Source organism: Shouchella oshimensis (assembly GCF_004375095.1).
GTDB lineage: Bacteria > Bacillota > Bacilli > Bacillales > Bacillaceae_D > Shouchella > Shouchella oshimensis.
The window spans coordinates 744,862-860,204 of the sequence record NZ_SNUX01000003.1 but is presented as its reverse complement, the minus strand read 5'-3'; the positions used below and the strand labels follow the sequence as shown (position 1 = coordinate 860,204).

Annotated in this window: 106 protein-coding genes and 1 riboswitch (2 of these 107 only partly in view); of the genes, 31 read left to right on the top strand and 75 right to left on the bottom strand. The window is 39.8% G+C overall.

What is annotated here, in order from left to right; all coding sequences use genetic code 11:
- The 5 genes from E2L03_RS15235 to E2L03_RS15215 all read right to left on the bottom strand — a co-directional run.
- Positions 1-404: the 5' portion of an ABC transporter ATP-binding protein gene (locus E2L03_RS15235; RefSeq protein ID WP_038479731.1), read on the bottom strand. 400 nt of this gene lie to the left of the window's left edge; 404 of the gene's 804 nt are visible here — the first part of the coding sequence; the start codon lies at positions 402-404; its stop codon lies beyond the left edge, outside the window.
- Complete coding sequence (locus tag E2L03_RS15230; protein WP_243839535.1) at positions 404-1,420, bottom strand: FecCD family ABC transporter permease; 1,017 nt, start codon at positions 1,418-1,420, stop codon at positions 404-406. The genes E2L03_RS15235 and E2L03_RS15230 overlap by 1 nt, the downstream gene beginning before the upstream one ends.
- Before the next feature lie 26 nt (positions 1,421-1,446).
- Positions 1,447-2,424 (bottom strand): FecCD family ABC transporter permease, encoded by a 978-nt coding sequence (locus E2L03_RS15225; RefSeq protein WP_134259601.1) that lies wholly within the window; start codon positions 2,422-2,424, stop codon positions 1,447-1,449.
- A 53-nt stretch (positions 2,425-2,477) separates the two neighbouring features.
- Complete coding sequence (locus E2L03_RS15220) at positions 2,478-3,527, bottom strand: iron-siderophore ABC transporter substrate-binding protein (protein ID WP_134259553.1); 1,050 nt, start codon at positions 3,525-3,527, stop codon at positions 2,478-2,480.
- Positions 3,528-3,622: 95 nt separating this feature from the next.
- Complete coding sequence (locus E2L03_RS15215; protein ID WP_134259552.1) at positions 3,623-4,672, bottom strand: NAD(P)/FAD-dependent oxidoreductase; 1,050 nt, start codon at positions 4,670-4,672, stop codon at positions 3,623-3,625.
- 143 nt (positions 4,673-4,815) lie between these two features.
- On the opposite strand from E2L03_RS15215, the gene E2L03_RS15210 reads away from it, so the two are divergent.
- Positions 4,816-5,121, top strand: coding sequence for a PIN domain-containing protein (locus E2L03_RS15210; protein WP_134259551.1), 306 nt, complete (start codon positions 4,816-4,818; stop codon positions 5,119-5,121).
- Here E2L03_RS15210 and E2L03_RS15205 read toward each other — a convergent pair.
- Positions 5,116-5,925, bottom strand: a complete 810-nt coding sequence (locus E2L03_RS15205) for an ABC transporter ATP-binding protein (RefSeq protein WP_095150229.1) — start codon at positions 5,923-5,925, stop codon at positions 5,116-5,118. The two genes, E2L03_RS15210 and E2L03_RS15205, sit on opposite strands and share 6 nt — an antisense overlap.
- Positions 5,926-6,019: 94 nt before the next feature.
- Positions 6,020-6,346 carry a hypothetical protein gene (locus E2L03_RS15200; protein ID WP_134259550.1) on the bottom strand — a complete coding sequence of 109 codons (327 nt, stop codon included), beginning with the start codon at positions 6,344-6,346 and terminating at the stop codon, positions 6,020-6,022.
- A 328-nt stretch (positions 6,347-6,674) separates the two neighbouring features.
- On the opposite strand from E2L03_RS15200, the gene E2L03_RS15195 reads away from it, so the two are divergent.
- Positions 6,675-7,415 (top strand): carbonic anhydrase, encoded by a 741-nt coding sequence (locus E2L03_RS15195; protein ID WP_055735245.1) that lies wholly within the window; start codon positions 6,675-6,677, stop codon positions 7,413-7,415.
- Positions 7,416-7,501: 86 nt separating this feature from the next.
- Here the strand turns inward: E2L03_RS15195 and E2L03_RS15190 are convergent, their stop codons facing one another.
- The 3 genes from E2L03_RS15190 to E2L03_RS15180 form a co-directional block, all read right to left on the bottom strand.
- Positions 7,502-8,344: an MBL fold metallo-hydrolase gene (locus E2L03_RS15190; protein ID WP_134259549.1), complete on the bottom strand. Its 843-nt coding sequence runs from the start codon at positions 8,342-8,344 to the stop codon at positions 7,502-7,504.
- A 28-nt stretch (positions 8,345-8,372) separates the two neighbouring features.
- Positions 8,373-8,948: a D-glycero-alpha-D-manno-heptose-1,7-bisphosphate 7-phosphatase gene (locus E2L03_RS15185; RefSeq protein WP_367613693.1), complete on the bottom strand. Its 576-nt coding sequence runs from the start codon at positions 8,946-8,948 to the stop codon at positions 8,373-8,375.
- A 355-nt stretch (positions 8,949-9,303) separates the two neighbouring features.
- On the bottom strand, positions 9,304-10,857 hold the full coding sequence (locus E2L03_RS15180) for an ABC-F family ATP-binding cassette domain-containing protein (protein ID WP_038479695.1): 1,554 nt from the start codon (positions 10,855-10,857) through the stop codon (positions 9,304-9,306).
- Positions 10,858-11,006: 149 nt separating this feature from the next.
- On the opposite strand from E2L03_RS15180, the gene E2L03_RS15175 reads away from it, so the two are divergent.
- Positions 11,007-11,576, top strand: coding sequence for an RDD family protein (locus tag E2L03_RS15175; protein ID WP_051667509.1), 570 nt, complete (start codon positions 11,007-11,009; stop codon positions 11,574-11,576).
- 165 nt (positions 11,577-11,741) lie between these two features.
- Positions 11,742-12,878 carry an MFS transporter gene (locus E2L03_RS15170; protein ID WP_134259548.1) on the top strand — a complete coding sequence of 379 codons (1,137 nt, stop codon included), beginning with the start codon at positions 11,742-11,744 and terminating at the stop codon, positions 12,876-12,878.
- A 41-nt stretch (positions 12,879-12,919) separates the two neighbouring features.
- Here the strand turns inward: E2L03_RS15170 and E2L03_RS15165 are convergent, their stop codons facing one another.
- The 8 genes from E2L03_RS15165 to E2L03_RS15130 all read right to left on the bottom strand — a co-directional run bounded on the left by E2L03_RS15165 (position 12,920) and on the right by E2L03_RS15130 (position 23,298).
- On the bottom strand, positions 12,920-13,924 hold the full coding sequence (locus E2L03_RS15165) for an NADP-dependent oxidoreductase (RefSeq protein ID WP_134259547.1): 1,005 nt from the start codon (positions 13,922-13,924) through the stop codon (positions 12,920-12,922).
- Between the two features lie 83 nt (positions 13,925-14,007).
- Positions 14,008-14,766 carry a response regulator transcription factor gene (locus E2L03_RS15160; RefSeq protein WP_038479686.1) on the bottom strand — a complete coding sequence of 253 codons (759 nt, stop codon included), beginning with the start codon at positions 14,764-14,766 and terminating at the stop codon, positions 14,008-14,010.
- A gap of 4 nt (positions 14,767-14,770) precedes the next feature.
- Positions 14,771-16,438 carry a sensor histidine kinase gene (locus E2L03_RS15155; protein WP_134259546.1) on the bottom strand — a complete coding sequence of 556 codons (1,668 nt, stop codon included), beginning with the start codon at positions 16,436-16,438 and terminating at the stop codon, positions 14,771-14,773.
- A gap of 210 nt (positions 16,439-16,648) precedes the next feature.
- Positions 16,649-18,040: a glucuronate isomerase gene (uxaC, locus tag E2L03_RS15150; RefSeq protein ID WP_134259545.1), complete on the bottom strand. Its 1,392-nt coding sequence runs from the start codon at positions 18,038-18,040 to the stop codon at positions 16,649-16,651.
- The gene (locus E2L03_RS15145; RefSeq protein WP_134259544.1) at positions 18,040-20,436 is read right to left on the bottom strand and encodes a glycoside hydrolase family 31 protein; all 2,397 of its coding nucleotides are present in this window, start codon (positions 20,434-20,436) and stop codon (positions 18,040-18,042) included. The genes uxaC and E2L03_RS15145 overlap by 1 nt, the downstream gene beginning before the upstream one ends.
- 25 nt (positions 20,437-20,461) lie before the next feature.
- A complete protein-coding gene (locus E2L03_RS15140) occupies positions 20,462-21,760 on the bottom strand; it encodes a TRAP transporter large permease (RefSeq protein WP_124742035.1) in 1,299 nt (432 codons plus the stop codon).
- Between the two features lie 18 nt (positions 21,761-21,778).
- Positions 21,779-22,288, bottom strand: coding sequence for a TRAP transporter small permease (locus E2L03_RS15135; protein ID WP_095150219.1), 510 nt, complete (start codon positions 22,286-22,288; stop codon positions 21,779-21,781).
- A gap of 5 nt (positions 22,289-22,293) precedes the next feature.
- A complete protein-coding gene (locus tag E2L03_RS15130) occupies positions 22,294-23,298 on the bottom strand; it encodes a TRAP transporter substrate-binding protein (protein WP_124742034.1) in 1,005 nt (334 codons plus the stop codon).
- 142 nt (positions 23,299-23,440) lie between these two features.
- Between E2L03_RS15130 and E2L03_RS15125 the strand changes: the two genes are divergently transcribed.
- Positions 23,441-24,412 (top strand): LacI family DNA-binding transcriptional regulator, encoded by a 972-nt coding sequence (locus E2L03_RS15125; RefSeq protein WP_134259543.1) that lies wholly within the window; start codon positions 23,441-23,443, stop codon positions 24,410-24,412.
- Positions 24,413-24,701: 289 nt separating this feature from the next.
- On the opposite strand, the gene E2L03_RS15120 is transcribed toward E2L03_RS15125, so the two are convergent.
- The 6 genes from E2L03_RS15120 to E2L03_RS15095 form a co-directional block, all read right to left on the bottom strand.
- On the bottom strand, positions 24,702-26,354 hold the full coding sequence (locus tag E2L03_RS15120) for an ABC transporter permease (protein WP_197196523.1): 1,653 nt from the start codon (positions 26,352-26,354) through the stop codon (positions 24,702-24,704).
- A gap of 1 nt (position 26,355) precedes the next feature.
- On the bottom strand, positions 26,356-27,450 hold the full coding sequence (locus tag E2L03_RS15115; protein ID WP_124742031.1) for an ABC transporter ATP-binding protein: 1,095 nt from the start codon (positions 27,448-27,450) through the stop codon (positions 26,356-26,358).
- 76 nt (positions 27,451-27,526) lie between these two features.
- Positions 27,527-28,552 (bottom strand): extracellular solute-binding protein, encoded by a 1,026-nt coding sequence (locus tag E2L03_RS15110; protein ID WP_124742030.1) that lies wholly within the window; start codon positions 28,550-28,552, stop codon positions 27,527-27,529.
- A gap of 205 nt (positions 28,553-28,757) precedes the next feature.
- The gene (locus E2L03_RS15105) at positions 28,758-30,005 is read right to left on the bottom strand and encodes a Zn-dependent hydrolase (RefSeq protein ID WP_134259542.1); all 1,248 of its coding nucleotides are present in this window, start codon (positions 30,003-30,005) and stop codon (positions 28,758-28,760) included.
- Positions 30,006-30,254: 249 nt separating this feature from the next.
- On the bottom strand, positions 30,255-32,309 hold the full coding sequence (locus E2L03_RS15100) for a CocE/NonD family hydrolase (protein WP_134259541.1): 2,055 nt from the start codon (positions 32,307-32,309) through the stop codon (positions 30,255-30,257).
- A 2-nt stretch (positions 32,310-32,311) separates the two neighbouring features.
- Positions 32,312-33,817 carry a BCCT family transporter gene (locus E2L03_RS15095; RefSeq protein ID WP_038479654.1) on the bottom strand — a complete coding sequence of 502 codons (1,506 nt, stop codon included), beginning with the start codon at positions 33,815-33,817 and terminating at the stop codon, positions 32,312-32,314.
- 189 nt (positions 33,818-34,006) lie between these two features.
- On the opposite strand from E2L03_RS15095, the gene E2L03_RS15090 reads away from it, so the two are divergent.
- A complete protein-coding gene (locus tag E2L03_RS15090; protein WP_134259540.1) occupies positions 34,007-34,675 on the top strand; it encodes a TetR/AcrR family transcriptional regulator in 669 nt (222 codons plus the stop codon).
- Between the two features lie 340 nt (positions 34,676-35,015).
- Here E2L03_RS15090 and E2L03_RS15085 read toward each other — a convergent pair whose 3' ends face one another.
- The 3 genes from E2L03_RS15085 to E2L03_RS15075 form a co-directional block, all read right to left on the bottom strand.
- Complete coding sequence (locus E2L03_RS15085) at positions 35,016-36,365, bottom strand: hypothetical protein (protein ID WP_134259539.1); 1,350 nt, start codon at positions 36,363-36,365, stop codon at positions 35,016-35,018.
- 66 nt (positions 36,366-36,431) lie between these two features.
- A complete protein-coding gene (locus E2L03_RS15080; RefSeq protein ID WP_134259538.1) occupies positions 36,432-36,842 on the bottom strand; it encodes a DUF4181 domain-containing protein in 411 nt (136 codons plus the stop codon).
- A gap of 32 nt (positions 36,843-36,874) precedes the next feature.
- A complete protein-coding gene (locus E2L03_RS15075) occupies positions 36,875-37,090 on the bottom strand; it encodes a hypothetical protein (RefSeq protein ID WP_243839534.1) in 216 nt (71 codons plus the stop codon).
- A gap of 295 nt (positions 37,091-37,385) precedes the next feature.
- Here E2L03_RS15075 and E2L03_RS15070 point away from each other — a divergent pair, with 295 nt between their 5' ends.
- Positions 37,386-38,522, top strand: a complete 1,137-nt coding sequence (locus E2L03_RS15070) for an exosporium glycoprotein BclB-related protein (protein WP_367613692.1) — start codon at positions 37,386-37,388, stop codon at positions 38,520-38,522.
- A 48-nt stretch (positions 38,523-38,570) separates the two neighbouring features.
- Here E2L03_RS15070 and E2L03_RS20535 read toward each other — a convergent pair whose 3' ends face one another.
- The 6 genes from E2L03_RS20535 to gccF all read right to left on the bottom strand — a co-directional run bounded on the left by E2L03_RS20535 (position 38,571) and on the right by gccF (position 45,136).
- The gene (locus E2L03_RS20535) at positions 38,571-38,711 is read right to left on the bottom strand and encodes a hypothetical protein (RefSeq protein ID WP_158318523.1); all 141 of its coding nucleotides are present in this window, start codon (positions 38,709-38,711) and stop codon (positions 38,571-38,573) included.
- Between the two features lie 52 nt (positions 38,712-38,763).
- Positions 38,764-40,500, bottom strand: a complete 1,737-nt coding sequence (thiC, locus tag E2L03_RS15065) for a phosphomethylpyrimidine synthase ThiC (protein ID WP_134259600.1) — start codon at positions 40,498-40,500, stop codon at positions 38,764-38,766.
- A 156-nt stretch (positions 40,501-40,656) separates the two neighbouring features.
- A riboswitch (TPP riboswitch) is annotated at positions 40,657-40,771 on the bottom strand.
- Positions 40,772-40,950: 179 nt separating this feature from the next.
- Positions 40,951-41,358 (bottom strand): thioredoxin family protein, encoded by a 408-nt coding sequence (locus E2L03_RS15060; RefSeq protein ID WP_148305169.1) that lies wholly within the window; start codon positions 41,356-41,358, stop codon positions 40,951-40,953.
- A 26-nt stretch (positions 41,359-41,384) separates the two neighbouring features.
- Positions 41,385-43,535, bottom strand: coding sequence for a peptidase domain-containing ABC transporter (locus E2L03_RS15055; RefSeq protein ID WP_134259536.1), 2,151 nt, complete (start codon positions 43,533-43,535; stop codon positions 41,385-41,387).
- Positions 43,525-44,793: a glycosyltransferase gene (locus tag E2L03_RS15050; protein ID WP_166740326.1), complete on the bottom strand. Its 1,269-nt coding sequence runs from the start codon at positions 44,791-44,793 to the stop codon at positions 43,525-43,527. Before E2L03_RS15050 ends, E2L03_RS15055 begins: the two co-directional genes overlap by 11 nt.
- 124 nt (positions 44,794-44,917) lie before the next feature.
- Positions 44,918-45,136, bottom strand: coding sequence for a glycocin F family RiPP peptide (gccF, locus tag E2L03_RS15045; protein WP_038479632.1), 219 nt, complete (start codon positions 45,134-45,136; stop codon positions 44,918-44,920).
- A gap of 411 nt (positions 45,137-45,547) precedes the next feature.
- Between gccF and E2L03_RS15040 the strand changes: the two genes are divergently transcribed.
- Positions 45,548-46,012 (top strand): sensor histidine kinase, encoded by a 465-nt coding sequence (locus E2L03_RS15040; RefSeq protein ID WP_241742220.1) that lies wholly within the window; start codon positions 45,548-45,550, stop codon positions 46,010-46,012.
- A gap of 263 nt (positions 46,013-46,275) precedes the next feature.
- On the opposite strand, the gene E2L03_RS20865 is transcribed toward E2L03_RS15040, so the two are convergent.
- Positions 46,276-46,407 (bottom strand): hypothetical protein, encoded by a 132-nt coding sequence (locus tag E2L03_RS20865; protein ID WP_269083155.1) that lies wholly within the window; start codon positions 46,405-46,407, stop codon positions 46,276-46,278.
- Positions 46,408-46,444: 37 nt separating this feature from the next.
- Between E2L03_RS20865 and E2L03_RS15035 the strand changes: the two genes are divergently transcribed.
- A complete protein-coding gene (locus tag E2L03_RS15035; RefSeq protein ID WP_055735216.1) occupies positions 46,445-46,714 on the top strand; it encodes a hypothetical protein in 270 nt (89 codons plus the stop codon).
- A 320-nt stretch (positions 46,715-47,034) separates the two neighbouring features.
- On the opposite strand, the gene E2L03_RS15030 is transcribed toward E2L03_RS15035, so the two are convergent.
- Positions 47,035-48,360, bottom strand: coding sequence for a right-handed parallel beta-helix repeat-containing protein (locus E2L03_RS15030; RefSeq protein WP_134259530.1), 1,326 nt, complete (start codon positions 48,358-48,360; stop codon positions 47,035-47,037).
- Positions 48,361-48,561: 201 nt separating this feature from the next.
- Here E2L03_RS15030 and E2L03_RS15025 point away from each other — a divergent pair, with 201 nt between their 5' ends.
- The 4 genes from E2L03_RS15025 (at position 48,562) to E2L03_RS15010 (ending at position 51,932) form a co-directional block, all read left to right on the top strand.
- A complete protein-coding gene (locus E2L03_RS15025) occupies positions 48,562-49,260 on the top strand; it encodes a response regulator transcription factor (RefSeq protein WP_134259599.1) in 699 nt (232 codons plus the stop codon).
- Complete coding sequence (locus tag E2L03_RS15020; protein ID WP_134259528.1) at positions 49,257-50,192, top strand: sensor histidine kinase; 936 nt, start codon at positions 49,257-49,259, stop codon at positions 50,190-50,192. Before E2L03_RS15025 ends, E2L03_RS15020 begins: the two co-directional genes overlap by 4 nt.
- 94 nt (positions 50,193-50,286) lie before the next feature.
- Complete coding sequence (locus E2L03_RS15015) at positions 50,287-51,210, top strand: ABC transporter ATP-binding protein (RefSeq protein ID WP_134259526.1); 924 nt, start codon at positions 50,287-50,289, stop codon at positions 51,208-51,210.
- 14 nt (positions 51,211-51,224) lie between these two features.
- The gene (locus tag E2L03_RS15010) at positions 51,225-51,932 is read left to right on the top strand and encodes an ABC transporter permease (protein ID WP_038479601.1); all 708 of its coding nucleotides are present in this window, start codon (positions 51,225-51,227) and stop codon (positions 51,930-51,932) included.
- A 204-nt stretch (positions 51,933-52,136) separates the two neighbouring features.
- Here E2L03_RS15010 and E2L03_RS15000 read toward each other — a convergent pair whose 3' ends face one another.
- On the bottom strand, positions 52,137-53,051 hold the full coding sequence (locus E2L03_RS15000) for a helix-turn-helix transcriptional regulator (RefSeq protein WP_134259524.1): 915 nt from the start codon (positions 53,049-53,051) through the stop codon (positions 52,137-52,139).
- Between the two features lie 80 nt (positions 53,052-53,131).
- On the opposite strand from E2L03_RS15000, the gene E2L03_RS14995 reads away from it, so the two are divergent.
- On the top strand, positions 53,132-53,581 hold the full coding sequence (locus E2L03_RS14995) for a VOC family protein (RefSeq protein ID WP_134259522.1): 450 nt from the start codon (positions 53,132-53,134) through the stop codon (positions 53,579-53,581).
- A gap of 195 nt (positions 53,582-53,776) precedes the next feature.
- Here E2L03_RS14995 and E2L03_RS14990 read toward each other — a convergent pair whose 3' ends face one another.
- The 8 genes from E2L03_RS14990 to E2L03_RS14955 form a co-directional block, all read right to left on the bottom strand.
- The gene (locus E2L03_RS14990) at positions 53,777-55,690 is read right to left on the bottom strand and encodes a serine hydrolase domain-containing protein (RefSeq protein WP_134259521.1); all 1,914 of its coding nucleotides are present in this window, start codon (positions 55,688-55,690) and stop codon (positions 53,777-53,779) included.
- 184 nt (positions 55,691-55,874) lie between these two features.
- On the bottom strand, positions 55,875-56,258 hold the full coding sequence (locus E2L03_RS14985) for a YwqH-like family protein (protein ID WP_038479592.1): 384 nt from the start codon (positions 56,256-56,258) through the stop codon (positions 55,875-55,877).
- A gap of 11 nt (positions 56,259-56,269) precedes the next feature.
- Positions 56,270-56,722, bottom strand: coding sequence for a PH domain-containing protein (locus E2L03_RS14980; protein ID WP_124742012.1), 453 nt, complete (start codon positions 56,720-56,722; stop codon positions 56,270-56,272).
- A gap of 249 nt (positions 56,723-56,971) precedes the next feature.
- Positions 56,972-57,286 (bottom strand): hypothetical protein, encoded by a 315-nt coding sequence (locus tag E2L03_RS14975; protein WP_124742011.1) that lies wholly within the window; start codon positions 57,284-57,286, stop codon positions 56,972-56,974.
- A gap of 168 nt (positions 57,287-57,454) precedes the next feature.
- Complete coding sequence (locus E2L03_RS14970) at positions 57,455-57,793, bottom strand: hypothetical protein (RefSeq protein WP_124742010.1); 339 nt, start codon at positions 57,791-57,793, stop codon at positions 57,455-57,457.
- 158 nt (positions 57,794-57,951) lie between these two features.
- Positions 57,952-58,275, bottom strand: a complete 324-nt coding sequence (locus E2L03_RS14965) for a hypothetical protein (RefSeq protein ID WP_134259520.1) — start codon at positions 58,273-58,275, stop codon at positions 57,952-57,954.
- Between the two features lie 230 nt (positions 58,276-58,505).
- Positions 58,506-58,844 (bottom strand): hypothetical protein, encoded by a 339-nt coding sequence (locus E2L03_RS14960; protein WP_134259518.1) that lies wholly within the window; start codon positions 58,842-58,844, stop codon positions 58,506-58,508.
- Positions 58,845-59,320: 476 nt separating this feature from the next.
- Positions 59,321-60,184: an AraC family transcriptional regulator gene (locus E2L03_RS14955; protein ID WP_134259516.1), complete on the bottom strand. Its 864-nt coding sequence runs from the start codon at positions 60,182-60,184 to the stop codon at positions 59,321-59,323.
- 238 nt (positions 60,185-60,422) lie between these two features.
- On the opposite strand from E2L03_RS14955, the gene E2L03_RS14950 reads away from it, so the two are divergent.
- The 7 genes from E2L03_RS14950 (at position 60,423) to E2L03_RS14920 (ending at position 67,307) form a co-directional block, all read left to right on the top strand.
- Positions 60,423-61,043: a DUF4352 domain-containing protein gene (locus E2L03_RS14950; RefSeq protein ID WP_124742008.1), complete on the top strand. Its 621-nt coding sequence runs from the start codon at positions 60,423-60,425 to the stop codon at positions 61,041-61,043.
- A 176-nt stretch (positions 61,044-61,219) separates the two neighbouring features.
- Positions 61,220-63,067 carry a serine hydrolase domain-containing protein gene (locus tag E2L03_RS14945; protein ID WP_134259514.1) on the top strand — a complete coding sequence of 616 codons (1,848 nt, stop codon included), beginning with the start codon at positions 61,220-61,222 and terminating at the stop codon, positions 63,065-63,067.
- 116 nt (positions 63,068-63,183) lie between these two features.
- A complete protein-coding gene (locus E2L03_RS14940) occupies positions 63,184-63,885 on the top strand; it encodes a response regulator transcription factor (protein ID WP_134259512.1) in 702 nt (233 codons plus the stop codon).
- Entirely contained in the window at positions 63,882-65,258 is a 1,377-nt protein-coding gene (locus tag E2L03_RS14935; RefSeq protein ID WP_134259510.1) for a sensor histidine kinase, read from the top strand. Before E2L03_RS14940 ends, E2L03_RS14935 begins: the two co-directional genes overlap by 4 nt.
- Positions 65,245-65,913 carry a PepSY domain-containing protein gene (locus E2L03_RS14930; protein WP_134259508.1) on the top strand — a complete coding sequence of 223 codons (669 nt, stop codon included), beginning with the start codon at positions 65,245-65,247 and terminating at the stop codon, positions 65,911-65,913. The genes E2L03_RS14935 and E2L03_RS14930 overlap by 14 nt, the downstream gene beginning before the upstream one ends.
- A gap of 92 nt (positions 65,914-66,005) precedes the next feature.
- On the top strand, positions 66,006-66,782 hold the full coding sequence (locus E2L03_RS14925) for a PepSY domain-containing protein (RefSeq protein ID WP_134259506.1): 777 nt from the start codon (positions 66,006-66,008) through the stop codon (positions 66,780-66,782).
- Positions 66,783-66,896: 114 nt separating this feature from the next.
- A complete protein-coding gene (locus E2L03_RS14920) occupies positions 66,897-67,307 on the top strand; it encodes a VOC family protein (protein ID WP_134259505.1) in 411 nt (136 codons plus the stop codon).
- A gap of 135 nt (positions 67,308-67,442) precedes the next feature.
- Here the strand turns inward: E2L03_RS14920 and E2L03_RS14915 are convergent, their stop codons facing one another.
- From E2L03_RS14915 to E2L03_RS14895, 5 genes are all read right to left on the bottom strand, one after another.
- Entirely contained in the window at positions 67,443-68,411 is a 969-nt protein-coding gene (locus E2L03_RS14915; protein ID WP_038479557.1) for an ABC transporter ATP-binding protein, read from the bottom strand.
- The gene (locus tag E2L03_RS14910; protein ID WP_095151147.1) at positions 68,408-69,388 is read right to left on the bottom strand and encodes an ABC transporter ATP-binding protein; all 981 of its coding nucleotides are present in this window, start codon (positions 69,386-69,388) and stop codon (positions 68,408-68,410) included. Before E2L03_RS14910 ends, E2L03_RS14915 begins: the two co-directional genes overlap by 4 nt.
- A 14-nt stretch (positions 69,389-69,402) precedes the next feature.
- Entirely contained in the window at positions 69,403-70,332 is a 930-nt protein-coding gene (gene opp4C, locus E2L03_RS14905) for an oligopeptide ABC transporter permease (protein WP_051667503.1), read from the bottom strand.
- A gap of 13 nt (positions 70,333-70,345) precedes the next feature.
- Positions 70,346-71,302: an ABC transporter permease gene (locus E2L03_RS14900; RefSeq protein ID WP_038479554.1), complete on the bottom strand. Its 957-nt coding sequence runs from the start codon at positions 71,300-71,302 to the stop codon at positions 70,346-70,348.
- Between the two features lie 63 nt (positions 71,303-71,365).
- The gene (locus E2L03_RS14895; protein ID WP_166740325.1) at positions 71,366-73,096 is read right to left on the bottom strand and encodes an ABC transporter substrate-binding protein; all 1,731 of its coding nucleotides are present in this window, start codon (positions 73,094-73,096) and stop codon (positions 71,366-71,368) included.
- 229 nt (positions 73,097-73,325) lie between these two features.
- Between E2L03_RS14895 and E2L03_RS20530 the strand changes: the two genes are divergently transcribed.
- From E2L03_RS20530 to E2L03_RS14890, 3 genes are read left to right on the top strand one after another with little or no spacing between them, the layout of a single operon-like run.
- Positions 73,326-73,490: a hypothetical protein gene (locus E2L03_RS20530; RefSeq protein WP_166740324.1), complete on the top strand. Its 165-nt coding sequence runs from the start codon at positions 73,326-73,328 to the stop codon at positions 73,488-73,490.
- Positions 73,491-73,643, top strand: a complete 153-nt coding sequence (locus tag E2L03_RS20525; RefSeq protein WP_166740323.1) for a hypothetical protein — start codon at positions 73,491-73,493, stop codon at positions 73,641-73,643.
- Entirely contained in the window at positions 73,640-73,855 is a 216-nt protein-coding gene (locus tag E2L03_RS14890; protein ID WP_134259503.1) for a hypothetical protein, read from the top strand. The genes E2L03_RS20525 and E2L03_RS14890 overlap by 4 nt, the downstream gene beginning before the upstream one ends.
- A gap of 269 nt (positions 73,856-74,124) precedes the next feature.
- Here E2L03_RS14890 and E2L03_RS14885 read toward each other — a convergent pair whose 3' ends face one another.
- Positions 74,125-74,460 carry a winged helix-turn-helix transcriptional regulator gene (locus E2L03_RS14885; RefSeq protein WP_038479545.1) on the bottom strand — a complete coding sequence of 112 codons (336 nt, stop codon included), beginning with the start codon at positions 74,458-74,460 and terminating at the stop codon, positions 74,125-74,127.
- Between the two features lie 109 nt (positions 74,461-74,569).
- Between E2L03_RS14885 and E2L03_RS14880 the strand changes: the two genes are divergently transcribed.
- On the top strand, positions 74,570-74,956 hold the full coding sequence (locus E2L03_RS14880; RefSeq protein WP_038479542.1) for a RidA family protein: 387 nt from the start codon (positions 74,570-74,572) through the stop codon (positions 74,954-74,956).
- 67 nt (positions 74,957-75,023) lie between these two features.
- Here E2L03_RS14880 and E2L03_RS14875 read toward each other — a convergent pair whose 3' ends face one another.
- From E2L03_RS14875 to E2L03_RS14860, 4 genes are all read right to left on the bottom strand, one after another.
- Positions 75,024-78,140 (bottom strand): MMPL family transporter, encoded by a 3,117-nt coding sequence (locus E2L03_RS14875; protein WP_134259502.1) that lies wholly within the window; start codon positions 78,138-78,140, stop codon positions 75,024-75,026.
- A gap of 84 nt (positions 78,141-78,224) precedes the next feature.
- A complete protein-coding gene (locus E2L03_RS14870) occupies positions 78,225-78,788 on the bottom strand; it encodes a TetR/AcrR family transcriptional regulator (protein WP_124741999.1) in 564 nt (187 codons plus the stop codon).
- A gap of 179 nt (positions 78,789-78,967) precedes the next feature.
- Positions 78,968-79,210, bottom strand: a complete 243-nt coding sequence (locus tag E2L03_RS14865; RefSeq protein ID WP_124741998.1) for a hypothetical protein — start codon at positions 79,208-79,210, stop codon at positions 78,968-78,970.
- Complete coding sequence (locus E2L03_RS14860; protein WP_124741997.1) at positions 79,207-80,289, bottom strand: response regulator aspartate phosphatase; 1,083 nt, start codon at positions 80,287-80,289, stop codon at positions 79,207-79,209. The genes E2L03_RS14865 and E2L03_RS14860 overlap by 4 nt, the downstream gene beginning before the upstream one ends.
- A 461-nt stretch (positions 80,290-80,750) precedes the next feature.
- On the opposite strand from E2L03_RS14860, the gene E2L03_RS14855 reads away from it, so the two are divergent.
- Positions 80,751-81,989 carry an MFS transporter gene (locus E2L03_RS14855; protein WP_038479527.1) on the top strand — a complete coding sequence of 413 codons (1,239 nt, stop codon included), beginning with the start codon at positions 80,751-80,753 and terminating at the stop codon, positions 81,987-81,989.
- An 81-nt stretch (positions 81,990-82,070) separates the two neighbouring features.
- Here the strand turns inward: E2L03_RS14855 and E2L03_RS14850 are convergent, their stop codons facing one another.
- From E2L03_RS14850 to E2L03_RS14825, 6 genes are all read right to left on the bottom strand, one after another.
- Complete coding sequence (locus E2L03_RS14850) at positions 82,071-83,420, bottom strand: GntT/GntP/DsdX family permease (RefSeq protein WP_038479524.1); 1,350 nt, start codon at positions 83,418-83,420, stop codon at positions 82,071-82,073.
- A gap of 26 nt (positions 83,421-83,446) precedes the next feature.
- A complete protein-coding gene (dgoD, locus tag E2L03_RS14845) occupies positions 83,447-84,595 on the bottom strand; it encodes a galactonate dehydratase (RefSeq protein WP_038479521.1) in 1,149 nt (382 codons plus the stop codon).
- Positions 84,596-84,608: 13 nt separating this feature from the next.
- The gene (locus E2L03_RS14840; protein ID WP_038479518.1) at positions 84,609-85,238 is read right to left on the bottom strand and encodes a bifunctional 4-hydroxy-2-oxoglutarate aldolase/2-dehydro-3-deoxy-phosphogluconate aldolase; all 630 of its coding nucleotides are present in this window, start codon (positions 85,236-85,238) and stop codon (positions 84,609-84,611) included.
- Between the two features lie 40 nt (positions 85,239-85,278).
- Positions 85,279-86,025 carry an IclR family transcriptional regulator gene (locus tag E2L03_RS14835; RefSeq protein ID WP_134259500.1) on the bottom strand — a complete coding sequence of 249 codons (747 nt, stop codon included), beginning with the start codon at positions 86,023-86,025 and terminating at the stop codon, positions 85,279-85,281.
- A 147-nt stretch (positions 86,026-86,172) separates the two neighbouring features.
- Positions 86,173-87,312: an MFS transporter gene (locus tag E2L03_RS14830; protein WP_038479515.1), complete on the bottom strand. Its 1,140-nt coding sequence runs from the start codon at positions 87,310-87,312 to the stop codon at positions 86,173-86,175.
- Between the two features lie 64 nt (positions 87,313-87,376).
- Complete coding sequence (locus tag E2L03_RS14825; RefSeq protein ID WP_124741993.1) at positions 87,377-87,913, bottom strand: TetR/AcrR family transcriptional regulator; 537 nt, start codon at positions 87,911-87,913, stop codon at positions 87,377-87,379.
- Positions 87,914-88,187: 274 nt separating this feature from the next.
- On the opposite strand from E2L03_RS14825, the gene ytvA reads away from it, so the two are divergent.
- Positions 88,188-89,048 carry a YtvA family blue-light photoreceptor gene (ytvA, locus tag E2L03_RS14820; protein WP_124741992.1) on the top strand — a complete coding sequence of 287 codons (861 nt, stop codon included), beginning with the start codon at positions 88,188-88,190 and terminating at the stop codon, positions 89,046-89,048.
- A 302-nt stretch (positions 89,049-89,350) separates the two neighbouring features.
- Here ytvA and allB read toward each other — a convergent pair whose 3' ends face one another.
- From allB to E2L03_RS14805, 3 genes are all read right to left on the bottom strand, one after another.
- Positions 89,351-90,700 (bottom strand): allantoinase AllB, encoded by a 1,350-nt coding sequence (gene allB, locus E2L03_RS14815; RefSeq protein WP_124741991.1) that lies wholly within the window; start codon positions 90,698-90,700, stop codon positions 89,351-89,353.
- A gap of 22 nt (positions 90,701-90,722) precedes the next feature.
- Positions 90,723-92,162, bottom strand: a complete 1,440-nt coding sequence (locus tag E2L03_RS14810; protein WP_038479507.1) for a YfcC family protein — start codon at positions 92,160-92,162, stop codon at positions 90,723-90,725.
- Between the two features lie 263 nt (positions 92,163-92,425).
- Entirely contained in the window at positions 92,426-94,051 is a 1,626-nt protein-coding gene (locus tag E2L03_RS14805) for a PucR family transcriptional regulator (RefSeq protein WP_095150167.1), read from the bottom strand.
- Positions 94,052-94,197: 146 nt separating this feature from the next.
- Between E2L03_RS14805 and allC the strand changes: the two genes are divergently transcribed.
- A complete protein-coding gene (gene allC, locus E2L03_RS14800) occupies positions 94,198-95,430 on the top strand; it encodes an allantoate deiminase (protein ID WP_134259498.1) in 1,233 nt (410 codons plus the stop codon).
- Positions 95,431-95,442: 12 nt separating this feature from the next.
- Entirely contained in the window at positions 95,443-96,678 is a 1,236-nt protein-coding gene (locus E2L03_RS14795; protein ID WP_095150165.1) for a (S)-ureidoglycine--glyoxylate transaminase, read from the top strand.
- A 290-nt stretch (positions 96,679-96,968) separates the two neighbouring features.
- On the opposite strand, the gene E2L03_RS14790 is transcribed toward E2L03_RS14795, so the two are convergent.
- Both E2L03_RS14790 and putP read right to left on the bottom strand, forming a co-directional pair.
- Positions 96,969-97,367 (bottom strand): hypothetical protein, encoded by a 399-nt coding sequence (locus E2L03_RS14790; RefSeq protein ID WP_124741988.1) that lies wholly within the window; start codon positions 97,365-97,367, stop codon positions 96,969-96,971.
- 122 nt (positions 97,368-97,489) lie between these two features.
- Positions 97,490-98,986, bottom strand: a complete 1,497-nt coding sequence (putP, locus tag E2L03_RS14785) for a sodium/proline symporter PutP (RefSeq protein WP_241742216.1) — start codon at positions 98,984-98,986, stop codon at positions 97,490-97,492.
- Positions 98,987-99,376: 390 nt separating this feature from the next.
- On the opposite strand from putP, the gene E2L03_RS14780 reads away from it, so the two are divergent.
- Positions 99,377-100,303, top strand: a complete 927-nt coding sequence (locus E2L03_RS14780; protein WP_038479492.1) for an RNPP family C-terminal domain-containing protein — start codon at positions 99,377-99,379, stop codon at positions 100,301-100,303.
- A gap of 27 nt (positions 100,304-100,330) precedes the next feature.
- On the opposite strand, the gene E2L03_RS14775 is transcribed toward E2L03_RS14780, so the two are convergent.
- The 9 genes from E2L03_RS14775 to E2L03_RS14735 all read right to left on the bottom strand — a co-directional run bounded on the left by E2L03_RS14775 (position 100,331) and on the right by E2L03_RS14735 (position 111,817).
- Complete coding sequence (locus E2L03_RS14775) at positions 100,331-101,653, bottom strand: hypothetical protein (protein ID WP_038479489.1); 1,323 nt, start codon at positions 101,651-101,653, stop codon at positions 100,331-100,333.
- A 34-nt stretch (positions 101,654-101,687) separates the two neighbouring features.
- Positions 101,688-102,980 carry an amidohydrolase gene (locus tag E2L03_RS14770; protein WP_124741987.1) on the bottom strand — a complete coding sequence of 431 codons (1,293 nt, stop codon included), beginning with the start codon at positions 102,978-102,980 and terminating at the stop codon, positions 101,688-101,690.
- 3 nt (positions 102,981-102,983) lie between these two features.
- Positions 102,984-104,177: a M20 metallopeptidase family protein gene (locus tag E2L03_RS14765; RefSeq protein WP_134259496.1), complete on the bottom strand. Its 1,194-nt coding sequence runs from the start codon at positions 104,175-104,177 to the stop codon at positions 102,984-102,986.
- A gap of 23 nt (positions 104,178-104,200) precedes the next feature.
- Entirely contained in the window at positions 104,201-105,739 is a 1,539-nt protein-coding gene (locus E2L03_RS14760; protein ID WP_051667500.1) for an AbgT family transporter, read from the bottom strand.
- A gap of 233 nt (positions 105,740-105,972) precedes the next feature.
- The gene (locus E2L03_RS14755; protein WP_124741985.1) at positions 105,973-107,130 is read right to left on the bottom strand and encodes an ROK family protein; all 1,158 of its coding nucleotides are present in this window, start codon (positions 107,128-107,130) and stop codon (positions 105,973-105,975) included.
- A gap of 26 nt (positions 107,131-107,156) precedes the next feature.
- Positions 107,157-108,683: a beta-N-acetylhexosaminidase gene (gene nagZ, locus E2L03_RS14750; protein ID WP_134259494.1), complete on the bottom strand. Its 1,527-nt coding sequence runs from the start codon at positions 108,681-108,683 to the stop codon at positions 107,157-107,159.
- 24 nt (positions 108,684-108,707) lie between these two features.
- Positions 108,708-109,622, bottom strand: a complete 915-nt coding sequence (locus E2L03_RS14745; RefSeq protein WP_241742176.1) for a carbohydrate ABC transporter permease — start codon at positions 109,620-109,622, stop codon at positions 108,708-108,710.
- Entirely contained in the window at positions 109,622-110,506 is an 885-nt protein-coding gene (locus tag E2L03_RS14740) for a carbohydrate ABC transporter permease (RefSeq protein WP_038479479.1), read from the bottom strand. The genes E2L03_RS14745 and E2L03_RS14740 overlap by 1 nt, the downstream gene beginning before the upstream one ends.
- 57 nt (positions 110,507-110,563) lie before the next feature.
- Complete coding sequence (locus E2L03_RS14735; RefSeq protein ID WP_038479476.1) at positions 110,564-111,817, bottom strand: extracellular solute-binding protein; 1,254 nt, start codon at positions 111,815-111,817, stop codon at positions 110,564-110,566.
- A 606-nt stretch (positions 111,818-112,423) separates the two neighbouring features.
- Here E2L03_RS14735 and katG point away from each other — a divergent pair.
- Positions 112,424-114,649, top strand: coding sequence for a catalase/peroxidase HPI (gene katG, locus E2L03_RS14730; RefSeq protein ID WP_134259493.1), 2,226 nt, complete (start codon positions 112,424-112,426; stop codon positions 114,647-114,649).
- A 438-nt stretch (positions 114,650-115,087) separates the two neighbouring features.
- Here katG and nhaC read toward each other — a convergent pair whose 3' ends face one another.
- Positions 115,088-115,343, bottom strand: the end of a protein-coding gene (gene nhaC / locus E2L03_RS14725; protein ID WP_038479473.1) for a Na+/H+ antiporter NhaC. It continues 1,118 nt past the right edge of the window; 256 of the gene's 1,374 nt are visible here — the last part of the coding sequence; its start codon lies off the right edge, out of view — the gene reads right to left on this strand; it ends in the stop codon at positions 115,088-115,090.

Genomic DNA, 115,343 nt, shown 5'->3' with positions numbered 1-115,343 from the left:
AGCTCTGTAATCTTCATCATATCCATTGCTTCAGTGACCGCTTCATAGTCTTTTTTTGACCAGCCTTTAAAAATAGATTGATGAGGGAATCTTCCTCGACCAACAAGATCGGCTACTGTAATTCCCTCTGGAACAATAGGTGATTGTGGTAAAAGACCGAGTACTTTTGCCAACTTTTTAGGGGGAATGTCATGAATTTTTTTGCCATCAAGGGTAATGGAACCTTTATCCGGCTTTAATAAACGTGCCATCGTTTTTAATAAAGTCGATTTGCCGCAAGCGTTCGCTCCAATAATAACGTTTATTTTGTTGTTTGGTACCACTAAACTGACATCGTTTAAAATGGTTGTCCCATCATAGCCTGCTACAATGTCTTTTGTTTCAAACTGGTGAGTTCCTTTCATTATAAACTTCCCTTCCGGTTCATACGTATAAGTAAATAAAGCAGGAATGGCGCTCCCAGCATACCCGTAATAACTCCAACGGGAAAGCGAATTTCAAACGCAAATTGGCCAACTAAGTCAGCAGCTAAAACTAAGTTTACCCCTACAAGCCCTGCAGGTAGAACGGTTGAAAGACCCGAACCGACTAAGCGTTTCGCAATTGGACCAGCCAAAAATGCTACAAATGCTATCGGTCCTGTCGTTGCTGTAGCGAGCGCAATCATGCATACGGATGCAAAAATAAGCAGCATACGGGTACGATCAGTATTTAGTCCGAGGGATGTGGCAGACTGCTCTCCTAATTCCAAAATGCTCAAGTGCTTACTTAAGAACATAACAATGGGTGAACAGATGATAACAGTTAACATGAGTGGATAGACAGCGTCTAATTGTGCACCATTTAAACTCCCACTTAACCAACGCATTGCGGAAGGCAGATCTTCTTGCGCCCCTCTCATTAATAAATAGGAAATGACCGCACTTAGCATTGCTTGTACGCCAATTCCAACAAGAATAAGGCGTCCGACTGAAAACGTTCTTCCTTTTGATAAACCATAAATTAACACAACGGTTGCGAGACCAGCAAGAATCGCTACAATCGAAACGATGCTGTTATTGGTTTGTAGTACTAGAATACAAAATAATGCAGCGGCACTAGAACCTGCGGTAATCCCAAGTACATCTGGATTGGCTAAAGGATTCCGTAACATCGTTTGAAAAGTGTTTCCGGCAATACCGAAAGCAAAACCAGCAAATAAACCAGCAAGCATTCGAGGAAATCGAATTGTATTAACGGCAAAGTTTATACTTCCGAGTTGTTCTCCTAACAAAGCGCGAAATACTTCATTTGCAGGGTAGATCGTATTTCCTAGCATTAGCATAGCACCGCAAAGTAGAATACTAGAAATAAATAAAGTGATAGTAACCGACCACCAGCGCCATTGTCTCTTCTTACGACCTAATTGTATGTTTTTCATTGATTGGTTGTTTTGTGTATAGTTCATCATAATGAACGTACTTTCATGCGCATCGCAAATAGAATTAAAATAGGTGCACCTATAAAAGCAGTAATGACACCGGCTTCAAGCTCACCAGGGCTACCAATTAAACGTCCTGCTACGTCGGAAATGGTTAGAATAACCGCGCCTGCAATGGCAGATAACGGAATAATATAGCGTAAATCAGCGCCAAGTAATAGACGAATAAGATGTGCAGACAACAACCCAATGAACCCAATTGGGCCAGCTAAAGCTGTAGTAGCTCCACATAAAATAACACCAGCAAATGCAGCCGTTATACGCAGTAATCCTGTACGAACGCCTTGACCGGTTGCAACTTCATCACCTAGCGCTAGTGCATTTAATGCAGACGCGGAGAAGATTCCTATGAGAAGTCCGACAACAAGAAAAGGTAAGAATGTAGAAATCGATTCCCAACTTCCCGATCCGACACTCCCCACTTGCCAAAAACGAAATTGATCCATCACATAAGTGCGATTCAGCATAATGGCACTTACGATAGACGAAAGTGCGGCACTTGTAGCCACTCCTGCCAATACAAGTTTTAGAGGCGTGGCGCCTGCCCGTCCCATGGAACCAATTCCATAAACAAATACGGCTGTGAGCATTGCTCCTACAATGGCAAACAATATATATTGATTCGTTGTACTGATATTAAAAAAGGCTAACCCTGCTACAACAAATAGGGCTGCCCCCGTATTCACACCTAAAATGCTAGGGTCAGCAATTGGATTTCGTGTCACAGCCTGCATAAGTGCACCTGATACGCCGAGAGCGGCTCCACAAAGTAAACTAAAAATTGTCCGCGGAATTCGTTCTCGTACGACACTTGCGCTATAAGAGTCGTATTCAGAGTCAAATAAGCCAGAAAGTAATTCATTCCATGTAATGACACGGGAGCCAAAAGCAACAGAGGAAAGCACGCTAACAAGTAGCATCGCTAATAAAAAGCCGATAACCATTGTTGCGTGCTTAGGTGAATAGCGATGGCGTTTCACATCGACCTTCACCAGATTTACTCCTCTGCCTGATTCAGCGCATCTCCAATTAACTCTAAATACTCATCAATAGTATAAGCAATCGACAGTGGATTCGGTGTACCAGCTGCTCCTAATTCAGAGCCACCATTAATAAATGCCACTGATCCTCTTTCAATAGCAGGAATTTGACCAAGACGAGCATCCTTTTGTAACGCTTCAAATAATTCATCGTCTCCATAACCAAGAATAACATCAACATTATTAAGGATATCTGCATTCTCAGCACTTAAACTTAATGAAAAGTCTTCTTCGTTCGGTAGCTCATCTTTAATTTCTTGAGGAAATTCCATATTTAATTCTTCTGTTAAGAATGCAACCCGTGTATCTGCAGGTGTATATAAATGTAAATTAGACGTATCTGTTGCAGAGAAGTTTACCCAAGCGACGGTCTTCCCTTCAATTTCTGGGTATTCAGCTAATTTTTCATCAATGAGCTGTTCTGTATCTTCAATCAGTTGCTCGCCTTGTTCTTTCAAACCCATGCCTTCTGCATTCATCAACACATGATCGCGCCAAGACGTTGTCCAAGGAGAAGTTGGATACGCAACAACTGGTGCGATCTCACTTAAAAGATTGTAATCTTCCTCTGTGATACCTGAGTAAGCTGCGAGTATCACATCTGGTTGTGAATCAGCAATAGCCTCAAAGTCTAGCCCATCTGTGTCTTGATAAACATTTGGGTCTTCTTCACCAAGTTCTTCAAGCTTTTCTGCTGTCCATGGTAGTAAACCGCTATCATCTTGTACACCGAAATTGGCAGCAGAGAATCCAACGGGCACAACACCTAATGCTAAAGCTACATCTTGGTTACCCCATTGCACGGTGGCAATACGTTCAGGTACTGAGTCGAGAGTCGTCTCTCCAAATGCATGTTCAATGACAATTTGTTCTTCCGTACTGCTATCAACAGTAGCATCTGTATCTTCTGAAGACGTGTCATTAGAGCTATCTGAACAACCTGCTAGTGCAGCAATCATTGCTGTAGAAAATAAAAATAGTTTAGATGAATGGTTAAGCTTAATCATATAATTCGTTCTCCTCTTCCTATGTACATCTCTTTATAATTGAAAATGATAATCGATATCAATTATATTAGTGTACCTTCTTGCGAAAGTCAATTTTATTTTGCAGCCTGTTCGATTAATTCATTTTTTTCATCAAAAACAGGATTATGAGAAGAAATGAAAATGTCCATGGCTGACTCTGGTTTTATATAAGACTTTGCATGATTTACTGCTGTAGCGGCATCGGTAAATGCACCTGCCAAAAGATGAATTTTGTTGCCAAACATTGCGCTATCACCAGCAGCATAGATTCCCTCTTTTCCAGTTTCGAGTTTATCGTTGACGAGAATATGTCTGTCATCTGTTTTTAGACCCCAGTTTCGAATTCCTCCAATATCTGCTTTCATTCCATGATTGACAATGACTGCATCCACTTTCACATGCTCACATCTATTCAAAAAGACACCTTTTTCATCTACTTGATCAATCTCTACAGCATTAATCCTCGCTTGATCACCTTCAAGTCTTTTAACAGCAAACGGCATTTTAACCCGAATACGATTCGTCAATAACGTTTCTACACTCCGCTCATGCCCTTTAAATTCATTTCGACGATGAACAACCATTACATCATGGGCGATACCGTATAAAGCGTTCGCAAAATCAACAGCAGAGTCTCCACCACCAGAAATTAATACACGCTTCCCTTTATATTGTTTTAAGTCTGTAACAGTATAATGAAGGTTTGAATTCTCATATTTATCTGCATCTTTAACCGATAATTTTATTGCACTTTTTGCACCATATCCGATCGAAAGAACGATGGTACGTGTAAGGTGACACTCACCTGTTTTGGACTGGATGATATAGTATCCTTCTCTTGTACGTTTAATATCTTGAATCTGTTGATTTAAGACAATAGTTGGATCAAACGTCATTGCTTGCTCTATAAGCTGCCTAGCGAGTTGCTTTGCTTTAATTGGCGGTTGTCCTCCAACATCCCATATCATCTTATCTGGATAGCTATTTAATTTCCCTCCTAAATAAGGGCTTGCTTCGATTAATTTTGTTTTCATTGAGCGCATACCGCTATAAAAAGCAGCAAAAAGGCCTGCAGGTCCTCCACCAACAATGGTGATATCATAAAGATCTAATTCATTTTGCATGGAATCACTCCTCTCTTCTCATAATACTGATAAAGATTCTCATTATCAATACATTTAATCATCTTTCCCCATTTTCTTTTTTACTTTCCTCCGTTGACGTGATACCCTTTTGATAAACGGTAAAAATTGTAAGGAGTATAGACATGATTGTACTAATAGGAACACTCCTTCTGCTTCCATTTTTTTATTATGGATACAAGGAGCATCAATTCTCTCAATCAAATAAAGCAAAGAAAGAAACCGAAACTGGCTACTACCGAAAAGCAAGTTTCTATGCATTTCCTTTATTGCCAATAGGATGGCTTCTCCTTGAAATGAGCCATCGTTTTTTTAGTCTGTCTTTTGATACTTATCGTGACCTTATTTGGATCCTTATTCTCGTGTCTTGTATTGTTTACGGTTGCACTCTCCAGCATCATCGTCGAAAAACAACGAAAAACCTCTCATAGATTTGAGAGGTTTTCATTCGTTTGCGTAGAAATGTTGAGCCATGGGCGACCGTGAATCCACCTTACACTTACTGGTAATTTAAAGGTAGTAGACAATGATTCATTCGTGAGTACGTCGTCTTTCCGACCAGATTCAACAACTTCTCCATCACGAATCATTAATACATTGGTAATGACGTCCGATATTTCTTCAATATGGTGCGTAACGTAAATGATGTGACTACCTCTGGCGCTAATTTCATTCATTACGCTAATGAGTTCTTCGCGAGTCAATACATCTAAGCCTGTACAGGGTTCATCTAATATAAGAATGTCAGGGTTATTCATTAATGCTCGTCCAATTAAGACCCGCCTTTTTTCGCCTTGGGATAAAACAGAAAAAAATTTACCTTTCAGATGTTGCAATCGGAGTGTTTCAAGAATATCATCAACACGTTCCCATTCAAGGTCAGATAAGTGTTCATATAAGCCAAATGAGGCGTACTTGCCACTTGCTACTATTTCTTCTGTTGTTTCATTTTGCATTATATGTAAGAAACGGTCTAGCGAACTACTGACATAACCAATCCTTTTTCGTAGATTAGGTAAGTTCGTCTTGCCAAATTCATTTCCTAAGACAGCGATCGTTCCTGTTGTCGGAAAAGCATAGCCGTTGATTAAATTCAATAGAGATGTTTTGCCAGATCCATTTAACCCAAGAATACACCAATGCTCTCCTTGGTTAATGGTCCAATTGATATCGTTTAGTACCTGCTGTCCATCTCTTTTAAATGTGACATTTCGGCACGTAACAATGTGAGTCATTTCGCACGCTCCATTCGCTTCAAAAGGATCCTCTTATCGTACCACTTCCACGAAATTTTTGCACGATTCAATCTAATTATGTTCTGATGTTTGTTTAACGGTAATAGTCATTCATCTTTTGCTTCATTTCGTTTATCTCTCTTTCAACATGATGTAAATCTTTTTGTAATGAAACGAGTAGATCTTCTATATCCTGATATTGACGAAGCCCCCCTACTGTTGATGATGCGCCGGAAAAAATAATCAGTTCTTCCATATCTTCCTCGGACAATGGCGCTGTTGATTGATTGATCCTTGAAATGTCTCTTCCTAATTTTACACCTAAAAAAAACAATGTCGACGAAATGACGCCAAGAAGCGTTTCCAAGTAAAAACAATCCTCTGATAGTCTAAGTTTCTCTTGTTCCTCTTGATTGTCCATTCGGATCACCCTTTTCAGTATCAACTTTAGTATATGAAGGTAGAATCCCAGGAAGCACTCAAAAAAGACTGAAACGAAAAATTAGAGGATTCTCTATATCCTTATGCATTTAAAAAAGAACCTAAGTATTCTAGAGAAGCCTTAAAACTCGATAAAGCTTCTATTTTTTTGACAAAAAACACGATTTTCATGTTGGGAAAATGGAAAACTATGTAGATTAATTTGTTTTTATAAGGGATAATTTTAGCGTAAGTCAAAAAAGGAGGCGTTTCCAATTAAAAATCTATTAATCTCTTTATCTCTTTCTAGTATTGCTGCTACAACGCTTTTGCCCTCATCTGTTCAAGCCAGCACGCTAACGTATCAAGGTCCCGTTCAAGCCTTACAAGCTTCTTGGTCTTATGAAGGGGAGACAGGACCAGAACATTGGGGAGAGCTCGATGAATCTTATGCGATGTGTTCAATTGGTGAGCAACAATCACCCATTGCATTATCGTATAGCAACCTGTCCTCTGCAAAATGGCCACTTATCAATACATATCAACCAACCACATTTTCTGTTCAAAACAATGGCCACACTATTCAAGCAGACGTAAACGGATCGACGGCAAGCACCCTTCGCCTAGCTGGTGTTCCGTATACACTTGCTCAATTTCATTTTCACACACCGAGTGAGCATACACTCGAAGATGAGCATTACGAAATGGAATTACATCTCGTTCATGTAGACAAACATGATAATTTAGCGGTTTTAGGTGTGCTAATGGAAGAAGGAGACCATCATGAAGCATTGGATCAAGTGTGGGACTTAATGCCGACTGAGGAAGGTACAGCTACGGAAACCGTTGTGCTCGATCCTAACGATTTCATCCCTGGCGAATTAGATTCCTTTCAATACGAAGGTTCTTTAACAACGCCTCCATGTGATGAAGGGGTAAAATGGACAGTATTGGATGAACCGATACAAGTCTCAAGAGAGCAACTTGATCGCTTTCAATCGATCTATCCATCTAACTACCGCCCTGTTCAAGACTTAGGTAACCGAGATGTTGGATACCACTATCATTGATAAAAAAGCTGGCTACTATGCCAGCTTTTTTATTTATAATGGTGGTTTATAAGGAAAGTAAAAATGCCATGAGACCTGATTGTTACTTATTCAACATATCTTCCGTAATCTGGTTTATATACTTCATTAAAATTTGCTCGTAATGCAGTCAGCCCTGACGTTAGCTCTTCACCAGAAACAGGCACTCCATGACCAGTAACAGCTACTAGCGGTTCAAGCTTCTGTAAACTTATAATCGATTGTTCTGCTTCATTCCAATCAGTTGTAAAATAGCGAGGCGGTCCATTAACTTCTTGTTTTTGAACAATCGTTTCATATAATTGATCTTGTCGAACTGTAGTAAACGCATCCCCTACAACTAAACAGCCATCGTCATGACGAAAAAAGGAAACGTGCCCTGGTGTATGACCTGGCGTATGAATCCACTGAAACGATTTTAAAAAAGGAACGTCTCCATTCTCTGGTAAGGGGAAGACGTGTTCATTTATTTGAATAGGGTCATTAGGGAATAAAGCAGAAATCTTTGCTAAAAGACCACCTTCAACGCTTGGATCTGGTTCTGGATAACGTTCTTCTCCAGTCAGGTATGGCAATTCTAAAGGATGCGCATACACATCTACTTTCCAATGGTCAATTAGTTCAATAATGGAACCAACATGATCAAAATGCCCATGGGTTAATAGAATGGCTTTTGGTTTTTTTGACCCATATAATGAGTTAGCCGCTTCTATAATCTCGTTCGCACCACCTGGAACACCTGCATCAATGACTACGTAATCAGCTGTGTTTGGATGACCAACAAAGATAATATTCACAAATTGATTCGTGTATTGATAAACATCTTCACATACTTGGATCGTCACACCATTTCCAATTGTTGTTAACGGGAGTGATTTGTAGTCATCACCATAGGACATCTTATTATTCATGTTCATCCTCCTTAAGAATACATGTGTTTTAAAGGCTTTTCTTCTTTAAGATCCAGGGGACGGCATCAGCCAGACTCTGAAAAACAGCATCTGCACCGTAGTTCTCATTCTTCGTTCGATTCCCTACTAAAACCGTTTTACAGCCTGCTTTTTTACCTGCTTTAATGTCAGGTTCTCGATCGCCTACCATAATACTTGCTGTTGGATCTACTCCGTACCTATCACTTAATTGCTTTATCATAAGCGATCCAGGCTTTCGGCAATGACACCCTTCATTTGGTCGATGAATACAATACGCAATTTCGTTGACGGTTGCACCATGTTGAGCTAAAAGATTAACCATTTTTTCATGAATCGTTCGCAGTGTCTTTTCTGTCATATAGCCAAGACCCACACCACCTTGATTTGTCACGACGAACACAACGAAACCTGATTGATTAAAAGATCGAATGGCTTCTCCAACACCATCAAGTAAGTAAAAGTCAGTTGGTTTATTGACAAACGTTACTCTGTTCGTTTTAACTTCATTAATGACACCATCCCGGTCTAAGAACACAGCTTGCTCCATGTCATCCTCCGCTTTGTACTTTTCTTGTCCTAGCATTTGTTTTTGAGTCTAAATTATGTATTTTTTATTTATATATACACTCTTTTCCTCTAACAAGTAGAAAAAGAGGCTGGGACAAAAGTAGGTAGACAGACCAAAATGACGAACATTCCTGAAAATAGGAACGTTCGTCGTTTGTTTTATATGAAAATGAACGGAAGGAGAATTTGAAGACTCCTGGGGGATCAGCACGTGTCTGAAGACTCTGGAGTGGCGGTTTTCCAAGGAGGAGGCTGAGGCCGTGTCCCCGAAAAGCGAAGGATTCTCCTGTAGCGATGCTACTCAGCATCTTTTAGACTATTCGTCTTTTCAAATACTACTTTTCGTTAGGTCCCAGCCTCTTTCATGCCTATTAAACAACTTTTGTCGTCCAGCTCTCACAATTCCATGTTTCTGTAACAATATCTTGATAAAATTCTGGTTCGTGGGAAATCAATATAATGCTACCTTTATATGCTTTTAATGCGCGTTTTAGTTCTTCTTTTGCATCTACATCTAAATGATTCGTTGGCTCATCCAGGACTAAAATATTCGACTCTCGGTTGATCAGTTTACATAAGCGTACTTTTGCTTTTTCTCCTCCACTTAAGACGATCATTTTACTCTCAATGTGTTTAGTAGTAAGACCACATTTTGCAAGAGCGGAACGAACTTCTCCTTGTCCGAGAGAAGGGAACTCTTGCCAAATTTCTTCAATGCATGTATTATTCGTTGCTTTCGCTTCTTGTTCAAAATAACCAACCTCTTGATAATCGCCCCGTTCGACTGTACCAGAAATAGGCTTTTGAATGCCAAGTAAACTTTTTAAAAGGGTCGTTTTGCCGATGCCGTTCGCTCCAACTAAAGCAATTTTTTGCCCACGTTCCATCCGTAAATCAAGGGGTCTAGATAGTGGCTCATCATATCCAATGACAAGCTCTTTTGTCTCAAAAATAAGCTTACTTGTTGAACGGGCTTCTTTGAAATGAAATTCTGGCTTTGGTTTTTCTTTTGCAAGTTCAATAACGTCCATTTTATCCAATTTCTTCTGCCTAGACATAGCCATGTTTCGTGTGGAAACGCGGGCTTTATTCCGGGCTACAAAATCTTTCAACTGAGACATTTCTTGTTGCTGGCGTTTATAAGCTGCTTCAAGCTGTTGCTTTTTCATTTCATGCACTTCTAAAAAGTGATCATAATCACCAACATAACGATTCAGCTCTTGATTTTCCATGTGATAAATTAAATTAATAACACTGTTCAAGAATGGAATATCATGAGAAATGAGAATAAACGCATTCTCATATTCTTGTAGGTATCGTCTTAGCCATTCAATATGTTGCTCGTCTAAATAGTTCGTCGGCTCATCAAGTAAAAGAATGTCTGGTTTTTCAAGTAAAAGTTTTGCTAGTAATACTTTCGTTCGCTGTCCACCACTTAAATCTTCTACATCTTTTTCTAAACCGACATCATCTAGCCCTAAACCACGAGCAACCTCTTCTACTTTCGCGTCAATGGTATAGAAATCATTGTTTGTTAACGTGTCTTGAATGACACCAACCTCGTCTAATAGCTTTTCCAACTCTTCTGGTGTAACGTCTCCCATTTTCTCATACATTTGATTCATTTCAGTTTCCATGTCATACAAGTACTGAAACGCACCTTTTAACACATCCCGCATCGTCATGCCACGTTCAAGAACAGTATGCTGATCTAAATAGCCAACTCGTACTTTCTTTGACCATTCTACTTTTCCTTCATCCGGCATAAGCTTGCCGGTAATAATATTCATAAACGTAGATTTTCCCTCACCGTTTGCACCGATTAATCCAATGTGTTCGCCTTTTAATAACCGAAACGAAACATCTTGAAAAATGGCACGATCACCGAAACCGTGGCTTAAATTCTTCACTGTTAAAACACTCATCTATTATCAATCCTTTATGCGTAAGCGTTATCTACTTTTCCAATAAACAATTGTACCACAACTATCTCTACAGTGTAAGCTTACACTCATGTACGCTATCTCCTAATAGTGAATATATGATATATTCTAAAAGGAAAAGGAGGAATCTTATGGAAACAAAACCCGCAGGATTTTGGATACGATTTGGGGCCATTTTACTTGATGGTCTTTTATTTAATGGATTGGCATTTTTTCTAGGATTATTCTTACTAGCAGCTTGGCAAGATGGTATTACAGAATTAGCACAGTTTTTGTACGCACTACTACTGCCAGTTTTTTGGTATGGTTATACAGTCGGTAAACGGGTGTTCAAGATTCGCATCATTCACATGGACGGTACAGACGTAGGCATATGGACAATGATTAAACGTACTATTATCGGTGGCCTTATCTATGTGTTACCTACACTTATTACCGTTACCATCCTTTCTTTTACTGTTGATACACGAATCTGGCTAACATTCTTACAAGACATTGATTTGAATGAGGAATTCATTTTAACTGGATTCGATTTCACCATCCTAACCCTTGGCCTTTTTTCATCTGTCATTTTATTAATTGTTAGTGCATTTATGGTTGGCTTATCGAAGTCACGACGCTCCATACATGATCTTATTGCGGGCACCTATGTTACAAAGCAGTCTCCAGCAGAAACAGAAAAGATAGACAAAGAAGAATAAACATTGATTTATTGACACTTCCTTAAAGCCATGCTAACTTATGAGTACTTACGTATTCAGGCGACATAACTATGGGCGTTATGTTAGCGAATTAGCACATGTATGCTTTAATGCAGGGCCTCCCGTTTCACAGGAGGTCCTGTTTTTATTTGGGGAGGAACCGTTTTGGACAAAAGAATTTACCTATTAACCACGCTTACCTTTATTGTAGGCCTAGTTGAATTAATTATTGGGGGTATCTTACCTTTCATTGCAGCTGATTTAGATATTTCACTAGGTCAAGCCGGCTTATTGATTTCTGCTTTTTCTCTTAGCTTTGCAATTGCTGGTCCGGTTTTGCTATCCCTTACAGCAAAAATGGAACGAAAAAAATTAATAATGATTGTTCTCGTGTTATTTTTGTTTTCAAATGGTATTGCAGTCGTAAGCAATAGTTTACTCGTACTTCTTATATCACGTATTTTATCGGCGTCAGGCGCGGCTCTCCTTGTTTCATTATGTTTAACCATTGCATCGCAAATTAGTTTAGAAGCTTATCGCTCTAGAGCTATTGGCACGGTATTAATGGGTGTGAGTGCCTCATTAGTTTTAGGTGTACCATTAGGCCTATTTCTTGGAAACGAATGGGGTTGGCGTGCTCCGTTTGTCTTTATTGTAGCTGTAACCTTCATCTTAATGGTATTGATCCAGTTCACATTAAATTCTATTAAACCAAAACCGTATGTACCTCTCTCAACACAATTACGCGCCCTACGGAAACCGACTATTTTATTGGTACATTCTGTTTCCATTCTGTTTTTTATTGGCCATTTAACACTTTATGCGTTTTTAACGCCATTCTTACAATCAACGTTACATGTATCAGGAAATGCCCTAAGCTTTCTTTATTTGTTATTTGGTATAGCGGCTATTTGTGGAAGTTGGTTTGGGGGCTATGCATCGGACCGATTTGGCAATCGGCAAACGATGGTTGTCGCGTTAGCCTTTTTTGCCTTTGTCCTCTTTATCGTACCCCTTGTTTCAACCAACGGGCTACTACTCATTCCGCTTTTAATGCTGTGGAACTTTTTAAGCTGGACAATTACACCAGCTATACAAGGACATCTCGTGGCCTCTGCACCAAAAACGTCTGACATCCAACAAAGTATTAACAACTCTGCTACCCATGTAGGTATGGCGATTGGCTCCGTTGTAGGTGGATTGACAATTGATGTATACACAGTCGATTTTAATGCCCCTGTAGGCGGTTTTTTTGCTGTAATTGGTTTGATTGTTGCGATTATCGCTGTAAAAATAAAATAACAGGTAAGAGCGTTCACACCCTTTGGTATGAACGCTCCTTTTTATTCGCCTACTTTTACAAGCTGCTTGCCTATATTCTTCCCTTTAAATAAACCTAGAAAAGCTTCTGGTACTTTATCGAGCCCTTCATGAATTGTTTCTTCAAATTGTATTTCTTCGTTTTGTAAAAAACGTGCTAAATCGGCGTACGCTTCCTTGTAATGAGTTTGAAAATCTCCAACGAGAAAGCCTTGCATTTTCACACGAGCTTTTACAAGGTATCCTTGAACACGCCTGCCTATATCTTCTTCTCCTTGTTCTAGATTATACGAGGAAATGGCACCACAAACAGGAACTCTAGCAAACGGGTTCAGAAGAGGCCAAACTTGATCCGAAATATCGCCACCAACATTTTCAAAATAAATATCAATGCCATTCGGACATGCACGTTCTAATGCTTCCGCCACATGCTTCTCTTTGTAATTAATTGCCTCATCGAAACCGATCGAACGAATGTAGTCTGCTTTTTCCTTTGAACCGACAATGCCAACAACGTATGCGCCTTTTCGTTTAGCTAATTGGCCTGCAACCGAACCAACGGCTCCAGCCGCGCCTGATACAACAACAGTTTCACCTTCTTTTGGTTCCCCAATATGATACATACCAAAGTACGCTGTGAGTCCCGGCATCCCTAACACCCCAAGTGCTGTTGACATCGGTGCTCCATGTAAATCAAGTTTACGAACAGTCTCTGCAGAAACCGTATTATACTCCTGCCAATTTAGTGCTCCAGATACAATGTCGCCAACTTTCAACTTTTCTGATTTGGTTTTCGTAACTTCAGCCACAATCCCACCGTTCAAAGGTTTTCCTATTTGAAACGGTTCTACGTACGATTTTGTATCGTTCATTCTTCCTCGCATATATGGATCCACCGAAAGATAGCGGGTTTTCAACGTCACTTCATCAGTTGAAGGCTCTTGAACGTCAACCTCTTCATAAGAAAAGGTATCTTCACTTGGCCATCCGTCAGGGCGTTTACGCAGTTGAATCTGTCGTTGCTTCATCTTGTTTTTTTCCTCCTTTTTATCCATCTACTGGTTTATTCCACGTAGGTCTCTCATTTAAACAGATTGAGCATAATCGTTTATCACATACCCTTTTGGAGGAATTGCTTTGGTGAGGTGCCAATATATTTTTTAAAGACAGAACTGAAATACTTGTAATCACTAAATCCCGTTTGTTCAGCTACTTCATAGACAAGACTGTTTTCGTGCTGTAGTTTTTGGATGGCTTTTGTTAACCGATAACGAGTTAACAATTCATTAAAACTATAGCCTGTTCGCTCTTTTAACTTTGTGTTTACGCTTACAGTTGAAAGACCAATTGCTTTACTAGCCATCGCTAAGCTTATTTTTTGATCATAGTGCTTTTCAATGTATCGAATAGCATCTGCAGCATAGCTAGAACCTTCTGTCCATTCTACTTTTAAATCAAGAACATGACGATAACTATTCGATTGACTTGTCGATCTTTTTTCTTGCACACTTATTGCTAACTCTTGAAGTGTTGCTTCAAAATCTTTTAAATCAACTGGTTTTAATAAGTAATTATGCACACCTAGCCGAATAGCTTGTTGTGCGTATTGAAATTCTCCATAACCTGAAAGGATGATGGCTTCATATTGACAGGTATCTTTTGTTTCTTGCAACATTTCCAAACCATCTTTAAAGGGCATTCGAATATCTGTAATCACAATATCTGGCTTTTTATCGAGAATAAGCTGACAACCCTCAATACCGCTTTCTGCCGTTCCAATAACAATACAGTTCGTTTTAAGCCAATCAATTCGGTAAAGTAGTCCTTTTAAAATAATTGGTTCATCCTCTACAATAATGACTTTCAACATGGTTTCACCCCTTTTGTAGTGGCAATGTAAGTGTCATAATCGTTCCATCTTCAACATGTGAACGCATCATTAAACCATAATCCTCGCCATATAAAAGCTGAATGAGCTGATGTACAGTATGAAGACCAGTTTGTTCTGAAGCTTCTTTTTCCCCAAGATAAATGGCTTTAATTTCCGCCACTTTTTTTTCATCAAGACCCTTTCCGTTATCACGAATCTCAATCGTTAGCTCGTTTCCGTCTGTTTTAATCACTACTTGAATAAATAAAGAATGGGTTTTATGAATATTATGTTTGATTGCGTTTTCAATTAATGGTTGAATGAGTAATTTTGGAATAAACGCTTCTTCTAGTATAGATAGTGGATTTACAGTGATTTCATAGTGAAGTCTTTTTCCGTATCTCATTTTCTGTAATGAAAAATAATCATTTAGATAGCGTATATCTTCTTCAAGTGGCACTAATGTTTGACCAAAATTTGCATTATAGCGCATCAATGTTGCTGTTTTCACAATCATGTCAGAAGCACTTTGCGGATCCTCCATTAGTTCATACTTAATCATTTCAAGTACGTTAAAAAGAAAATGAGGATTAAATTTTGCTTCAAGGTGCTTTAATTCACTTATACGCTTCTTTTCCATAATGATTTGATTTTCATCTAACAATCGCTCAACCTCAGATACACGACTTCGGTATTCTTCATAAATAATTTCTACTTCTTCATAGTTCGGCTCATGATCAAGATGGCTATACTTCTTTTTAGATGCCATTAATGCTACTAGCCCATCAAATGGTTGTAGTGACTTTGCGACAATTTTTGGAGCCACAAACCAAACAACGAGTAGAATGGCTATACTACTAATTAGCATTGTGAGTACACCATATAAAACGAGTAAGCGATAAATAGACATTGGTGTAGCAGTAATAACCTGAATTCCTTGCTTAGAAAGAGTCGTTTGCGTTTTGTAAAACATCTCTCCCTCATACGTAATCCAGTTTCCTTTTAAATCTAAATCAAGTTTTCCTAGCGTAGTCAATCCATACGAGTAAGTAGAAAAAATCACATTATCAAACAAATCCGTTACGTACACATAATGCTGATCAGGAAACGAGGGTGAATCGAGAAAATAAAACAAATAGCCAAGTAGGCCTTCCTCTCCCTGTATTGCGGCTGAGAAAACATAGGAGGAGCGATGGTGAACATCTCGTAATGGGCTCGTTAACCGCGTCCCAACGACACCAGCCCCTTCTAATTTATAGGTAAGAGCATTTAAAGCAACACTGCTTCTTGCTTCCACATCAGACCCACTATAAAAACTTGTAGCAACTACCTCTTCATCACCATCTAACAACAAAAAATCTGCATGAAACGACTGATGATTGCGAAAATCATACAAGATCTTATAGGCATCACCTGCTTGTTCTCCTGTTTCTAAAAAAGAATGGATAGTGGAAGCGCTACTAAGATCGTCCATTCCACTATAGTAGGCTGCGAAACCTGTTTCTATGTCTTTTAAGACATGTTCATGGTTCGCTTCATTAGGCTCAATAATTGTCAGGCGAAACACAATTGATAGTAATAGTAAATAAACAAAAAAGATAACAGTAACCACAACGATGGCATAGGTAAAAAAAGATCTCTTTATCTCGTCTTTCATTTTCTTTGGTCTCAAATTAATTCACCTCCTTTGAACATTTTCTTCAATTAAGCTTCTCTTGGAAACATCTACATTTACACTTCCGCTAAAAGTAAGCGTTCTCATTCCATCATATAGCACAATTGCCCTATTTGAATAAGTTTGCTTTTTTGAAAAACGAATTTATTTTCAGATAATTATTTTTTAATATACAAAAAGCCTTTCGTTAGAAAGGCTTTTTGCTCATTATTCAAAGTACCGTTCTGCGTTTTTAAAGGAAATCGCTTGTATCAGTTTTCCTGCTTGTGGCATTTCAGCTGGAATCTCTCCATCTTCTATCCATTCACTAATTAATTGACATAGAATGCGTCTAAAGTAATCATGACGAGCAAAAGATAGAAAACTTCTTGAATCCGTTAACATTCCAACAAAGTGGTGTAGAACCCCAACGGATGCTAAACTTATCATTTGGCGGCGCATGCCTTCTTTTGTATCATTATACCACCAGCCTGATCCTAGCTGCATTTTTCCTGGCAAACCTTCTTTTTGAAAGTTTCCAAGTGTACTTGCGATCATTTCATTTTTCGTCCAATCAAGGTTGAAACAAATTGTCTTTGGTAGTTTGTCAGATTGTTCAAGTTCGTTTAAAAAACGATTTAATGATACCGCATACGAGTCATCTCGAATGGAATCAAACCCACTATCTGGACCAATTGTATTATATGCCGCACGATTGTTATTGCGCAGAGGACCAATGTGAAGCTGCATCACCCACCCCTTATCTGCGTATGCTTTTCCTAAATGTTCGAGAATAATAGATTGAATACGTATTATTTCGTGTTCGTTCAAACGCTTCTGTTGAAGCAATTGATTAAATATCTCTTCTCCCTGTTGAACGGTTGCTTTTTCAAACCGAAATTGACCTATTCCGTGATCACTTGCTCGACAGCCACGTTCATGAAAGTAATCAATCCGATTTGTTAGAGCTTGAAGGTAAGATGATAGATTGATGATGTCAATCCCTGTAACATTTTCTAATTGATTAAGGAATTCACGGAAACTGTTTCCATCTACTTGCAACGCAGCATCTGCACGAAACGTTGGCAACACTTGCGTTTCAATGGTTTCATCTTGAGCAATTCGAACATGCTCCGCTAATGAATCATTAATTTGATCCGTTGTACAAAGTGTATGGACATTGGCTTGCTTTAGCAAAGATCGGACTGTGACTTTCTTTTCTTGTAGCTGTCGATTGGTTTCTTCCCATATACTTTCCGCTGTTTCTTCTGATAATAACGTGGAAATGCCAAATGTTTGAGTTAATTCCATATGGGTCCAGTGATAGAGAGGGTTCCCAAGAAGTTGAGGAACCGTTCTTGCCCATGCGAAGAATTTCTCTTTGTCTGATGCAGAACCAGTAACGAGCCTTTCTTCTATACCACATGCTCTCATCGCACGCCATTTATAATGATCATCTCCTAGCCACAACTCGGTAATCGTTTCATAGGCTTTATCATTCGCAATTGACTCTGGGTCTAAGTGACTATGAAAGTCATAAATCGGCATTGTCTTCGCATATTCGTGATACAGCGTTTTTGCATACTCGTTTTGAAGCATAAAGTTTTCGTGTATAAACATTAGCAAATCACTCCTCTTTGACCAGATTCAATGGTGTTGCCATTTACGATAAGTGTTCGTTTATCCCTTGTTGCAATGGTGAAGATGGCCTCTTTATAAGGTAGGACATACCCATGGTGATCGACCGTTACATTGATGGAAATGGTATCCGCCGTAGTAATCATGTCTAAATGAACAAGAGCATGTTTTTCTTTCCAATTACGTGCTAGACCATCGTCTTCATACAGCGTATACGTGCTGTGGTGATGAGCACCTTCTTCTGGAAATAATAGAAATCCACGTTCATCCTCGTCTTTCCTTTTAAACGTTCGCTCGGCTTGATTAATCGGTATGATCGAGCCCGCTTTTACAAGTAAAGGCGTCTCATGATCCGGTGCAGGTAAAGTCACCTCTGTTCCTCCAGCAACAGCCGTTCCTCTATAAAAATCAAACCAACCTCCTTTCGTTTTTGGTGCGTACACACGCCTTTCATTTACTCCAGGCTCTACAACAGATGCAACTAGAAATGCTGGACCAGCGAGAAACTCATCATTCTCTTCCCAAGTACGGGAATCTTCTTCAAAATCGAAAAATGTTGGTTTCATAATAGGTTCATGGTCCGTGCTCGCTTTGTAAAATGCCGTATACCAATACGGTGTTAACATGGAACGAAGCTGAATGAGTGCGCGAATGGCTGGTGTCGCCTCTGGATACATCCATGGTTCATTTACAGTTTGATCTTCGTTCCAAGAATGAATGGTGAAACGTGGATGAAAGATCCCATTTTGTACCCAACGGATAAAGAGCTCTTGATCTGGCTTCGGACCTGCAAACCCACCCACATCATGACCATAATTATAAATACCTGACAAACTGAGTCCTAGGCCGGTTTTCGTATTAAAACGAATCGTTTTCCATTCTGTTCGATTATCACCTGTCCAAGTCTGGACGTAACGCTGCATCCCTGGTCCTCCAGAACGTGAAATAAGAAATGGTCGCTCTTCTTTTGTAAAGGACTCTTGTGCCTCAAATGACGCTTTCATCATTAATAGTGGAAATAACCCGCGAATGGTCTGAAAAGGTAGTGGCTGATCAAATCCATTCACTTGTGCTTGTTCATTCCAAATTTCATATTCATTGTTATCATTCCAGGTGGACGAAATACCGTATTCAAGCAATTGTTTCGTCACTTGTGTCTTCCACCAGTTAAATGCTTGCTTGTTCGTAAAATCAAGATAGGCGCCACCGCCATCCCAAAACTGAGCTAACTCGGTTTCCCCTTGCGTATCAGTAATAAAATAATTGTTCTCTTCCAGCTCTTCGTATGCAGGATGACCTGCTAGAAAAGCAGGCTTAATATTCGCTGCAAGTCGCAAGCCTTTTTCACGAAAATCTGCCGCTAATTTTTTGGCATCCGGGAATTTGTCTTTGTTCCAATGAAAGACATATCGCTTGTCACCGATAGAGGTGTAGCCAGAAGACAGTTGAAAAGAATCACAGAGGATATCGTGTTCTTCACAATCATCAATAAATTGATAAAGCTGTTCTTGAGCGTTAGATGCATCTGTATAGCTCATCGTTGATCCAGAGTATCCAATGCTCCACTTTGGTGGCATCATTGTATTTCCTGTGAGCCACGTATATGTTTGCACAACGTCTCGTACTGTTGGACCACCGATTATATAATAATCCAAGTCTCCTGCTTCTGCTTCAAAATAACGATACAAGCTATGGTAATTATCTAATTCTTTCCCTAGATCGATATAGCCTGGTGCAAGATTATCATAAAACAAGCCATAGGAATAACTCGTTTTAGGATTGTGCGTAATATAAAATGGAATATGCTTGTATAGCGGATCTGAATATTGAGCGTCATACCCCATTGCATCAATTGTCAGATTTCGGAAACGACCATGGTGACGATTTAATTCCCCTGTTCGTTCCCCTAAACCATAATAGTGTTCGCTAATGTCTCTTTTTAAATAATGTTTAAGCGATTTCCCTAGCTCACCATTGAAATTGTATGCTTGTGTCATACGATCACTGGCAAATTCAACCCACTCACCTTGCTGTTTCTGAAACCAGATCAGACGAAATCCTTCTTTATGAATTACTGCTTTTAACTCATTTGTAGCGATTTCAATGTGACCATCGTACTCTTTCGTTGTAAATGGAGGACACGTAAATCCTTCTGTACTCAGACGCTGGCGACCTTCTACTGGTACGTCATCGCAACCTGGCGCGATGCTCCACGTTTGTGGTACCTCTAATCCCTCTTCTTTCTCAAATAGAACACGAAACATGCTTTGTTCAAGTACACATACATATGCTTTCATTTTTGCTGCCGTACTATAAAAAGATAGTAAAGAGCCTTCTTTTTCTTTCAGCTCAAATCGATACGTTGCTTGAATATTCATAGGTTTCTCTCCTTTTTCGATCGTATTACATTAAACCAGCGAGTGTTGGCAACCATGTGCTTAGCGCGGGAATCATTGTTACAATCATCAACACAATAATAATCCCAATGTAGAACGGGACAAGCGGTCGCACAACTTCTTCAATTTTCACCTTACCAACTGTGCTTCCTACGAATAAAGCACTTCCCCCAGGTGGCGTAATATTACCGATACAAAGATTGACAATTAAAATAACACCAAAATGAACCGGATCCATTCCAAATTCCATTACAACTGGTAGGAAAATAGGCGTGAAGATTAAAATAGCAGGTGTGACATCCATAACGATGCCAATAAGTAGTAAAATGAGATTAATCAGTAACAAAATTAAAATAGGGTTATCTGTTAATGATAAAATGCCTGTACTAATAGCACTAGGAATACCTGTAAATGCCATGACAAGAGAAAGCATAGCAGACGTCCCAATTAAGAACATGATCACGACTGTTAATTCAACTGCTTCCTTAAAGATACCTGGCAGTTGTTTAACTGATAAACTTCGATAAGCAAACGATAAGAGCAACGCGTAAATAATGGCAATAGCTGATGCTTCCGTTGCTGTAAAAAATCCTCCAATTATGCCTCCAATAATGATAATGACAAGGAATAAGCTTGGTACCGCTTCCCAAATGACTTTTAATGGACGAATACCAGCCTGATTCTGTTTCGCCGTATAACCTTTACGCTTGGCGAGAATGTACGCCACAACCATTGTAGCAAGTCCCCATAAAATACCTGGTATGTAACCTGCTAAAAACAAAGCTGCTACAGACGTTCCACCACTGACGAGTGAGTAAATGATAAATAATCCTGTTGGTGGAATAATTAACCCTGTTGGTGCTGATGCAATATTGACAGCAGCTGAGAACTTACGGTCGTAGCCCTCTTGCTCTTGAAGCGGATGCATCACTTTACCAATAGCCGCTGCAGATGCAACAGAAGAGCCTGCAATGGAACCGAATAACATATTTCCAACAATATTTGTATGAGCTAATGATCCTGGTAATTTACCAGTTAGAAGACGAGCAACATTAACCAATCGCAGCGCAATGCCTCCTTGGTTCATAATAATGCCAGTTAATAAGAAAAAAGGTACAGCTAATAATGTAAAGCTATCAATACCTGTTACCATCTTCTGAGCAGAAGTGAAGACCGCCGCATCAAAAGGGGCAATAAGTAGCATTGTTACAATCGATGCACCTGCAACACTTATTGCGATCGGCACACCAATTACAAGCAAAAGTAAAAACACTACAACGAGGCTAATTCCTGCAAGTAAGGCCATTTGAATCTCCTTCTCTAGTTAATCGTTTTTCAATTGAATCGTTTCGTTTTGTTCTTGTGGGGCTCCGTTTTTTCTAGTAAACAGTTCCGTTAACGAAAACCATGTAATGAGAACACCTGATATAGGAAGGGATAAATAAATGTACCCCATTGGAATACCTAAAGAAACGGTTTGCTGTGTCATCGTTAACGAAACGAGCTGGATGCCTCCATACACCATAACAACTAGCGCAAACGCTAGTAAAAACAGTTGTGCCAAGAAGCGAACAACTCTTTGTGAACGAGCATGTAGACGATTGACAACCATTTCAATAGCAATATGTTTTTTCAAATGAAAAGCATATGCTCCGCCAATCATCGTCACCCAGATTAAGGAGTAACGCAGAAATTCTTCTGAAAACGTGCTTGGCGCATTTAAAGCGTATCGACTAACTACTTGCCATACGGCTACTAAAACCATTAAACCAAACATACTCGTTGAGACAAACATGATGATTTTCCCTATTGTGTTGTTTACCTTTTCAATCAATTCAGTCACTCCTCCTTTTCCATCTCTCGAATACGTTCGTAGTAAGGTGCCATCATTTCGTTTGAGCGAACGGCTTCATGCATTGGTTCCACAAGGTCACGAAAGGCTTCTTTATTCACGTCTTCATGGAAAGTGACACCTAATTCTTCTGCTGCTTCAACAGAGCGCTGAATTTCTTCTGCCCAAAGCTCTTTATGAAATTGACTAGACTCATTTGCAGCTTCTCGAATAATGGCACGTTCCTCTTCGGAGAAGCTATCCCACCGCAACTTACTGAATATGAGTAAGTCAGGTACGATCGCATGCTCTGTATAGGAATAATCCTTTGCAACTTCACCGTGATTGTTTGCAATTAAAGCGGTTTCATTGTTTTCAGTCCCATCAATCACACCTTGCTGTAAGGCTGTGTATACTTCACCAAAAGCCATTGGCGTTGGAGCCCCACCCATAAGACGTGTCATTTGAATGGCGGTTTCACTAGGTTGTACTCGAATTTTCAACCCGGCTAAGTCTTCTGGTTCTCGTACAGGCTGATCGATTGTATACATATTTCGTGTACCTGCATCATAATAGGTCAGTCCAAAAAAACCACTGTCGGAAGTAGAATCATAGATATCCGTGGCAATAGCGCTTTCCATTACCTCATAATAGTGATCTTGGTCGGCAAACAAGTAAGGAATACTAAATAACGCATAAAATGGCGAAAAGCTCTCTAGAGCAGTCGCGCTCACTTTGGTTGCATCTACAGCACCAGTTTGAGTCAACTCAATTGCTTCCCTCTCAGATCCTAATTGGCCATTGGGAAAAATATCAAACCGTAACGTGCCGTCACTTTTTTCTTCCGCTAATTCAGCAAAATGAACCAAAGATTGATGGATAGGATGACTTTCATTCATATTGTGAGGTAAACGCATAACAGTAACGTCACTTGATAACGCTGCTGGTGTTGAACAGGCAGCAAGAAAGCAAGTTAATGCGCTTACAAATCCAATTGACAAACGACGCATCATTCGTTTCTCCCTTCGTAATAACAACGTTGTTATTTCATAATATAAATGAAAGCGCGTCCAAAATCAATGAAAACGTTGTTATTTTTTATGAAACTCCGTAAAATAATAAGAAATGAGGTTATATAAAGGAGTTAAATGAACCATGGTTACGATTAAAGACATCGCTCGAGCAGCCAATGTAAGCTATTCTACGGTGTCAAAAGCGCTAAATGATAGCCCGCTCGTTAAACCTGAGACGAAAACAGCTATTTTAACCAAAGCGAAGCAGCTTGGCTACACACCAAATTTTGCTGCTAAACATCTTGTTACGAAGCGAACAAACACAGTCGGGCTCGTCTGGCCAGAAATAAACCGTGTAGCTTTAACAGAGCTTGCTCGGCACGTAAACAAAATGATGGCTGCTAAAGGCAAAAATATCTTATTATCCATTAGTGATCCAATCGAGGCGATTGCCCTCTTTTCACGTATGCGTAGTGATGCCATTCTTTTATTTGAAGAAGATATTCCTCAAAATCAATTACCAGCTCAACTTGATATCCCCCTTTTATCCTACGGTGTGCCTGGAATTAATCAATTTCCAACCGTTGGTGTACAGCACGAATACGCGATGGAATTAGCCGTTTCATCACTTGTTCAATCTGGCTACTCTTCAATCGGTTATGTCGGCATGGTTAACGGTATTGGTCGACGTCAGCTAGCTAAACAAGCTGGCTATTTAGGTGCCTTAAAAAAGCGTGGGTTGGAGCCTATTCTACTAGATACAAAAGGTCTTAACAGCTTAGATGGTTCTACTGCTATAGCAGCTTTCCTCACTAAGAGTTCGTTACCCGACTCACTTATTTGCTCAAGCTACGATATTGCAGTCGGTACGGTTCGAGCCATCCGACAGGCTGGTTTATCTATTCCAAACGATGTTGCCATAATCTCTTATGATAATATTCCTCAACAAGCTGAGGGAGATGTTCCTCTTACTGCAGTCGGTGTACCGGTTGAAACACTTGCTGAAACCCTTGTACAAGAATTATTACGGTTAATCGCAGGAGAAGATGGACTTGTTCAAGAGCTTGTTCCAGAGCTTGTTGTGCGAACATCATCCCGTTTACGTAAACAATAAAAAACAAAAGAGGCTGGGACAAAAGTAGATAGACAGACCAAAATGACGAACATTCCTATTTTCAGGAATGTTCGTCGTTTGTTTTATATGAACATTAGCGGAAGGAGAATCCGAAGACTCCTGGGGGATCAGCACGTGTCTGAAGACTCTGGAGTGGCGGTTTTCCATGGAGGAGGCTGAGGCCGTGTCCCCGGAATGCGAAGGATTCTCCTGTAGCGGTACTACTCAGCATATTTTAGACTATTCGTCTTTTCAAATACTACTTTTCGTTATGTCCCAGCCTCTTTCATTATAAATTCATCTCTTTTTTACCTGTAAGTTTAAAGAATAATAAAAGAGATAAAATAGATGTGACGGTTAATATTGCAGAGTAAGCTGATGCATTACCAAAATTCCCTCTAATAACTTCAGAATAGATAGATACAGCAAGGGTCTGAGTATTACTAGAGTAGAGAATAATAGATGCACTTAATTCACCTAAAATGGTGATCCAACTCATAATCGCTCCGGCTAATACGCCAGGCATCATCATCGGCACAACCACTTTAAAGAATGTCCGCTTTTCTGATGCACCGAGACTAATTGCTGCCTCTTCCATACTCGGACTAATCTGACTAATAATGGCGGTGCTTGAGCGTATCGTATAAGGCATTCGACGAATAACAAAAGCCAAAACCATAATAAAGGCTGTTCCAGTCCAGAAAAAGGGTGCATTATTAAAAGCAAATACAAGCGCAATACCGAGCACTGATCCTGGAATAACAAATGGAAGCATAGAAATGGTATCAAGAGTAGACGTAATACGATTACGTTTTCGAACCGTTAGGTAGGAAATAAAGATTCCAATAATAACGATTACAATAATCGCAAAAAATCCTAGCTTATACGTATTTAAAATCATTGATAAATCACGGTTAAATAAAATGGTCTCGTAATTTTGAAGTGAAAAACGACCTGTGTACACTTGGCCACCAGTTGTTTCTAAAAAGGACGTATAAATAACAACAAGCTGCGGCAAGATCGATAAAAGTGCAATCACATACACAACGCTATGACTTAACACGTTCTTTATCCCAAATGATTTCTTAACCTCCATTGGCTTTAGCGCTGACATGGAATATGAGTATTGTCGCGAGATGATGCGCTGCACAAGGAAAAGAGCAATGGTGACGATTATAAAAATGGTTGCAATGGCTGCTGCGAAACCAGCATCCCCACCAACTTCACTCATAAACTGCGTGTAAATTAACACAGGTATGGTCCGGTACCCTTCACCAATTAGCATTGGTGTACCAAAGTCAGCAATAACCCGCATGAAAACAAGAAGCGCACTTGCTAAAAGAGTTGGTGTAATGAGTGGTACGACAATTTTCAACATTCGTTGAAACCCAGAATAACCAAGACTTTCCGCAGCTTCAATTAACGAATTATCCACATTTTTCAACGCACCTGAAATGTAAATAAAAATTAACGGGAAGGACTGCAACGTTAACACAAGGACAATTCCTGCAAACCCGTAAATGCCATCATAATTCAAACCAAACGTATCATTTACAAACTTTGTAATAACGCCACCACGGCCTAGCAATTGAATCCACGCGTAGGCACCAATAAATGGTGGAGAGATGTACGAAACAATAATTAAAATTTGGATGGCTTTACTACCAAAGATTTTTACTCTTCTTAGAATATAGGCTAGTGGTAGTCCAATTAAAACAGCAAGTACTGTTGCCACAATGGTTACTTTAATACTGTTCCATAGTGTCACCCAGTAAAATTTACGATCAAAGAAATGGGCGAAGTGTTGTAACGTAAAACCGGTTTCTGCATTGTACACACTTTTATTTAAAACAAGGACCACCGGAAATAAAATGAACAATGCGAAAAAGAGGAGAATAAAAAGCGTAATCAGATTCCATCCATTTGCATATTTACGAAGCACTTCACCCACCTGCCTTAATGAGCGTCTCTTCTGTTAAAGAATCAAACACGTTAATAAGTGCTGGTTTTACCTTTACTTGCACCGTTGTTCCTTCTGGAATAATGGCATGATCTTCAATATTCTGTACAACTTCTACCGTCTCTCCTGTTGTTAGTGTGACAAAATAATGTGTGTTAATTCCTAAGAACATCGTTTTATTGACTGTACCAGCGATTGTATTCACATCAGATGTTACAACAAATTCTTGCGGACGAACGGAAACCAATACCTCCTGTCCATTTTTTGCAGCACCACTTAACGTAGTAAGCTTTTCTTTATACTGTTCATTAAACACAAGATAGCTATCATCCCCGACTTTTTCAACAGTTGCTTTGATCACGTTTGACGTACCTATAAATTGAGCTACGAAAAGGGTGCGCGGGCGCAAATAAATAGTTTCAGGCTTATCGATTTGTTGAATAACACCTTTATTCATTACAGCAATACGATCAGAAATCGCTAACGCCTCTTCTTGATCGTGGGTTACATAAACTGTTGTTATGCCGACTTCTTGCTGAATGTCTTTAATCGCATTTCGCATCTCTACCCTTAATTTTGCATCTAGGTTCGATAAAGGCTCATCCATTAATAATACCTTCGGGTTAATGACTAACGCGCGGGCTAGTGCAACTCGTTGTTGCTGTCCACCAGAAAGCTTATCCGGTTTTTTTGCCTGATGCTCTTCAATTCGGACCACTTTCATCATTTCTTCAATTCTGCTTTTCATAGATGATTTATCTTGATTTTGTGCTTTTAACCCGAATGCAATGTTTTCTGCAACAGTCATATGAGGAAAAATAGCGTAATTTTGAAAAACCATTCCCATCTTTCGTTTATTTACTGGGATGTTGTTAATGACTTCATCGTCAAGCTTTATTGCGCCACCTTCTATTGAGTTAAAGCCAATAATCATGCGCAGTAATGTGGTTTTTCCACAACCAGACGGGCCGAGGAGAGTAAAGAGTTCTCCCTTTTTAATTTCTAATGACAGTCCATCAATGACGGTTTGGTTCTCATACTTTTTAACAACGTTTTCTATATGAATGGCAACACTCATGAAATGGTTCCCCCTTAATCTTCTCTAGTAAAAAGAGAGATGCAGAGCCTAACGCGCACCCTGCATATCCTATTTTTTAATTCATCGATTGTTCAAGCACATCTACGTAACGTGCCGTAATGTCATCTGTATGCTCGATAATAAAATCTTCATCGTATTCTTCAAATAGATGAATTTCATCTTGAGGCGTCATGTAGTCTGCGACCTCAACACCTTCACGCAAAGGACGAACCGTTAACTCCATGCCTGTACGACTTTGCACTTCTTCAGACAAGACATAGTCGATGAATTTCTTTGCACCTTCTAAATTATCAGTTCCCTTTATAATCTGAACAGATTGGCCTGGATACACAACACCTTCAGATGGGAACACCACTTCAACTGGCGCACCACTCTGAATATAGTGGATGACCGGATCTTCCCATGTCAGTCCAACTGTATATTCTCCATCTGCTACCCCTCTATGCACTTGCCCTGAACTTCCTTGTACTTTTCCATCTAGATTTTCAAGAAACGCTTCCACAAATGTCCAAGCCTCATCAGCTAATGGATCCCCGTCACCTGCTGCATACAGCATCGCGACTAATGATTGGAAAGCAGAACTTGAGTTAACAGGATCGCCAAACGCAATCCGCCCCTTCAATGCCGGGTTAAGTAAATCTTGGAAACTATCAATTTCAACATCACCAACTAAGTCCGTGTTCACAATAAAAACAGTCGGATCGGAAAACGCTGGCGAGAAAAAGCCTGTTGTATTTTTGAATCCTTCCATCATAAACTCATCTTCGGGAGATACATATTCTTCAAATAAATCCGTTTTGTCATGAAGCATGGTGACATCAGCTGCCCATAATATGTCCCCTTGTGGATTATTACGTTCTGACTCTACTCGAGTCACCACTTCTCCTGTTCCAGCAGAGATGGTTTGTACTTTAATACCCGTCTCTTCCTCAAATTTCGGAATAACCGCTTCATTTAAGTTTTCACTTCTTGTTGTATAAATAACGAGTTCCCCTTCACCTGAACCTGAGCTTGATTCACCACAAGCCGTTAATGCCACTACGGCGCAAAGAGAAAAACCAACTAATTTAAGCGCTTTCACAATAACCCCTCCTCTTATTTCTAGCTCTATCCTATCGTAAGGAGAGTACCGCCGAAATCCTAAAATCACTAAAATATATCCATTATTTAAAAGCTCGTTTCGTGAATCGAATCCTTACTATGCTAAAAAACCGCAAATTCATTTAAGATTTGCGGTCCATCAATAACGTGCTAGTTAAAGAAAGCGTTTCTATACTACCATTCCACTAACTTAGGAAAACATCTTTATTTGCAAGTTTGACAACTGTCTCTTTTAGCACTTCTATCCCAACTAAACAATCCTCTTCTTTTGTATATTCAGACGGATGATGACTCACTCCATCTACAGAAGGAACAAAAATCATTGCCGTTGGCCAACGCCTTGCCATATTCATTGAATCATGACCTGCTCCACTAGGTAGCGACAAATGAGAAAGACCCTTTTCGTCACAAATCGCCGTAATAAGACTGCGAATACGCGCATTCATTTGTACAGGTTGTGTTTTTTCTTCATGCTCAATGTCAATGACAACACCTCTTTGTTTCTGGACAGCACTAATTTTCTGTTTTAACTTTGTAATGATTCGATTTCGTGAATGAACATATTGACTGCGAATATCAATTTTCATTTCCACTCTTCCAGGTACAGTATTCATGGCACCATTAACGACATGAAGCGTACCTACTGTCGCAAACGTATTCCAATCTTTTTCCATAATCGATTGATGTTCTAATTCTAAACTTAACTCAGCAGCAGCGAGTAGAGCATCATGACGGTCTTCCATAGCCGTCGTGCCAGAATGTGAGGTTTCCCCTTTCACAACAAGAAAAAGTCGATGAGGTGCAGCAATACCCGTTACAACTCCTATATTTTTTCCTTGTCGCTCGAGTTGCTTTGCTTGCTCAATATGTAGTTCAACAAATGCTTTCAATGCCTCTGGCTGTCTTTCAGCACAATTAATAGCATCCACTGACAGATCGACCTTGGCAAGTGCATCTGTAAAGGTCGTTCCGTCTTTATCCACTAATGAACATAACGCCGCTTTATCGACCTGTTGAGCCATTGCTTTACTTCCTACAGTAGACACACCAAATCGCGCTGATTCCTCACATGTGAACGCTATTAGTTCAAGAGGATGGTCAGTTTCAACCCCCTCTTCATTTAATTGTCTTAAAACATCTAAACCAGCGATGACACCTAATGCGCCATCATATCTCCCTGCTTGATAAACTGTATCAATATGAGAGCCGAACGCTACTGCTGGGAGGTTTACATCTTTTCCCTCTCGTCTCGCAATCATGTTCCCAGCTGCATCTTCTCGCACGATTAAACCTAATTGCTCACAAGAATTCATTAACCATTGCTTTGCCTCTTTTTCCTCTAGGCTATAAGCTAGTCTTGTAATCCCCTCTTTTTCATTAGCTGTTGACGTAAATCGATTAATTGTTTCTAAATGATCGATAGCTTGATTCATCGTTGTCCCTCATTTTTGTTCATTTCTACGGTAGCCATTTCATTGATTAAAAAAGAAAAAGCCTCTACGAGAGAAGCTACATTTATCCTAGCATAGAATTCAATCAAAAGTAAAAAATTAATTGAAAAGACAGACAAATATGCTGAATTTCGAGCTTTTAAATGCAACACATTCTTTCCTTTCTATTTTATTAGTGAATAGGTAAAGTAACCCCTCCTGCAATCTTTACAGGAAGGGTTTTGCACACTCTTATTGAAAATCGCGCGGAATCGTCTTCTCCCACGTTTTCTCGAAGACCAACTCATCACGCAAGTAAGCTTTTAAAGTGTTTTCTAAATAGAAATTGGTTTTGTCTGCAGTCATTTTACTGTCTGTATGAACTTCTGTCTGCCAGTCGTCTCGTCCAAGGGTGAGTTCCCATGTACAATGAGCTTGAGCAGAAAGGGGATCTCCTTCACGTATCGTATAGACGTTACGGTTTGTACTGCCATACTCCACCCCATTATCAGGTAGCTTCCTTTTTCCTTCATCCGAGAAGTCGTCTAACACCCAACGTTCGTTTAGAAGATCATAGTTGATGTGACGATAACGGGATTCTTTTCGTAAAATTTCTCTTCCCATTACTGGAGCAGCTTCTGGCTTTTCAAACGGCCATTCTCCGTCTTGTGCATGGGCGCTATCATCGCGAACCGGCAAGTGGAGCGTTGTATCTGTACCAGTTACAAGCTCAATTGTTGCTTCCTCTTTCGATGGCCATGCATGGGGCCAGTACGTTGGCGATAGGGCTAACTGTAAGCGATGACCTTTTGGGATACGAATGCCAACTGCATTGAGCTGAATAGTTGCCGTGTACTCTTCTCCCGGCTCTAGTGCTTCAGGGAATTCATGACCGTTTAAATGATTCAAATTCAACATGCCAAAGCTTATCATTGTCTCCGCACCATCAGGGGCAACATCACATAGTCTTGCGGCAATAAGCGCATCCCCTTGGTTACTTTTGAAGCGAATGTTCACTTTCGGCAAACCGAGTAAATGGAGCGCATCGTCCAGTGGTTCTGTCGTAAACGTTGTGCTTAAGCCTTTTTCCATTCGCTGATCGGACGGCATATCCCCTTCTTGACCGAATGGACACCAGACGCCACTGTATAAGCCGTGCTGTTGAACGATTGCTAGTGAAACAGTTGCCGCCTCTGCTCTTTCAGATGTCAATGCACCACCGCTTGTTATTGAAAAAACTTGCTGCTGTCTTTCTGCATCTTTCCAAGCGTCCTCAAAAATCCATTTTCCTTGGCGTTCTTCATAATGAGTGGCAGGCTTGACGCTTTCTTGTTGCCAAGCGGTTAGCATTGGTTCCTCCATTATTCCTGTATCGACACCTTTTAACCAGTGATCCCACCAGCGCACGCACTCTTGAAGAAAGCCAATTGCTGGTCCAGGAATTGCGACTTCAGGATATTCATGTACCCACGGCCCAATTAACCCTTTTTTCGGACCCGAAAAATGTTCTAGCATTCTAAAAATTGCATTCGTATAGCCGTCTGCCCAGCCACCAACTGCGAATACTGGAACCGTCATCGCCTCATAGTTTTCATTAACAGATCCTTGTTTCCAGTAATCATTTCGATGTTGGTGTGTGAGCCACGCTTCTACATATGGCGGTGTTTTCTTTAAACGTTCCATCCAATTCTCAAACCACGACTCACCAACAACGGCAGGGTCTTGCGGGCGCGCATTGTATGCAAACATCGTGGATGACCACCACAACATATCAGAAGCGAGGATATTCCCGCCCATATAGTGGACATCATCAGCATAGCGATCATCCGTTGAGCATAATGTAATCACAGCTTTTAACTGTTTCGGTTGATGCTTTGCTACTTGTAAGCCATTAAATCCACCCCATGACTTACCAATCATGCCAACATCACCTGTACACCAATCTTGTTTTTCTAGCCATTTTAAAATATCTAACGCATCTTCTTGTTCTTTCGGCAAATATTCATCATAGAGAATGCCCTCTGAATCTCCTGTACCGCGAATGTCTACGCGAATACTAGCATAGCCATGACCAGCGAAGTACGGGTGGCGAATGGAATCGCGAAGTGCAGTAAAGTCATTTTTTCGATATGGTAAATACTCAAGTATAGCCGGAACTGGCTTTTTATTTGCCCCTTTCGGCAGCCAAACTTTCGCCGCTAACTTTGTTCCGTCAGACATTCGTATCCAAATATGTTCAATTACTTCTATTTCATAAGGATAGTCTTCTTTCGTATGAAGCTTAGAATCTCGAACGTTAAAAACCATCGTTAGCCTCCTCTAGGAAAATCTTTTTTTAATGACCGAATAAGCGAAACGGTAAATAAGCCATATAACACAACAACAGGAACCGCTACAATGACTGCCGATGTTTGCACAACCCGTAGTGCACCAACACTAATGAGTGAAATCGCAAGTATTGAAAGAATAAAACCCCAAATGACACGATGCCATCTTGCCGGTTCCTGTTCGTCTTTCAACTCTTTCGTCGCGATCGATGCTAGCACATAGCTTGCCGAATCAAGGGACGTTGCTAAAAAGATAAACGCAAGAATGACAAAGAATGCCATGACGACCGTGCTAATTGGTAGAGAACGAAGTAGTTCAACGATTACCGCTTGTTCTCCTTCGGTTGCTAAAATTTCTGTTAGCGAGAGAGTCTGGTTGGTTTCAAGATGAATGGCGTAGCCACCGAATACAGCAAAATAGAGCCAGCTTCCAACGGTTCCCCATAATAATATCGATAAGATCAATTGACGTATAGAGCGTCCCCGGGAAATACGAGCAACAAACAAGCCGATAAATGGGGCAGTCGCGGCGAACCACGCCCAATAAAACACGGTCCATGTTTGCGGGAAACCACTATTTGCATTTGGATCTGTATAAAAGCTCATATATATAAAGTTTTGTAGCATTAATCCAAGACTATTTGTGAAGTTGGATAAAATAAATAAGGTTGGTCCCGTAATCAATACAAAAACGGCAAGGGCCAAAGCTAAATATACATTAATGTCACTTAATTTACGAATACCTTTATAAAGACCTGAATACGCACTTGCCGTAAAAATAATCGTCCAAAAAATAATAATGATGATACTTAGTCCAAGAGATTGCTCCACTCCGATTAAATCACCAATGACAGCCGAGACCATTGGAACCCCTAAGCCAAGTGATGTGCCTAGTCCTCCTACAAGACTCCAGATCACAAGAATATCGATAAGCTTACCAAGTAAACCATACGAATGTTTTCCAAGTACACCTTCCAATGCTGTGCTAATTTTAAGTGATGGTCGTTTAGACACATAGAAAGAATACGCAATCGCTACAGTAGGAAGAGCGTATAGCGCCCAAGCAGATAATCCCCAATGAAACAAACCATATGTAACCGCCCAATCAGCCGCATCTGTACTTTCAGGTGAAAGACCAAAAGGAGGACCAGTGTAATAATAGAGCGGCTCTAGAACAGACCAGAACATAATACTTGTTCCCATTCCAGCACAGAAAAGCATTGCGCCCCAGCTAAAAGTTGAAAATTCTGGCTTTCCTTCTCCTAAACGGACACGTCCGTATGGTCCAAACGCAAGCCAACCTAATACAATAAACAAGCCAAACGTAACGAATTGAAATACCCAATCCATTCGAGTGGTTATGCCACTCATCACATCGTTTAAAAATGGCTCTGCAACAGCTTGATTTAATACGAGAAGCAATGAAGCAACAAGAATGACAACAATAGAAGACCAAAAAATTAAAGGATCAATCTTAGCTCGATTCATTTGAACACCCTCTTCATAAAATTTCGACTCACAGAGAAACGTTCTTGCAAAATAACAAATGCGATTATAAAATAATCACGATTAATTAATAATCACGATTATATAGTTTACTTAAAACAAGGTCAACTGACAAATGAGAGCACTATCGCTTAGAATAAAGATAGATTAAGTTAATAAGGAGTTTTTGATGTGGATAAAAAAGACGTAAAACGGCGCCGAATGTGGGCATACTTTATTGAAGCAACCGCTGCTATTATTGAAGAAGAAGGCTACGATCACATTACCATTCGAAAAATCGCCGACAAAGCAGGATACAATAGCGCGACGATTTATAATTATTTTTCTGAGTTAAGCCACTTAACCTTTTTTGCATCCATGCGATTCTTAAAACCTTACACATCGGCTTTCATTAATACAATAGAAGATAACAAGTCGATCATTGAACAATATCTAAGCGGTTGGGAATGTTTTTGTGAATTCTCTTATCAAAATCCCCGACTCTTTCATACCATCTTTTTAATGAATATTAGGGAAGAGCCTAAAGATTTGTTTAAACAGTATTATGACCTTTACGAAGCCGATATTGTCGAGTTTCCCAATAGCTTAAAACCAGCTTTATATGAACGAAATGTTGCCATTCGAGGTGAATCTCTATTAAAGGCAGCAGCCGATAAAGGTGAGATTCCTCAATCAAAAGTGAAAACGATCAGCACGATGACCACTCTTATTTGGCAAGGTATGCTGACTAGCATTTTAAATCGTCAAACATCCTTAACGTCGAACGAAGCGAAACAAGAAACAATGATTTCCATTCGAAATGTTGTTTACCACGCTCATCTCTTTGAGACAATTACGTAATCATGTTTGATCAAAACTCTTTCGTTCTTTTTTATAGACCTAAAGGACATATAAGCAATAACTACAAAGAAAGAGGCTGGGACATAACGAAAAGTAGTATTTGAAAAGACGAATAGTCTAAAATATGCTGAGTAGCACCGCTACAGGAGAATCCTTCGCTTTCCGGGGACACGGCCTCAGCCTCCTCCCTGGAAAACCGCCACTCCAGAGTCTTCGGATTCTTCTTCTGCTAATTTTCATATAAAACAAACGACGAACGTTCCTATTTTCAGGAATGTTCGTCATTTTGGTCTGTCTATCTACTTTTGTCCCAGCCTCTTTCTTTAACTCAATGTATACGTTAACGAAAGATGGCCCCTTCTCGTGTAAGCTGATTTAATCTTTCTGGTAATCGAAGGCTACCGATCGAATTTTGAGCCGAAATAAAGGATCCCCGAAAAACATCCAAACCTTCATTGCCACTACCTGTAGCATCTCCTGAATTTGCATTTAGACTGGATCCTTCCTCTGCTCTGAATCCATTTCCGTTACATGATCGCGCATTAGAACCACGAGCATTTATGGTTGAAGATCTTGTTGCAAGGAATCCATTTATCATCGCTTGATTGGCTACACAGTTTCTTGCTTGAATGCTAGACGTTTCGTTAGCAAGGAATCCATGATTTCTCGCGCGCTGGGCACTAGAAGTGTCTGCATTGATTATTGAATTAAAACGGGCACTAAAACCTTCTCGACAATCATTCGCAAGGGAGCGATCAGCGTTGATTATACTTCCTTTTTCCGCAAAAAAACCTTCCCAACTCGCTCCACTTGCATCACTTTCTTGAGCATTGATGGTACTTGCCCCTGTAGCATGATAGCCAATTGTACAATTTTTTGCAGATGATGTACTAGCGTTAATGGTCGATCCAGTAGAAGCGTGGAAGCCTCTATTAGAATGTGATACATTTGTCTCACGCGCATTCACTTTCGAGCCATCTCTACTATGAACAGCAGTATTCGTTGCATGACTCACATTTGATTGATAGATGTCGCAAAAAGATCCCCATATCGCATAAACAGCATTGTCGCCACTACAATAATCAAGGATAGAGCGAGCACAATTAATTTTCGAACCAAAAGACGCCATAAAAGCACGATTGGAGCAATATCGAAAGGATACACCTGTTACATCGCCTGCTCCGATTCCCCCGCCACCCTCTGTTAAGCCTTCCATATAGCAGAATGCCTCTGAATGGTAATAAGCACCGAGCCCTCGATCAGCATAATTCACACCAGCTCCTGGAAGTAATCGGACTTTCGATCCGAAAGCTACAGTAATGCCATCACACCGAGCAGTCTGCGTGTCATATTCAAACAGAACCCCTATCGTTGGCAATGTAGCTTGGTTTCGTCCCAAAAAGGCAGGTCTCCTTGATTCAATTAATGTTTCTGAAATCGCTGATGCTTGAATTGGCACAATTGAATCCTCACTAACAATTGTCATCCAATCGAGATTTAAATTTTCGATATGAATCTGCTCTTTTAACACAAAACCCTTTAAAAGATTAAGAGTAACACTTGAATTACTGCGAGTTGCACCAGAAGTAATGAGTTCTCCAATCGCTTCTGTAATGCTCTCATATTCCCCTCCGTCACCAATATCAATGATCTGCTGTTCAATCTGAAGCGCACTTGTTAAATGGATCATTATTTTCTTCCCCTTCCTTTTCATATATGGACTTCATAATCTAGAAAGAGAAGGCGAACGATTATTCTAAAAATTTATCATAATAAAAATAAATATTCCTATTAGAAAAACGGAAAAAAGAAGTTGGCTTATTGTTAATTTGTATTCGTTTTTATTATCTGCATACTTTTTTTCAAAAATAGCCCGTACCGACTCTAACAGAATTAAAAAAATAATAAGTAGATACCAAGGCTCAATTAACCAGTTTTGCATGTTGAGAGTCAGTAGCAAATTAACAATTAGTACGACCATAAAAGAGATCCGAATACCATAATCCCATTTTGCATGCTTTCGGTTCACATGGTTATATGAGAAAAATGGTTTCTTTTCCACTTGAAACCACTTTCTCATGACAATCTGAAAGAACCACAGTAACAGCACCACTACAGCTAAGCTAATAATAAGAAACTCCATTCCGAAAACAGACTCTGTATTCATCAAACTAGCCCTCCTTTCATTTCAGAACACTCTTAATCTGTTGGCATTGTATACGTTATAGCGAATTGACTATTATTAGCGATTGTACGATGAATGTCTTCAAGCACTTCCATCGCCCGTTCTTTAGAATCGTATTTTCCTAATAAATTGCCCCACTCATTTAACCCAGCACTACCAACACCCATAATTTTCTTTCCAGAAATCGAAACCTCAATAACCTGACTGATTCTCTCTTTGTCCTGTGCCATTATCCACAACATCACGCTCAACTCTTTCCTCTTATTATTTTCTTCTATCCGTATTTACGTCCTCAATGTTCTCGATGTTTCATTATTCAACAATAAAACTGATAAAACTGGATGACCCTATAGTTTAAAGCGTTAATGGGGCTTTGAGTTCGAATGATAAAATACAACAAAAGCACAAGCAAAACACTTTTCTGTTTCATAGGATAGTACACCTCCATTTTTAACTCACTATTCAATACACTTTAAAAAGCCATTTATGCGTGGAGGTTATCTTAAAGAAGGAGGTGGATTGAAAATGTCTTGCAATCACTGCCATCGTTTTCACTGTTCTTGTTCAACTGTACAAAAATTTAACAGACCTCAGGTAAATGGTGTCACTGGACCTACTGGACCAACCGGACCTACTGGACCAGGTGGTGGCGGCTCTGGTATTACCGGGCCTACTGGACCGACTGGTGCCACTGGTGCTACCGGGATTGGGCTTACTGGACCGACTGGGCCGACCGGCGCCACTGGAGACCCTGGGCTTACTGGCGCTACTGGAGCTACTGGGGTCACTGGGGCTACTGGGATTGGGCTTACTGGTGTGACTGGACCTACCGGTGCCACTGGAGATCCTGGGCTTACTGGCGCTACTGGACCTACTGGCGCTACCGGAATTGGGCTTACTGGCGTGACTGGGCCGACTGGCGCTACTGGAGATCCTGGGCTTACTGGCGCTACTGGACCGACTGGCGCTACTGGAATTGGGCTTACTGGCGTGACTGGGCCGACTGGCGCTACTGGAATTGGGCTTACTGGACCGACTGGACCTACTGGCGCTACCGGGATCGGGCTTACTGGGCCGACTGGGGCTACTGGTGCTACTGGAATCGGACTTACTGGCGCTACTGGACCTACTGGCGCTACTGGAGCCGCTGGTTCTACTGCCGTCATCCCATTCGCATCAGGGATTGTACCATCTGTTATTTCAACAATTGCTGGTGGCTTAGTAGGGACGGTCAACTTGGTTGGCTTCGGAAGCAGTTCTACTGGCGTCACACTTGGTGCTTTCACAGTTGCAGATGTAGGAGAATTCTCTTTTAGAGCACCGCGAGCTGGCACAATTGATTCATTATCTGTGTCCTTTACCTCAACAGTAGGTGTAACCTTACCTATTGGTACAGGTGCCATAACCGCAACTGTTTACAAAGCAACGGGTGCTATTCTTGGATCAACACCATTCTTGCCAACAACTGCTACAGTAACTTTAACACCTGCTGTAACTGGTCTAATCACAATTGGTGACACGTTCACTGGAACCGTAACCGGCTTAGCTGAACCTGTACTTGCTGGAGACTTACTATTACTCGTCTTACAATTAGCATCTCCAGATATTACGTTTATTACGGTCTTAACTGGTAACACAAGCGCAGGTTTATCAATCACGTAAAGATAAAAAAGCGGTTCGCTCATGCGAATCGCTTTCTATTTTGGTTAATTAATAATAAAGCACTTCTACTCTCCCGCATATGTGACAGCGAATAAAATGAGTGTTTCCAGAAAATTTGTGGTCGCATTCCGATTGCAGAAGCTGTTTTTCATTCTGTAGTTCACTTAATCGTTGTTGTACTTGACTCAACTCTCGTTCCACCCGGCACATTCTCTTTTTAACGAGCTCATCCTTTACTTTATTAATAAAGACTTCCTCCAGCCTGTTTAAATTCCTCTGCTTTTGCTTTTAATCCTTCATCGATTTCTGCTTTCGTTCGTACGTCTCTTTCAGTAGCGTGTTTACGAATGTCGTGAGAAATTCTCATGCTACAAAATTTCGGGCCACACATCGAGCAAAAATGAGCTGATTTTGCACTTTCTGCTGGCAACGTTTCATCATGATACTCCACCGCTCGCTCCGGATCGAGGGAAAGATGAAATTGATCACGCCACCTAAATTCAAAGCGTGCTTTCGATAATGCATTATCTCGTTTCTGAGCACCTTTATGACCTTTCGCTAAATCTGCAGCATGAGCCGCAATTTTATAGGTGATCACCCCTTCTCGGACATCCTCACGATTGGGTAGCCCAAGATGTTCTTTTGGCGTTACATAGCAAAGCATTGCCGTTCCGTACCATCCAATTAGCGCTGCTCCAATTGCAGACGTAATGTGATCATACCCAGGGCCAATATCCGTTGTTAGAGGACCTAGTGTGTAAAAAGGAGCTTCTTCACAAAGGGCGAGCTGCTTGTCCATATTTTCCTTTATTAAATGCATAGGCACATGACCAGGTCCTTCCACCATTACCTGCACATCATATTTCCACGCACGTTTTGTCAATTCCCCTAACGTTTCAAGTTCTGCAAATTGAGCTTCGTCATTCGCATCGGCAATGGAACCAGGACGTAAACCGTCACCGAGTGAGAGACTTATGTCATAAGCTTTTAGAATATCGCAAATCTCATCAAAATGGGTGTACAAAAAACTCTCTTTATGATGGTGTAAACACCACTGGGCCATAATGGAACCACCTCGTGAAACAATACCTGTTGTTCGAGTGATGGTTAAAGGGATATAGCGCAGTAAGACACCTGCATGAATGGTGACATAATCAACACCTTGTTCTGCTTGCTCAATGAGCGTATCTCGAAAAACAGCCCATGTTAAATCTTGAGCAATGCCGTTTACTTTTTCAAGTGCTTGGTAAATTGGAACAGTGCCTACTGGAACAGGGGAGTTTCGAATGATCCATTCTCGAGTGGTATGAATATGCTTTCCAGTCGATAGATCCATAATCGTGTCAGCTCCCCACCGAGTGGCCCAAGTCATTTTTTCGACTTCGGCTTCAATCGATGACGACACTGCCGAATTACCGATATTCGCATTGATTTTCACATGAAAATTCCGACCGATAATCATTGGCTCTGATTCTGGATGGTTAATGTTTGCAGGGATGATGGCACGCCCTTTCGCCACCTCATCTCTGACAAATTCTGATTCCACGCCTTCTCTTATTGCCACAAATTCCATTTCAGGCGTAATGATCCCATTTCTCGCATAGTGAAGCTGTGTTACAAAATGACCTGGTTTTGACTTTCGTGTCTTATGTTCACTTTTTGGCGCCATCTTATCGGTAGCATCTCTGTTCTGAAATCCATTGTCACTTGGTTGAACCGCTCTCCCCATATAGTGCTCTGTGTCGCCTCTTTCCTTAATCCATTCTTCTCGGATTCGAGGTAAGCCCATTTTTAAGTTTACGTTATACGTCTTATCGGTATAAGGCCCACTCGTATCATAAAGGCGTATGGCATCATTAGACTCTTCTTTGCCATCTATCCCAATGGTAGGCTCAAGTTGAACCTCCCTCATCGGTACACGTAAATCTGGTCGTGAGCCTTGCACATACACTTTTTCGCTTCCCTCAAAACTGGACATAAAGCTTACTCGTTTCTCATTTACTTCTGATGTCGTCACGTCGCTCTCTCCTTTTTCCAAATATGGAATTCAAAGATCGAACCTTTGTCCACGCCAAAAAGCTAGGTTCCATTTTGAACCTAGCATCACATACATAAATAGAAGACGGTACGTAAAGAGTGTAACCGTTAACTTCCCTACGCTGGCATGATCCAGATCAGGTCCAAAGAGTCAAGAAGCTTCATCGCGCTTCCCTCTCAGCCCAACTCATTGGACTCCCCTAGTTAGTCATTATTGAATTCAGTTATCATTGTAGTTGCAATAAATGGAAATGTCAATCAATTATCCGTAAACCTTTTACAGCAAAGAGACTTTTTCATAGCCAATAGAATTTTAGCCTAACATCCTACTGGCTTTCATTCCTTATTCAATACTTTCATGTTCAACGATCACTTAATTGTGAAATAGTCTTTAGTTAACCCCGTCATTGCTATAAACTTTACTTGCTCTCTCTTTAAACTCTTCCTCTCCAAAAACAGACGAAAATCTTTCTTGCTCTTTTCCTGAATCAACAAAAATGACTATTGGCGTACTATTAATATCAAAACCCTCTATTAGGAGATTCTTATTTTCATCCTCATTTATATCAACTGCTAATACTTCATTTTGTGTTTCCTCAATATAATCATTAATAATTGGTCTTACTTGTTGGCATGGTGCGCAGTTCTTCTGATAGAAATATGCTATAAAGCTATCTTGATTCTCTTGCTTTTCTTTTAGTAGATCTGAGGTTACTGTTTTATATAACGATGCTTCAGTTGCTACTAAATTACTTACAGAGACGAAACCAATAAATACCATTGTTAAGATTGCAGCCAAAATGACCGTTATTTTTTTCACTTTAATCACCTACCCTTTTCAAGAGAATTCATAATCGTTTGTGCCAAATTTTCGTCTGATTTAGACGTTATTACGTTCATTCCTTCCTCGTTTAGCGAATAGATTTTATCGCACGAAGTTGCCAAGTCTAAATCATGAGTTATAAAAATGACCGTTATTGTAGAGTTTATCAAAATTTGTTTAATTCTATTTCTTCTTACTACATCCAATCCATTTGTTATTTCATCTAATATTAAAACGTCAGGCGGCGAGAGGATATATCGCGTTATATTTAACATTTGCTGTTGTCCCATAGATAATTCAACGCCCTTTGAGCCAATCACTGTACCATAACCATCGGGCATCATTTCAACGATTTCATCAAAACCGACCAATTTTGATACCTTTTGAACATCTTCAAAATCGATATTTCTATAGAGCAAAATGTTGTTCAATATGGTGTCATTAAATATCTGAATATCCTGAGGGATATATAAAATTTTCTTTAGAAGAGACTCTTGGCTGATCTCATTAATATTCAAATGATTAACTAGAATTTCACCTTTTTCAGGTTTGTAATAACCTGCAAGCAATTTAGCTAACGTCGATTTTCCTGAACCACTGCTTCCTACTAGTGCAATCTTTTCACCTTGTTTGATTTCGAAGCTGATATTATGTAAAACATGGCTACTTGGATTAAACGAATAAGATAAATCTCGTATCCTTATTGTATCAATTTTGTTTTCTAGTTTCGTATCATTTTCTGAGCTCTCTACCACAGAATTGACTATATCCTCATACCTTAAAGTGGCTACTCTTCCTTGGTGTAAAGTAGCTTGTATAGTCGTTAAGTTAACAAACGGATTAAAAACGTTAGATACCAAAGAGTTAAACATTAATAACATACCTGATGCTAAATTATCATTGATAACTAGGTAAGAACCAAATGCAAAAAAACAAATATTAAAAAGCTTTATGATAGAATCCTTAGTTAAGTTTTGAAATTGATCAAAAGACATAAATTTTTCTCTTATCGCATACAGTTCGTCTAACCTCTTAATCATTTTCTCTTTCATGCGTTTCGCAATGTTATAATTTTTGATACTCTCGATATTATCCACTGATTCTATCAGTTCAGTATTAAGGTATTCTTGTTGTTCAAATAAATCATAGCTTAAATTTTCATATCGATTTTTCGACAAAAATAACAGTAAAAAGAAGATGATAATCGGTATAAATGCCAACAAGGACAAATAAAAGTTAATCCTAAATAATATGACAAACGTGATAATGATCGCTAAAGCATCTAAAGGCAACGTTTGCACAAAGAACAAGTATCGAGTTCTTATATCGCTAATGTTCGTAAACCTTGTTATCAACTCTCCGCTTACAAACTTTTCAGTAAACGTATAGCTCTGTGCAAAATAGTTTGATACTAGATTCTCTACCAAATCTTTATCTACAGCATTGTTTGATTTAATACTAAGAATAGAATTGAAATAACCAATAATGAATTGAATGACTACAGCTAAAAGATAGATGACTGTAACACTAACAATGAGTCCAACAGCCGTATTTGGTATAATAACGTCAAAATATGTCGAGAACATTCCTGCCAAGTAGACTGTTAGGGAATAGACAATGATGGATAAAACCCATGACAAGATAATAAGCTTTTTTATTTTATATAAGCTCTTAAAAATACTATTGTTTTTCCTTGATTCCATTGATGAATATGCCATCATCTTCTTATTATCTGTTACCTTATGAATTTCAAGAACAAAAGGAATCCACATAGAAAGGAACGTATCTATCTTAACTTTCTCTATTTGATTTTTTAATGGGTTGCCTATATAAACATGTTTTTTTGTTAACTTAAATAAAGTAACAAAGTGATTCTCTTGTCCTCCCCCACTAATCTGTGTAATGCATGGATAATCCAATTCATTTAGCGCTTCTAAAGAAGATACACATTTAAAGACATTTGATTCGACTCCCATTTTTTCAAGTCCTTTTTTCATACCTAAAAAAGTCGTCCCATTTTTATTTGTGAATAGTAAAATCTTTAATTGTGCCAGTGTAATCTCTGTTCCCCACATGTACTTTAATAACATAGACACTGAGGCAGGGCCACAATCATTTTCTTCTAATTGTTTTGTGAAGTATTTACTTTTCATTTCCCTCTCCAGCTTGTAAAAAATTTTTTAAAGTTTTATGTAGTTCCTCATACTGTGCTTTATACTCTCCATACTGAGCGTTTTCAAGTTTTTTTAAGATCGCAAAACTACTTCCATATTCTCTAATATTAAAGAAGAGTCTAGACAGAAGATGATCAAGATGAAACCCATTTGAATTTAGACTTCCATAATCTAGTTCTTTATGAGTCTTTTTATAGTCTATAATGCGCTGTATAAACTGGTGGTAATTGTATTCAAAAATAATGACTTGTACTAAGATATCCCAATATAAAGTGTCAGTCATATGGGGTGCTAATTCTTTTAACATTTCTAAGTTATTAGCTGCCTGATCAATATCACCAGCACCTAAGTAAAATTCAATTAGGTCGCTTACTGCTCTTACTTTATATTCTTTGTTTAATTCGTCATCGCCGCATAATGTTATTACCTTTAAGAGCGTGTCTCTATAAAAATCTTCATTTAAAGCACCTTTTCCGTCTCTACAAAGCAAGTAATGCCATCTAGGACTCAATGGTTCTTTATCAATCATAGGATAAAGTAAAGCCATATTCCGTTTTTGTTTTTCTTTACTAGTAGAGACGGCCTCCACATACCCATCGTGATGGAAAACAATGTCTTCAAAAGCTAAATAGAATAACTCAGAATGATCATCAGGTCGAGGCTCTTCATGAACAGCGCCGAAATAAAAAATGGACTGACAATTTGGTATGATTCTTCTAACCGTTTGAACCACATGGCCACCAGTATTTACAATGGCAGGACAACAAACCGCCTCTACATTTAATAAATCTATAATAGAAAGATGGGACTTCAAATTAGCAAATGAGTCATTTTCAACTGTTTCATCAGCGTCAATAAAGACGATCCAATCTTTTGAAGCTTTATGTATTCCGAAGTTTCTTATTTCAGCGAAATCATTGTTCCATTCCTTTTCAAAGATAAAAAAATTCGACTGCGCTCGATACTTATTCAAGATGTTCAGCGTATGATCCGTCGATCCAGTGTCAATAATTATAACTTCATCGTTAACCCCAATATTACGATTAATTGCGTTTAAACATCTCTCAATACATCTCTCTTCATCTTTACATATAACAATTACGGATAGACTAAATTGTTTTAATTGTGAAGGTTCGATTGAATGCGATCTTAAAGACTCAATTTTTTCAGTAATGTTCGAGGAGTATAACTTCAAATTAGTAAAAAACTTTTCTTTTGCGTCATTATCATACTTCATCATTCATCTCCTGTTCTCTTTTTATGCACCTATCATTTGAGAGTAGAACCATACAACTTCTTTATAATTTTCAGGAACAATGGTAAACCAATATATTTAATGGGATGATTCAGGTTTGGTGACTCTATCTACATACGCAAGTACCACAACCTCCTCCTCCACCGCCTCCGCCAACACCACATTGTTCAAAAATCCAACCACACGTGCCACTATCTCTTCCAGTAGAACAAAGTGCAATATAGTAGGTGCACCAAGCCGCACCACCTACATCAAATGGACCTTTTCCTTCGCTCGTATACGAATCAATTTCTTCATCTGTTAAAGCAACTTTTAATTTTGACATATATTCTTCCTCCTTCAATAATGATAAGATTGAATCTTCTCATATATTGGTTTACCATTGTTTACTAAAAATTATAATAAAAGCGGAAGTGAGCACTTCGTTAAACTTCTTCCCCGTCATAATGGGAATGAAACGCTATTTTTCTTCTTTTTTAAAGGTGATGAGTAGCATCCCTATTTAATTAGATACATATAACAAAAACAGGGTGCATCTTTGCACCCTGGACTCTTTACGCTTCTTTTCTTCGAGAATCAAACTTTATGGCACCTGTAACAATTTGTCTTGTGCCTCAGCAGGAATGTCTTCCCACTTTACTTCGTCATAAGATGTTACTTCGTCGTCGACTACGCGGAAGTTATTGAACGTCAATCAAGTTACATTCAACAGTTAATTGAAGATTTTAACTTGACGATGCGTTTACGTAGTCAACAAATGCCTTTACAGCTAAAAGAAACACGAATGGAGCCGTTTGTTCGTGAGCTAGTCATTGATGTATTAAATGAACCAGCTTATAAAGAAGCATCCATTACGTTTACAGGAAAAGCACCTCAACTCACACGTCAGGTCGATCAACACCTTCTAAAACGGGGGCTACTTAACTTTCTGTACAATGCTTTGATTCACAATAAGGAAGGGGTTTCAGTTCATGTCACTGTCACTTCTACATTTATTTTCATTGAAGATAACGGTGAAGGCATACAAGGCGATGTGCATCAGATTTTTGATCGGTATTATCGGAGTAGTAATACAACCAACATTAACGGAACGGGTTTGGGTATGGCAATCGCACGAGATATTATGGAGGCACACGGAGCAACGGTTGAATTAACAAGTCAAATAGGAAAAGGAACGAGCATCAAAATTTCGTTTGACTAGAAAAAAAGATCCGGCCTAGTTAATTACAAGGCCGGATCTTTTTATTTCTTTAAAATGACTCGGCGCACGATACGATTCACACCTGCTATTGCCACCGTTGTTATAGCCGAAGCAAGGATTCTCCTAACCAACATATTGATCACTCCTATTGAATGGAATAGGTTTATAATTCCCTGAAAAACGGCGTATAAACATCAACCCTATTCAACAGGTATGTACTCGCTAAATAAACGAACGATTACCAATAATTATTTAGTTTTATTTTATCTCATAACGGTTATGGATGGATACCGTCGGAACGCATAACGAACAATGTGAGTAGACAGCATCCAGTCGTCGTTCCATTCCTGATTCGGTTCTATGTGCTTACTAGGTAAATGTAGTTTAACAATCATACATCCTAGAATATTGACGCAAAGGAAGAGATTGTACATGAAAACAAGCAAAGGACACATAACCATCGTATTCATTCTATTTGCTATAGGTGGCTCCGTTCTAACTGGTATTGCTGGAGTTGGACTGCTCTATTTAGCTCGATGGATTTTGCATGATCAACTATTCGAATCTATTTCATATGTAGGAGCCTTTTTTGTAGCAGCCTTACCCGGCTTTATTGGATCTCTATATTGGGCTTATTTTTTCATAAAAAAAGAAAAACGAGAAACCAAACACTTAGATGATGGGCATCGTCATAACGAATGATGACACGTAAAAGAGGCTGGGACAAAAGTAGATAGACAGACCAAAATGACGAACATTCCTGAAAATAGGAACGTTCGTCGTTTGTTTTATATGAAAATGAGCGGAAGGAGAATCCGAAGACTCCTGGGGGATCAGCACGTGTCTGAAGACTCTGGAGTGGCGGTTTTCCACGGAGGAGGCTGAGGCCGTGTCCCCGGAAAGCGAAGGATTCTCCTGTAGCGGTGCTACTCAGCATATTTTAGACTATTCGTCTTTTCAACTACTACTTTTCGTTATGTCCCAGCCTTTTTATTTATTCCTTCCCCTTCCAAGTCTTACCGTTAAAAGGAACGAAAAACCGCAGCGTGCTCACTGCCAGTCAGCCGTTGGAAATCCTTCAATGAGTGCGCATCCTTATTTCCCCACAACCATCTAGCCTGCACTCCTTCTTGTACGACATATTCATTTTCACTAAAGAACATCCCATCATTTTCATCGTATTCGCTACTAATAAAAAGACCTGTATCACTGGCACTAAAATGATTTTGTTCAATTCGATTTGCGAACGTATAATATTGCACTAATAGTTGCGCGCCCTCTAAACCGACTCTATCGTTATGTGACACGATATTTCCGGCAATAACTGTGTTCCTAGTCCCCCCACGTTCAGAGTCATACCCGCCTATAGCAATACCAGTATAGCGATTGTCAAATACCTCGTTATTCAAGATGTCAATACGATTAGCATACTTGCCTTTATGTTCAGACGTCGCTTCTATTCCAATATCGTTCTGATAAACCGTGTTCCCTTGGATCAATACGTCACTTCCGCCATCAACATAAATTCCGCCAGCACTATAATCCTTGTCATAGCTTGGATTCTCATAGCTCGAATTATGATGAACCACATTCCCTTGAATAACACCCTGACGCGCATAATCTTTCGATTGGTCAATGGCGATGCCTTCATAGCCAATAACGTCAATTCCAATGTTATCTGTTTCATAAACATGGTTATTGGTAATAGTAAATTGACTGACATCCCCGTTCACAACTAATGCCTCACTTAACCCTAACTTTAGGTCTGTTAGCGTATTCTGGTTAATATCAATAGCTGTAATCGCTTCATTTCCGTAAACAGCAATGCCATGAGCGTTTCCTCCAACAGCGGTTGTTGAGACCCCTCGGATTGTATTGTTCACGATCTCAATATGCTGACTCGCACCAGTAATGAATATACCTACTACCGTTTTGTCAACATGATTTGTCGTGACGTCTCCGATTGTAAATCCATCAACTGTAATATAGCTATGACCATCTATTTCAATTAAAGCCACATCGTCTAAATCGTCTTCCATTCCCTTACCACTTAGAAAAACGTCTTCTCCTTGATACGCTTCAAAACGTATTGGCTCTTGTTCCGTTCCGCTATGCTGAATGAGAAGAGGTTCTACATAGGTCCCCTCTCGAACGAAAACCGTTGTACCAGCTGTCGCTTTCTCAGCTGCCATCTGTAGGCTCACAAATGGCTGATCCATTGTACCAGGGTTTCGATCATCACCATCTGGTGCAACATAAAGAATACGCTCATCAGATTGATTCTGACAACTTACTAAAAACATCCCTGCTATAAGAATAGCTCCTTTAATAAAGGCTTGTGGCTTCAATTCATTTCGTCCCTCTCTGCTACTATCTACATAATGATCTTTGCATTATACCACGCTGTGAAAAGGCTCATGATTCTTTTTTTATGAATGTCTCTCATTCTAAGAAGTTGATTGTGAAGATCGCGTGCTATACGATAATAGTTGCTAAGATGTGGTTTAATGAGAAGAGCTTTATTTTATAATGAGAAAGACGGTGCCAGAATGAATAGATTACTACTTGTAGAAGATGATGTGGCCATTAGTGAGATGGTTCAAACCTATTTTACAAACGAAGGCTTTACAGTTGTGCCTGCTTTTACTGGGCAAGAAGCAATTCAACGATTTGCTGATGACACATATGATTTAGTCTTACTTGACTTAATGTTACCTGAATTAAATGGCATGGATTTCCTACTTACGCTTAGGAAAACGAGTTACGTCCCTGTTATTATTCTATCTGCAAAAGACAGCGAGTCCGACAAAGCAGTCGGTCTAGGTTTTGGTGCGGATGATTACATCACGAAGCCTTTTTCCATGATTGAACTACTAGCAAGAGTGAAAGCAGCCATTCGCCGAACGACCCAGTATAAAAAGGCTACCCTACCCGACGTTCCAGCAATTGTACGAATACACGAAATTGAATTGGATCTTCATTCGTTTATCGTCAAGAAAAAAGATCAAGTGATCCATCTCACCTCAAAAGAATGGAAACTCTTAAAGCTGTTCGTTGAGAACCCTAAAAAAGTCATGACAAAAGAACAAATCTATTATTCCGTTTGGGAGGATCACTATTATGGAGACGATCATGTTATTAACGTTCATATAAGCCGACTGCGTGAAAAAATTGAAGATGACCCCGCTAAACCAATGTATATTAAAACGGTTTGGGGTATTGGCTATAAATTAGGTGATGTTAAATGACTGTCTTTCTATCCATCTTTAGCATCGTTCTTCTATGTGGATGCCTCATCCAGATCCAAACTAAGCGTACCTTTCAAAAACAGCTGCGTTCCATAAAAAAGCAGCTAACCGATATTGTAAATGGTCAAGCAAGTGGTCCTGTACTAATCGGAACAGATCATAAGCAAATGGCAGACCTACTCGTTTCGATCAATAAACTCAATGATCAAAACCGGGAACATGCTCGCCAATTTATTCGAACAGAACAATCGATGAAGCGTATGCTCTCCAATATTTCTCATGATTTGAAAACCCCTTTAACGGTGATTTCAGGTTATGCAGAAATGCTCAATGCAAAAATAGACATGCCTAGTCAAGAGCGTCAGCGTATTCTTTCTCACATTCACGAAAAAACAGATGAAATGACTATGCTGATCGATTCTTTTTTTGATTTAGCGAAACTTGAAGCAGGAGACAAGCATGTACCATTAGGTACCATTAATTTAACAGAAATCTGCAAACAGTCGATTCTTATGTTTTACGAATTAATCGAAACGAAAGGATTAGACGTTCAGATTGACATACCTGATTCACCCATTTTTGCTCTAGGCAATGAGGAAGCGTTACATCGAGTTTTAGCTAATTTAGTGTCAAATGCACTTCGATACGGGTCAGATGGTAACGTTATTGGATTACACATATACGCAGATGAGACCATCGTTACGATTGCCGTATATGATCAAGGGGTTGGCATTCGTGAATCCGATCAACAGTCGATTTTTGAACGAATGTATACATTGGAGGAATCCAGAAATAAAGATTTTCAAGGAAGTGGATTAGGCTTAACCATTACCAAGAAGTTGATCGAACAAATGCAAGGAACCATTTCGGTAACGTCCATCCCTCATGAGAAAACCTCCTTTATTTGCAAATTAAAACGTGTACATGGCTAGTCTTTTTTTTCTTGAGATTTTTGTGAGGTTTACGATAGAGAAAAGAAACAGTCAATCGTTACAGTAAGAGTATAGGAACTAAAGGAGGAATAACATGGACTATATTGTTCAAACGAAAGGTCTTACAAAACGATACGATGGACATACCGTTGTATCGGATGTGTCGTTCTCGATTAAAAAAGGGGAAATTTACGGCTTTCTTGGTCCTAATGGGGCAGGAAAATCAACAATCATGAAGATGCTTATCAACGCGATTAAACCAACCAGTGGCGAGATTGAGCTATTTGGTTCCCCAGTAAGAGAAGATTCATTTCGTTACTTACAACGAATTGGCAGCATGATTGAACACCCAATCTTTTATGAGAAATTAACTGCTCGGGAAAACCTAGAGCTACATTGCGCTTACATGGGCTACCATAACAAACAGACGATTTCTGACGTACTAGAGTGGGTCGACCTTTCTAGGGAGGCTCATAAAAGGCCTCATCAATTTTCACTAGGTATGAGACAGCGCTTATGTGTCGCAAGAGCCATCCTCACAAAGCCGGAATTGGTCATCCTTGATGAACCCATTAATGGACTTGACCCTGAGGGGATACAATCTATGAGAAGATTGTTAAAAAAACTGAACAAAGAATATGGCATGACCCTTTTTATTTCCAGTCATATCATTGGTGAAATCGAACAAATTGCGGACACGATTGGTATGATTAAAGACGGGACATTAATAGAAGAAACATCAATGGAAACGCTGAAAGAACAAAATACAGAGTACATTGAACTCGTTACAAACGATCCAAAAAAAGCAGCGGTTCTCTTACATGATCAACTAAACATAACAAACTTTAAAATCATCGAAAACCAAAGGATTCGCATTTTTTCATCAGAGATGTCTCATGCCAGCATTTCAAAAGCGTTAATTCTAGAAGACATCGAGATTCATTCTATCCAAACAAAGCAAACGACATTAGAAGAATACTTTATTAAAAAAATCGGTTTACGTAAAAATCACCAGTAAAGGAGGATTTGTTGATGTATCGTTTAATGAAGCTTGAATTAAAAAAACATAAAATCGGTTGGTATGTAAAAGGAACGCTCATTGCAAATGCAAGTATTCTTGCCATGCTCTACTTCTTCACTGTTATTGAAAAACTTGAAAATGATATTATTTTCCAAACAAGTGATGAATTTTTTATGTTTACCGGCGTGTTAATAAGAGGGACATTTATTATCTTTGGTGCCGTTCTCATCTCAAAGATCGTCATTGATGAATTTAAACATGGAACCAGTCTGATTTTATTTTCCTATCCAATTAGTCGAAAGAAACTAGTAACTGCCAAACTGATTCTTATCTTTAGTATAACCTTTCTAACGATGACGCTATCAACGCTGTTTATTGTAGCTAGCTTTACAGGTCTTAACGCGTTCATTGGCTTTTCTGCCAACTTACACGTTACTCAGGAACAACTTTCACAAGAATTACTCCTTTTAATTGGTTTTAACGTAGCAGCAGCTGGTACGTCTCTCGTTCCTCTTTACTTCGGAATGCGTCAGTTCTCAACGCCTGCTACCATTCTTTCAGCGGTTTTAATCGTAATCGTAACGAGTTCTTCTTTAGGGCCCCAATTCTCTTTAATTAACATCTTTTACATCCCGTTAGCACTAGCCGTTATTGGACTGATCATCGCATGGGTATCTATAAAAACGATTAATCGCTTAGAATTGAATAAACCTGTATGACAGAAAGCTATGGGCAATGGCCCCATGGCTTTTAACAACGTAAAGGGAAGAAAGATGATAACTAGATCACACTTATTCAGACAAAAAGATGGGGTTGATAAATGCTGGAACTAAAAAGCAAATTTTTAACGAACACAAAAGAAAACAAGCTATATGGCCAATGGCATGACAATGGACGGCTTCTTAATTACAAATAAACTGACATCATTCATACAATGCTAACGCTTCTTTTAAAAAAGACGTGTAGTGACTACGATAATGGCTAGGAGCTATAATCTTTATCTTGTTACCAAAGCCTGCAAGAAATTGAAATGCATATGGACTTTCAGGAAGTGGGATGATTGCACTGTACGTCCTTTCTGTCTTCTTTACTACAGCTTCTCGCCCAAACCGTTCGATGAATTGATCTCGAACACGAATATCCAGCTCGATCTTCACACTCGTCATAGAAGGTTTAACAGGTTCTTGTGTCGTCCTTTGTTGTTGCGGCATTTTCTGTTCTCTTGGTGTGAAAAATCCCCTTTTTTCCATATCTGTTATTCGCGTCAACTTAAATGTTCGAAAATCGTTACGCTCTAGGCAAAAGCCCACGACATACCAGTGCATCTCCCTCAGTTGAACCTTATATGGTTCAACGAGCCTATGGCTAATTCGCCCTTGTTGATCTACATAATCAAACGCCAGTAACCAATGGTGCTCAATCGCCTTCATCCAATAAGACAGCTCTTCATTTGTTTCGCTTCTACCAATCGATTGATAAAACGTTACATCCATCTTTGAAGCTAGATTTGTAGGGCTCATCCCCTTTATTTTCTGGATTGTCAACTGGATATCGCTGTTTGTTGTCAGCTGTTCAAACCCATCTAACGCCACAAGGATATGTTCAATGTCTTTCTGATTCACCAACCGCTTATCAAATTTATATTCTTCCATTAACGCATACCCTCCACTTGGGCCATGCTTTGCATAAATGGGTATGTTTGCATAGCTTAACGCTTCCACATCCCTTTGAATTGTACGTTTTGTCACTTGAAAGAGTTGACTAAATTCTGATGCAGACACCACCTCTTTTTTTAGCAGTATCATAATGATGGAAAGAAGTCTTTCAACTTTTTGCATAACACCCTCCTATATACGACAGATAGTTGTCACCTACTGTCTAGTATACTACGAATAGACCAATGAGGAGGTTAGACAAAATGAACGCAATCGCATATTTACAATTTAGTGGGCACGCACAAGAGGCACTCGATTTTTATCAACATGCATTACAAGGAACCGTTAAGAAGGTGAACTTTGGTTCTATCCCGCAAGACCCTTCTGCTCCACTTAGTGGTGAAGAACAGGATATGATCATGGAATCTCAGATTACGTTTTCCGAAAACATCCTGATGATCTCAGACGTACTTCCTTCTATGCAAAGCGTCATAGGCGACGTCACAAAAGGAACGAACGTGATCATAAGCTTGATTAATGGAGACGTGGAAACAAATAAACGTTATTTTGAGGAACTTTCAAAAGGTGGGAAGATACTGATGCCCATTTCTTCTGTTCCTTGGTCATCCAGTTTCGGCATGCTGATAGACAAGTTCGGTATTATGTGGAAATTCAATAGCGATGCAAGTAGCTTTTTGAATCGACTCGTTTAACGTCATTAAAAAGAGGCTGGGACATAACGAAAAGTAGTAGTTGAAAAGACGAATAGTCTAAAATATGCTGAGTAGCACCGCTACAGGAGAATCCTTCTGCTCATTTTCATATAAACAAACGACGAACGTTCCTATTTTCAGGAATGTTCGTCGTTTTGGTCTGTCTATCTACTTTTGTCCAAGCCTCTTGATCCTTTAGAGATAGAGAAAGTTAAGAAAGAATAACAAGTAAAACAAACTTGCCAATAAACAGCCTAGTAGCACAATGAAAGCCTTTATTAAGTAGAAGCTTTTTTGCTTGTGCCACCCTTTAACAATTAGATAAAGCACCGCGAGAAATGCGAATAGAAGGAGCCAAAATCCGATCACGTAGAAGGTGAAATTAGACCAAGGCTGAAACGGATTGCTTGCCAATTGAACAACAATGGCGCCAAAAAGACCAAGAGTCAGAACGCCAACGAAAGACCACGCTATTGCCCCTTTATGCAAAGAAGTGATGAGGGTTTGGTGCTTCTTTTTTCGTATAAAGCCAACTATTCCCCATACAAGACCAACAAGTGAAAACAGTGCAGCGCCTCCTGTTATTCCATAAGCGACATAAGGTGACGCTAACCACGATATCGGTAATTCATCTGCAATGACACCATATGATAATTGCTCAACCTCACCAGCATCGTTCGTTTTAAAGTATAAGTGAGTTGTATTCATGCCTGCATTATCAAGTAAAGACGACTCTTCTGTCACTTTTTCAAACAAATATGGAGCCGTTTCTACATAGTCTAGTTCTACACCGAGAGCAGCAATGGATAACGTGATCCCACCCTCTTGATTAGCAGAAATAACAGAGTCACCATCAGAGAGAAAAGGCATGATTTTCATTGGCCCTGTTTCAACAGAGCGTGCAGAACGGTAGCGACCCTCTACTGCTTCACTATGATTCATACCATCTGTCGCTTGTGGCGTTTCTGTCGACTTCCCAATCAAAACATCCGTTAGTTCTCTTCTCGCACCTGCCATCTCACCATCCATATTTGTCATAACGGCAATGCCAAACTGTTCATCAGGTACGATGGAAAGAAGTGCGCTAAACGCATCTGTATTGCCACCATGCTCTAAGACACGATAATCCCCTGCTTGACGCTCCCAAAACCCGTGGGCATTTCCTGCCATATCAAGATGAGGCGTGTATAATGTCTGGTGCATCGTATCCAATGTTTGTGGTTCGTTAAACAATACGTACGAGCCAGATTGTTCTCTATTTAAGTGTGCCAGCATAAAATAAGCAAGGTCATTTGTCGTTGTCGTCAAACCACCAGCCGGATTATCGTTGATATAAGCAGTTGGTTTAGCGACCCATTCCGTACCTTTCTTCGTGTATCCAACTGCCTTCTCGTCCATTAAACCAGGAATACGATCATAGCGCACATCAAATGTGGAGTGCTCCATTTCTAAAGGCGTTAAAATCAATTGCTCCACATAATCAGCAAAAGCCATACCTGTCAATTCCTCTACCACATAACCTGCAAGATTTGTACTAAAATTGGAGTAAGCCACCACATCTCCAGGCGGATACAGTTGCTTCGGCTGTCTATCAGGAGCTAAGTAGTCCTCCAATTCAAACAGATGGTCAGGATCGTAAACCGTCAAATCTTCTACTCGTTCTTCAAATCCCGCTGTATGGGTCATCAAATGAGCCACTGTGATCGGTTCATCATAAGTGAGCGCTGACTCCCCTCCCTTTAAATACGGTCGAACATCGGTATCAAGAGTGAGTTGCCCCTCTTCCACCAATTGCATGATCGCAGTCCACGTAAATAATTTAGAAACCGAACCTGCTTCCATATAAGTAGTTTCAGGATGAACCGGTTGTTCCTTCTCTCTATTGGCTAACCCATACCCTTTTTGAAAAACAATCTCTCCGTTTTGCACAATCGAAACAGAGGCTCCTGGTACGTCTTCTTCAATATAACCCTCCATAATGGCATCAACGGTTTCTTCAATGTCAGCTGTCGGTATACCAGAAGGTGTCGATAGACTTTCCGCATATCCTATAGAAGGATAGAGGGAAACCATGACCCATACAATCACCAGTAAAAGTAGTTTCTTCATTTACATTCGCTCCTTTGCAATTCTTTCACTCATGAGTATACGGATGTAACCTTTCTTTTCTCTATCGCAAATCTCACGTTTTTCTAACGAATGCAAAAGAAGCTTCAATAAAAAAACATGCAGGACGGTTTACCTGCATGGTGTGTGTGGTACTCTAGCTTTTTTGGGAACAACCGTAAATTTTCTACCTTTCTTTTTCGCGCTCGATCGCTCTTTCGAGTCCAATTCTGTAGTCACTTAAGAGGCTATGCTGATGGTTAATCACCTCTTGCGTTGACTGAATCTCTCTAGTTGCTTTTTCTATTGTTTCGCCTACTTCGTTTAAAAGATCATTATACGAATTGACAACTTCAGCCTCTCGTTCAGCATCAAATTCATTTGCATGTTTACCGTACCACGTATCTTTTGTTAGTGCTGGTTCTTTAAATGTGTGCTTCGCATGCGCCATTGTGATTTCTTGACCCATTAAACGAGCTCGGCATGCTCGTAAACGATTAATTTTATCATTGGCTGTTTCAATAAAGTTTTCTGTTGATTGAACTCGACTTCGCATGATTTCAACCGACACTATACTCCCTCCTATCTTACCTTTGCTTCCATACGGTCATCCACCTGAGGTGCCCGTTTCACTAATTCTCGTTTAAATTCTTCCATACGCTCGGGAGAGATCTTCACTTCCCCTTTTGGACCTGTATGTTTAATCGTAAACCCTTGGGAAGAGCCAAGAATTCGCTCATTACCCGAGAAAGGGCTGCCCATTGGCTCAATGGCTGTCATGCTTTCATAAGGAAAAACCCTGGCAATAAAGCCTGCTTGGGCAACCAACCCTTCTTCTTTGAACTCATAGGAAATAAACACCATGCCCGATACAAAATAAATCATGCCTACAATAAATAAAAAACCAAAAAACAACAGGCGTCCGATGGAATCATCCATTATTACAAAGATCGCCATAATGGCAGTTAGTCCCACCACTAAACTGCTGTAGCCCGTTATTACTTTTTTATCTCTTGTTGTTTTATATACACTCATGGAGACGTTCTCCCTCCTTTAATTCACAGCTTGTTTCAACACACGGTTAAGCAATTTCCCACTAACATCTTCCCATTTATTCAAAGAAGTTTTATGAATGGTAACGTCATCATTTGAGTGGACATCTATCTTAGCGATGTGAAAGTCCGATTTTTCACCAACACATGGTTAAAAGTACAATCCACTCTTCCGTCGTGCAACGCATAAATGGTTTCATCTATTCATATTCTTATCGTTTAAATGGTTGCGTTAAAACATATGGGGAATGTTGACAAGAATGAATAGTAATATTGTTATTCCAATCCATTCTAAAAGAAAAATAAAACGCCCCTTTATTCCTCCATGTTTTTGAGTCGAACGTCGAAATAAGACAACTGCCATTCCAAAAAACATATAGTAAAAACCGTTCATGAACCGATCATATATGCCCCTCGGTTCTTCTTCATACAGTTTATTAACTAAGAAGACAAAAGGCGTATTCTTTCCTAAAATAAAAAGCAGCATCGCCGTAATTAACTGAAAAGCTATAGCAAGACCTATTATAAAAGCAAAAACATCTATCAAAGTTTCAACAGCTCCATCTCAAATATTTAATTATCTAAACCAACCAACTTTTAAAGTTTTCTCATAAATGCCTTTATTTGTACTACGTACAAATGGTTTCATCTAGTATTCTCATAATCTTGTAGATGCTAGTGTGATACCTTATTTTAAAGCTTATTTTCCTTTTATTTAACTAGTAAGACTAGTTTCAATAGCATTAATGATATTACCGATAATAATTAATACAATTGTCGCCATAAAAACCAATCCCGCATAGCGAAGTTTCCCTTTAATACCACCATGTTTGGTCATGACTTTCTCATAAACACGATGTGCAACCCCATAGTTCATTATGTAGAAAACATTCATAAACTTATCGTACCAGTCTTTCGGATGGTGCTCATAGAATTTCTCCACAAATCGTGCATATGGATTGTTTTTTCCAAACACAAGAAAAACAAATGCTGTTATGTATTGGTACGCTAAACACAAACCTACTAAATAAAGAATACCCATATAAACAATCATTCAATTCGCTCCATAGTTCTAATTTTCAACTTAACCAGCCTGGGGCGCTCTCAGCCCAAACAACTTAGTATCATTTACTGTGAAATTATCACGTATGCTTCCTCTCTTAATAACACGGCAATGGTTTCATAACCACACATATCAAAAAGCAGTTGTTTTTAAAACATATAAGGGATGTTAACTGCTATAGCAATAACAATTATTATGACAATCCATTGACCGAGATAAATGAGCCTTCCCTTTAATTCACCATATTTCTCAATCAACTTAAGGAACAAAAGATGGGCAAAACTATGAGCTGCTATATAAAAAACATTTGTGAACCAGTCAAAAAAATCTTTAGGCTTTTTCACATAGTAGTTTGATAGGTAACTACCTATAGGTGAAGAAGTGCCAAATAAAAAAAACAACATACCTGTTATAAACTGCAATCCGATAGAAAGACCAACAATAGTAAAAATAATTAAACCAATCGTCTCCATTTTACCCACTTTGATTTTAACTTTTTTGTACTTTTACCGATTTTATCGTTACTTAGAAACAACTTAAAATCATTCCTGTTAAACTTTAAAATTACAAATCGTATTTTATATCATTCAGCTTTTAATCTAACTTTGTACTAGCTAACAATCCTAAAAACCACCGAAAGGCGTATAGCCTTTCATTTAACTTGAAGATGACATTTATACGACACTACCCTTCTTCTACACCTCTAACTTGTAAGCCCTATTTCAATTGCATTAAGAATATTACCAATAATGATTAAAACAACTGTCGCGATAAAAATTAACCCCAAATAGCGCAATTTCCCTTTAAAACCACCATGTTTGGTCATGACTTTTTCATAAGCACGATGAGCAACCCCGTAATTCATTATGTAGAAAAAATTCATAAACTTGTCGTACCAGTCTTTCGGATGGTGTTCATAGAATTTCTCCACAAACCGTGCATATGGATTGTTTCTTCCAAGGACAAGAAAAACAAGTGCTGTTATAAATTGAAAAGCAAGACTAATTGATAATAAAAACATAACTCCAGCATATACAATCATTTAATTCGCTCCATGGTCTTAAACTAAACCAACACTAGGTTCTTGTTGTTGCCCCTTTAAATACATCATGAACAACGCCCGTTGCCAAGTTAAGCTTTAATTAATTTCTAATCCATATAATACTTTCGATTTTTAATTAAGACTATTAATAGATAAACAATCCCTAACCTCGAAAAAAGATTAAACTTAACATTCCATTTGACCCCAATAGAGTAAATAATAAAAATAGATGAGTTTTTGAAATAAATAGTATAGAGGGGCTATTTTTCTTCGAAATGACTATCTCTATTATCTATACGACAATCTAGTTTAAGGGGTTTCAAAGACAATATGATAATTTACATAAAAAGCCTTCGGTTTCTTGTAAATCTATCATAAAAAAGATGCCTGTTGAAAGCACTCAATAGACACCATTCTTTGTTTTTGAAACAAGAAAGAGAATCTCTCTTAATGAAAACATTTTAGCAAGAGATTCCTCACCTCAACGGAATCCAAATCTCCGCATATGAATCTTCTTTGATCACATCTTCGTCTACATAGACTTCAAGCTCAGGAGTGCCCGCGTGCTCGTAGGGATTTGACGGAAACCATTCTGTGAAGATCTCTTTCCATACTTTTGGAATTGCGCTTGAAGCTGGTCCGTGTACTTCAAATACCCCCCACATCGATGCTGGTATAACAAGCTTCTCGAACTCGTCTGATTCAATCGCAGATGATTCAGCCGCAATCCAATACTCAACCTTTTCTAGACTTGTATTCACTTGGTTGTCTACACATACCCCCAACAAACCTTTAATTTCTCCATTGTTTAACCCAGCTAACGTTGAAAGGGTGCCATCTTGTGCAGCTCGATCCCACATCTTCGGTATGTCTCTCGTATTCTCATCGTTCTTAAGTGAAAATGTCCTCCTTGTTCCAATTATTTGAAATTCATCTCGTTTTACTACTCGATAGCGCATTGGATCTGCTCCCTTCAATTGTACGTGCACGACAAGCCGATTGTACGCATTTACCTTGCCAAGCCCTTTCCGAATGGCACTGGGTGTAACCCCGTGTTGCTTACGGAAGGATTTTGAAAATGCTTCTGGCGTTTCGTACTGGTATTTGTACGAAACATCAATGATTTTCAGATCTGAGCTGACCAATTCTTGTGCTGCCAATGTTAAGCGCCGTTTGCGTAAGTAGTCACCCACAGACATATCCGTTAACACGGCAAACAACCGTTGAAAATGATACGGGGACACATTGGCTTGTTTTGCGATCTCGCTGATTGTGATTGGTTCAAGCAAATGCGTCTCCATATAGTCAATCGTTTCTTGTAATACATCAATCATTGCCATACCTTCAACTCCTTAGCTTTATCTTAAAGGGATTTCTTAACTGAATCTGGTCCATTTATGCGCGGTTGTAACCGATATTGTATCTAAAAAACAACTTAATCTTCTCTATTCAAATCTAAGCGTTTCGTTTAATATGGATTTATTATACAATCCCATCAGCAATTTTTAACAAAATGTTTAAGAAATGAAAAAAAGGTTATGTGAAGAGAGAACAATTAAATAAGAGGAGAATATACATATGAAACGTACAACTAGTTTGATAGCTACAATGGTTGCTATTCCCTTTATTTTAGGTGCATGCTCCGATTCTGACGACGGCGCTTCAAGCGCTCCAGCTGAAGAATCATCTACAACGGATGATGCAGGTACAGATGAAGACAGTGAGAATGAGACAGACGATACCGGTACTCCGGCAGAAGAAGGCGAAGATCAACTAGACCTTGTTGTTGGGGATACAGCCATCATGGAAAGCAACGTTGCTTCTTTTGAATTTACGCTTAATAGTGTTGAGATGGTCGAGGAGATTGATGGCGAAATGCCGGAGTTAGACGCCTATATTATTGCATCAATTACGATTAAGAACGTTGGTGATGAGCCGATTGACGCTTTGGAAACATCGCGAACGTTTGAGTACACCGATTTTCTCGAAGGGTCGGGCATGCCAGATGATTCTGAGTGGTACGATGAATACGATGGGGTCGAGGGAGAGATTGCTCCAGGAGATGAAATGACTGGGACGGCGGTTTATCAAGGTTATATCGATGAAGAAAATCATCTCCGCGTGAAGCCTGGTTTAACCGGTATTAGCGCCATCAACGATGCGATGTTTACATTTACCCGTGATGAATTAGAAAATTAAGTTTCGCACAGAAGGTTTCTCTGCATATGAGGAACCTTCTTTGTTTGTCTACGTTTTTCTAGCTCAATGGTTACCCTCTCTTCTCCGATAAAAAAAGGATAGCAAATTTATTCTGAACCTTTCCCCTTTTTCAAACGTATTACAACAAGTAAACGACGAAACCTTAAGGAGACTTTATGAAATCATTTATTTTTTTCATTGTTTTTATCTGTGTTCTGTTGGTAAATCCTTTTCTCGCAATGGCCGCCTCCACACCCTCAGGTATACCTTTAGAAGAGGTTGAAGACGTTGTTGATCAATTTGCTTCTGAGCATATTGGCCAATCAACTGTGGGAGCGAGTATTGTCATTGTTAAAGATGGGGAGATTGTGTTAGCTAAAGGCTACGGTCAAGGGGATGTTGAAAACAACGTGCCTATTGATGCTGAAACGTCTGTTTTTGAATGGGGATCTATTAGCAAGTTGTTTGTTTATGTGGCTGTGATGCAGCTTGTTGAGGAAGGAAAACTTGATTTAAATGAGGATGTTCAGACGTATCTTCCAGAAGGTTTTTTAACAAGGCTACATTATGATGAGCCGATTACAATCATGCATTTAATCAATCATCAGGCTGGCTTCGAGGATTATGTCTTTGATCTTGGTTACAGTGATAAGGCCTATGTTGAATCGTTGGAAGAAGGCTTGAGACGGGGTGAGCCTAAGCAGATCTATCCACCAGGTGAAGTGGTTGCCTATTCCAATTACTCGAATGCGCTAGCTGGGTACATTGTTGAACTGGTGACGGGGCAACCGTTTTATGAGTATGTTGAGGAACAGATCTTTTCTACGTACGATGAGCCAGTAGAGGCTGCATTTGTTCCAAATGATCCGACAAGCACGGTTGAAACGAATAAAGTAAACGGATATTTGCCAGCCGGTGTAGGTGAGTTTATTGAGGGGAACCCCTTTTATGTGTCGATTTACCCTGCTGGTGGCTTAAATGGAACTGCCCTTGATTTAGCGCAGTTTGCTCTCGCCCTTATGCCGGAAGATGGCGAATCACCTCTGTTTCAATCTGAATCGACGTTAGAGGAGCTGTTCACACAAACATATGCGCCTACAGACAATTTCCCTGGATTGGCCCATGGTTTTTGGGAATTCCCAGGTTCACAAAGGACGGTCGGTCACGGCGGCAATACGGCAGCGTTCTCTAGTCATTTTCAGCTTGTTCCTGATGAACGATTTGGGGTCATTGTGTTGACGAACCAAGGTGGGGAATTGCACTTCACACAGGAGCTCATGACAACTCTAGTCGGCTTAGATACGACTAAAACAACTAGTTCCTTGCCAGACACGAGCGAAGTAAGCGGTTCCTTCCAACAGTCAAGAAAGATGGATTCCTCTTTTATTCGTCTTTATTATTCGCTCCTAATGATGTCAATTGAACCACATGACAATGAGTCAATTGTCGTCTCCTTTGGAGGTGAATCCGCCATTTACCAGCAAGTGCAACCTTATGTGTACGCATTGGATGAAGGTGCCCCACTGTTTCTAACCATGCCTTATCTTTATGCCCAAATGGAAGACGGCGAACTCGTCAAAGTATCAAGCTCAGCAGGTGATTATTTCCCTAACTCTTGGATGAATCAAGCCCTTCTTATTTTGTTGGTTGTTTCTTGTCTTTATATGATTGGGGCTGTACTAACGATTCCGATTGTCTTTCTCCTACGAAAGATACGCCGTTCAAACAAAAAAAGCGCGAAACCGTTTATTGGCTTGCAGCTACTGTCGTTTGCTCTTATGGTAAATGTTAGCATCATGGCATTTCGTATGCTTGCAGACACAGCAAGACGTTTCAGTGAGTTTTATGTTCAAATCGGACTCAATTATGTGTTACTGCTTCTCGCTTTCCTATTCTTTTTCTTCTGTATGAAACGCATACGACGAGAGCAGACGAGCAAAGGGCTACTGTTTTTAAGAATACTGTCTCTTGTTATGTTTGTACTATTTGCTAGCTCGCTTATTTATTGGAGAATGCTCGGTTGATGGGGTGTGAGCCCCATCTTTTTTTATTTCCTTTCTCATCTGATTTTAACTTGTCACGCTTCCTTTTTTTGTGTACGCTACGTTCATGAATACATCTTGGTGAAAGGAACGATTCTATGGAAAGGGAAAGCCATATACTTGTTGTTGAAGATGAGCACCGGATTGCTCGCGTGCTCCAATTAGAATTAACTCATGAAGGTTATACGACAACTGTTTTTCATAATGGTTTTGATGCATGGGAAGCACTCCAGTCCCAGTCGTTTGATTTGTTGCTACTGGATGTCATGCTTCCTGGCTTAAGTGGAATCGAATTAGTACGACGGGTTCGAAGTCGAGATGATTCAACACCGATTATTATGCTAACAGCTAGAGATGCCACCGTTGATAAAGTGACCGGTCTTGACCTTGGCGCGAATGATTACATGACTAAACCATTTGAAATAGAAGAGTTACTAGCACGGATTCGGGTGTCTTTGCGGCATGCTCATCTCGCCGCAAAACCTTCCTCTTCTTCTTTATTAACAGCTGGCTCTCTTCGTGTTGATACTGCATCCCATGAAGTCCACGTTAAAGGAAACGAGGTATCCCTCACCAATCGCGAATACACGCTACTTTGCTGTTTGCTTGAACATCAACATCAGGTGTTGTCACGGGAGCAATTACTGGAGCGCGTCTGGGGCTATGATTTTTATGGCGAAACAAATATTGTTGATGTGTACATTCGGTATTTACGCAATAAGATAGAAAAGCCGTTTGGCTCAGCCTTTATTCATACTGTTCGCGGAGCGGGCTATATGTTAAAGGAGTCGAGCTCATGACATTATCAAGGCGTATTACGTTCTTTTCAACTGGACTTGTGACGATTTTGCTTCTTATAGTAAACCTTTCTGTTTATGCACTGTTTAAAGAAAACTTGACATCGAGTGAGTTGGATCGGCTGGCAAATCAAGCTGTGTCGATTTCAACTGGTATTGACCAAGCAAACTCAAGCCCTGAGGCTCGTAATCAATTTATCCATACGTATGCCCCTGAAAACGGGATGCTACGGCTTGTTGATGCAAACGGCGCTTCTCTTATAACCGTAACAAAAAATGACGATTTGCTTGATCTTCCTACATCCTTTTCTCCTCAAGAAACAGCAGACGTACTAAGGGTTGATGACGATCAATACGCAACCGCATCTACTCCACTTATCTGGTCAGATGGTCAAGTGGTCTCCTTGCAACTTACCCAGCAGCTTGATTATTTAGAGGAGACACTACCATTACTTGGGATGATCTTACTGGTTGCCTCCCTCGTCGTTTTCATTCCAACTTTTTTAGCGAGTCAAGCTCTAGGACGATTTATTTTAAAACCGATTCGCTCTTTAGCTGGAACGATGAATGAGATTCGACAACAAGGTACATTAAGAAAAGTAGCAGATGTTCCAACGAAACAAGATGAACTGGCTGACTTAAGCCATTCTTTTAACCATATGATTGATTTACTTCAACAACATGCCGATCAGCAGCAGCAATTTGTGTCAGATGCCTCCCATGAACTTAAGACACCACTCACGGTTGTGGAAAGTTACGCCAAACTGTTAGAGCGCTGGGGGAAACACGATCCTTCTATGATTGATGAAGCCGTTGATGCAATTTTGTCTGAATCAACAAGAATGAAAGCTTTAACAGAACAAATGCTGCTTCTTGCGAAAGGCGAAACACCTGCACATGAGAGAACACGTCTTCACATCAATCAGCTTGTAAAAGAAACATGTGAAAGAATGAGCATCGCTTCTGGGAGGCCAATTACGTTTGCTGATACAGGCCAGACCCTTCACGTTCTAGGCTCCGAACATTTATTGAAACAACTCTTTTTCCTATTACTTGATAACGGGATTAAGTATTCAGATGATGCCCTCACTGTCACTGTAGAAAGACTAAAAGAAGAGGAATGCATGATTTCCGTTAAGGATCAGGGAATTGGCATCAGTCAAGAAGAGCAAGCAGCAATCTTCAAACGGTTTTATCGCGTTGATCAAGCGCGCTCTCGAGAAACAGGTGGTAGCGGTTTAGGTCTATCTATTGCGAAAAAGATTGTAGAAGAACATGATGGATTGCTTCGACTGGAAAGTATTGAAAACCATGGCTCTACGTTTTACGTGACGCTGCCATTAGTGAGAAAGGAGTATCACAATGACACGTATTAGGAAATGGCTTCTTCTCGTCGCTTGCTGCCTGTTGGTTGTCACAGGTATGTTTATGTATCGCTGGCTTCAGCAAGAGACCTTAAGTGATGCGGAAATCTCAGCCATTGTCATGGAACGATTTGATCCAAACGAAATGGAATCATTTACGTATAAAGGTGATGAACACGTCTACCAGCTCACTTTTTTAAAAGGGTCAGGGGAATATGAACTAACACTAGATGCGACATCAGGCTCTATTCAATCGTTGCAGTTGTTAAATCAACGGGAGACCCCGTTAAGTGAAAAAGAGATCGAGGCGATTTTGTTAGAGGCTTATCCAGAACAAGGGATTGAAATATCCAATATGAACTTACAGGATAACCGTTATTATGTGGACTATAGCGTAGATGGTCGGACTGGAGAGGTCGAGGTGGATGCTGTTACAGGTCACATCATCCGTACTAGCCTTGAAGAAGAACAAGCCATCCTCTCTCCGGATCAGGCAATCGAAATTGCTCTTTCTGAGATACCAGGAACAGTTGAAGATGTAGAACAGGAAACCCGTAACAATCGACTTGTCTATGAAGTAGAATTGGAAGATACAGGGCGTGATGACGATGCCCTCGTCATTATTGATGCGTATACTGGTGAAATTATTTCGGTTATTTGGGATTAATCATTTCTCATCAAACTCTCACTTTCCTTTCACGGTTCCTTCATTTGTAGAGGCTATAGTAAAGCTATCAAAAACAACTGGAGGTCAGAAAGATGAAAAAACAAACCGTTATGATTACCGTGACATGCGCTTTACTAGTAGCTGGAGGGACAACTTGGAGTTTTGCAAATGCCAAAGAAGATCCTACTGTGAAAGAAGTCAATGCGCACTCAACAGCTGTTGCTGGAACGACTGCTTCCTCTCTAACATTAGAACAAGCTGTTAAGGTAGCGGAAGAGTACGTTGGAGGCAATATGGTTAAAGCGAAGCAAGATGTTGAAGATGGGGTCGATGTGTATGAAGTCGATGTACGCACGCCTCAAGAAACGTATGAATTTACGTTCAATGTTCATACTGGTGACCTCATCGAGATTGATGGTGATTTGCTTCTGACAGAAAATCAAGCCGAGCCCGCTCTAACGCAAAAAGATGCTGAAACGATTGCAATTGATGAAAGTGGCTTAACAGATGTAAAAGAAATTGAATTAGAACAAGAAAACGGACGCCTTGTTTATAAAATTGAATTCGCTCTTTATGAAGACGATGCCGACTTAGTAATCGATGCGGAAACAGGCGATGTTGTTAAAATGGATGATGAGCTCCTAAATGGCACATCTGAGGATGGAGCAACGTCTTTCCTTTCATTAGATGAACTCCTTCCTTTTATCGAGTCGGAGCTAGGTGAACCGGTAACAATCTTGGAAAGTGAACGTGAGTATGAGAATGGTATCCCTCTTTATGAGCTTGAAGTCATGGTTGATCACGTTGAGTATGACATTGACCTTCATGCAGAGACTGGTAAAATCTTAAAACAAGAACGTGATGACTAACAGTTTAAGCTACTGTCCTATCTTGTAGATAGCGGTAGCTTTTTACTACATCTATCTGGTTACGAGCACAAAAGAAGGTTACACTATTAGTATAACTTGTAAAGAGGTGCTGTGATGACAACAAAGGTTTTTGTAAACTTTCCTGTTCGTGATTTAGAAAAATCAACACATTTCTATCAGCAGTTGGGCTTTGAGAAAAATGAAATGTTTTCGAATGAACACGCCAATGCTATGTTATGGGACGATCATTTTTCAATTATGCTGTTAACACATGATTTCTATAAACAATTTCTTCAAGGTAAAACAATTGCAGACACACAGAAAACAAGTGCGGCTTTAATTGCTTTTGAAATGAAAAGCGCAGACGCCATAAAACAATTCGCTAAAAAAGCGAAAGAAAACGGCGGTCATTATTATCGCATTGATCACGGTATCCCAGAGGAGCACATGTTTGGCCTTGAAGTACTAGATCTAGATGGCAACACCCTTGAACCGATGTGGATGGCACCTACTCAATCATCCTAACGAATGGCTTTAATGATGGTGAAAAGGCTTTTGTTCAAAGCGTTACCCTTTTTAATAGTGACGTTGATACAGATTTACAATATAGAACCCCCGCGCTAATAGAGCGTGGGGGTTATTCTTTGATGATGAACCTCTCTACGAAACAAGATGACACGCTACGAAATGACCTGGTTCAACCTCTCGAAATGAGGGTACTTTCTCTGCACATGCAGCTGTGGCAATTGGGCAGCGTGTATGGAATTTACATCCAGTTGGTGGATTTGCTGGATTTGGGACATCCCCCTTTAAGAGAGCACGCTGACGTTTGCGCTTTGGATCAGGTATAGGAACAGCGGCAAGAAGAGCTTTTGTGTAGGGATGAAGAGGATTTTGATAAAGTTGATCTCTACTTCCCATTTCCATCATTGTTCCAAGGTAAAGAACGCCGATACGGGTACATAAATGTTCCACTACACTTAAATCGTGCGATATAAACAAATAAGCCATGTTTTTTTGTACTTGCAATTCTTGAAATAAATTGATAATTTGTGCTTGAATTGATACGTCTAAAGCAGATACTGGCTCGTCTGCTACAATAAATTCTGGGTTCATAATAACAGCACGTGCAATACCAATTCGTTGTCGTTGACCACCGCTAAATTCATGCGGGAATTTGTCGATATGGTATGTAGGTAATCCACACAGTTCCATTACATCCATCACTTTTTTTCTGACGTTCGCTTTTGTAGCTAAGCCATGATCGAGTAGCGGCTCCCCAAGCGCCTCTCCTACACGTAAACGTGGATTCAAGGAACTAAAAGGATCTTGAAAAACAAACTGCAATTTCGGACGCAAGCGACGCATCTCTTTTTTAGAAAGTTCATGTACGTTTTGCCCTTTATACGTAACGGAGCCTGACGTAATATCATGAAGACGAAGTAATGATTTCCCAATGGTACTTTTACCGCTTCCAGATTCCCCTACAAGACCGAATGCTTCACCATGATTAATAGTGAAGCTCACTTGATCAACAGCGACTACCCTCTCAGGTTTACGATTGAAGAAAGATGCCTTCGTACTGTAAACTTTTTCGAGACTATTTACTTCTAAAAATGGCTCACTCATTGCACCACCTCCTTTTCTCTATAAAGCCAGCATGCAACTTCATGTTGCTTCTGCCCTTCCTCTGTTAAAGTTGGTGCTTTGCTTGTGCAAATATCCATACAATGTTCACATCGGTCAGCAAAATAACAGGATTCTGGCAAATCTAAAAGCTGGGGTACTTGACCAGGTATTGTATAAAGTTTGTGTTTACGTGATCCAAGAATAGGTTTAGCTTGAAGCAAACCCTTTGTATAAGGATGTTTAGGACTTTCAAAAATATCCTCCACTTTGCCCTTTTCAATTACTTTCCCCGCATACATGACAACGACATAGTCCGCTACTTCCGCAACAACACCAAGGTCGTGAGTTATTAACAACATAGACATCTGTTGTTCTTCTTTTAAAGTTTGCAGCAAATCTAAGATTTGAGCTTGTATAGTAACATCAAGCGCTGTTGTTGGTTCATCGGCAATCAACATTTTTGGATTACACGAAAGCGCAATAGCGATCATGATTCGCTGTAACATGCCACCGCTCATTTGATGCGGATACGATTTTAGAATATGTTCCCCACGCCCAATTCCTACGAGTTCAATAAGATCAAGTGCTTTAGCCTTAGCTTCTTTCTTCGATAACGTCGTATGGTTAAGAATGGTTTCCACCAGTTGTTCTCCAATTGAGAGAACAGGGTTTAAGGAAGACATTGGTTCTTGGAAGATCATTGCCATTTCGTTTCCTCGTATACGTCTCATATCTCCTTTGGACAATGTGCGTAATTCTGTACCAGCCAATTTCATGGAACCAGAAACGCTTCCTGCTCCTGAGATAAGATCCATAATAGACAAAGCAGTTACACTTTTCCCGCACCCAGATTCCCCTACGATACAAACGGTTTCCCCTTGATGGACTGTAAAGCTTACCCCATCAACAGCTTTTACAAGGCCTTTTTCAGTATGAAAATGAGTACGCACATCTTCTATTTCTAATAGCGGTTTCACTTTTCCCACCGGAATCAACGTCCTTTCATGTTCGGATCAATCGCATCACGAAGCCCGTCTCCAAGTAAATTAACAGATATGACAGTAGCAAATATGGCAACACCAGGTGGAATCCAGAGCCAAGGACGATTGGTAAAATCAATTAAACTATTCGCCGTATTGATCATATTCCCCCATGATGCAGTTGGTGGAACGACGCCTAGCCCAAAGAAACTTAAAACAGACTCGCTTAGGATCGCTCCTCCAACACTTAAAGTGGCGGTTACAATTAATAGTGGAACCACATTTGGAAGTAAATGGTTTAGCACTTTACGTCGATCCCTAAGTCCTAGCGCTTCTGTTGCTTGCATAAATTCGCGCTCACGCAAACTTAACACTTGGCTACGCACAAGCCGGGCTAGTCCAGGCCAGTTTACAAGACTTAGCATAATCATAACGACGTAAAGGCGTTGTTCCGCAGGCACTCTCCACTCAGACATAACCGCTGCCATAATAAAGAGGAGTGGAATGCTAGGTAAGGTCATTAGAATATCCGCAAGCCTCATAACGAGCTGATCTATTATGCCTTTGTAATAACCAGCTAAAATACCAAGTATCCCACCTATTGATACAGCTAATAACATCGCTCCTATTCCGACAGTTAGAGAGATGCGACCAGCAAGCATTAAACGGGTCAACACATCACGACCTAAATGATCCGTACCAAGCCAATGCGCTGCGCTAGGCGCTTGATGAATCATCTGAGAATTCGTTCCACTTGTCATATAAGGTGAAAAAAGTGGTCCAACAAAACTAAACAAAAAGATAAACAAAAGAAAAAGGAGTCCGACCATTGCCATTTTATTTTTAATAAAGCGACGCCCAACTTCTCTCCAAAGAGAAGATTTTTGTCCTTTTTCAAAGTCAAGCACGTGTGATGAGCGTACATTTGGACGATTATCCAATCTTCTCCCCCCCTTATTTCACCCGAACACGTGGATCGGCTACACCATACAGCAAGTCAGCTAGTAAATTGCTAATAACGGTCAAGAGAGCAATAAACATTGTGAAGCCCATTAATAACGGATAATCTCGAACTGAAAATGCTTGCATGTAAATGGCGCCAATCCCTGGCCAGTTAAAAATTTGCTCAATGATAATTGCTCCACTAAAGAGCGCCGGTAATTCAAACGCAAACAACGTAATCGCTGGCAATAGCGCGTTGCGCAATGCATGTTTGTAAATAACTACTTTTTCCTTTAAGCCCTTTGCCCTTGCAGTTCGCACAAAATCCTGCTTGATGACTTCAAGCATATTTGTTCGAAAATACCTAGTAAGTCCACCAATACCTAGCATGGTTAAAACAAGAACAGGCAAAATCATATGCTCCAAAATATCCTTTATTCGTGCCCATCCAGAGTAATTCATTCCTGAACTTGTCATCCCACCAGCCGGTAGCCAACCGAGATCCACCGCAAACAGTTTAATAACAATTAAGCCAAGAAAAAAGGATGGGGTTGCCATTGCCGCAAATACGAGGAAAGTAACAAATCCATCAAAAAAGGAATATTGTTTTGTAGCTGATACCACACCGATAACAACCGCTATGCCCCAAGTTAAGAAAAGGGAAGCAACGGCAACAATGAATGAACTCCATATGTAATTTCCAAGAACCTCTGATACAGGACGTTGAAATTGAAGCGAATAGCCTAAATCACCTTGAAAGAGGTTCCCCATCCAAATAAAATAGCGGATGAATGTTGGTTGATCGAAGCCATATAAGGCAGATAATTCTGCTTTTCGTTCAGCTGTTAAATTTGGGTCAGCGTCAATAAAGTTCCCAGGAACAAGTGAGTAAAGGAAAAAAATTAAGATGGATGCTCCAATTAATGTTGGGATTAAATAAAGCAAGCGTTTAATTACGTAATGACGCAAGATGAGGTACCCCCTTTATTTTCAATAAAAAAGGAGGACAGACAATCCGTCCTCCTTACCTAATCATTCAGCAACATCAACAACCTGTAAGTTTTCGAGACTAAGTGAAATTCCCCGGAAGCCGTTTGGCTCAAAGCCTTGTACTCGTGCATTTGTAGCTGATAAAACCTTATTATAATTTAGTAAGATCATAGGTGGATCTTCTTCAAGTGCCTCATATAAATCATGGTATGATTCTGCCCTTCTATCTAAATCACTTACAGCAACTGCAGCGTCAATGAGCGCATCCACTTCTTCATTCTCATAGCCACGGAATGTATTTCCTGTATGAGCAGAATGGAATGCTTGAATACCAATATGAGGGTCTGGCTGCATGGTGGTGGAGAAACTAACGAGATCATGATCTCCATTATCCACACGAGCAAGCAATGCATTAAAATCCATTTGTTCAATTTGCAAGTCAATACCGATGCGCTTGTAATCCTCTTGAAGTCTCGTTACGAGAACGTCGCTAGCGCCACTTGCTTCTGTTGTAAAGAAGTAAATACGTAGTTTTTCTCCATCACGCTCACGAATCCCGTCTGAACCTTCGACCCATCCAGCTTCTTCAAGTAAGCGTTCCGCTTCTTCAGGGTCATAAGGAAAACCTTCAATTTCATCTGTATGAGCCCAAGAAACAGGTGATACTGGAACATTTGCAACTTGAGCAAACCCTTGGAAACGAATATCCACATATGTTTGCCGATCGAAGCCGTAGTTAAACGCTTTGCGGACGTTTGCATCTTTGAAAATGTCAGATTCATGGTTGAAGGCGATGTAGCTGTAGTTAGAAGATGTATACAGATTAATATCAGCAAACTCTAACGATTGAAGCATGTCAAAATTGTCTTGATCTGCTGAAAATGTTCCATAATCAAGCTCTCCTGTTTGGAAAAACTGCTGCGAATCCCCTTCTGTCGTTCGATAAATAAACGCATCTGCCTCTGGCTCTCCCTTATAGTAATGTTCGTTTGAACTAAAACGAATTTCTTCACCTGGGTTATACGTTTCGAACTTAAATGGGCCTGCTCCAACAGGTCGTAGATGGAAATCGCTTATGTAATCAAGATTCCCTTTTTCATATTCTTCACCGTAATAAGCTTTGCTTAGAACTTGACCGCCAAGCATGGTGAGCGCCCGTGCATTTGGTTCTTCAAGCTCGAATTCGATTGTACGCTCATCCACAATCGTAATACCCGTTATCTCATCGGCATCTCCGTCTTTGTAATCCAAACCGCCGACTAAATTCGTTTCCGTAATGTCAGTTGAGCCAGGGTAGCTCGGATCATAGAGAAGCGTAATGGTGAAGGCGACATCTTCGGTTGTGAACGGACGACCATCATCAAACGTTAACCCATCTCTTAGCGTGAAACTGAAAGTCAACTCGTCGTCAGAAACATCCCAATTCTCTGCCAATCGACCGAAAGGCTCGCCATTTTCATCAATATCAATCAATGGTGGAAACATGACAGCTTGAACATTCCCATCATATCCGCTTGTATTAAAGTATGGCGTGAACACACCTCCGGGTTCTTGGAGGCCAACAACAATGGTTTCTCCCCTATTTGTTGCAAGCCTAGGTGATGCAGTTGGATTACTCGCTTCAATTTGCGTATCTTCTACAAGTTGAATGCCTGTAGGTTCTTCTTCACTGTCACGACTCGCTGGCTCGTCACTCCCCATCTCTGTGTTGCAACCACTAAGCACCACTATAAATGCAGCTACTGATAAAGAAAGCGTCAATCGTTTTTTCACTTTATCTCCCCTTTTTCTCCCATGATTTTTCATATCTTTATGTAAAAAGTTCTCTTTTTATTAAAACATATAATTCCGATAAGTCAACATGTGATTACAATAAATCTGATTTTTTCTTTATTTAGTAGTATTAATAAAAATGCTATCCTTATGAAACATAACAAAAAAAGATTCAGAGCCATTCGAAACCTTTGTACGTGACAAACGTAAAAAACATGAGGTGTTTTAAATGAAAAAAATCTATTTTATCGCTTCGGCTATCTTTCTTGTCTCTGGAATCATTAAGGTTCTTTCTAAGCAGCCTTTACTTTTTACCTTTTCAAGTTTTGCCCTCGCGTTTATCTATTTCCTATCTGGCATGATGGAAAAAAAGCAAATAGAGGGTGGTAAGTAGATGGACATTTATGTTGCACTTGCAGTCTCGATTGCAGTCGGCACGTTCAGTTATACAGCTTCCTTTCAAGGCAAATTGAATAGGCAAAATAAGCGAATGGAACAATTAGAGAAAAGAATAAATCAATTGGAAGGAGAGGAGAGAGAACGATGAAGAGGAAACAACGTCCAAGTCACCTTATTTATTTTATATCTTCCTTTTTTTATTTACTATTCGCTCTTATTAGTTATTTTATTTTTCCTACAATTGGTTTAAACGGCCAATCAGGAGTATTTATCTTTGCTGGAATGTCCATTATCTACATATTGTTAGGCACGATTTCTTATCGTCGTAGTAAGTACCCAACGAATACAGATGAAGGATAATGAGCAAGAGAACAATTCACCTCTTCTAAACTCTTTTTTTATTCATATGCCTTCATTGGAATGAGTAGTAGATCGTTCCTGCTTCCGAATGGATTGCTTCTATGAATAGTAAAAACCAACCTTTTCATAAAGGTTGGTTTTTACTGCTAAAGGCGCTTTTAGTAAAGCCCTTTTGCACACGATAAGCGTATTCGCACATACTTTACTAGCAAATTTCTTCTGATTACCCGCTCTAGAAATGGTAAACCAATTTCCCGAAATTCTTCTAGCTACTTTCTATTTTGGTCTCCCCATTCACATAGTTGTTCCAATACAGGTAAAAGCTCCTCTGCTTTAGAAGTGAGACTGTACTCGACTTTCGGCGGAACCTGAGGATATTCTTGTCTCTTAATCATTCCATCTGCTTCTAATTCTTTAAGTTGTGAACTCAGCATTTTATACGTAATTGGTCCGATTTGTCTTTTCATTTCATTAAAACGAACAGGCTCTTGTTCAGCTAATAAATAAAGAATAAGCAGTTTCCACTTCCCACCAATCACTGACATTGCATATCCAAAAGATGTCTCCTTGATTGAACCTTTTTCATTGTACTCAGCCATACTCATATATTGACACTATCCTTCCTGGTAGTACCTATCAATAAAGTGCGTACTATTCTTGTTTATATATCAATACTATACTTACTTTATCTTAAATTGAAGGAGAGATTTCATTATGAGTATTGTCAAGACCTACAATCACAATCTTTGGGATCATGGAATTACGCAAGGGTATAGTGTGAACGGCACCATCTACGTTTCAGGCCAATTTGCGTACGATGAGGAAGGGAACTTTGAAAGCGAAAAAGGGATCGAGGCGCAAACGAAACGAACGTTTGAAAATCTAGATCGTGTCCTTAAGGAACTCGATGTGACAACCTCCAACCTCGCCTATATCGAAATATATTTAACGAACCCACAAGCGCATACGGAAACGGTCATTGAGATGTTAAAGGAATACTTACATGATCACCGTCCTGCTGGTAGCCTCATTGGCGTTACCTATTTAGCTTTTCCAGAGCAATTAATTGAAGTTAGTGCTGTTGCACACACGAGTACCTAATTCTTCATTTGGTTCTAACAATAAGGAAGGCAGCACAGATGATGTGCTGCCTTTTTCTTTTGCTTCTTTACTCTTCTTTTTTGGAAGGTCTTGCCCAACGACTTAACTTGTTCGTTACACTCATTAAGGCTGGCAACACTACAGGTAAAAATAGAATACTTAAAAGAAATAAACCGACAATCACAAGGGTCGCTACTTGCATTAGCGTGAGAACACCAGATGGATAAAGAGCGGCAAACGTTCCACCGAGGATAATCGCTGCTGAAATGATCACTCCGCCAATATGACGTGAAGCACGTTTAATCGCTGAGAGTGGATCGCCTTCAGTTTCTCGATAACTCATTAGTAAGAAGATGCTATAATCCACCCCTATGGCAATTAAAAGTATAAATCCAAAGAACGGGACATTCCAGCTTAGTTCTGAGACACCAAATAAAGATCCGCTTATCATTTCTGTAATCGAAAGTGACGTGTAATACGTAACAGCTAATATCCCGACAATAAATAGCGGTAAGTGAATAGACCGTGTAATCACCATAAGAAAGAGGGCAATCGCTCCTAACATAATGGTTGCGGTGAATAAGAAATCACCATTCGCCACATCTCGTAGATCTGCATTAACGGCAGACTGCCCTCCTACAGCCATAATAGAATCTTCTAACACTGTACCTTTAACGGCCGCTTCTCCAGTCTCTTGAATCTCTCGAACGACATCCATTGCTTCCGCTGAAAATGGATCAGCATCTAGTATAATCGTCAATCGTGCAGTGTGTTTATCATCTGATAGATACATGGTTAAAGCCTCTTGGAATTCATCACTTTCAAGGACATCTCCCGGGACAAAGAAACGTTCTGCCGACGTTGATTGACTCACTTCCCCTAGATAATGTTCTGCGTTTTCAAGACCTGCCGATAGCTCATCAAGTCCTTCTGTACTTGCAAGTAATCCTTCTTGTAAAACGTTCATTTGGCCTTGTAAATCTTGTAAGCCGGATTGCAACTGCTCTTGACCAGATTGAATTTGGGTTAATCCTGCCCCTAATTTACCTGCCTCTGATTCAACGGTTTGAGCTCCCTCAGCACCATTTTTAAGAGCGCCTTGCAATTGTCTAGTACCTTCTGCTAATTGGTCAGCTCCTGCATTCAATTCATTTATACTTTGATTTACTTGATTGAGAGATTGATTGGCTTCACGAAATGCTGTTAACGCTTGTTCCAGTTCTTGCGCCGCTCCACTTAGCTGTGTCGAAAGTTGATTCATTTGCTCCGCTTCTCCACTAACGTTTTGAAGTGCTTCCATAACGACAGGATCAGAAGCAAGTTCAGGATTTTCATTTAAAAATTCCTCTAAAGCTGTTTGAACGGCTGTCATATTTTGCATACCTTGGTCGAACAATGCTACCGCACCTGTAAAGGTTTCACTGAATGTACGTAAGCCAGATTCTATTTGAGTATAAACAGAATAAAGCTCAGTGGTTGCGGCAGATACCGCTGTCAAATTAGTAGATAGGGAGGTTAAACCTGATTCGATTTCCACCGCTCCATTAGCCCCTTCTGACACACCAGAAGCTATTTGGGAGACAGCGTCTTGTAAGGCGATACTGCCTTGATACGCTTCAGCAGTCCCGTCAATCAATAACTGAATGTGGTCAATGTCACTTTCATTTGATTCAGAGAGCTGTTGCTCTGCTTCGAAAAGGCCGGCTCGAATCTCCTTTGCGCCTCCATTGGCCTCGTCAACACCCGTACCAACTGTATTCGTTTGGTCATTGATATACAGCTCGTGAATTTTTTCTCCTGTTGGCCGAGTTGGTGACATGACTTCAGCCACACCATCCACTTTTCCAACTGCATCTGTAAGTTGATCCAATTCTGTTAACATGGACTGCGTATCTAAAGGCTCATCGAATTGAATCACAAGACTAGCTGGCGATGAAAATCCACTCGGGAACTTATCCTGTATAAGTTGGATGCCTTGCTTAGATGAATAACCGTCATCCACTTCTAATAAATCATTGTAATGGACGTTCCCTTTTGAGAGCATCAATATAGGAACAATAAAAACAGCTACAAGCAGTAAACTAACAACAGGTCTAAGCACAGACCGGCTTGCTAGAAATCCCCATAAACGACTATCGCCATGCCCAACAAAGCGCTTGCTCGGCCAAAACATTTTTTTACCGAGTATACTCATAAAAAATGGATTTAATGTAATCAATACGAGAATAAGAATAGCCACACCAACCGCTACAGCAGAGGTAGATTGATAGAACGAAAAATCTGCAAGACCTAGCGTTGCAAATCCAATGAAAACAGCAATTCCACTATAGAAAACGGTTTTTCCAGCAGAGCGGATCGTATTTTTTATCGCTACAGCCACATTTGCTTCTCTACTAAGCTCTTCTTTAAAATTTGTGTACAACAAAATATTGTAGTCTGTTCCTACGCCAAACAGAATGACAATTAAAAACACTTGAGTAAAATTAGAAAATGGAAAATCAACATGTTGTACAAGCCCTGCAATGATCGCCATGGAGACTAAATAAGAAACCCCCACTGTAATAAGAGATACGACAGGTACGATAGGAGACCGAAACACAACTATAAGAACAAGAATAATAAACACTACAGCTACGATTTCGGTTTTCTTAATGCCTTCTTCTGTTGTTTTTGTAAAGTCTTCAGCAATCAGATCTGAACCGGTTACGTAAACATCAACTTTGTCTGTGTCGACGAACGGTTTTATCGCTTCTCTTACCTCATCAATTGTCCCAAATGACTGACGAACAGACATTTGTACAAGAGCCGCAGACCCGTCCTCTGAAACGAGTTGCTCCTTTATTTCAGGATTCTCAAAGGGATTGACGATAGATGTAATTCCTAAATCTTCTTTTTCATTTTTTAATGATTGAATAATTGATTCTATTTCAGCGACTTGATCATCTGAAAGCGCCACTTCACTTTCTTCATCAAACACTAGAATGAGATCGTACGTGCTTCCTTGATCCCCATTCATTTCCGACTCTAAATTGCTTGCCACAATACTTTGTACGTGGTCAGGCAGCGTAATTTCACCCTTATCCCGAACAAGTTGACCTAAATCAGGCAAAGAAAAAAAAGCAAGTACAGAAATGAGAACCCAAACGATTAATGCTGTCCATCTATTGGTACGAAACGTTTTCATTAACAAATCCTCCATCACTTATCAATTCTATCTTACGGAATGAATATTCATTCCTAATTTATAAAAGGTCAAGCGTCAACCGAATTAACGGCTGATCGCCCGCCATAGTTTTTCGTCTAATGTCTTTAATAAATCCTCTGTGAGGGATAGTTCACCACCGTTAAAACGTTTTGCAAGCTCTACGACAGCACCAAAAGTAATTGCCACAATGGCTTCAATTGGCAAGTCCCGGTCAATCATCTCCTGCTCTCGACCAGCTTCGACAACGGTTGAAACAAAAGCCAGTAAAGACGTATAATCACATTTTGTCTTATCTGTTATATGCCTGCTTGTTGTATGAGAATTAATTAACATAAGAGCGTAAAAGTTCTCCTGGGAATAACGAATTAATGTAATAAAAAGGTGGCTAAACTGGTCCCTCGTTGTTTTTTCATAAGGGAATTTCGCTTTTAATGATTCCTCAATCCGGAACATTTCATCTTGCATAATAACATTTAATAGTACTTCTTTGTTCTCAAAATAACGGTAAATGGTGCCCGCTCCTACAGATGCTTCTTCAGCCACGTGTGGCACCGTTGTACCATCGAACCCTCTTCTAGCAAACAATGTGATAGCTGCTTGTTTTATCGCTTCTTGCTTATCGCTCAAAAGGCAACACCTCTTCGGAATGAATATTCATTCCTTATTCTATAAAAGGTGAATTAAAAAAGCAAGGGAAAAAATAGGTTATAGTCACTGAATTAATAAGCGACTACGTGTCCGCTTAAACTCAATACAACAAATAGACCGTTTTATGCTGGTCTATTTGTTGTATTTGTTTAGAGACTTTACGTAGCTTCTATTATTTGGTGGAAATCGTGTTTTCCTTGTTGATGAAAGTCATGCTTTCCTGCTATTTGATGAAAATCGTGTTTCCCTTGTTGATGGAAGTCATGCTTTCCTGCTATTTGATGAAAATCATGTTTCCCTTGTTGATCGATCGTCTCACTTGCTGCACTTGAGAATTCTCCCGAGAATGATACCGAAGCAAGGATGAATACTGTCATCATAGTGAAAGACATTTTCTTCATATTAAATCCTCCCCAACATTTGATTGTTTTTTGCTCATTGCATGCACTAGCCGTGCGTACTTAAGAGCTGTCGCCAAATCCCCTTTTGATTCAAAGTATTGCGATATCTCATCATAAATTTCGGAACATTCGAAGTATTTTTCGTTAGCTTTTAGCATTTCTACACCTATTAGTACTTCAGAAAAATCATTATCTAAATATAACCCTCTACTCACTTTACACTTCGCTTTAATCTCCATTAATTTTTGTGCTTTCGCATTAAATTCTAACTCGTCTAACCCCCCTTTATACGTATTGTTTCTCAATCGTGCATTAAGTAAATTGTATTTAGCTTTTAAACCCGTAATGGATTGAGAAAACTCTTTTATCGCTAATGCTTCCTCTAATAAATCAATTGCTTCTTCAACTCTTCGCTGTGTTAAACGATTTTGACTTACATTATGTAGAACCAAGGAGTAATAATATGGAAATGGCTTCGAGATAAGGATGATTTCATCGTAGATTCGCTCAGCCAATGGTTGCTTATCAAGCTCTGTGGCAATTGCTGCTAAGACAAGTTTACAGCGAATTTCATTCACAACATACATCGTGTTATGTTCAAAAAACTCCAGTGCTTGTTCCATATAGGAAGCTGCGAACGTATATTGGTCAATACGATAATAGCTCATACCTAACTCTTGATAAAAATCAGCTTTTTCAGCAGGAACATTTACTTTTTCGATAAGACGCTCTGCAATTTTATACATGTTTATTGCCGATTTGTACCGTTCGTTCAGAAATTCGTTTTGACCGGATACGAAATAATACATAAAGTGAAGGTAGTCGTCTCTTTCTGCTTCAATTGGCGTAAGTAATGTAGATTCTATCAATTCACCTTTTTCGTACGTAGACAGCAAATCATGTTTAAAGCTTACTAGTTGATAGTACGCTAAAATTTTTTCATTAGGTTCCATCTGCATGATAAGACTTTTTGTTTCTTCTTTTGTTACTTGTGCCCGAACCATATCTTTTGCTATTAAACAACTATGCCATTCCACAATTTTGCTGCCGACAATACTAGATGATAAAGCAATGATCATGTTCCATCCCCTTCCCTAGATTCATGTAATTGCTCTCATTATAAGGGACTTCGACAGGAACTTATATAGTTCTGACATATTTCCCAACACCAACTGACAAATTAATTAGAAAAATTAAAATACTTATCTTTTATCATTGAGCTAATAGTATTACGTTACTGGCTCTAGCGTACGTTTCTTTTTAAGGAGAATCGTAAAATTGTTGTCATTTTCGAACAAGAGGGATAGAGGGTGTGACGCAGTTAAGATTTTATTCGACAAAAGGGTAACCATTCATTCAATTATATTTCCCAACTTGAAACTACTGAAATAGAAAGCTATATCAGGTATTATGGAAGAATCTTGATGTTCTCTTTGCTTCTTTAAGTCTTGTGTGGGCTTAAACGATTTTTACTGTTAACGAGTGAAAAAATCATATTATTTTAACGATTCTACTTACCATCATCTAGGAGGCATTCATATTGGAAAATCCTGAACAAAAAATTGACGTCGTCCCCTCTCGTTCTCTCTGGAAAAATCGCCCTTTCTTATTATTAATTGGCAGTACAACGTCAAGTAGCCTCGGCTTATTTATGTATAGCCTTGTTATCCCTATCCTGCTCTACAGCATGACACAAAGTCCGCTTCTTATTAGCACCATGCGATTATTGGAATTTCTAGTAGGTGGTACACTTGGTGTTGTTGCTGGCGTGATTGTCGATCGAATCAATCGAAGAACCGCTCTTATTAGTGCGGCCATACTTCAATGGATAACCATTGCCACGTTAACCTTATTTTTATTTATGGGTAACATCCAGCTATGGGCACTTTATTTCTTTGGTTTTTTGTATTTCACGTCTGGTCTATTAAATACCAACGCTGGTCACGCTGCCTTACCGCAAATTGTAGCGAAAGACCAGTTAACAGAAGCCAATGCGAAACTTGGTATTTTCAAAGATAGTGTAAGGCTTTTTGGTCCATTAGTAGCTGGAGCATCTGTCGCAACCCTTAGTTATGCTGGTGCGATGTCAATCCAATTGCTTTTTGTGACAATAACATTGAGTTGCGTATTGTTTTTACCGTCTTTACAAATAAAGACCACTAAAAAACAAGAACAACGCTCTGTATGGAAAGAAACGAAAGAAGGCTTTCATGAGATCTTCCAAAATCCATTACTACGAGTCACTACGTACGTTATATTTTTTCAAAATTTCGGTTTCAGTTTAACCATTGGGATTTTGTTATTTTTTGCTGTCGATTATTTACAAGCAACGCCACAGCAGATTGGCGCGTATCTAAGTATCGGTGGGATTGGCGGTTTACTTGGTTTGTTTGCGGTAAAGAGATTAGTCGATCGCTTTCCCCGTGGCAAAATCTATACATATACGAACATATTTGATATTCTTTTCTTCGTCATGCTAGCTTTTGCTACCTCTTGGTGGATGATTGCAATCGGAATGGCCATGTATTCCTTTTCAACAGCTATTTCCAATACGATTTATCACGCTGTTAGGCAAGAATTAACACCTAACGACATGCTTGGTCGGGTATCTGGTTCCGTAGCAACAATCGTTCAATTAACGATGCCTCTCGGAGTCATTCTTAGTGGACTTTGGGCTGAATTCTTTGATGTGCGTGTTATCTTCTATGTCAACATTGTCTTTTCAAGCGCTATCCTCCTCTGTTTAATGCGCACAACCTTTCATAAAACAGTCAAATAGAGCAAGACTAAAACAATGCGCAGTCGTGTGTTGTTTTAGTTTTGAGCAACAAAAAAAGGGATTCCTCCCTTTTCTTGTGTACTATGAAAAAAAGAAACTTAAACCAAATACTACTAGAAATCCTACAACGCCAATAATCGTTTCCATAACAGTCCAAGATTTTAATGTGTCTTTTTCTGACATTTCTAAAAAGCGGTTTACAAGCCAGAAGCCAGAGTCATTTACGTGTGATAGCACTGTCGCTCCACATGCGATGGCAATGGCAATTAACGCTAATGAGGGTTGAGATAAATCAACCATTTCAATGATCGGCGAGATTAGCCCTGCTGCTGTAATCATGGCTACGGTAGCAGATCCTTGTGCTACACGTACAAATGTTGCGATTAAAAAGGCTAGTAAGACAAGTGGGAATCCTGATGACGCCATCAATTCTCCCATCGCATCGCCTACTCCACTTTCAATCAAGACTTCTTTAAATACTCCACCTGCCCCTGTAATTAAGATAACAATCCCTGCGGGCTCAAGAGCTTTTGTCGTCATCGTTTGCATTTGCTGTTTTGATAATCCACGACGTTTTCCGAGGAAATACATAGCAATCAATGTAGCAACAATTAAAGCAATAAACGGATGCCCAATAAACGTCAACAGTTGATGAGGAGCGGAACCTTTTTTTAGTAACACACCTCCAGCCGTATTCAGTAAAATCATCGCAAGAGGTAATAAGATGATAAAACAAATAAGTCCAAAGCTCGGAAGGTCTTTCTTTTCTCCTTCTTTATTCGCAGCTTCTACAATATGTGCCGGAACCCCTACATGCACTTTTTTTCCTATGTAACGACCAAATACAGGTCCGGCAACAATCATCGCTGGTATTCCGGCAATGATGCCAAATAACATCATCCAGCCAAGGTCTACTCCAAGTACGGTTGCTACAGCTATTGGTCCAGGTGTGGGTGGGATAAAACTATGCGCAACCGCAAGCCCCGCTAATAATGGAATAGCATAATACAGTAGTGATTTCCCTGTGCGCATAGCTAAACTATAGACAATGGGAATGAGTATAACGAGTGCAACGTCTAAAAACACAGGTATAGCAACAATAAACCCTGTTAATGCTAACGCCCATTGTGCTCGATTTTCACCAAAGCGCTCCACTAGTGTAAACGCTAATCGCTCAGCTCCACCAGACGTTCGGAGCAACTCGCCAAACATAGCACCTAGTCCGACTACAATCGCAATAAAACCAAGTGTCCCACCCATTCCAACTTCCATCGTTTCAATTAAAAAAATCGGGTCCATGCCAGTAAAGATACCAATAAATATACTTGCAATAAGTAGCGCTAAAAACGCTTGCATTTTAGAATGCATAATCAAATAAAGCAAAACCGCTATCCCAATAATTGTGACGAGGATCAACCCTAAAGAAGACATATGCTATTCCCCTCCTTCTCTCTCTATTACCATTCGGCTACGCTGTGATCGCTGTGTCTCCAAATAGGGTTCTTCCAGTTATGACCAACTTCCGCCATTTTTCTTACATGTGCTTCATTTATTTCTATCCCTAATCCAGCTTGATTCGGTATGTTAACGTAGCCGTCTTCATAATGAAAAACATGCCCATCAGTTACATAGTCAAGTAAATCGGAACCTTGATTGTAATGTATCCCGAGGCTTTGTTCTTGAATAAAAGCGTTATGACAGGTGGCATCTACTTGGAGACACGATGCTAGCGCAATGGGACCTAACGGACAATGAGGGGCAGCAGCAACATCAAAGGCTTCTGCCATTGAAAGAATTTTTTTGTTTTCCGTAATGCCACCAGCATGGGATAAGTCAGGCTGGATGATATCCACATACCCCGCTGTTAAAACATGTTTAAAATCCCACTTTGAATACATTCGTTCCCCTGTCGCTATCGGAATAACCGTATGATTGGCAATTTCACGTAACGCTTCATTATTTTCAGGCAACACCGGTTCTTCAATAAACATGGGTCGAAACGCCTCTAATTCTTTTGCAAGAATTTTTGCCATTGGCTTATGCACTCTCCCATGGAAATCAATACCTATTCCAATGTATGGACCAACGGCATCGCGTATAGCAGCTACATTCTCCAGCACTCGATCAATTTTTTCATAGGAGTCTACATACTGCATTTCATTCGTAGCGTTCATCTTTATTGCTTTGAAGCCTTGCTCCACCACAGCCTTTGCGGCTGCTCCAACATCGGATGGTCGGTCTCCACCGATCCAAGAATACACTTTGATCGATTCTCTCACCTTGCCTCCTAATAATTGATGGACAGGCACTCCTAAATACTTTCCTTTAATATCCCACAACGCTTGATCAATTCCAGAAAGCGCACTCATAAGGATCGGTCCACCTCTGTAAAACCCACCACGATACAGAACATTCCAGTGATCTTCAATTTGCAAAGGATCCTTACCGATTAAATAGTCCATTAATTCCATAACAGCTGCTTTCACTGTAGCAGCTCGTCCTTCAATAACAGGCTCACCCCAGCCGACAATACCTTCATCCGTTTCAAGTTTTAAGAAAAGCCATCTTGGTGGAACTTGGAAAAGCTCATAGTTTGTCAGTTTCAAAGTGGATCCTCCTTTAACTGTTTTTAGCGAGGGAAACAAATCGTTTAGCTTTCCGTGTCAGTTCTTCTAAAGATGTTTTTGTTATGGCTTCAGTTGTATTTACTAATGAACTTCCAATTCCACATGCCGCACTGCCTGCGTTGAGAAATGCTTGAACGTTACTTTCATTGATTCCACCAGTGGGAATGAGCGGGATGTGAGACAATGGCCCTTTTAGATCCTTGATATACTCTGGCCCCATTCGAGCTGGAAATAGCTTAATAAAATCAGCCCCATATTCATAAGCTGAAAGAATTTCTGTCGGTGTAAAAGCGCCAGGAATGCTTACTTTTCCATAACGCTTTGTTAGTTTAATCGTTGCTTCATTGACTGTTGGTGACAATAAAAAATCAGCTCCTGCATCAATAGCGGCTTTTGCTGATTCTGGATCAAGCACCGTGCCAGCACCAATGATTACTTCCGTTCCTAAGGCTTTCTTTAAGCGAGTAATGCCTTGTAAAGCTTGTTGAGAGTTTAATGTCACTTCAATTAAAGACATCCCTCCTTTTATTAACGCTTCGCTAATGTTTAATAAGTCTTCTGGTTGTGCGTCTCGAATGATGGCAATCAACTTGCCTTCGTGAATTTTTTCCTGAGTATTCATTTGACTTCCCCCTACCTTATTCGCCGCTTAGTAGGCGAATCTATTTGTAGCCAAGGTTGCTAGAAATGCGTGTTGCGGTCTCTTTTAAACGCTCTATAATAGAAAGTTTTTGCTTTATCATTCTCTCTTTTGGACCCGCTACACTAACAGCCGCTTCTATGGAGCTTAGATTTCCAAAAATAGGTGCAGCAAAGCAAACTAACCCTTCTTCATGTTCTTCATCATCCATCGCGTAGCCTTGTATTTGATACGTTGCCAAACACACAGCTAGGTCTTTTTTACTTGTTATTGTCCGATCTGTAATCGGTTCCAAAATCATACTCTCTAAATAGTTATTTCGTTCATTTTCTTCCATAAACGCTAAATAAACTTTTCCTAAGCCCGTACAATAAAGAGGGCTTTTCGCCCCTAAATAAGCAGAAGTGTGAATAGATCGGTCACTATCTATTTTTGCTAAATAGATTAGTTCACCTTTAACGAGCGTTGCCATAAAAACCGTTTCCCGCACTGCACTTTGTAACTGTTTTAGTGAAGGTGTAGCTACGGATAGAAGATCAACAGATTCTAACGCAGCTTGACCAATTGGTATTAGTCTAGGTCCAAGCACATATAGATGATGTTGCTGGATCGTTACATAGTTCTCATGAACAAGGGTTTTCATCAATGCTGACGTACTACTTTGAGGAAACTGCAAAAACGTACTAATTTGTTTTATTGTTAAGCCTTTTTTGTATGTACTTAAAAGTTCGAAAATTCTCAAGACACGAACCGCTGACTTTACCGTCATAGCACCCTCCATCACATATGTAATTCATCATCATGTATGCGTTTTCCACCAAAAGTGTAACACGGTTTCAAATACGTGACAATGTGTTGGGGTTATGATCATCCATCTTCTAAGAGCGCTATCTATTTACAAAAACAAAAGAGCACTTTAGTTTATATGCTCTTTGCTTCTTTTTGCTATCGGTATGATAAGACCTATTAAACCTGCTAATGAAAACAGTGTGAAGGTTAAAGAATACGATAAGCTCTCAATTAGTTTTCCTGCTACAAAAGAACCTAGAGATTGCCCTATTCCTAATGCTAGAAAAGAAAGACTCACACCGGTAGATGGCATCATGTCATCCATGCGGGTAGCCCAAACAATAAACAAACCTGTTAAAAAAATATAAGCCCCTCCAAACAATGCGGCTGATGAAAAAACGACAAGGCTGTGAGAAAGGTTCAACAGCATCATTGAACTAAGTAAAACAATAAGAATAAGTCGATACGACCAAGATAAACCAATCCTTTGTATCAGACCTCCTGCTAAACCACCTACAATACCTGCCACACCAATCACAAGCCAAAACAGAATACTTTCTGTTGCTGTAGCCCCATACTCAACGGTAAGAAAGCTTCTTCCAAACGTCCAATAAACAGAAGAAGTCATACCGATTACATATGAAGCGATAAGTAAGTACTTTGCCTGATTGATCGTATGAAACGGTTTTCTTTTTCTGTGTGGTGGCTTAGCTATTTTATCTAAATCTGTAGTGGGAAAAGATAACACGTTCCAAATCAATACAGCCATACCTATACAAGCAAACAGCCAGAATGAGAGTCTCCATTGTTCAGTGAATAACAAAACCACTGGTGCCGTCGCCATTAAGCCAAAACTTGTGCCGCTATTGATCCAAGTATTCCCTTGATCTACTTGCTTTTTAGGCAACAGTAGCTTAGCTTGTTGACTTAGTGCCGGTGAAGCGAATCCACTCCCTAAACCAGCAATAAAAACGCCAAAGCTTACGTGTAAGAACGAATGGGCAGTCGCTATAGCCACTAAACCAATAACGGCCGTTGTCCCTGCAATCACGTTAACACCCTTTGATCCAACTTTGTTCATTAATAAGGCTGAAAAGAAAAGTGCGAACGTGTACGCTACATACCCTAACGAACCGATAAGACCTCCTTCGCTTTCACTTATTTGTAGATCATTGGCTATATCCGGAAGAAATAATCCGAAATTCAACCTTGCCATCGCATACGTAACAGCGATCATAGCTAAGCCTGGCAACACTATTTTTAACATGACTCCACCTCTTGAATTTGATATAACGATCACTATACTTCTCTTTATAAAAAAACGTTGTTACTTAATTAGTAAACAACGCTTTTAGTGCACCATTCACCTCAGTTGCAACTTCCTCAACGTCAAATACTTCAGCCATTGCCGTTGCACCCTCTAATAGAATCATAACACGCACCGCCTCTTGGTTTGTGAATCCTTTATCGTGAATAAATTCTGTTAGTCGATGCTTATGCTGATCTGCGAATGAGACAATGGCAGAATGTCCAGCTTGAGCTAAGGAATATTCTTCTTTTGCTCGCAAAAACATACAACCATTGGAACCATTGTCACGAATCCAACTTAAATGCGCCTCTGCTAGCGCATGCATAAAATCCTTTCCTGTCTTCTTTTCAGTAAACTGGTCTAACTTTTGTAAATACCTTGCTTCTCTTTTTTTTAAGATTTCAAGAACGAGTGCCTCTTTAGATTCGAAATGATTGTACATGGTCATTAATGAAATGCCTGATTCTTTAATGACTTGCTTAAGACCAACTGCATGGAATCCATGTCGATCAAATAAACGTTCCGATTGAGCCAGTAACTGCTCTCGCTTTTTACTCAACATAGTCACTTCCTTTATGATAGAACGATCACTATAATTAATGTAAAGGATGTATCTCACTTTTGCAACCTTTACGCTAATGAAAATAAACTACCATATTCATCTATTATTCAAACATCGGTATGTAAGGTAAAAGATGAACTAATTTGTTGCCAGTATGGGCTCTTACGGTTAATTGCTCGACTATACGTTAGAATTATCTAGATTAGTCGTTAGGTCATGTGTAAAAAGACTGTAGTCAATTTTTAAAAAAGGAGCTAATCCTGTTTTTAAAATGGTTGTTTCCCTTAGCAAACGTTTGATTAATCTATCATTTTTATGTATTATATGGTTAAAACGAAAAGGAACTTATTGGGGGATTATGATTAATTTAGATGCGACTTTTTTCTCAAATAGTCTTGATTATACCGGGATTGGGATTGTTATAACAGATCCTAGTTTAAAAGATAATCCAATTATTTTTATTAACCAAGGTTTTACGGATATTACACAATACCACCTAGAAGAGGTTATAGGAAGGAATTGTCGGTTTTTACAAGGTGAGGATACGAATAAAGATGAAATAGCGAAACTAAAACAGACATTGAGTCGCTTTGGCCGTTATAAAACGGAAATCTTAAATTACAAAAAAGATGGTACCCCTTTTTGGAATGAGCTAACTATTGATCCTGCAAAAAACAATAAAGATGATAAAACGTATTTTGTCGGTGTCCAAAAAGACATTACGGAACGCAAAACAATTGAATTAGCTCATTTGGAAACGATAAAAGAATACGATCACCTGCCTTGCCCTATCATCCCCCTACTACATGATATAGGTGTGATGCCAATTGTTGGTTTAGTCACAAAAGGACGAATCTCCACTTTAATAGAGGCAACAAAGCGGAGTATTCATGATCATACCATCACTACACTTGCTGTGGATGTGAGCTGTATCAGTAACGTTGATGAAGCAACTTTTGAAGCACTTTTAGATCTACATGACCATCTCCATTCGGTCGGAACAAAAATGGTCGTTACTGGTTTAGCAGAACAGCAACTTGTGGCTCCACTTGATATGCAGACCTTTTTAACAAGTAAACTCAAGAGGGCAGCCTCTACTCAAGAGCTTTTATTGAAAATGAACGAAAAATAAAGAGGCTGGGACATAACGAAAAGTAGTATTTGAAAAGACGAATAGTCTAAAACATGCTGAGTAGCACCGCTACAGGAGGATCCTTCGCTTTCCGAGGACACGGCCTCAGCCTCCTCCGTGGAAAACCGCCACTCCAGAGTCTTCAGACACGTGCTGATCCCCCAGGAGTCTTCGGATTCTCCTTCCGTTCATTTTCATATAAAACAAATGACGAACGTTCCTATTTTCAGGAATGTTCGTCATTTTGGTCTGTCTATCTACTTTTGTCCCAGCCTCTTTTGTTTTTTTACTAGGTAGTTTTCTTAGTTTAGCACTTTCACTAACTTTCCAACTGTTTCTTTCCTGCACCCTTTTTCTACATCATACACTACTTGTCCTCGTACAATCGTTTTTGTCACTCGACAAGCGATGGTTCGACCAACATAAGGAGAATAAGGGTTTTTATAGTACAAGTCTTCTTGTTGAAGCGTATAAGACGTCGTATCATCGAGAAAGAATAAATCGGCATCCTTCCCCACTGCCAGTTCCCCTTTTTGCTCAAGGTTAAATCGCTTAGCTGGTGTCGTAGCGATTAGTTTAGCAAAAGCGGAAGCTGACATCCCCCTTTTTTTCACAGCCTCGTCATACATGATATCAATTGTATTCTGACAGCCAGTAATGCCTCCCCACGCTGTAAAAAAGTCTCCCTCTTTTAAATCGATTGTACATGGAGAGTGATCAGATGTTAACCAATCAATTTCTCCTCGTAGCAGACAATCCCATAATTTTGACACGTCTTCCTTTTTCCTAAGCGGTGGCTGGCACTTCGCTAGCGTTCCTAATTTGGGCAATTCTTCCGCAGAAAATACGAAATAATGCGGGCATGACTCAACGGTTACATCAAGCCCTTCTCTTTTTGCTTGTTGAATTTCAGCAATGGCTTCAGCTGACGAAATATGAACAAAATGAATGGCACAACCTGTCTCTCTTGAATACGCTATCGCTTTCTTTACAGCAAGTACCTCCGCTTCAATTGGTCTAGAAGCTAAGAATGCTTGCGCATCCTTTTTACCTTCAGAAATCAATTCCATTTCAAGTCGATCTGTTAGCGATGCATCTTCCGCATGTAAGCAAAGAATTTTTCCTTTTCGTGCTAAAATCTCCATCCCTTTTTTAAGGGTTGCATCATCTACATTGGAAAAATCACCTGGCTGACCTGACCCACACGTTGAGAGGAAACACTTAAACGCTATGACCTCTCGATCAGCCAGCGCCTCAATGTCAGCAAGATTTTCTGACGTTAAGCCACCATAAAAGCTGTAGTCGACTAAATTTTTCGTTTTAGCTCGATTTAATTTAAGCTGTAAATTGTCAATATTCGTTGTTGCTGGCAGTGCATTAAGAGGCATCTCCACATACGTTGTGACTCCACCCGCCGCTAATGCTTGACTACCTGTTTTAAACCCTTCCCATTCTGTTCGACCTGGCTCTGAAAAGTGAACATGCGTATCAATGCCACCAGGAAAAACAAGCTGCCCTTTTGCATCTATTGTTTTAGCTGCTGAATGGACAACACCAATCGTTTCGATTACACCATTTGTCATTCCAATATCCGTTTCTAAAATGCGGTCGTGTAAAACAACTCGACCACCACAGATTCGTAGATCAACCATTTTATTTACCTTCCTTCAACACTTAACCAGTCCACCCTGTTAATTGTGCATAAATTAAAAATACAATTCCCACACCCATGAAGATAAAGAATAACGGGCTAAAGAATTTCACCCACTTAGTCCAGCCGATACCAGCAATGACTAAAGCTGCCATAAAGTAACCTGATGTTGGGAACAAAATATGAGCAAAGCCATCACCAAATTGAAACGCTAAAATCGCCGTTTGGCGTGTTACCCCAAGCATATCTGCAAGAGGCGCCATAATAGGCATGGTCACCAGTGCTTGACCACTTCCAGACGGTATGAAGAAATTGATGAATAGTTGAACCGTCATCATACCGATTGCACTTAGCGTACTTGGTAAATGACCAACGAGATTACCTAGACCATATACAATCGTATCCATTATTTGTCCTTCTTCTAGTACAATTGCAACCGATCTAGCAATTCCTATAATGATGGCGCCCATTAACACTTCTCTGAAACCCTCTGTAAAAGCTTCACACACTTTTGTAAGGGATAATCCTGAAATGATTCCTACCAGAATGCCCATAAAAATAAACAAACCAGACATTTCAAGCATAAACCAACCGAGTTGCGTTACACCATATACAAGTATACCAAAGAAAATCGGTAATGTTGAAATCGCAACCAATTGCCGCTTCGTTGCACGTTTGGCAGGTTGCTTTAAGGCATCTTTATATTTGACTCGCTTTATTTCATCTTCCTCATGTGTATAGCTTTTTGATGGATCTTGCTTTATTTTCTTCGCATATCGCATGATATACAAACTTCCGATAAGGACAATAACGACTAACACAACCACTCGCAATCCAAAACCTGAGTAAGTCTCGAGTCCCGAAATTTGTTGGGAGATGCCAACAGTTCCTGGGTTCATCACACCTGCTGTAAACCCTAGCGCTGTTGAAATTAGTGCTATCCCTGCGGCTGTCATTGAATCATAGCCAAGTGAAATAAAAAGCGGAATTAACACGGGAATATAGACAAGAGACAGTTCAGGAGTGCCAATGGTTGTTGCAACGACTGCAAAGAGTGTCAACAATACCGGAATCACTGCAATGCTTTTATGTTGAAATTTTCTGGCTAATCGATCGACACCGATTTCAATAATTTCCGTTCTTCGCAGCACCATAAACATTCCACCGATGATAAAGGTAAAGAAAATAATTTCACTTGCACTAGCCATACCAACAGGAATTGCTAACATAAAATCCATAAATGAAACAGGAGACGCATCTACTGTCGTAAAGGAATTCGGATCAATGGATTCACGTCCATTTGGTCCTGGCACACGTTCAAATGAACCAGCTGGAATAAGATAAGTAAGCAACGCTGCTAACCCGCTAATAATAAACAGTAGCACATAGATATGAGGCATCCGATCTTTTTTCTTCTCTAATGGACTTGGCTTATGTATATTCTGACTTTTTGGTTGTTCCATCAAGTTATCCCCTCACTTTACTCGCTTCAGTTTTATTTCACCATCATACTGACGCACTAAAGAAAGGTCATTGGTTATAGTAGCTAAAAACAAAATATCAAATTAGATACCTTGTACAGTTCACTTCAAAAAATAAAGAAGAGGTTGTAAAAAAATACAGGCTTATTTGTTAGATTTTCTTACAACCTCTTACCATAAACGAAATAGAAACGTCATAGTTCTAGGCACAACGCTTCATACTTTCAGTTCAGCACGCACACGGTTTATGACGTTTCAAGTGTATGCTGAATGCGAAGTGCCAGTCGGAGATGCAACGTTGTATCTGGATCTTTTAAACTTTTCCCTAACAATTCTTCAATCTTCTCAAGTCGATAAATAATGGTGTTTCGATGTACATATAGACGTTTTGCCGTTTCAGAAATTTGACAATGCGTTTCAAGGTAAACAGCCAATGTTTGAATGAGAGCCATCTCTGTCACACCAGGTTCAGTTAATTTCTTTAAATTAAAGTCACAAAATTCAACCAAATCCTCTTGGGGGATCATTCGTAGAAGTTTCTGAAGATCTTTTGCCTGATACCCTTGAACGAATTGGCGATTCCCAGACAATCGACCAGAATGAAGGGCATTTAACGCTTCTTTATGTGCTTCTTGTACGTCCCAAAATTGGCGACATAGATGACTGTAGCCAAATGAAATGGATCGTTTAAAATGAAGAGCGACACGATCTTGAATCATTTCCAACGCAAACTCAATTGACTGCAATGATTCACCTGTTGTATCTCCCTTCTCCCCCTCTAATAAAATAAAGCACATCTCTCCTTTAATGAATAAGTGAGATTGAAATGGAAAAATCGATAATTCTTCTTCAACGAAGTCGAATACTTTCTCGCTCTCAATATGGTTGTCTTTAAAACCTAAATTTAATTCCTCTTGATCCAATCTTCCAGCAACACATTTATATGGACGATCGTTGTAGAGCCCAAATTCTTTTGCACGATTAATAACCTCTTCTTTTGATGCATATTGACCATTTAAATAGTGGAGAAAAAATTCATTTTTTGCTCGTTTCGTATATTGCTTTAATGCGTTTTCCTTCATTAACTCAAATGCAATGACATTCGTCGCTTGTTCCACAAGTAATACCGACTGACTCTCTTCATGTGAGAAAGAGCCTAGAATGACGAGAATTCCTTTTTTTGCTTTATCGGTGTAAACTGGAAATACAGTTACCGTCTTCGGATGATTCATTAACAATGTGAAGCTAGAATATCGGCTCCCCTCTGTAAAAAATGCATAGCCCATACGATGTAAATATTCCATACCGTTTACAACGGGACTGGAAGTGTTCGAAGACGATAATAGTTGACACCGTTCATTCATGAGCAAAACAGGGGAACCAACCAGCTGAGCGACATTTTCTAGTAAATGAGGTAACCCTTTCCCGCTCACAATGTGATTCGAGAACGTTCGATGTGTATCAAGTGCTGTCTTTAGTTCGTTTGTACGTTGATCTAAAATGGCACTTAGCACTTGATTAGCAACAGAACTTAATCCTATTTGTTCTGGTAACGCAATAATGGAGAAATTTGTTTCATTTGCATAATCCAATACAACTGCTGGAATCTTGCCGAGAAAACGTTCTTGTTTTATGCCAAGACCAGCACAACCTTTTTCATTCATCGCTTTTACAAGTTCTAATAACCGTTCAGGTTTTCCTGCATAGTGATAAGCAGTAGTAACAAGCAAATCCCCATGTGTTAAATAATGAATAATATCAGGCGCATCCATCATTTTTACATTGCTTATGATTCGCGTCTTCCCTTGCATCCCTGCTACAATTCGCGCCTGTTTTAATTCTGGTAATTGAACAAACAGATCTATATTCATTTCCACTCTCCATTCTTTAGTTAACATGCACAATGGATTTCAATATAAATAGCAAATATCCCAATGCTTTATAAGTAACTTAACAGTACACTCAATTGTACAACGATTCAATCATTTTTTAATTTAAGCAAAGTGAGGCGACTATCATGGATACAGGGCAACTGACAGTATCGTTAACGACGATGATTGAAGATTTAGCCAAGATCGGTCAAACCGATGACGGTGGCGTCACGCGTTTACTTTACACAGACGAGTGGTTTCAAGCTCAACAAACGATTAAGAATTGGTTTGGAGAAAGAGGACTAACACCTTTTTTTGATGATATTGGTAATGTATATGGGCGTGTAGAAGGAACAAATAAAGAGGAACCTGCTGTCTTAACAGGCTCTCATATTGATACAGTTGTCAACGGCGGAAAGTATGACGGTGCCTATGGCGTTCTTGCTAGCTTAGTTGCTGTTTCTGAGTTAGTAAAAGAGCACGGTCAGCCAAAGCGAACAATCGATGTGATTTCTTTTTGTGAAGAAGAAGGTAGCCGCTTCCCTCTAAACTTTTGGGGTTCTGGTAAATTAACAGGTATTCACGAGGGTAAAGACTATCATAACGTGCAAGATATTCAAGGCAAATCGTTTCTCGATGCCATGCATGGGAAAGGGTTTGGACTTGGTCATTTTCAAGAGCCGTTAAGGCAGGATTTAGCATGTTTTGTTGAACTGCATATTGAGCAAGGAGCTATTTTAGAAGATGCAGGCGAATCCCTCGGCATTGTTAAAAGCATCGTTGGGCAAAGACGCTTTATTTTTACTGTGACTGGTGAAAGCAATCATGCTGGTACTACTCCTATGAATAAGCGGAAAGATGCTATGAATATTGCGAGTCAACTCGTACATAAACTCATCCAAACAGGGCATGAGATAGATGAGCATTTCGTAGCGACGGTTGGTCAAATGACTGTCACTCCTAATACACCGAATGTTATTCCAGGAAAAGTGACTTTTACCCTTGATATTCGGCACCATCGTTCAGCAACGCTGGATGTGTACCATAAGCAATTGAATACGTTCGTAGATGAACTGTCAGGCTCTGATGTCGCTATATCGGTTCAACAATATTCAGACGTCATTCCAGTCGATATGGAAGAGTCCTTACAAGCAATTGCTCACGACTACGCACAGCATCAACAGTTAAGCTATCGCTATATGTATAGCGGCGCTGGTCACGATGCTCAAATACTTGGAGCTAAGGTACCTACTTGCTTGCTGTTTGTACCAAGTGTAAAGGGGATTAGTCACTCCCCTTATGAGTTTACCAACGAAAACGACTTGCACGTTGGTGTAAAAGCATTAAAGCATATCATCTATCAACTTGCTTACAATTAAGGAGAGAACACGATGAGTCAATTAGCGAAGCGAACCATTATGACGCCTGGCCCGGTAGAAGCTGAGCCACGTGTATTAAGAGCCATGAGTGCTCCAATATTAGGTCAATTCGATCCTGCATTTACCGAAATGATGAATGAAACAATGGACATGTTACGGGACTTGTTCCAAACAAAAAATCAATGGGCCTTCCCTATTGATGGTACTTCACGCTCTGGACTTGAGGCGGTTTTAACGAGTTTGATTGAGCCTGGTGATCGTGTATTTGTTCCTATATATGGTCGCTTCGGTCACTTACTTGTTGAAATTTGCGAACGGTTGGATGCATCGGTTCACACAATGGAATGCGAATGGGGCACCGTTTTTGATGAGAATGATGTCATAGAAGAGATTAGAAAAGTAAAACCAAAAATCGTTGCCTGTGTACATGGAGAAACATCTACTGGCTGTGTGATGCCCCTACAAAACATTGGGAAGACGTGTCGCGAAGAAGATTGCTTGTTCGTCGTTGACGCTGTCGCTACTATTGGCGGGGTTGAGTTTAAAGTCGATGACTGGTTTATTGACGCGGCCATTGGTGGAACACAAAAATGCCTATCAGTACCATCGGGTATGGCACCTATCACGTATAACAGTCGTGCCGAAGCGATTATTTCCAAGCGAAAAAAAGTTGAACGTGGCATTGCTACAGATCAAGATCAAACCACACCATTCTCAGGTTCTGTTATTCGAAGTAACTATTTTGACCTTAGTCAACTACAAGATTACTGGAGCCCAAGACGATTAAATCATCACACAGAGGCAACATCGATGATTTATGGGCTGCATGAAGGGCTTCGTATTTTACTCGATGAAGGGTTAGAGAATCGATTTGAACGGCACATTTTCCATGAAAAAGCGCTAATGGCTGGAATAAAAGCGATGGGTCTTGATCTTTTTGTGGAACACGAATATAAATTGCCTGTCGTTACCTGTATAGCCGTTCCAAATGGCGTAGATGCTGACGCTGTTCGTTCATTTATGCTCACTCATTTCGGAGTCGAAATAGCAAGCTCATTTGGTCCATTGCATGGGAAAATCTGGCGTATTGGTTCAATGGGGTATAGCTGTCGAAAAGAAAATGTCCTTTTTGCGCTCTCAGCTCTTGAAGCAGCACTCCTCTATAAAGAAGTACCTGTTCATAGTGGTAAAGCCGTTCAAGCAGCACTTGCTTACTATGAATCAGCCGTAGAAAACGTTCATTCATAAAAAATGAGGCTGGGACATAACGAAAAGTAGTATTTGAAAAGACGAATAGTCTAAAATATGCTGAGTAGCACCGCTACAGGAGAATCCTCCGCTTTCCGGGGACACGGCCTCAGCCTCCTCCGTGGAAAACCGCCACTCCAGAGTCTTCAGACACGTGCTGATCCCCCAGGAGTCTTCGGATTCTCCTCCCGTTCATTTTCATATAAAATAAACGACGAACGTTCCTATTTTCAGGAATGTTCGTCATTTTGGTCTGTCTTCTACTTTTGTCCAAGCCTCATTTTCCCTTTTTAATTTAACTGATCTTCCACTACTTCATTGAAAACTTCCCCTTCACCATCCTCATTAATCGAAATAATCTTTAAACGGCTTTCCTCTTTAACAAGGATTGATTTATAACGAGGCTCTTCTTCATCAGTGAAATAAAGGATGACCCGATTGCCACCACGATCATTTTGCATGTCAACACGAGTAATGGTGTCATCTACTTCTTCTTGAACAATCGCAACTTCTGTCCACTCCTCATTGGATCCTTCAATCGTGTTCGTATGATCCTCCTCATCCAAAGGTTGATTTTCATTTACCATTTCCTCATTTTGATTAACAGGCTCTTCTTCATTCGTTGTGTTACAAGCTGTTAATGCGACTACCGTCACAAGTGTCACGCTCATTGATGTCCAAATCTTCATGCTGATTAATTCCTTTCCTTTTAAGCTCCATCCTATTTTTACCCATTCAAGCTAAAGTCAAACACCCAATCATTTAAACACTATAAAACCCCTCCAATAAGTACCTATTGGAGGGATTATCGTTATTTATTCGCTTTTAATTCTTCTTTAAACTCTTTAAATCCTTGATCGACACGTTGGTCATTTTTCGTAAACTTACTGACAATAACAATCATCAGTGCAGCAATCATAAAGCCTGGTAATAATTCATAGACACGTTCATTCATACCAAGTAGTTGATACAAGTTTGTATTTGCCCAGACAATGACCATAACAGCACCTGAAAGCATACCTGCCAACGCGCCCCATCTTGTCATCCCTTTCCAATATAAACTCAGAAGCATAACAGGACCAAATGCGGCACCAAAGCCTGCCCATGCGTAGCTAACAAGTTCTAAAATTGAACTATCTGGGTTCCAAGAGAGAGCTAACGCAATCAAAGCGACAACGAGAACAGCCCCTCTACCAAGGAAGATTAGTTCCCGGTCTGCTGGTTTTCGTTTTAAAAACGTCTTATACAGATCTTCCGTTAAAGAGCTAGACGTGACAAGTAATTGAGACGAAATGGTACTCATCACTGCCGCTAAGATCGCACTAAAAATAAAGCCAATGATAAATGGATGGAACAGCATTTCACCAAGAACGACAAAAACAGTTTCGTGCTGACTATCGTTATCAGGGTTAAGAAAAATTCCTTCGTTATTTAAATAAGCTCTTCCAACTAAGCCTGTCATCATGGCTCCGACAATGGATAAAATCATCCACACCATCCCAATTCGGCGTGCCGGCTTTGCTTCTCTCGCTGTGCGAAGCGCCATAAAGCGAACGATAATATGAGGCTGACCAAAATAACCAAGTCCCCATGCAAGTGAACCAATGATCGTAACAACTGTGACGCCTCTAAAAATATCTAGTAATTGTGGGTCTATGCTCCGAACTTGATCAAATGTAGTGGTGACACCACCTACCTCAGCTAAGGCAAAAATAGGCACGAGTAATAAAGCAAGCATCATAATACCACCTTGGACAACATCCGTCCAACTAACCGCTAGAAAACCACCAAACAGTGTGTAGAGAATCGTAACTCCAGCCACAATTAATAAGCTTATGTGATAGTCAATACCAAGCAAAGAATCAAATACACGACCACCTGATACCATTCCAGAAGAAACATAAATGGTAAAGAAGAAAATAATAATGAGTCCTGATAAAATTCTTAGCAATTTAGTTGAGTCAATAAAACGATTTTCTAGAAAGGCAGGAATGGTGATAGAGTTATTAGCTGTTTCTGTATAGGTTCGGAGCCGCGGGGCTAAGAAAATCCAGTTTAAGTATGCACCAATAATAAGACCTAACGCTAACCAACCTGCACCTAAACCTGTTAAGTACATTGAACCAGGTAATGCTAGCATCAACCAACCACTCATATCAGATGCCCCTGCACTTAGAGCAGCAACACCAGGAGAGAGCCCTCTCCCGCCTAATGTATAATCTGAGTGACTAGCTGTTTTTTTGTACCCATACCATCCTATTAAAATCATAATCAGTAAATAAATAATAATAGCCGCAATTATTTGCATTGAAATGTGAATCAACATCCTTTCTGAAAAAAAGAAACCACCTTATTCGCAAAAGGTTCGCTCTAACAAGATTACTTTTTGCTGCGCGTCAGCTGTCCATTGGTCTGTTAACTGTTCCCTAGAAGCACTGCATTATCATAGCATCCCTCCAACATAGAAATCGAACAGTTTGAACGCACATTATCTAGAATTAGAATGAACCTCTCTTACATACAACACCTCAGCTCTATAATTCTATTAAAAGCTTCAAATTCCTTCTTTATTCGCTCTTATACGCCTTTAAATGTTGAGATTGCTGTCTAAAAAACGACTTTTTTATCAAAACGTTAATATTCTCTTCGTTCAATATTATGTTATAATTATTAGTAAATTCTTTATAAGGAGAATCTGATGCAAAAACAAACACTTGTATTAGGTGAAAGATTGAGAACCATTCGAAAAATGAGAGGCTATACGCAAAGTGAATTAGCGAAAGGAATTTGTACACAAGGTGTAATTAGCAATATTGAGGGGAAAAACGGGAAAGAGAACCCCTCATCAAGCATCCTTTTTCAATTAAGCGAGCGCTTAGGTGTAACAATGAGTTATTTATATGGACAAGAAGAAAGTGCTTCTTTTGTAACGTCTAAGGATATTCGCCAGTCAGAAGTTAGCAAAATTATTAAAAATCTAAAAGCAAGGCGCGATTATGCTGCACTCAACTATATTATAGAAAACGAAAAGAACAAGTCCTCCCAATTATCAAATGCTGAAAAGCAATATTTATTATGGCATGAAGCTGTTTGTAGCTATTATGAAAGAAAAAGTGTTGATGAAGCGATTAGCCTATTTACACGCGCTCTTGATTTACAAACGACAAAGAAAAAAGCAGATTTAGTCCAGCGTGTAGAGATTGAATTAAGCTTAGGCAGTATTTATTACGAAGAAAATCATTATAGTGAAAGCGAATACATGTTACTCGCATGCTTAGAAAACATACAAGAATTAGAAACAGATTCTTCCGTCTATGAAGTCATGACAAAAATTCACTTTAACTTATCAAATATTTACAACCGAAAAGAAGAATATGAGAAAGCATTGCGTCATGCTGAAGCCGCATTAAATCTATCAGTGTCGAGCAATACTCTTACCTTATTAGGTGATGCCCTCTATCAAATCGGCTACACCAACTCCTTAATAGGAAATACTCAGTTAGGTATTGATTATATTGAAAAATCACTTGTTATTGTTACCTTGCAGGATAATCAAAAGCTCGTATCCATTATTGAAAATACGTTAGCAAAATTGAAGCCCCATACATCGATAACATTAGATTAACTACGTAACATGAATAAGCCACCCTGTTTACTTTTGAACATGGGTGGCTTGATTAAAAACAGATTCTTTTTTAAATTGATAAACTCTTCTAGGTCTTCCTCGTCTTCCAGATTGCTCCTCCCCTGCCTGCTCAATGACGTCACCTTTTTCCAATGCGTGTAGAATGCGTCTGGCATTTCGCTCCGTACTATTCAGCCAAGACGCCACATCCTGTGACGAAAAATACGTATAGGTTTGTTGAGAGACTTTTGCATAGAGACGAGAAATAGTTGCAGGGCTAACGGCGATGTTTGAGACATCTTGACCGAGTTGAACTTGCTGATAATGAAGAGTTTCTTCATTTCGTTTCGCCTCTGATACATGCTTTTCTTCATCAACTAACACAATCATCTCATCTTCTGCTTGCTTACTGTAATCAATCGCAACTTGCACGTGCTTAGATGCAGCAAGAGCAGTTCGACCATAGCCGACACCCAAATAAACCGTGAGTTTGGCCGCCTGTTTAATATCCTCAATGATTTCATATGGCCACCCTTGGTTTTCAATCTCACCACGGGTTGTAAATATTTCAAAATAGCCATTTCCAAGCTCTAAGAAGGACCCTTGTAAAGACTCTGCATAGTCTAGCAGTCTTTTTCTGACGAGTAGTTCCTGATGCTTTAATTTATACGAATAAGCAATTTCCTTCTGCTCTGTTTGGGAAAATGAAACAAGGACACCTACAACTGCAATTTGAGCTTTTTTTACATGTAAAAAATTTACCCGTTCTTGAATTCTGCCTAAAATATTTCGTGTCACTGGTTCGGCAGGCTTAATCCGATAACACGGAATTCCTACCTGCTTTAGTGCACGATAGACCCCTCTTAAACACGTTAAAGCGAGGGTGGCTTTTCCAGTGATAAAGGCTTCTTTATGAAAGGCAATCAATTTGTCCTCTTCTACATAATCAGGATAATCAAATAGCGTAATCGACAAATGAGATAAGGAAAACTCTTCTATTAACCAGTTTGTATATTCAGGTGAGACAGTGTCTAAGCTGACATGAGTATGATTTTGTTCTGTGTGGTAAAAAGCTTTCAAAAATGTCCCTAATAGGCTCGATCCCTCGTGGGGAACGAACCATGCGTTTTCTTTCATAATCAATCCTTTTTGTAAACATAAGGAAAAAGGAGCTTGTCCAGAAAATAACCATTGATCAATTGTGACAGTGGTCTGGTTTAAGCAAGTCGGGGCTTCTTCGAGCTCTTTATAAATAATTGGGACAGCAGTAAAATTTGGGTATTCTTTAATAATCCGTTGCATTTGTTGTACAGAATCTTTTGGCCCAACTAAACCAATCTGCGTTGTCATACCATTCCTTCTTTCACATTAAGGCTTATCCAACCTATTCAACGACTAGATGAGCAAGCGCACTAACCGCAACGAGTAAGGCATCCTCGTCAAAATCAAATTGCTTATGATGGTGCCCTGCAGCAAGAGGTGTTCCAAAAATCATATAGCATGCAGATCCACCTTGTTCCTGAACATGACGCATCATATACGTTACATCCTCTGAACCATTTAAAGGCATCCGATCTTTTACTTCGTTAATAAACTGACTGGATTGAGTCACATTCGGAATTTTATCAAGAAAATACTTATCTGTTTCCGCTGCAAGCCCTTCTCCAACAATAGCATACTCTAGCGCTACATCGTACATATAAGCCGCACCTTCTAAACGACGAATGGCTTCCTCTTTCATATACGCATTTTCAATAGAAGACTTCCCTCTCGTTTCAAGCTGTAAGAACGCTTCACCTGGAACGATATTTCTTCCACTGCCTGCATCAAAGCGTCCTACATTTAAACGAGTTTCTCCTTCACCATGCGGCGCAATACCATGCAAGTTTAGAACGGCTGCTGCTGCTGCGAGCATTGCATTTTTCCCTTTATGAGGTTCCATTCCGGCGTGAGCCGTTTTTCCAGTAAATCGAGCGTCAATTTTTGTTGTTGCTAATATATTGGTTGCACCAGAGACCAGCGTCCCAACAGGCTGAGAACGTATACCAAGATGTCCACTTAGGAAAAAATCTACACCATTTAGCCAACCGTTTTCAACAACCGCTTTCGCGCCTCTGCTACCTTCTTCAGCTGGTTGAAAAATAAGGGTATACGTTCCTGATAAACGCTCTTTCAACGTTGATAGAAACGTTGCTATTCCTAGACCAATCGCTGCATGCCCGTCATGGCCGCACGCGTGCATCATACCATCGTTACGGGAGCGAAAGCCGTTATTGGCAGGGATATGTGCATGTGATACCTCTTCTTCAATTGGTAGCGCATCAATATCAAATCGCATGGCTGTATGAGGACCATCTTTTTCCGTTTCGAGTACAGCAACGACACCTGTAAAACCGTTTTTCATTGTTTCAAGAAAAGCCGTTGGTACTCCATTTTTTAACGCTCGATCTTCATGTTGTGCCAATTCTTTTTCACTCGGAACTCCAAAGCGTGCTTCCTCGTTCATTACTGCTCGACCAGTATGAAGCGTAAAGCCAAGCCCTTCCAACTTTCGGAAAATATAATAAGTGGTTTCGTACTCACAGAAACCGACTTCGGCGATCTTATGCATCTCTTGGCGCCATGTTTTAATGTCTAATTCGTTTTGTTTTACCCATTGATCAATCTCGTTTCTCATCTGCTAGCTCTCCTCTCCTTTGAGTTGCTCTAAAGCCGTAACTGCCGTTGTAGCCATTAAATTAACACCATATACAAGTGCTTCTTCATCGATGTCAAAAGACGCATCGTGAAGCGGACTTTGAACAGGTCTTTCCTTAATGGCGGTCCCTAACCAGAAATACGCACCTGGGTATGTTTGTAAAAAACGGCCAAAATCTTCACCTGCAAGGCTCGGATCTACATCTGGTGCTGCTGCCTCGCCGAATAACTGTCTTGCTTGTTCTCTAACGTGATTAGCCCATTTACTTGTATTAATAGTTGAGACATACCCTTTCTGATAGGTTACTGACGCTTTAGCACCGAGACCTGCTGCGACCTGTTCAACAAGGCTCACTAATCGTTTTTCAACCTGTTCACGCACGGACAATGACAGCGTTCGAACGGTTCCTTCTAACACCACTTCTCTTGCAATCACATTGTACCGATCTCCACCAGTCATTTTGCCGATTGTAATAACAGCGGCATCAAGGGGATTTACGTTCCGGCTTACGATCGTTTGTAAGCTCGACATCAATTGATTGGCTACAACAATAGCATCAACGGTTTGATGTGGCATACTGGCGTGTCCAGCTTTACCATTAATGAGAATTGTAAATCGATCAGAGTTACCCATCATTGCTCCATCTCGTACACCAATCTGGCCAACAGGTAAATCTGGCCAAACATGCTGGCCGAAGATAGCATCTGGCTTCCACTGTAGAAACGCTGGATCTTCCATCATTGCTTGCGCACCACCAATAGGAGCATCTTCCTCTGCCGGTTGAAACAATAATAAAACGGTTCCTTCTATTTCGCTTTTATTCTCTTGCAGAGTGATTCCCGTTCCTAATAACATTGCTGTATGAGCATCATGACCACATGCGTGCATGACTCGCTCTTTCGTTGATCGATAGGGAACGTCGTTTGTTTCACGAATTGGAAGGGCATCCATATCTGCGCGAAGAGCAACCGTCTTGCCTGGTTTCTCTCCTTTAATAATACCAATAACCCCATAACTTGCTTTCATGGATTCATAGGCAATTCCTGCATCGTCCAAGACACGGCAAACAAATGCCCGTGTCTCTTTCTCTTCATGACTTAATTCAGGATATTGGTGAAGGTGACGTCGCCACTCAATAACTTGCTCTTGAATAGCTGTCGCTGATTTGTAGAACATCTCTTCTCTCCTCTTTTCATGCACTATCCTTTATAGTCTGTTACACCAGGTCCAATTGGCAACCCAAACCATGTCCAAACGAGGAACAGCACGATCCAAAGCCCCAAAATAACAAGCGTATATGGAAGCATGATCGAAAATAATGTCCCAAAGCCTGAACGTGAATCATACTTTTTCATAAACGCAAGAACCATTGGTACATAAGGATTCATTGGCGTAATAACACTCGTTGATGAATCACCAATCCGGTAGGCTAACTGAACAAGCGCAGGATGGTAGTCTAATAGCATAAACATCGGTATGAAAACAGGAGCCATGAGCGCCCATTGAGCCGACCCACTAAAAATAAATAAATTCAATAATGTTGTTAAAAAGATAAAAGCAACGAGTACGCCTATACCGGTCATATTGATGCTTTCTAAAAATTCCGCACCACTTACAGCAATCCAGACGCCAATATTGCTCCAATCAAAATAAGCAATAAATTGAGCTGCTGCAAAAATTAAGACAATATAACCTGCCATACTTTTAATCGCCTCTGCCATCATTTCTGGCACATCACGAGTGGACTTAATCACACCAGCAGCCACCCCATAAGCAATCGACACGGTTAAAAATAAGAACAAAATAATAGGAACAATGTTGCTAATAAATGGCGAAGGAACAATGCTTCCTCCCTCACCTCGGAGAATACCACTTTCTGGAACAATTAAGAATGAGACCAACGCTAAATACACAAATCCGGTAAAAACAGCGATAAGCAATGCTTTCGTTTCTTTTGGACCTACTTTTTCTAGTTCTTGATCAACGTATTCTTTCGCTCCGAATGCAGGATTGAATTTTCCAAGCCTTGGTTCGATGACTCTTTCTGTAATAACTGTACAGATGATTATAAGCATAATGGATGAAATAAACATAAAGAAGTAGTTATCAGTCATATGAACGACCATATTAGGATCCATGGTTTGAACGACTTCTGTGGAAATACCAGATAAAAGGACATCCGTCCCTGCAGGAAGGAAGTTTGCCGTAAAGCCTGCACCTACTCCAGCAAAACCTGCAGCCATACCCGCTAAAGGGTGTCGACCGATCGCATAAAAGATCATCGCACCAAGGGGTGGAACAAGTACATATGCCGCATCTGAGGCGATGTTTCCTATAATCCCAGTTGTCACAACAGCAACTGTTACCAACTTTGCTGGTGCCTTTAAAATGGTGCTTTTAATAAACGTTTCGACTAGTCCGACTTGTTGCGCAAGACCGATTCCAAGCATCATTGTCAGCACGAGCCCTAGTGGCGTAAAGCCAATAAAGTTTGAAATCATCGAATCTAGTATGTACATAAATCCATCTGCTGACACAAGACTATTAACCGTCGTTTCCTCACCTGTTCCAGGATGAATAAACGAAACACCTAGACTTGCAATGAACCACGAAAAAAGAATTACAGCTACCGCTAAGTATAAGAATAACATAAACGGATGTGGTAGCTTATTTCCGACTCGCTCTACTGTATCAAGCAATCTTGAGCCAATCGTTTTGTTCTGTCTTAAATCATTCATTTTTTACACCACCATTTTCGGACATGTCTTTTTATATTCCTTAAATCTTAAAATTGAATATAGCACTTTTTGTCGAATATGTCTTTAAAAAAATCAGAAAATCTTCCATAGAATATAAAAAAGTCTGATTAATGAAGGAAAAAATAGAGCATGTCGCTGTTCTTACTTGTAGTACTTAAACAACCTAAACTAAAAAGACGCCTCCTCTGTAGAAGCGCCTACTAAAACTCTCTCTATGAAAATTGCATTTCTTTAAAAATATGATGCAACGCAAGTCTTGCAGCCCCAAGGGATGGGCCTTTTTCTCTCCAATACGATTTCTCTAACTGGATTGGCACATTTGTTGTTTTCTCCAGCTCATTTAAGACTTTCAGCATATATTGAAAAAATTGGTCTTGCTTTGCAACCCAACCATTCACTAGTACCTTTTCTGGCTGAAGCAACAAAGCATAGTTGCAGAGCAACGTAACAATGTCATGGGCCATTCGCTTTGCTTCACTGTGAAAGGGTTCCTCCATGTCTACAAAAGCTCGATGAAAAAAGTGATCGATGACAGCATCATTTTCTAGGATATGAGCAAACTCCTTAGAATGACGGTCTCGGATACCTTTTGATAGATTGTGAATGGAATACATATTAAGAGGGTGAAAAATCGATTCTTCTCCTGAACAATCACTTGCCAAAATAGAGTTACCCGTTTCTCCAGTATTATAAATTTCATTTCGCAAGATAATACCGGTGCCGACACCTTGACTAAGTAAGGTATACACTAAACTATGACACCCAACTGCTTGCCCGCTATATTGTTCTGCAAATGCAGCTGCATTAACATCATTGACAAGATGAACCGGGACTTTAAAGGCATTCGTCACAAGATCAAATAATGGGTAATTTCTCACATTCAAATTATAGGAAAAGACAATTTTTTTACGCTCTTCATCAAGTATTCCAGGCAATGATAAGCCTATCCCTTTTATGTGATCCCGTTCAATTTGATGTTTTGTAATAAATGCTTCCAATAAATGAGGTAAATCCGATAGCCCCTCACCTGACAATTCGTTCATTCGCTCCGTCGTCAACAATTCACCACGTAAATTTAGCAATGTTAATTCAGTTGCGAAACTAAGATCTACCCCTATGACAACACCACCGTACGCGTTAATTTCCAGTAAAGTTGCCTTTCTTCCTACCCCTTCTCCAACAGAACCTGTTTCAACTAAGGTTCCGTCAAGTAAGCTCTCTTCTATTAATGAAGAAACCGTTGTAGGGCTTAAGCCTGTTTTTTGAACAAGGTCTGTTCTGGAAATTGGCGCAAGATGATTAATCAGATTTAATAGTTTTGATTTATTAAACTGTTTTAACAATTTTTGATTCCCTTGCCTCGCTTGCATCTAACTCCACTCCATTCCTTACCGTTCTAACTGTATCTAAGCGAAAAAGCCTCCATACTAGATTCCCCTGTTGAACAAATGAGCATAACTGTTTGTTCATTAGGAATGACATCTAGATCATACGGATCACGCAATACAAGTACGATACAGTCTTTATGGTGTAACCGATGCAAGAGCGTTTGCTGTTCATGAAATAAATGAGCATTAACGGTGCCTATGATGACAACATCTTTCGCATCGACTTTCTTTACGATTTGATCAATCTCTTGATTCGTTGGTCTTAATGATAGCGAAAAGGTTTCTACTTGTAAATCAACGAGTTTATTTTCTAATGTCACTCGTTTCCCTTCGGTTGAATCTGCAGGTGTTAGTGCTTCAAGATTAGGTAAAATTAGAGCATAAGAGAGATCTTTTTTTAAAGGAAGCAGCTTTTTTGGATCACGATCAAGATGAAGACTTTCTTTTGAAAGCTCAATGGCTTTTTCTTTCCACAGATGTTCTGGAATTGGCACTGCCTTCTTGCGGTACGTTTGAATAGCCTTCTTTAATGAAGTTAATCGTGCAAGAGACTCATCTATTCGTTCCTCTTGAATTCTACCTGTTTCTACCGCTTCTACTAGCCCATTAAACACTTCTTGCTGGAACGATGGAGAGTGACAAATTAAGAGCTGGTCTACCCCAGCTTCAATTGCAAGTACGCCAATATCTTTTGCAGGAAAATGATCTTTAATTGCACTCATCTCCATGTCGTCTGTACAAATAACCCCTTTAAAACCAAGCTTATTACGAAGAATGTCTGTCATCCAATAATGGGACATTGTTGCTGGCAAGCCGTTGGACTGAAGAATTTGATCATAAATAACATGGCTAACCATAACGGCATCGACACCTGCTTTAATGGCTCGTTCAAATGGCGGGATTAACTTATTGAACAGATCTTCCTCACTTAAACTACAGACAACAGAACCTAGATGAGAATCTGCCTCTGTCTCTCCATGACCTGGAAAATGTTTAGCTGTTGCCGCTACCCCAGCTTCATGTATTCCTTGTATGTACTTAGCTCCATATTCACTAACAAGCTCCGTATCCTCACCGTAGCTTCGAACACCGATAACAGAATTCTTACGATTCGTATTCACATCTAAAATAGGCGCCCAATCAATGGCAATGCCACATGCATTCATCATGCTACCTAATAACTTGCCATTTTTATATGCAAGTTCAGGATTATGTTTTAACCCTAGAGCACGATTTCCTGGTACTGAGGGGTAGAATCGATCAAGGGTAGACAGGGTTCCCCCTTCTTCATCAAGCGCCATTAGAAATGGATGTTCGTACCCTTTCTGTTTGTAAAAATGCTGCACATCACGAAAGAGTGCTAGTAACTGCTCTTTATGCTCAATATTATAGGGGTAAATACTCATACCCCCAAACGGCAATTCATCAAAACGCTGATGGAACGTTTGATCAATGGTATTACTTGGAGCACCCATTGAGAACAACATACCTACCTTTTCACGTATCGTTAAACGTTTCACTACTCTCGTCTCCATATCTACTCCCTCTTTTCAAGCATTTTAGGTTTTAATAGCGCCTGACACAAGGCCAGATATAATTTGCTTTTGGAAAAACACAAAAATAATAAACACTGGTAATAAGGATACGACCGAAGCCGCCATTAAATGCCCCCAATTCGTATTGTTTAAGAAACTAAATTCTGCTAGACCAAGGGGAATGGTCCTCATTTCTGGTGACGTTGTTAAAATAAGTGGTGAGAGGAAATCATTCCATGAATTCAAAAATGTCATAATAACTAATACAGCAACAATCGGTTTCGCTAACGGAAAAATAATTTGCCAAACGATTCGAAATTCAGAAGCCCCATCTACTTTTGCCGCGTAAATTAATTCATCAGGTAATCCTGAAATGTATTGGCGCATTAAGAAAATCCCAAACGGCGTCACAAGAGTTGGTACAATAAGGGCTTTATACGTATCAATCCAGCCAATATTTTGCATTAATTGAAAAACGGGAATCATGGTTACCTGAAACGGAATCATAAAGCTTGTAAGAACCAAAATGAAGATCATGTTTTTTCCTGGAAACGTCATTTTTGCAAATGTATAACCTACCATTGTACAAAAAAACACATTTCCGATTACGATTGAAGAAGAAACAAATAAACTATTCCCTAGGTATCGTGCAAAATTTCCGTTTGCAAGAACAGTGGCATAATTATCAAATGAAGGGTTTCTTGGCAGAATATCTGCAAGTGTTCTTAAAACAACGCCATCTGTTTTAATAGAAATACTGACCATATACAAAAACGGAATTAGCATAACACTTAACGGAATGAACAAAAGAAAGAATAGTAATAGTTCCCTTGGTTTGTAATCAAATGCCTTTCTTTTACGCTTCTTACTTGGCGGAATAGGTGCGTCCTGTTCCTTCATAAGCAGCGGTGCTTTCGGCTGGTGAGATGGCTGATTCATTAATCTCCAACCCCCTTATTAATACCCATTATTTTTAGCATTAAAAGTGAAATTCCCATAATAATAACGAACAGCACATAGGCAGTGGCTGACGCTGGACCAAATTGGAATTGTTTAAACGCTTCTTCATATAAATAGAATACAATTGTAGTCGTCGCATTTAATGGCCCTCCACTTGTCAACGTATATACTTCTGGAAATACTTGAAACGTGTTGATCGTATTAATGACAATAACGACAATCGCAATTTGACGAATGTGCGGAAGGGTCACATGCCAGAACTGTTTCCACCTTGAAGCCCCATCAACTGTTGCAGCTTCGTATAAATCTTTCGGTATGGACTGTAATCCCGCTAAGAAGATTAACATGTAAAAACCGCAAGACATCCATACGGACAAGCCCATTAATGATGCGAGGGCCGTTCTTGTATCCATTAACCAATTCATCGTTGGTAACTGAAAGAGGTTTAATACCATATTGAGAAAACCAGACGGGGAATACATAAAATTAAACATCATTGAGACAACGATAATAGACGTAACCGTCGGTAAAAAAAAGCCTACTCGGAAAAAGTTTTTAAATGGAATTCGTTGATTGACAGCAAGCGCTAATACGAGTGCAATGGAGACGGTAAATGGGATCGTTCCTACAACATAAATGAACGTATTCAAGAGCGCTCTTCCAAAAACTGGGTCTTGTAGTAAATTACGATAGTTTTCTAACCCAACAAAGTCCATCTCGCCTCGCAAAATTTTTACATCATGAAAACTATAAATAAAGGATTGTATTAATGGATAGACACTAAATACAGCAAATAATAAGAACCAAGGCAACAAAAAGACATATGCCATCTTGTTACGCTTCATTTCTGTCCAAGTTTGCATCGCTACACCTCCATGAAAAAGGGCATCCCTCGCTTAGTACGAGGGATTTCACTTTTGTTACAGCTCATTTTCAATCTTGTCATGTGCTTGATTTAAAGATTCTTCTGGATCAACATCATTGAGTAAGGTCTGTTCAACTGCTTCAACGACATGTCGACTAATTGACTGCCATTCGGTAATCGCTGGAGATGACTTCGCACTTTCTAACTGACCAGCAAAAACAGAAAGCTGTGGATGTTCATCAAAAAACGCATGTTCTTCTACTCCTGGAACGGCTGCAAACATTGAACCAATTCGCTGCATATGATCAAGGGCTTGCTCTTCAGAAGCCACGTGTTGCATCAATTTAAACGCTTCTTCCTTATGATCCGATCCTTCTGGAATAACTAAGATCTCACCTCCAGCAAAACTAGAAGCTGTAGACTGCGCGCCATCAGGGATTGGTGCAACGTCAAAGTTCAGCTCTGGGGCATCTCTCGGAATGGAGAATACACCCCAAGCTCCAGAAAAAGACATGCCGATATTACCAGCTCGGAATTCACTATCAATAACTTCACTTTGAGAAACAAGTGAGTAGTTGCTCATTTCTTTATAAAATTCAAGCGCTTCAATCATTTCTGGAGAATTAATCGTGCTGGCCGTTTGATCTTCATTTAAGACGTCCGCTCCATTACTCCATGCTGTAGCCATAAAATAATGCCATGTTGCTTCTGGTTCACCGGCATGAATACCAAATCCAGAAGCATCTGTATTTTCTTCTATTTGCTTCGCGTATTCGAGCATTTCATCCCAGTTTTCAGGTGGACGGTTAGGATCCAATCCTGCCTCTTCAAATAAATCTGTATTTATATACATAGCTCGTGACGACATTAGCCACGGCATGCCGTACACTTCATCTTGGTATGTAACGGTATCCCAGTTGACGTGATTGTTGTAAATCGGTTCTACTAAGTCAGATACGTTGGCAAGTACACCCTCTTCTACAAAATTGGCAAACCATGTATCCCCAAGTTCAATGACATCCGGTACCGAGTTTCCTGCAAATGCAGTAGTAATTTGTTCAAGACCGTTATCCCAAGTCAATTGACGTAGGTTAACTTGAATGTTTGGGTTCTCTTCAATAAATGAGTCAATTACTGGATTGATGGTGTTCTCGCCGTTCGGATCATCCTCACCAGTAAAAAACCAAAAATCAAGTGTAATGTCTTCATCGCCACTAGTCGTGCTTCCTTCTTCACTTCCACTATTACATGCAGTAAGCATCATGGTTAAACTACCAAACATCGCCGCATATTTTAGATATTTCTTCATCCTATTAATTCCCCCTAATTAATTTTTCCAATGGACGTATTAATTAAATGTAGGAAGACTAAGCCGTTTGTCCAGTAGAAGATGACGTAATTGTAGTTGATTCGTTTTTAATTGTCAATTAAATTTTTATTTTCTAATATCAAGCGCTTTCAGGTGGATTCTTGTATTTATTGTTTTCCGACTTTTTGATATACTAGAAATCAAACATATAAAACCTCATTCCTCTCTTTATTTTCAATTTTAATAGATCTACTCGATTCGCCTTTAATAGATAGAGAACCATTTGAAAGAATGTCACCTTTCTTATTGTCTTTTACGAAAACGATAGTCTATCAATAGTACCCTTCTTTTATCAATTATGTCTCTCACTTACTTTATTCTTTTATCCATTACTTTGTTTAATTGAAACACCTCCATTCTTCTTTCATCCTGTTTTCCTACACTCAAATGGGGCTTTACGACAAAAGATTTATAGGGATAAAAGATAATCCTTTTCAAACACAGCAAAATTTATTATAATGATTACATAATAATAATTATTACCTAATAGTTGGTTTTAGGTGATTACAGTTATTTAATTATTCTTTCACGAAAAGGAGACTGATTATGAGCGAGAACAACATTATTTCTGAAGCAAATCACTCAGGTGGAAAATGTCCATTTTTTCATGGCAGTACAACAAATACAACGGTTTCTGGTACACCAGAACGTGAATGGTGGCCAAATCAACTGAATCTTTCTATTCTTCGTCAGCATGATACGAAATCCAATCCAATGAACGAAGACTTTGATTATACAGAAGAATTCAATAAATTGGATTATCATGCATTAAAACAAGATTTACATGCCTTAATGACCGATAGCCAAGATTGGTGGCCAGCAGATTACGGTCACTACGGTCCAATGTTTATTCGAATGGCTTGGCACTCTGCTGGTACATATCGTACAGGAGATGGGCGTGGTGGTGGTTCTGCTGGTGCGCAACGTTTTGCCCCTTTAAACAGCTGGGCAGACAATGCGAACATTGATAAAGCACGTCGCCTTTTATGGCCAATAAAGCAAAAGTACGGAAATAAAATTTCATGGGCTGACTTATTGTTGTTAACTGGTAATGTAGCTATTGAATCAATGGGTGGAAAAACATTCGGTTTTGGCGGTGGTCGTGCCGACGTATGGCATCCTGAAGAAGATATTTATTGGGGAAATGAAACGGAAATGCTTGGGGATAACCGTTACTCCGGTGATCGTGAATTAGAGAATCCTCTTGCAGCTGTACAAATGGGATTAATTTATGTAAATCCAGAGGGTCCTAATGGTAACCCTGACCCTGTACAAAGTGGACGCGACATTCGTGAAACATTTGCCCGTATGGGAATGAATGATGAAGAAACCGTTGCACTTGTTGCAGGAGGACATACATTTGGAAAAGCTCACGGTGCAGGAGAAGCTGAAAGTCACGTTGGTCCAGAACCAGAAGCAGCTCCGATTGAAGCGCAAGGTTTAGGGTGGTTAAGCTCTCATGGTAGTGGAAAAGGTCGAGATACGATTACAAGTGGCATTGAAGGCGCTTGGACACAAAACCCTACTCAGTGGGATAATGGCTTCTTTGATCTTTTATTTGGCTATGAGTGGGAGTTAACGAAATCTCCTGCAGGTGCACACCAGTGGACACCTGTTAATGTAGAAGAAAAAGATCTAGCTCCAGATGCGGAGGATGCTTCTATACGAGTAAAAACGATTATGACAACAGCAGACATGGCATTACGTATGGACCCTGCTTATGAAAAGATTTCTCGTCATTTTCACGAACACCCTGATGCATTTGCTGACGCATTCGCTCGTGCTTGGTTCAAGTTATTACACCGTGACATGGGCCCTCGTGATCGTTATTTAGGACCAGAAGTACCGGAAGAGATTTTATTATGGCAAGATCCTATTCCAGCTGGAAACTACGACTTATCTGATCAAGATATTGAAGCGTTAAAACAACGCATTTTAGCGACTGACTTAAGTGTGTCTGACCTTGTTGCAACAGCGTGGGCTTCTGCTAGCACATTCCGTGGTTCAGATAACCGTGGTGGTGCAAATGGCGCTCGTATTCGTCTGGCTCCGCAAAAAGATTGGGATGTGTTCCAGAATGAATCCATTACCCATGTTCTTGCTACTCTTGAACAATTACAGCAACAAGTTGATGTGAGTGTAAGTGTTGCGGACCTTATTGTACTTGGAGGAAGTGCTGCTATTGAAAAAGCCGCTAAAGAAGCTGGCTTCGATATTACTGTTCCTTTCACCCCTGGTCGTGGAGATGTAACAGAAGAACAAACAGATGTTGAGAATATCGACGTATTAGAGGTTACTTCTGATGGATTCCGTAATTATCAAAAACAACAATTCAGTGTGTCAGAGGAAGAATTGCTCGTTGATAAGGCCCATCTATTAAATTTAACCGCACCAGAAATGACCGTATTAATTGGCGGCATGCGTGTTCTTGGTACGAATCACGATGGCAGCAAGCATGGCGTTTTCACTGAACATGTTGGGGCTTTAACAAATGATTTCTTCACAAATTTACTTGATATTGGGATCGAGTGGAAGCCTGTTAAAGGTAACGTATATGAAGGACGTGATCGAACGTCAGGAGAAGTTGTACGAACAGCAACCCGTGTAGACCTTGTTTTCGGTTCGAACTCTATTCTACGTGCGATTTCAGAAGTGTATGCTCAAGACGATAATAAAGGAAAATTTGTGCAAGACTTTGTTGCAGCTTGGACAAAAGTAATGAATAATGATCGTTTTGATGTGAAAGCAAAACAACCTGCTTTAACAAAATAAAAATAAGAGAAAAAAAGCTGTCCCATAGAGTCATTTAGACTGTACATGGGTTCAGCTTTTTATTTTGCCACGTATCTTCACTTTCAGCCTACAAACGTGCAAATGAACATACAACATGAGTGCTCCTCTTTTCCCTTATTGTTTTCAGCAAAAGAGGCTGGGACATAACGAAAAGTCGTATTTGAAAAGACGAATAGTCTAAAAGATGCTGAGTAGCACCGCTACAGAAGAATCCTTCGCTTTCCGGGGACACGGCCTCAGCCTCCTCCTTGGAAAACCGCCACTCCAGAGTCTTCAGACACGTGCTGATCCCCCAGGAGTCTTCGGATTCTCCTTCCGCTCATTTTCATATAAAACAAACGACGAACGTTCCTATTTTCAGGAATGTTCGTCATTTTGGTCTGTCTATCTACTTTTGTCCCAACCTCTATCATTCGCTTACGATTCTGTTGACTTTCCAACGCCTATTCCAAGATAGCCGAAAAGAACGGTTAAGATTGGCGATAAAAAGAGAAAAAAAGCAAAAGGAATGTAATCCATAACCGCTACACCTAATGTAGACGCAAAGAAAGCACCACTAACTCCCCACGGTATAAGTGGATTAACAAGTGTACCTGCATCTTCAAGGGTTCTTGATAAATTCTTTTTTGCGATATTCAAGCGTTCATAATGCATTTCAAATGCTTTACTAGGT

What these genes read in the sequence shown, in the direction of transcription:
- E2L03_RS15230 (WP_243839535.1), bottom strand. Translation starts at nt 1,420, where the DNA reads ATGAAAAACATACAATTAGGTCGTAAGAAGAGACAATGGCGCTGGTGG.
- E2L03_RS15225 (WP_134259601.1), bottom strand. Translation starts at nt 2,424, where the DNA reads ATGGTTATCGGCTTTTTATTAGCGATGCTACTTGTTAGCGTGCTTTCC.
- E2L03_RS15220 (WP_134259553.1), bottom strand. Translation starts at nt 3,527, where the DNA reads ATGATTAAGCTTAACCATTCATCTAAACTATTTTTATTTTCTACAGCA.
- E2L03_RS15215 (WP_134259552.1), bottom strand. Translation starts at nt 4,672, where the DNA reads ATGCAAAATGAATTAGATCTTTATGATATCACCATTGTTGGTGGAGGA.
- E2L03_RS15210 (WP_134259551.1), top strand. Translation starts at nt 4,816, where the DNA reads ATGATTGTACTAATAGGAACACTCCTTCTGCTTCCATTTTTTTATTAT.
- E2L03_RS15205 (WP_095150229.1), bottom strand. Translation starts at nt 5,925, where the DNA reads ATGACTCACATTGTTACGTGCCGAAATGTCACATTTAAAAGAGATGGA.
- E2L03_RS15200 (WP_134259550.1), bottom strand. Translation starts at nt 6,346, where the DNA reads ATGGACAATCAAGAGGAACAAGAGAAACTTAGACTATCAGAGGATTGT.
- E2L03_RS15190 (WP_134259549.1), bottom strand. Translation starts at nt 8,344, where the DNA reads ATGAATAATAAGATGTCCTATGGTGATGACTACAAATCACTCCCGTTA.
- E2L03_RS15185 (WP_367613693.1), bottom strand. Translation starts at nt 8,948, where the DNA reads ATGCTAGGACAAGAAAAGTACAAAGCGGAGGATGACATGGAGCAAGCT.
- E2L03_RS15180 (WP_038479695.1), bottom strand. Translation starts at nt 10,857, where the DNA reads ATGAGTGTTTTAACAGTGAAGAATTTAAGCCACGGTTTCGGTGATCGT.
- E2L03_RS15175 (WP_051667509.1), top strand. Translation starts at nt 11,007, where the DNA reads ATGGAAACAAAACCCGCAGGATTTTGGATACGATTTGGGGCCATTTTA.
- E2L03_RS15165 (WP_134259547.1), bottom strand. Translation starts at nt 13,924, where the DNA reads ATGAAGCAACGACAGATTCAACTGCGTAAACGCCCTGACGGATGGCCA.
- E2L03_RS15160 (WP_038479686.1), bottom strand. Translation starts at nt 14,766, where the DNA reads ATGTTGAAAGTCATTATTGTAGAGGATGAACCAATTATTTTAAAAGGA.
- uxaC (WP_134259545.1), bottom strand. Translation starts at nt 18,040, where the DNA reads ATGTTTATACACGAAAACTTTATGCTTCAAAACGAGTATGCAAAAACG.
- E2L03_RS15145 (WP_134259544.1), bottom strand. Translation starts at nt 20,436, where the DNA reads ATGAATATTCAAGCAACGTATCGATTTGAGCTGAAAGAAAAAGAAGGC.
- E2L03_RS15140 (WP_124742035.1), bottom strand. Translation starts at nt 21,760, where the DNA reads ATGGCCTTACTTGCAGGAATTAGCCTCGTTGTAGTGTTTTTACTTTTG.
- E2L03_RS15130 (WP_124742034.1), bottom strand. Translation starts at nt 23,298, where the DNA reads ATGATGCGTCGTTTGTCAATTGGATTTGTAAGCGCATTAACTTGCTTT.
- E2L03_RS15125 (WP_134259543.1), top strand. Translation starts at nt 23,441, where the DNA reads ATGGTTACGATTAAAGACATCGCTCGAGCAGCCAATGTAAGCTATTCT.
- E2L03_RS15115 (WP_124742031.1), bottom strand. Translation starts at nt 27,450, where the DNA reads ATGAGTGTTGCCATTCATATAGAAAACGTTGTTAAAAAGTATGAGAAC.
- E2L03_RS15105 (WP_134259542.1), bottom strand. Translation starts at nt 30,005, where the DNA reads ATGAATCAAGCTATCGATCATTTAGAAACAATTAATCGATTTACGTCA.
- E2L03_RS15100 (WP_134259541.1), bottom strand. Translation starts at nt 32,309, where the DNA reads ATGGTTTTTAACGTTCGAGATTCTAAGCTTCATACGAAAGAAGACTAT.
- E2L03_RS15095 (WP_038479654.1), bottom strand. Translation starts at nt 33,817, where the DNA reads ATGAATCGAGCTAAGATTGATCCTTTAATTTTTTGGTCTTCTATTGTT.
- E2L03_RS15085 (WP_134259539.1), bottom strand. Translation starts at nt 36,365, where the DNA reads ATGATCCATTTAACAAGTGCGCTTCAGATTGAACAGCAGATCATTGAT.
- E2L03_RS15080 (WP_134259538.1), bottom strand. Translation starts at nt 36,842, where the DNA reads ATGAATACAGAGTCTGTTTTCGGAATGGAGTTTCTTATTATTAGCTTA.
- E2L03_RS15075 (WP_243839534.1), bottom strand. Translation starts at nt 37,090, where the DNA reads ATGGCACAGGACAAAGAGAGAATCAGTCAGGTTATTGAGGTTTCGATT.
- E2L03_RS15070 (WP_367613692.1), top strand. Translation starts at nt 37,386, where the DNA reads ATGTCTTGCAATCACTGCCATCGTTTTCACTGTTCTTGTTCAACTGTA.
- thiC (WP_134259600.1), bottom strand. Translation starts at nt 40,500, where the DNA reads ATGTCCAGTTTTGAGGGAAGCGAAAAAGTGTATGTGCAAGGCTCACGA.
- E2L03_RS15055 (WP_134259536.1), bottom strand. Translation starts at nt 43,535, where the DNA reads ATGAAAAGTAAATACTTCACAAAACAATTAGAAGAAAATGATTGTGGC.
- E2L03_RS15050 (WP_166740326.1), bottom strand. Translation starts at nt 44,793, where the DNA reads ATGAAGTATGATAATGACGCAAAAGAAAAGTTTTTTACTAATTTGAAG.
- gccF (WP_038479632.1), bottom strand. Translation starts at nt 45,136, where the DNA reads ATGTCAAAATTAAAAGTTGCTTTAACAGATGAAGAAATTGATTCGTAT.
- E2L03_RS15040 (WP_241742220.1), top strand. Translation starts at nt 45,548, where the DNA reads ATGCGTTTACGTAGTCAACAAATGCCTTTACAGCTAAAAGAAACACGA.
- E2L03_RS20865 (WP_269083155.1), bottom strand. Translation starts at nt 46,407, where the DNA reads ATGATTGTTAAACTACATTTACCTAGTAAGCACATAGAACCGAATCAG.
- E2L03_RS15035 (WP_055735216.1), top strand. Translation starts at nt 46,445, where the DNA reads ATGAAAACAAGCAAAGGACACATAACCATCGTATTCATTCTATTTGCT.
- E2L03_RS15025 (WP_134259599.1), top strand. Translation starts at nt 48,562, where the DNA reads ATGAATAGATTACTACTTGTAGAAGATGATGTGGCCATTAGTGAGATG.
- E2L03_RS15020 (WP_134259528.1), top strand. Translation starts at nt 49,257, where the DNA reads ATGACTGTCTTTCTATCCATCTTTAGCATCGTTCTTCTATGTGGATGC.
- E2L03_RS15015 (WP_134259526.1), top strand. Translation starts at nt 50,287, where the DNA reads ATGGACTATATTGTTCAAACGAAAGGTCTTACAAAACGATACGATGGA.
- E2L03_RS15010 (WP_038479601.1), top strand. Translation starts at nt 51,225, where the DNA reads ATGTATCGTTTAATGAAGCTTGAATTAAAAAAACATAAAATCGGTTGG.
- E2L03_RS15000 (WP_134259524.1), bottom strand. Translation starts at nt 53,051, where the DNA reads ATGCAAAAAGTTGAAAGACTTCTTTCCATCATTATGATACTGCTAAAA.
- E2L03_RS14995 (WP_134259522.1), top strand. Translation starts at nt 53,132, where the DNA reads ATGAACGCAATCGCATATTTACAATTTAGTGGGCACGCACAAGAGGCA.
- E2L03_RS14990 (WP_134259521.1), bottom strand. Translation starts at nt 55,690, where the DNA reads ATGAAGAAACTACTTTTACTGGTGATTGTATGGGTCATGGTTTCCCTC.
- E2L03_RS14980 (WP_124742012.1), bottom strand. Translation starts at nt 56,722, where the DNA reads ATGAGTGTATATAAAACAACAAGAGATAAAAAAGTAATAACGGGCTAC.
- E2L03_RS14970 (WP_124742010.1), bottom strand. Translation starts at nt 57,793, where the DNA reads ATGATTGTTTATATGGGTATTCTTTATTTAGTAGGTTTGTGTTTAGCG.
- E2L03_RS14965 (WP_134259520.1), bottom strand. Translation starts at nt 58,275, where the DNA reads ATGGAGACGATTGGTTTAATTATTTTTACTATTGTTGGTCTTTCTATC.
- E2L03_RS14960 (WP_134259518.1), bottom strand. Translation starts at nt 58,844, where the DNA reads ATGATTGTATATGCTGGAGTTATGTTTTTATTATCAATTAGTCTTGCT.
- E2L03_RS14955 (WP_134259516.1), bottom strand. Translation starts at nt 60,184, where the DNA reads ATGGCAATGATTGATGTATTACAAGAAACGATTGACTATATGGAGACG.
- E2L03_RS14950 (WP_124742008.1), top strand. Translation starts at nt 60,423, where the DNA reads ATGAAACGTACAACTAGTTTGATAGCTACAATGGTTGCTATTCCCTTT.
- E2L03_RS14945 (WP_134259514.1), top strand. Translation starts at nt 61,220, where the DNA reads ATGAAATCATTTATTTTTTTCATTGTTTTTATCTGTGTTCTGTTGGTA.
- E2L03_RS14940 (WP_134259512.1), top strand. Translation starts at nt 63,184, where the DNA reads ATGGAAAGGGAAAGCCATATACTTGTTGTTGAAGATGAGCACCGGATT.
- E2L03_RS14935 (WP_134259510.1), top strand. Translation starts at nt 63,882, where the DNA reads ATGACATTATCAAGGCGTATTACGTTCTTTTCAACTGGACTTGTGACG.
- E2L03_RS14930 (WP_134259508.1), top strand. Translation starts at nt 65,245, where the DNA reads ATGACACGTATTAGGAAATGGCTTCTTCTCGTCGCTTGCTGCCTGTTG.
- E2L03_RS14925 (WP_134259506.1), top strand. Translation starts at nt 66,006, where the DNA reads ATGAAAAAACAAACCGTTATGATTACCGTGACATGCGCTTTACTAGTA.
- E2L03_RS14920 (WP_134259505.1), top strand. Translation starts at nt 66,897, where the DNA reads ATGACAACAAAGGTTTTTGTAAACTTTCCTGTTCGTGATTTAGAAAAA.
- E2L03_RS14915 (WP_038479557.1), bottom strand. Translation starts at nt 68,411, where the DNA reads ATGAGTGAGCCATTTTTAGAAGTAAATAGTCTCGAAAAAGTTTACAGT.
- E2L03_RS20530 (WP_166740324.1), top strand. Translation starts at nt 73,326, where the DNA reads ATGAAAAAAATCTATTTTATCGCTTCGGCTATCTTTCTTGTCTCTGGA.
- E2L03_RS20525 (WP_166740323.1), top strand. Translation starts at nt 73,491, where the DNA reads ATGGACATTTATGTTGCACTTGCAGTCTCGATTGCAGTCGGCACGTTC.
- E2L03_RS14890 (WP_134259503.1), top strand. Translation starts at nt 73,640, where the DNA reads ATGAAGAGGAAACAACGTCCAAGTCACCTTATTTATTTTATATCTTCC.
- E2L03_RS14885 (WP_038479545.1), bottom strand. Translation starts at nt 74,460, where the DNA reads ATGAGTATGGCTGAGTACAATGAAAAAGGTTCAATCAAGGAGACATCT.
- E2L03_RS14880 (WP_038479542.1), top strand. Translation starts at nt 74,570, where the DNA reads ATGAGTATTGTCAAGACCTACAATCACAATCTTTGGGATCATGGAATT.
- E2L03_RS14875 (WP_134259502.1), bottom strand. Translation starts at nt 78,140, where the DNA reads ATGAAAACGTTTCGTACCAATAGATGGACAGCATTAATCGTTTGGGTT.
- E2L03_RS14865 (WP_124741998.1), bottom strand. Translation starts at nt 79,210, where the DNA reads ATGAAGAAAATGTCTTTCACTATGATGACAGTATTCATCCTTGCTTCG.
- E2L03_RS14860 (WP_124741997.1), bottom strand. Translation starts at nt 80,289, where the DNA reads ATGATCATTGCTTTATCATCTAGTATTGTCGGCAGCAAAATTGTGGAA.
- E2L03_RS14850 (WP_038479524.1), bottom strand. Translation starts at nt 83,420, where the DNA reads ATGTCTTCTTTAGGGTTGATCCTCGTCACAATTATTGGGATAGCGGTT.
- E2L03_RS14840 (WP_038479518.1), bottom strand. Translation starts at nt 85,238, where the DNA reads ATGAATACTCAGGAAAAAATTCACGAAGGCAAGTTGATTGCCATCATT.
- E2L03_RS14835 (WP_134259500.1), bottom strand. Translation starts at nt 86,025, where the DNA reads ATGACGGTAAAGTCAGCGGTTCGTGTCTTGAGAATTTTCGAACTTTTA.
- E2L03_RS14830 (WP_038479515.1), bottom strand. Translation starts at nt 87,312, where the DNA reads ATGTTAAAAATAGTGTTGCCAGGCTTAGCTATGATCGCTGTTACGTAT.
- ytvA (WP_124741992.1), top strand. Translation starts at nt 88,188, where the DNA reads ATGGTTGTTTCCCTTAGCAAACGTTTGATTAATCTATCATTTTTATGT.
- allB (WP_124741991.1), bottom strand. Translation starts at nt 90,700, where the DNA reads ATGGTTGATCTACGAATCTGTGGTGGTCGAGTTGTTTTACACGACCGC.
- E2L03_RS14810 (WP_038479507.1), bottom strand. Translation starts at nt 92,162, where the DNA reads ATGGAACAACCAAAAAGTCAGAATATACATAAGCCAAGTCCATTAGAG.
- E2L03_RS14805 (WP_095150167.1), bottom strand. Translation starts at nt 94,051, where the DNA reads ATGAATATAGATCTGTTTGTTCAATTACCAGAATTAAAACAGGCGCGA.
- allC (WP_134259498.1), top strand. Translation starts at nt 94,198, where the DNA reads ATGGATACAGGGCAACTGACAGTATCGTTAACGACGATGATTGAAGAT.
- E2L03_RS14795 (WP_095150165.1), top strand. Translation starts at nt 95,443, where the DNA reads ATGAGTCAATTAGCGAAGCGAACCATTATGACGCCTGGCCCGGTAGAA.
- E2L03_RS14790 (WP_124741988.1), bottom strand. Translation starts at nt 97,367, where the DNA reads ATGAAGATTTGGACATCAATGAGCGTGACACTTGTGACGGTAGTCGCA.
- putP (WP_241742216.1), bottom strand. Translation starts at nt 98,986, where the DNA reads ATGCAAATAATTGCGGCTATTATTATTTATTTACTGATTATGATTTTA.
- E2L03_RS14780 (WP_038479492.1), top strand. Translation starts at nt 99,377, where the DNA reads ATGCAAAAACAAACACTTGTATTAGGTGAAAGATTGAGAACCATTCGA.
- E2L03_RS14775 (WP_038479489.1), bottom strand. Translation starts at nt 101,653, where the DNA reads ATGACAACGCAGATTGGTTTAGTTGGGCCAAAAGATTCTGTACAACAA.
- E2L03_RS14770 (WP_124741987.1), bottom strand. Translation starts at nt 102,980, where the DNA reads ATGAGAAACGAGATTGATCAATGGGTAAAACAAAACGAATTAGACATT.
- E2L03_RS14765 (WP_134259496.1), bottom strand. Translation starts at nt 104,177, where the DNA reads ATGTTCTACAAATCAGCGACAGCTATTCAAGAGCAAGTTATTGAGTGG.
- E2L03_RS14760 (WP_051667500.1), bottom strand. Translation starts at nt 105,739, where the DNA reads ATGAATGATTTAAGACAGAACAAAACGATTGGCTCAAGATTGCTTGAT.
- E2L03_RS14755 (WP_124741985.1), bottom strand. Translation starts at nt 107,130, where the DNA reads ATGCAAGCGAGGCAAGGGAATCAAAAATTGTTAAAACAGTTTAATAAA.
- nagZ (WP_134259494.1), bottom strand. Translation starts at nt 108,683, where the DNA reads ATGGAGACGAGAGTAGTGAAACGTTTAACGATACGTGAAAAGGTAGGT.
- E2L03_RS14745 (WP_241742176.1), bottom strand. Translation starts at nt 109,622, where the DNA reads ATGAATCAGCCATCTCACCAGCCGAAAGCACCGCTGCTTATGAAGGAA.
- E2L03_RS14740 (WP_038479479.1), bottom strand. Translation starts at nt 110,506, where the DNA reads ATGCAAACTTGGACAGAAATGAAGCGTAACAAGATGGCATATGTCTTT.
- E2L03_RS14735 (WP_038479476.1), bottom strand. Translation starts at nt 111,817, where the DNA reads ATGAAGAAATATCTAAAATATGCGGCGATGTTTGGTAGTTTAACCATG.
- katG (WP_134259493.1), top strand. Translation starts at nt 112,424, where the DNA reads ATGAGCGAGAACAACATTATTTCTGAAGCAAATCACTCAGGTGGAAAA.